Source organism: Streptomyces sp. NPDC012935 (assembly GCF_042900345.1).
Taxonomy (GTDB): Bacteria; Actinomycetota; Actinomycetes; order Streptomycetales; family Streptomycetaceae; genus Streptomyces.
Map to the genome: position 1 here is coordinate 385,161 of NZ_JBIBBC010000004.1, position 114,843 is coordinate 500,003.

Annotated in this window: 101 protein-coding genes and 1 tRNA gene (2 of these 102 running past the window's edge); 53 read left to right on the forward strand and 49 right to left on the reverse strand. The window is 70.6% G+C overall.

The window, feature by feature from the left end; translation table 11 throughout:
* From ACFY5C_RS13535 to ACFY5C_RS13580, 10 genes are all read right to left on the reverse strand, one after another.
* Positions 1-740, reverse strand: the 5' portion of a protein-coding gene (locus ACFY5C_RS13535; protein WP_389443961.1) for a tyrosine-type recombinase/integrase. 430 nt of this gene lie to the left of the window's left edge; the window shows 740 of its 1,170 coding nt (coding positions 1-740); it begins with the start codon at positions 738-740; its stop codon lies beyond the left edge, outside the window.
* Complete coding sequence (locus ACFY5C_RS13540) at positions 740-952, reverse strand: excisionase family DNA-binding protein (protein WP_370257912.1); 213 nt, start codon at positions 950-952, stop codon at positions 740-742. The genes ACFY5C_RS13535 and ACFY5C_RS13540 overlap by 1 nt, the downstream gene beginning before the upstream one ends.
* Positions 945-2,369, reverse strand: a complete 1,425-nt coding sequence (gene repSA / locus ACFY5C_RS13545) for a replication initiator protein RepSA (RefSeq protein WP_389443963.1) — start codon at positions 2,367-2,369, stop codon at positions 945-947. The genes ACFY5C_RS13540 and repSA overlap by 8 nt, the downstream gene beginning before the upstream one ends.
* A gap of 7 nt (positions 2,370-2,376) precedes the next feature.
* A complete protein-coding gene (locus ACFY5C_RS13550; protein WP_389444143.1) occupies positions 2,377-2,559 on the reverse strand; it encodes a hypothetical protein in 183 nt (60 codons plus the stop codon).
* A 90-nt stretch (positions 2,560-2,649) separates the two neighbouring features.
* On the reverse strand, positions 2,650-2,961 hold the full coding sequence (locus ACFY5C_RS13555; RefSeq protein ID WP_389443964.1) for a SpdD protein: 312 nt from the start codon (positions 2,959-2,961) through the stop codon (positions 2,650-2,652).
* A 14-nt stretch (positions 2,962-2,975) separates the two neighbouring features.
* On the reverse strand, positions 2,976-3,131 hold the full coding sequence (locus ACFY5C_RS13560) for a hypothetical protein (RefSeq protein WP_389443966.1): 156 nt from the start codon (positions 3,129-3,131) through the stop codon (positions 2,976-2,978).
* Between the two features lie 15 nt (positions 3,132-3,146).
* Positions 3,147-3,335: a mobile element transfer protein gene (locus tag ACFY5C_RS13565; protein WP_208783122.1), complete on the reverse strand. Its 189-nt coding sequence runs from the start codon at positions 3,333-3,335 to the stop codon at positions 3,147-3,149.
* Between the two features lie 20 nt (positions 3,336-3,355).
* Positions 3,356-4,024: a DUF2637 domain-containing protein gene (locus tag ACFY5C_RS13570; protein WP_389443968.1), complete on the reverse strand. Its 669-nt coding sequence runs from the start codon at positions 4,022-4,024 to the stop codon at positions 3,356-3,358.
* Between the two features lie 78 nt (positions 4,025-4,102).
* On the reverse strand, positions 4,103-5,443 hold the full coding sequence (locus ACFY5C_RS13575; protein WP_389443970.1) for an FtsK/SpoIIIE domain-containing protein: 1,341 nt from the start codon (positions 5,441-5,443) through the stop codon (positions 4,103-4,105).
* A 2-nt stretch (positions 5,444-5,445) separates the two neighbouring features.
* Entirely contained in the window at positions 5,446-5,775 is a 330-nt protein-coding gene (locus ACFY5C_RS13580; protein WP_389443972.1) for a hypothetical protein, read from the reverse strand.
* 162 nt (positions 5,776-5,937) lie between these two features.
* On the opposite strand from ACFY5C_RS13580, the gene ACFY5C_RS13585 reads away from it, so the two are divergent.
* Entirely contained in the window at positions 5,938-6,726 is a 789-nt protein-coding gene (locus ACFY5C_RS13585) for a GntR family transcriptional regulator (RefSeq protein WP_389443974.1), read from the forward strand.
* A gap of 2 nt (positions 6,727-6,728) precedes the next feature.
* Positions 6,729-7,394 carry a YdcF family protein gene (locus ACFY5C_RS13590; protein ID WP_389443976.1) on the forward strand — a complete coding sequence of 222 codons (666 nt, stop codon included), beginning with the start codon at positions 6,729-6,731 and terminating at the stop codon, positions 7,392-7,394.
* Between the two features lie 633 nt (positions 7,395-8,027).
* On the opposite strand, the gene ACFY5C_RS13595 is transcribed toward ACFY5C_RS13590, so the two are convergent.
* On the reverse strand, positions 8,028-8,342 hold the full coding sequence (locus ACFY5C_RS13595; RefSeq protein ID WP_389443978.1) for a DUF6234 family protein: 315 nt from the start codon (positions 8,340-8,342) through the stop codon (positions 8,028-8,030).
* Positions 8,343-8,733: 391 nt separating this feature from the next.
* On the opposite strand from ACFY5C_RS13595, the gene ACFY5C_RS13600 reads away from it, so the two are divergent.
* The gene (locus ACFY5C_RS13600; RefSeq protein WP_389443980.1) at positions 8,734-9,303 is read left to right on the forward strand and encodes a hypothetical protein; all 570 of its coding nucleotides are present in this window, start codon (positions 8,734-8,736) and stop codon (positions 9,301-9,303) included.
* Between the two features lie 631 nt (positions 9,304-9,934).
* Positions 9,935-10,162: a hypothetical protein gene (locus ACFY5C_RS13605; protein WP_389443982.1), complete on the forward strand. Its 228-nt coding sequence runs from the start codon at positions 9,935-9,937 to the stop codon at positions 10,160-10,162.
* A 611-nt stretch (positions 10,163-10,773) separates the two neighbouring features.
* Here ACFY5C_RS13605 and ACFY5C_RS13610 read toward each other — a convergent pair.
* Positions 10,774-10,968, reverse strand: a complete 195-nt coding sequence (locus ACFY5C_RS13610) for a hypothetical protein (protein ID WP_030044846.1) — start codon at positions 10,966-10,968, stop codon at positions 10,774-10,776.
* A 612-nt stretch (positions 10,969-11,580) separates the two neighbouring features.
* Between ACFY5C_RS13610 and ACFY5C_RS13615 the strand changes: the two genes are divergently transcribed.
* On the forward strand, positions 11,581-12,711 hold the full coding sequence (locus ACFY5C_RS13615) for an acyltransferase family protein (protein WP_389443984.1): 1,131 nt from the start codon (positions 11,581-11,583) through the stop codon (positions 12,709-12,711).
* 42 nt (positions 12,712-12,753) lie between these two features.
* On the opposite strand, the gene ACFY5C_RS13620 is transcribed toward ACFY5C_RS13615, so the two are convergent.
* Positions 12,754-13,218 (reverse strand): HD domain-containing protein, encoded by a 465-nt coding sequence (locus ACFY5C_RS13620; RefSeq protein ID WP_389443986.1) that lies wholly within the window; start codon positions 13,216-13,218, stop codon positions 12,754-12,756.
* Between the two features lie 184 nt (positions 13,219-13,402).
* Positions 13,403-14,584: a PP2C family protein-serine/threonine phosphatase gene (locus ACFY5C_RS13625; protein WP_389443987.1), complete on the reverse strand. Its 1,182-nt coding sequence runs from the start codon at positions 14,582-14,584 to the stop codon at positions 13,403-13,405.
* 222 nt (positions 14,585-14,806) lie between these two features.
* On the opposite strand from ACFY5C_RS13625, the gene ACFY5C_RS13630 reads away from it, so the two are divergent.
* Positions 14,807-16,018, forward strand: a complete 1,212-nt coding sequence (locus tag ACFY5C_RS13630; protein ID WP_389444145.1) for a GNAT family N-acetyltransferase — start codon at positions 14,807-14,809, stop codon at positions 16,016-16,018.
* 40 nt (positions 16,019-16,058) lie between these two features.
* On the opposite strand, the gene ACFY5C_RS13635 is transcribed toward ACFY5C_RS13630, so the two are convergent.
* Together ACFY5C_RS13635 and ACFY5C_RS13640 are read right to left on the reverse strand one after the other, a co-directional pair.
* Positions 16,059-16,868 carry an Fpg/Nei family DNA glycosylase gene (locus ACFY5C_RS13635; RefSeq protein WP_389443989.1) on the reverse strand — a complete coding sequence of 270 codons (810 nt, stop codon included), beginning with the start codon at positions 16,866-16,868 and terminating at the stop codon, positions 16,059-16,061.
* Between the two features lie 623 nt (positions 16,869-17,491).
* The gene (locus tag ACFY5C_RS13640) at positions 17,492-17,977 is read right to left on the reverse strand and encodes a ribose-5-phosphate isomerase (RefSeq protein WP_389443991.1); all 486 of its coding nucleotides are present in this window, start codon (positions 17,975-17,977) and stop codon (positions 17,492-17,494) included.
* Between the two features lie 217 nt (positions 17,978-18,194).
* Between ACFY5C_RS13640 and ACFY5C_RS13645 the strand changes: the two genes are divergently transcribed.
* Complete coding sequence (locus tag ACFY5C_RS13645; RefSeq protein WP_389443993.1) at positions 18,195-19,679, forward strand: amino acid permease; 1,485 nt, start codon at positions 18,195-18,197, stop codon at positions 19,677-19,679.
* Positions 19,680-19,781: 102 nt separating this feature from the next.
* Here the strand turns inward: ACFY5C_RS13645 and ACFY5C_RS13650 are convergent, their stop codons facing one another.
* The gene (locus ACFY5C_RS13650) at positions 19,782-22,838 is read right to left on the reverse strand and encodes a protein kinase (RefSeq protein ID WP_389443995.1); all 3,057 of its coding nucleotides are present in this window, start codon (positions 22,836-22,838) and stop codon (positions 19,782-19,784) included.
* A gap of 250 nt (positions 22,839-23,088) precedes the next feature.
* Here ACFY5C_RS13650 and ACFY5C_RS13655 point away from each other — a divergent pair, with 250 nt between their 5' ends.
* Positions 23,089-23,817, forward strand: a complete 729-nt coding sequence (locus ACFY5C_RS13655) for a hypothetical protein (RefSeq protein WP_389443997.1) — start codon at positions 23,089-23,091, stop codon at positions 23,815-23,817.
* 98 nt (positions 23,818-23,915) lie between these two features.
* Here the strand turns inward: ACFY5C_RS13655 and ACFY5C_RS13660 are convergent, their stop codons facing one another.
* Positions 23,916-24,497 carry a biotin transporter BioY gene (locus ACFY5C_RS13660; protein ID WP_389443999.1) on the reverse strand — a complete coding sequence of 194 codons (582 nt, stop codon included), beginning with the start codon at positions 24,495-24,497 and terminating at the stop codon, positions 23,916-23,918.
* Between the two features lie 210 nt (positions 24,498-24,707).
* Complete coding sequence (locus tag ACFY5C_RS13665; RefSeq protein WP_389444158.1) at positions 24,708-25,097, reverse strand: hypothetical protein; 390 nt, start codon at positions 25,095-25,097, stop codon at positions 24,708-24,710.
* Here ACFY5C_RS13665 and ACFY5C_RS13670 point away from each other — a divergent pair.
* The 7 genes from ACFY5C_RS13670 to ACFY5C_RS13700 all read left to right on the forward strand — a co-directional run bounded on the left by ACFY5C_RS13670 (position 25,048) and on the right by ACFY5C_RS13700 (position 32,980).
* Entirely contained in the window at positions 25,048-26,217 is a 1,170-nt protein-coding gene (locus ACFY5C_RS13670; protein WP_389444147.1) for an ROK family protein, read from the forward strand. The two genes, ACFY5C_RS13665 and ACFY5C_RS13670, sit on opposite strands and share 50 nt — an antisense overlap.
* Positions 26,218-26,427: 210 nt before the next feature.
* Positions 26,428-27,495 (forward strand): ABC transporter substrate-binding protein, encoded by a 1,068-nt coding sequence (locus tag ACFY5C_RS13675; RefSeq protein ID WP_389444001.1) that lies wholly within the window; start codon positions 26,428-26,430, stop codon positions 27,493-27,495.
* A 5-nt stretch (positions 27,496-27,500) separates the two neighbouring features.
* On the forward strand, positions 27,501-28,343 hold the full coding sequence (locus ACFY5C_RS13680; protein ID WP_389444003.1) for an ABC transporter permease: 843 nt from the start codon (positions 27,501-27,503) through the stop codon (positions 28,341-28,343).
* Positions 28,319-29,050 carry an ABC transporter ATP-binding protein gene (locus ACFY5C_RS13685; RefSeq protein ID WP_389444005.1) on the forward strand — a complete coding sequence of 244 codons (732 nt, stop codon included), beginning with the start codon at positions 28,319-28,321 and terminating at the stop codon, positions 29,048-29,050. Before ACFY5C_RS13680 ends, ACFY5C_RS13685 begins: the two co-directional genes overlap by 25 nt.
* Before the next feature lie 156 nt (positions 29,051-29,206).
* The gene (locus ACFY5C_RS13690; RefSeq protein ID WP_389444007.1) at positions 29,207-30,559 is read left to right on the forward strand and encodes an LLM class flavin-dependent oxidoreductase; all 1,353 of its coding nucleotides are present in this window, start codon (positions 29,207-29,209) and stop codon (positions 30,557-30,559) included.
* A gap of 11 nt (positions 30,560-30,570) precedes the next feature.
* On the forward strand, positions 30,571-31,464 hold the full coding sequence (locus tag ACFY5C_RS13695; RefSeq protein ID WP_389444009.1) for a TauD/TfdA dioxygenase family protein: 894 nt from the start codon (positions 30,571-30,573) through the stop codon (positions 31,462-31,464).
* A 121-nt stretch (positions 31,465-31,585) separates the two neighbouring features.
* Positions 31,586-32,980: an amino acid permease gene (locus tag ACFY5C_RS13700; protein ID WP_389444011.1), complete on the forward strand. Its 1,395-nt coding sequence runs from the start codon at positions 31,586-31,588 to the stop codon at positions 32,978-32,980.
* Positions 32,981-33,220: 240 nt separating this feature from the next.
* On the opposite strand, the gene ACFY5C_RS13705 is transcribed toward ACFY5C_RS13700, so the two are convergent.
* The 3 genes from ACFY5C_RS13705 to ACFY5C_RS13715 are packed head-to-tail and all read right to left on the reverse strand — an operon-like array spanning position 33,221 to position 36,156.
* A complete protein-coding gene (locus ACFY5C_RS13705; protein ID WP_389444013.1) occupies positions 33,221-34,000 on the reverse strand; it encodes an SAM-dependent methyltransferase in 780 nt (259 codons plus the stop codon).
* A gap of 12 nt (positions 34,001-34,012) precedes the next feature.
* A complete protein-coding gene (locus ACFY5C_RS13710; RefSeq protein ID WP_389444148.1) occupies positions 34,013-34,648 on the reverse strand; it encodes a histidine phosphatase family protein in 636 nt (211 codons plus the stop codon).
* 44 nt (positions 34,649-34,692) lie between these two features.
* Entirely contained in the window at positions 34,693-36,156 is a 1,464-nt protein-coding gene (locus tag ACFY5C_RS13715; protein ID WP_389444015.1) for an FGGY-family carbohydrate kinase, read from the reverse strand.
* 190 nt (positions 36,157-36,346) lie between these two features.
* Between ACFY5C_RS13715 and ACFY5C_RS13720 the strand changes: the two genes are divergently transcribed.
* The 10 genes from ACFY5C_RS13720 (at position 36,347) to ACFY5C_RS13765 (ending at position 46,414) form a co-directional block, all read left to right on the forward strand.
* Positions 36,347-37,768, forward strand: a complete 1,422-nt coding sequence (locus ACFY5C_RS13720; protein ID WP_389444017.1) for an ABC transporter substrate-binding protein — start codon at positions 36,347-36,349, stop codon at positions 37,766-37,768.
* A gap of 3 nt (positions 37,769-37,771) precedes the next feature.
* Positions 37,772-38,659, forward strand: a complete 888-nt coding sequence (locus ACFY5C_RS13725) for a carbohydrate ABC transporter permease (protein WP_389444019.1) — start codon at positions 37,772-37,774, stop codon at positions 38,657-38,659.
* Positions 38,656-39,504, forward strand: a complete 849-nt coding sequence (locus ACFY5C_RS13730) for a carbohydrate ABC transporter permease (RefSeq protein WP_389444021.1) — start codon at positions 38,656-38,658, stop codon at positions 39,502-39,504. The genes ACFY5C_RS13725 and ACFY5C_RS13730 overlap by 4 nt, the downstream gene beginning before the upstream one ends.
* Positions 39,501-40,586, forward strand: coding sequence for an ABC transporter ATP-binding protein (locus ACFY5C_RS13735; protein WP_389444023.1), 1,086 nt, complete (start codon positions 39,501-39,503; stop codon positions 40,584-40,586). Before ACFY5C_RS13730 ends, ACFY5C_RS13735 begins: the two co-directional genes overlap by 4 nt.
* Positions 40,583-41,410 (forward strand): DeoR/GlpR family DNA-binding transcription regulator, encoded by an 828-nt coding sequence (locus ACFY5C_RS13740; RefSeq protein ID WP_383613325.1) that lies wholly within the window; start codon positions 40,583-40,585, stop codon positions 41,408-41,410. The genes ACFY5C_RS13735 and ACFY5C_RS13740 overlap by 4 nt, the downstream gene beginning before the upstream one ends.
* Positions 41,388-42,482 (forward strand): ABC transporter ATP-binding protein, encoded by a 1,095-nt coding sequence (locus tag ACFY5C_RS13745; RefSeq protein ID WP_389444025.1) that lies wholly within the window; start codon positions 41,388-41,390, stop codon positions 42,480-42,482. Before ACFY5C_RS13740 ends, ACFY5C_RS13745 begins: the two co-directional genes overlap by 23 nt.
* Positions 42,479-43,510: a 2-hydroxyacid dehydrogenase gene (locus ACFY5C_RS13750; protein WP_389444027.1), complete on the forward strand. Its 1,032-nt coding sequence runs from the start codon at positions 42,479-42,481 to the stop codon at positions 43,508-43,510. Before ACFY5C_RS13745 ends, ACFY5C_RS13750 begins: the two co-directional genes overlap by 4 nt.
* A gap of 161 nt (positions 43,511-43,671) precedes the next feature.
* The gene (locus ACFY5C_RS13755; protein ID WP_389444029.1) at positions 43,672-45,099 is read left to right on the forward strand and encodes an FGGY family carbohydrate kinase; all 1,428 of its coding nucleotides are present in this window, start codon (positions 43,672-43,674) and stop codon (positions 45,097-45,099) included.
* 26 nt (positions 45,100-45,125) lie between these two features.
* Positions 45,126-46,181: a glycerophosphodiester phosphodiesterase family protein gene (locus ACFY5C_RS13760; RefSeq protein ID WP_389444031.1), complete on the forward strand. Its 1,056-nt coding sequence runs from the start codon at positions 45,126-45,128 to the stop codon at positions 46,179-46,181.
* Positions 46,181-46,414: a hypothetical protein gene (locus ACFY5C_RS13765; RefSeq protein WP_389444033.1), complete on the forward strand. Its 234-nt coding sequence runs from the start codon at positions 46,181-46,183 to the stop codon at positions 46,412-46,414. The genes ACFY5C_RS13760 and ACFY5C_RS13765 overlap by 1 nt, the downstream gene beginning before the upstream one ends.
* 3 nt (positions 46,415-46,417) lie before the next feature.
* Here ACFY5C_RS13765 and ACFY5C_RS13770 read toward each other — a convergent pair whose 3' ends face one another.
* Positions 46,418-47,056: a DsbA family protein gene (locus ACFY5C_RS13770; RefSeq protein ID WP_389444035.1), complete on the reverse strand. Its 639-nt coding sequence runs from the start codon at positions 47,054-47,056 to the stop codon at positions 46,418-46,420.
* Positions 47,057-47,204: 148 nt separating this feature from the next.
* Here ACFY5C_RS13770 and pepN (ACFY5C_RS13775) point away from each other — a divergent pair, with 148 nt between their 5' ends.
* Together pepN (ACFY5C_RS13775) and ACFY5C_RS13780 are read left to right on the forward strand one after the other, a co-directional pair.
* Complete coding sequence (gene pepN, locus ACFY5C_RS13775; protein WP_389444037.1) at positions 47,205-49,805, forward strand: aminopeptidase N; 2,601 nt, start codon at positions 47,205-47,207, stop codon at positions 49,803-49,805.
* Positions 49,806-50,012: 207 nt separating this feature from the next.
* A complete protein-coding gene (locus tag ACFY5C_RS13780; protein WP_389444038.1) occupies positions 50,013-51,074 on the forward strand; it encodes a hypothetical protein in 1,062 nt (353 codons plus the stop codon).
* Between the two features lie 80 nt (positions 51,075-51,154).
* Here the strand turns inward: ACFY5C_RS13780 and ACFY5C_RS13785 are convergent, their stop codons facing one another.
* The 3 genes from ACFY5C_RS13785 to ACFY5C_RS13795 all read right to left on the reverse strand — a co-directional run bounded on the left by ACFY5C_RS13785 (position 51,155) and on the right by ACFY5C_RS13795 (position 54,976).
* Complete coding sequence (locus ACFY5C_RS13785) at positions 51,155-52,360, reverse strand: serine hydrolase domain-containing protein (RefSeq protein ID WP_389444039.1); 1,206 nt, start codon at positions 52,358-52,360, stop codon at positions 51,155-51,157.
* 137 nt (positions 52,361-52,497) lie between these two features.
* Positions 52,498-54,285, reverse strand: coding sequence for a TIGR03767 family metallophosphoesterase (locus ACFY5C_RS13790; protein ID WP_389444040.1), 1,788 nt, complete (start codon positions 54,283-54,285; stop codon positions 52,498-52,500).
* Between the two features lie 232 nt (positions 54,286-54,517).
* Complete coding sequence (locus ACFY5C_RS13795; RefSeq protein WP_389444041.1) at positions 54,518-54,976, reverse strand: NUDIX hydrolase; 459 nt, start codon at positions 54,974-54,976, stop codon at positions 54,518-54,520.
* A 224-nt stretch (positions 54,977-55,200) separates the two neighbouring features.
* Here ACFY5C_RS13795 and ACFY5C_RS13800 point away from each other — a divergent pair, with 224 nt between their 5' ends.
* Entirely contained in the window at positions 55,201-58,482 is a 3,282-nt protein-coding gene (locus ACFY5C_RS13800) for a S8 family serine peptidase (protein ID WP_389444042.1), read from the forward strand.
* Between the two features lie 69 nt (positions 58,483-58,551).
* On the opposite strand, the gene ACFY5C_RS13805 is transcribed toward ACFY5C_RS13800, so the two are convergent.
* Together ACFY5C_RS13805 and ACFY5C_RS13810 are read right to left on the reverse strand one after the other, a co-directional pair.
* On the reverse strand, positions 58,552-59,328 hold the full coding sequence (locus ACFY5C_RS13805) for a hypothetical protein (protein ID WP_389444043.1): 777 nt from the start codon (positions 59,326-59,328) through the stop codon (positions 58,552-58,554).
* Between the two features lies 1 nt (position 59,329).
* Positions 59,330-59,872 (reverse strand): RNA polymerase sigma factor, encoded by a 543-nt coding sequence (locus ACFY5C_RS13810; RefSeq protein WP_389444044.1) that lies wholly within the window; start codon positions 59,870-59,872, stop codon positions 59,330-59,332.
* Positions 59,873-60,219: 347 nt separating this feature from the next.
* Here ACFY5C_RS13810 and ACFY5C_RS13815 point away from each other — a divergent pair, with 347 nt between their 5' ends.
* Positions 60,220-61,236 carry an aspartate-semialdehyde dehydrogenase gene (locus tag ACFY5C_RS13815; RefSeq protein WP_389444045.1) on the forward strand — a complete coding sequence of 339 codons (1,017 nt, stop codon included), beginning with the start codon at positions 60,220-60,222 and terminating at the stop codon, positions 61,234-61,236.
* Between the two features lie 73 nt (positions 61,237-61,309).
* Here the strand turns inward: ACFY5C_RS13815 and ACFY5C_RS13820 are convergent, their stop codons facing one another.
* Positions 61,310-61,783: a DUF1203 domain-containing protein gene (locus tag ACFY5C_RS13820; protein ID WP_389444046.1), complete on the reverse strand. Its 474-nt coding sequence runs from the start codon at positions 61,781-61,783 to the stop codon at positions 61,310-61,312.
* 112 nt (positions 61,784-61,895) lie between these two features.
* Here ACFY5C_RS13820 and pepN (ACFY5C_RS13825) point away from each other — a divergent pair, with 112 nt between their 5' ends.
* Positions 61,896-64,469: an aminopeptidase N gene (gene pepN / locus ACFY5C_RS13825; protein WP_389444047.1), complete on the forward strand. Its 2,574-nt coding sequence runs from the start codon at positions 61,896-61,898 to the stop codon at positions 64,467-64,469.
* Positions 64,470-64,585: 116 nt separating this feature from the next.
* Here pepN (ACFY5C_RS13825) and ACFY5C_RS13830 read toward each other — a convergent pair whose 3' ends face one another.
* The 3 genes from ACFY5C_RS13830 to ACFY5C_RS13840 form a co-directional block, all read right to left on the reverse strand.
* A complete protein-coding gene (locus ACFY5C_RS13830; protein WP_389444048.1) occupies positions 64,586-65,488 on the reverse strand; it encodes a LysR family transcriptional regulator in 903 nt (300 codons plus the stop codon).
* Between the two features lie 14 nt (positions 65,489-65,502).
* Positions 65,503-66,423 (reverse strand): DMT family transporter, encoded by a 921-nt coding sequence (locus ACFY5C_RS13835; RefSeq protein ID WP_389444150.1) that lies wholly within the window; start codon positions 66,421-66,423, stop codon positions 65,503-65,505.
* Positions 66,424-66,583: 160 nt separating this feature from the next.
* Positions 66,584-68,056, reverse strand: a complete 1,473-nt coding sequence (locus ACFY5C_RS13840) for an FAD-dependent monooxygenase (protein WP_389444049.1) — start codon at positions 68,054-68,056, stop codon at positions 66,584-66,586.
* A gap of 114 nt (positions 68,057-68,170) precedes the next feature.
* Here ACFY5C_RS13840 and ACFY5C_RS13845 point away from each other — a divergent pair, with 114 nt between their 5' ends.
* The gene (locus ACFY5C_RS13845) at positions 68,171-68,761 is read left to right on the forward strand and encodes a TetR family transcriptional regulator (protein WP_389444050.1); all 591 of its coding nucleotides are present in this window, start codon (positions 68,171-68,173) and stop codon (positions 68,759-68,761) included.
* Between the two features lie 128 nt (positions 68,762-68,889).
* Here the strand turns inward: ACFY5C_RS13845 and ACFY5C_RS13850 are convergent, their stop codons facing one another.
* The 3 genes from ACFY5C_RS13850 to ACFY5C_RS13860 all read right to left on the reverse strand — a co-directional run bounded on the left by ACFY5C_RS13850 (position 68,890) and on the right by ACFY5C_RS13860 (position 71,688).
* The gene (locus ACFY5C_RS13850) at positions 68,890-69,147 is read right to left on the reverse strand and encodes a hypothetical protein (protein WP_328427613.1); all 258 of its coding nucleotides are present in this window, start codon (positions 69,145-69,147) and stop codon (positions 68,890-68,892) included.
* A gap of 105 nt (positions 69,148-69,252) precedes the next feature.
* Positions 69,253-71,397: a 4-alpha-glucanotransferase gene (gene malQ, locus ACFY5C_RS13855; protein WP_389444051.1), complete on the reverse strand. Its 2,145-nt coding sequence runs from the start codon at positions 71,395-71,397 to the stop codon at positions 69,253-69,255.
* Positions 71,398-71,688: a hypothetical protein gene (locus tag ACFY5C_RS13860; protein ID WP_389444052.1), complete on the reverse strand. Its 291-nt coding sequence runs from the start codon at positions 71,686-71,688 to the stop codon at positions 71,398-71,400.
* Positions 71,689-71,885: 197 nt separating this feature from the next.
* Here ACFY5C_RS13860 and ACFY5C_RS13865 point away from each other — a divergent pair, with 197 nt between their 5' ends.
* Genes ACFY5C_RS13865 through ACFY5C_RS13875 form a run of 3 tightly spaced genes read left to right on the forward strand, consistent with a single transcriptional unit; the run spans position 71,886 to position 74,493 of the window.
* Positions 71,886-72,419, forward strand: coding sequence for a PadR family transcriptional regulator (locus ACFY5C_RS13865; protein WP_389444053.1), 534 nt, complete (start codon positions 71,886-71,888; stop codon positions 72,417-72,419).
* Entirely contained in the window at positions 72,416-73,114 is a 699-nt protein-coding gene (locus tag ACFY5C_RS13870; protein WP_389444054.1) for an ABC transporter ATP-binding protein, read from the forward strand. Before ACFY5C_RS13865 ends, ACFY5C_RS13870 begins: the two co-directional genes overlap by 4 nt.
* Positions 73,111-74,493 carry an FtsX-like permease family protein gene (locus ACFY5C_RS13875; RefSeq protein ID WP_389444055.1) on the forward strand — a complete coding sequence of 461 codons (1,383 nt, stop codon included), beginning with the start codon at positions 73,111-73,113 and terminating at the stop codon, positions 74,491-74,493. Before ACFY5C_RS13870 ends, ACFY5C_RS13875 begins: the two co-directional genes overlap by 4 nt.
* 101 nt (positions 74,494-74,594) lie before the next feature.
* On the opposite strand, the gene ACFY5C_RS13880 is transcribed toward ACFY5C_RS13875, so the two are convergent.
* Complete coding sequence (locus ACFY5C_RS13880) at positions 74,595-75,131, reverse strand: HNH endonuclease (protein WP_031476758.1); 537 nt, start codon at positions 75,129-75,131, stop codon at positions 74,595-74,597.
* A gap of 317 nt (positions 75,132-75,448) precedes the next feature.
* Here ACFY5C_RS13880 and ACFY5C_RS13885 point away from each other — a divergent pair, with 317 nt between their 5' ends.
* From ACFY5C_RS13885 to ACFY5C_RS13960, 16 genes are all read left to right on the forward strand, one after another.
* Positions 75,449-76,543: a mechanosensitive ion channel family protein gene (locus tag ACFY5C_RS13885; protein ID WP_389444056.1), complete on the forward strand. Its 1,095-nt coding sequence runs from the start codon at positions 75,449-75,451 to the stop codon at positions 76,541-76,543.
* A gap of 148 nt (positions 76,544-76,691) precedes the next feature.
* The gene (locus ACFY5C_RS13890; protein ID WP_389444057.1) at positions 76,692-77,309 is read left to right on the forward strand and encodes a Uma2 family endonuclease; all 618 of its coding nucleotides are present in this window, start codon (positions 76,692-76,694) and stop codon (positions 77,307-77,309) included.
* 45 nt (positions 77,310-77,354) lie between these two features.
* Entirely contained in the window at positions 77,355-78,617 is a 1,263-nt protein-coding gene (locus tag ACFY5C_RS13895; protein ID WP_389444058.1) for an MFS transporter, read from the forward strand.
* A 160-nt stretch (positions 78,618-78,777) separates the two neighbouring features.
* Entirely contained in the window at positions 78,778-79,989 is a 1,212-nt protein-coding gene (locus ACFY5C_RS13900; protein ID WP_389444059.1) for an ROK family protein, read from the forward strand.
* A 121-nt stretch (positions 79,990-80,110) separates the two neighbouring features.
* Positions 80,111-81,448 (forward strand): ABC transporter substrate-binding protein, encoded by a 1,338-nt coding sequence (locus tag ACFY5C_RS13905; RefSeq protein ID WP_389444151.1) that lies wholly within the window; start codon positions 80,111-80,113, stop codon positions 81,446-81,448.
* An 8-nt stretch (positions 81,449-81,456) separates the two neighbouring features.
* Positions 81,457-82,398 (forward strand): carbohydrate ABC transporter permease, encoded by a 942-nt coding sequence (locus ACFY5C_RS13910; RefSeq protein WP_389444060.1) that lies wholly within the window; start codon positions 81,457-81,459, stop codon positions 82,396-82,398.
* A 2-nt stretch (positions 82,399-82,400) separates the two neighbouring features.
* Positions 82,401-83,291, forward strand: coding sequence for a carbohydrate ABC transporter permease (locus ACFY5C_RS13915; RefSeq protein WP_389444061.1), 891 nt, complete (start codon positions 82,401-82,403; stop codon positions 83,289-83,291).
* A gap of 90 nt (positions 83,292-83,381) precedes the next feature.
* Positions 83,382-84,647: a 6-phospho-beta-glucosidase gene (locus ACFY5C_RS13920; protein ID WP_389444062.1), complete on the forward strand. Its 1,266-nt coding sequence runs from the start codon at positions 83,382-83,384 to the stop codon at positions 84,645-84,647.
* Entirely contained in the window at positions 84,638-85,609 is a 972-nt protein-coding gene (locus ACFY5C_RS13925) for an N-acetylglucosamine kinase (RefSeq protein WP_389444063.1), read from the forward strand. The genes ACFY5C_RS13920 and ACFY5C_RS13925 overlap by 10 nt, the downstream gene beginning before the upstream one ends.
* Positions 85,610-85,865: 256 nt before the next feature.
* Positions 85,866-87,344, forward strand: coding sequence for a hypothetical protein (locus ACFY5C_RS13930; RefSeq protein WP_389444064.1), 1,479 nt, complete (start codon positions 85,866-85,868; stop codon positions 87,342-87,344).
* A gap of 14 nt (positions 87,345-87,358) precedes the next feature.
* Complete coding sequence (locus ACFY5C_RS13935) at positions 87,359-88,465, forward strand: glutamate ABC transporter substrate-binding protein (protein WP_389444065.1); 1,107 nt, start codon at positions 87,359-87,361, stop codon at positions 88,463-88,465.
* 109 nt (positions 88,466-88,574) lie between these two features.
* Positions 88,575-89,906: a hypothetical protein gene (locus tag ACFY5C_RS13940; RefSeq protein WP_389444066.1), complete on the forward strand. Its 1,332-nt coding sequence runs from the start codon at positions 88,575-88,577 to the stop codon at positions 89,904-89,906.
* Positions 89,907-89,928: 22 nt separating this feature from the next.
* Complete coding sequence (locus ACFY5C_RS13945) at positions 89,929-92,475, forward strand: tetratricopeptide repeat protein (protein ID WP_389444067.1); 2,547 nt, start codon at positions 89,929-89,931, stop codon at positions 92,473-92,475.
* A 3-nt stretch (positions 92,476-92,478) separates the two neighbouring features.
* The gene (locus ACFY5C_RS13950; RefSeq protein WP_389444068.1) at positions 92,479-94,113 is read left to right on the forward strand and encodes a protein phosphatase 2C domain-containing protein; all 1,635 of its coding nucleotides are present in this window, start codon (positions 92,479-92,481) and stop codon (positions 94,111-94,113) included.
* A gap of 95 nt (positions 94,114-94,208) precedes the next feature.
* Entirely contained in the window at positions 94,209-95,555 is a 1,347-nt protein-coding gene (locus ACFY5C_RS13955) for a VWA domain-containing protein (RefSeq protein WP_389444069.1), read from the forward strand.
* Positions 95,556-95,658: 103 nt separating this feature from the next.
* Positions 95,659-97,212, forward strand: coding sequence for an FHA domain-containing protein (locus tag ACFY5C_RS13960; RefSeq protein WP_389444070.1), 1,554 nt, complete (start codon positions 95,659-95,661; stop codon positions 97,210-97,212).
* 102 nt (positions 97,213-97,314) lie between these two features.
* On the opposite strand, the gene ACFY5C_RS13965 is transcribed toward ACFY5C_RS13960, so the two are convergent.
* The gene (locus ACFY5C_RS13965; protein WP_389444071.1) at positions 97,315-98,301 is read right to left on the reverse strand and encodes a methyltransferase domain-containing protein; all 987 of its coding nucleotides are present in this window, start codon (positions 98,299-98,301) and stop codon (positions 97,315-97,317) included.
* Positions 98,302-98,444: 143 nt separating this feature from the next.
* Between ACFY5C_RS13965 and ACFY5C_RS13970 the strand changes: the two genes are divergently transcribed.
* Positions 98,445-98,849, forward strand: coding sequence for a globin (locus ACFY5C_RS13970; protein ID WP_389444072.1), 405 nt, complete (start codon positions 98,445-98,447; stop codon positions 98,847-98,849).
* Positions 98,850-98,857: 8 nt separating this feature from the next.
* Here ACFY5C_RS13970 and ACFY5C_RS13975 read toward each other — a convergent pair whose 3' ends face one another.
* Genes ACFY5C_RS13975 through ettA form a run of 3 tightly spaced genes read right to left on the reverse strand, consistent with a single transcriptional unit; the run spans position 98,858 to position 101,622 of the window.
* Positions 98,858-99,526: a hypothetical protein gene (locus ACFY5C_RS13975; RefSeq protein WP_389444073.1), complete on the reverse strand. Its 669-nt coding sequence runs from the start codon at positions 99,524-99,526 to the stop codon at positions 98,858-98,860.
* Positions 99,523-99,951, reverse strand: coding sequence for an acyl-CoA thioesterase (locus tag ACFY5C_RS13980; RefSeq protein WP_389444074.1), 429 nt, complete (start codon positions 99,949-99,951; stop codon positions 99,523-99,525). The genes ACFY5C_RS13975 and ACFY5C_RS13980 overlap by 4 nt, the downstream gene beginning before the upstream one ends.
* Positions 99,952-99,957: 6 nt before the next feature.
* Complete coding sequence (ettA, locus tag ACFY5C_RS13985; protein WP_389444075.1) at positions 99,958-101,622, reverse strand: energy-dependent translational throttle protein EttA; 1,665 nt, start codon at positions 101,620-101,622, stop codon at positions 99,958-99,960.
* A 351-nt stretch (positions 101,623-101,973) separates the two neighbouring features.
* Here ettA and ACFY5C_RS13990 point away from each other — a divergent pair, with 351 nt between their 5' ends.
* On the forward strand, positions 101,974-102,264 hold the full coding sequence (locus ACFY5C_RS13990) for a hypothetical protein (RefSeq protein WP_389444076.1): 291 nt from the start codon (positions 101,974-101,976) through the stop codon (positions 102,262-102,264).
* Between the two features lie 247 nt (positions 102,265-102,511).
* Here the strand turns inward: ACFY5C_RS13990 and ACFY5C_RS13995 are convergent, their stop codons facing one another.
* From ACFY5C_RS13995 to ACFY5C_RS14010, 4 genes are all read right to left on the reverse strand, one after another.
* Positions 102,512-103,930 carry a Cys-Gln thioester bond-forming surface protein gene (locus ACFY5C_RS13995; protein ID WP_389444077.1) on the reverse strand — a complete coding sequence of 473 codons (1,419 nt, stop codon included), beginning with the start codon at positions 103,928-103,930 and terminating at the stop codon, positions 102,512-102,514.
* A gap of 262 nt (positions 103,931-104,192) precedes the next feature.
* Complete coding sequence (locus ACFY5C_RS14000; protein ID WP_389444078.1) at positions 104,193-104,684, reverse strand: single-stranded DNA-binding protein; 492 nt, start codon at positions 104,682-104,684, stop codon at positions 104,193-104,195.
* A gap of 275 nt (positions 104,685-104,959) precedes the next feature.
* On the reverse strand, positions 104,960-107,107 hold the full coding sequence (locus ACFY5C_RS14005; RefSeq protein ID WP_389444152.1) for a GTPase: 2,148 nt from the start codon (positions 107,105-107,107) through the stop codon (positions 104,960-104,962).
* A 354-nt stretch (positions 107,108-107,461) separates the two neighbouring features.
* The gene (locus ACFY5C_RS14010) at positions 107,462-109,069 is read right to left on the reverse strand and encodes a dynamin family protein (protein ID WP_389444079.1); all 1,608 of its coding nucleotides are present in this window, start codon (positions 109,067-109,069) and stop codon (positions 107,462-107,464) included.
* Between the two features lie 323 nt (positions 109,070-109,392).
* Between ACFY5C_RS14010 and ACFY5C_RS14015 the strand changes: the two genes are divergently transcribed.
* Positions 109,393-109,465: transfer RNA gene (locus tag ACFY5C_RS14015), tRNA-Arg, on the forward strand.
* Between the two features lie 1,054 nt (positions 109,466-110,519).
* Here the strand turns inward: ACFY5C_RS14015 and ACFY5C_RS14020 are convergent.
* From ACFY5C_RS14020 to ACFY5C_RS14040, 5 genes are all read right to left on the reverse strand, one after another.
* Positions 110,520-110,999, reverse strand: coding sequence for a hypothetical protein (locus ACFY5C_RS14020; protein ID WP_389444080.1), 480 nt, complete (start codon positions 110,997-110,999; stop codon positions 110,520-110,522).
* 87 nt (positions 111,000-111,086) lie between these two features.
* Positions 111,087-112,451, reverse strand: coding sequence for a hypothetical protein (locus ACFY5C_RS14025; RefSeq protein WP_389444081.1), 1,365 nt, complete (start codon positions 112,449-112,451; stop codon positions 111,087-111,089).
* Positions 112,452-112,881: 430 nt separating this feature from the next.
* A complete protein-coding gene (locus ACFY5C_RS14030) occupies positions 112,882-113,721 on the reverse strand; it encodes an enoyl-CoA hydratase/isomerase family protein (RefSeq protein WP_389444083.1) in 840 nt (279 codons plus the stop codon).
* A gap of 86 nt (positions 113,722-113,807) precedes the next feature.
* Complete coding sequence (locus ACFY5C_RS14035) at positions 113,808-114,722, reverse strand: SDR family NAD(P)-dependent oxidoreductase (RefSeq protein WP_389444084.1); 915 nt, start codon at positions 114,720-114,722, stop codon at positions 113,808-113,810.
* A gap of 18 nt (positions 114,723-114,740) precedes the next feature.
* On the reverse strand, positions 114,741-114,843 hold the final stretch of the coding sequence (locus ACFY5C_RS14040) for an NAD-dependent epimerase/dehydratase family protein (protein ID WP_389444086.1). Its footprint extends 854 nt past the window's final position; 103 of the gene's 957 nt are visible here — the last part of the coding sequence; its start codon lies off the right edge, out of view; it ends in the stop codon at positions 114,741-114,743.

The window sequence follows — 114,843 nt, forward strand, 5'->3', positions numbered from 1 at the left end:
CGCTTGCCGGCCGCGCTCTTGGGTGCCTTGATCTGGCGCTGCCCGTTGTTCAGCTCCGCGACGGCGCGCCGGACGCGCACGGTGCCGTGATCGAGATCGACATCCCGGCGGTGCAAGCCGATCAGTTCGCCCCAGCGCAAGCCGAGGAACCCCGCCATGAGCACGAGCGCCCGGTAACGCGGCTGGATCACGTCGGCCAGGTCGTAGACCTCCTGCACGGTGGCGGTAGGCCGTTCAGGGGTGTGCACGGTGCTGGCACCCTTGATCGTGCAGGGGTTGCGCCTGATCATCTGGTCGGCGACCGCCGTGCCCATGATCGCGCGGAGCAAGGCGTAAGCCTTGGCCACGGTGGTCGGGCCGGTGCCGGACGCGAGCTTTTCGGCACGCCAGCGTCGCACGAGCGGGGGTGAAATCTCCGCGACGTTGACGGCGCCGAAGGCGGGCTCAAGGTGGTGCCGCAGAAGCGAGCCGTAGAGCTGCCGCGTGGTCGAGGTCAGCTCGCGCTCCGTGATCCAGGAGGCGGCGTACGGGCCGAACGACACCTTCCCGGCGTCCGGGTCGTGCCAGTCGCCACGCCGCAACTCGGTCTGCTTGTCGGCAAGCCAATCGTCCGCGTCCGTCTTGGTGCGGAACGTCTCGGGGGCAGGCCTGAGCTGTCCGTCAGGACCGAGGTAGCGAGCCTGGTAGCGGCCGGACGGGAGCTTGCGGACGCGGCCAAAGTGCCGGCGCTTCCCTGCCATCAGGCAGCCACCCCCCGAAGGGTGTGCCCACGCCGACGCGGCTGCACCGTGTTGGCAGCGATGTACTCGCGCACGGCGCTCTCGGGGATGCGGACGTGACGGCCGACCTTCACGTACACGATGCGACGCTCTTCGATCAGGCGCCGGGGGAAGCGCGCGGTCGTACCGAGGACTTCGGCGACCTGGTCGACGCTGAGGTACCGCTCATTCATGGTCGTGCTCTCCTTCCTGACGCAGATCGGCAAGCGCCTCACGTGCGGTTTCGCGGTTGTGTTGTATGTCGCGGCGGATGTTGGCGGCGAGCCAGGATTCGCCGGGGGTGTGGCCGTGTCCGGCGTACGTCCAGTGGGCGAGGGTGAGTGTGGTGGCCTCTTCGTCGTCGGGGTCGGGCAGGCCGAGGGCTTTGCGTTGTTGGGCGGCGCGGTAGTCGGCGCGGGTCTGGCGGAGGGCGCTGAGGGTGGTGGAGTAGCGGCGGGACTTGGTGGAGAAGTGGCCGCGGAAGCCGAGCATGTGAGCCCAGTCCCGTAGCTTCCGGTCCGGGTAGAGGGCGTGCAGGTCGAGGCAGGCGGCGATGAGCCGGGCAGGGTGGTCGGGCACGCCGAGCAGGGCGAGGGCTTCTTTGTTGCCGATGCGGCGGTCTACGGTGCCGGTGGTCTCGGCGGCCTTGGTGGCGTACTTGGCGACGTAGGAGGCGACTGCGGCTTCGGTGATCTCCTCGCCCTGGCCGAAGGCGCCGATCGGCTGCACGTCGAGCTGGGTGCCCCAGCGCAGTGTGCGGGCCGGTTGGGTGATGGCCGGTTGGTCAGGGTCTGGCCGATACGAGGCCGGGGGCACGTCGACGGCCACGCGGGCGGCTGCGGCCTGGATCGCGTCCGTGAGGAGATCCAGCGTGGCCCAGGCCGGGGGCGGGGAGTCCGGCCCTTCCGGCCCGTCGAAGCGGATCACGGCGTGGAAGTGGACGGCTCCGCGCTTCTGGTACTCAGCGACCTTGCCGAACGCGACGCGGGACTGTTCGCGGGCGGCCTTCTGCGTGAGTCCGGCGCGGCGGGCGATCTCGCGGCGGAGGTAGATCGTGAAGTACCGCCACAGGTCGGAGGCGTGGTTGTTCCACAGCACGGCGCCCGCGTAGTCGTACGCCTCGGGGTCGAGCGGGGTGCCGAGTTCGGGTGCGTCCTCGCCGTGGCGGGTGCCGCAGCGGCAGGGGCGGTTGCCGGGGCGGTTGTGGACGGGGCCGAAGGAGGGTGCGGTGAGGGTGGCGAAGACTCGGGGGCGATCTCGGATGGTGTGCGGGGTGCCTTTGTCGGGATCGCCGGTGAGGCCTGCGCGGATGAGGTGGTAGGTGTCGCCTGCGTAGGTCCAGGCGCAGGACGGGCAGCGCGAGGCGCGGCGGTTGCCGCAAGCGATCCGGAGGCGGCCGCCGGGCTCGGTGTCGGTCGAGTAGGAGTGCAGGACGTGGCCGGTGGCCGCGTCGCGGGTGACGGTGGTGCCTTGCAGGTGGATCGGGTCGGAGCAGCCGCCGGTGCGGCGGATCTGTTCTTGGATGCGGTCGAGGTCCGAAGACCCGGCCAGCCTCAGCACGTCGGCGAGGGTGGCCGGGTCCAGGCCCGCCAGGGTGGCGGTGTCGGTCACGCGGTCGTCACCGCCCGGTCTTGGCGAGCGCGGAGGCGGGGACCGTGTGGCCGGTGCCCTTGCAGGTCAGGCAGGTGACGCGGAGGGTGGCGCGGGTGCCGTCGGTGTGGCGGGTGCCGGTGGTGATGGCGGCGGTGGCGAAGCCGTCGCAGTCGCGGCAGACGCGCGTGTTCGGGGCGTGCTGGGGCATCATGAGGCTTCCCTTTCGGGTCCGATGGGTCTGGAAGGGGTGCAGGCGCCGGGGCGGCGGTCTTTGGCGAGAGAGCCGCCCCGGGGCCGTTCAGTGCTTGTGCAGGTCCTTGATGAGCAGGCGCAGGACGACCGCGACCACAGCGACGGAGACGCCGGTGATGGCGACCGCCAGCAGGAGCGAGACCACGACCGCGCCGACGACGAGGACCACGGCACCGCCGCCAGCGGCGAGGGCGAGAGCGCTGCCGGGGGTGAGCTGGACCGTCGGCCGGTTCGAGGCCGGGGCGACCGGGGCCGGGGCCGGTGCCGTCGGCTGGAGCGGCACCGGGGTGTAGACGGCCGGGGCGGTGGCCGTGGCGGGCGGGGCGGTGTCCTGAGGCGGGTACTTCGGCGTGAACACGAGGCGGTTCCCTTCTACTTGAGGACGGAGCCGAGGGCGGGGGCGAGGAAGCTTCCGGCGACGAGGTAGCCACCGACCAGGAGCACGGCGACCAGCCACCACGGCGGGCGGGCGAGCTTGACGCCGAGCCATCCCACGACGAGCAGGGCGAGCCAGAGCGGTACGTCCATGGCGGGCTGTCCCTTCTAGGCCTTGCAGCGGTGGGTGCGGGCGGCGAGCTCGGCGCCGGCGCGCGTGTCGTAGTCGGCGGCGAAGCCACAGCCGGGGGCGGTGCAGGCGGCGGTGTGCTTGTCGCGGCCACGGCCGTCGTAGGCGGTGGCGACCTGCACGGGTCCGATGCGGATCACGTTGCGGAAGCGGCGGTAGGCGGTCACGAGCGGTATCTCCCTTCCGGTCAGGTGAGCTGGAGTTCGGCGGCGATGGCGTCGGCCATCGGGGCGGGCAGTTGGAGCCGGGCCGACAGAGCGTCAGCTGGCATCGGGGACCCGGTAGAAGCCCGGTGTGCGTCGGCGATCTTCCGGGCGTGATCGAGCAGCGCGACCGGAACAGCGGGGACGGCGGGCGCGGGCTGCGGCGGAGCCGGGGTCAGTTCCGGCACGGGCGCAGCCGGAGCGTGTTCGGGACCGGGTTCGTCGGTGCGGCGGTGCATCTCGACTTCCGGCGCCGACGGTTCGTCCGCGGGCGGTGCAGAAGCGGGCGGCTCAGCGGGCGAGTGGACCAGGAGGGTTCCGCCGAGGAAGGCCAGGGCGGGCCAGCCAGCCACGAGGATGCACAGCCAGGCGGACACGTCGGCCAGGTCGAGGAGACCGGCGGTCGCGATGTTCGCGCCGAGGGATGCGGCCAGCGCGATCACGAACCAGGTCCAAGCGGACCGGTCGCGGCGGGCCGTGCGCAGCCGACGCCAGGCAGCGACCAACAGCAGGTCGACCGAGACCGGATAAGCCCAGGCTTTCCAGCCGGACTGTCCGGCAGCGGCGGCAAGGTCGTGCAGGTGGGCGAAGGACAGCGCACCGGCGATGACGGCCTGTACGAGTACGGCGTCCGGGCGGATTGAGCGAGACATGTGGGGCACCTCCCTTCAAGGGAGTCGGGCCAAGGGCGGGCCGGGGAGCATCGCCGACCGCCCGAGGCGGAGAGGGCATTACTCGGTGACCGGGCGGGGCTTGACCAGCGACGGACTGGCCGGCGTCGCCGGAGCGGGAACGTGAGGGCGGAACGGGTCGAGGAACGGCAGATCCGGGACCAGGTGGGCGAACTCCCGGCAGACCGCGACCACTTCGTCCCGCGAGGTGTTCGGGGTGCGGATCTTCGACCAGCCGCCGGAGGAGTCAGCCGCGACAGCGGTTCCGGGACGGTTCATCGGGATCATGCTGGCGGCCGGGACCGCGTCCGGGGCCACGTCCGCCAGGCCCATTTCGGCGGTCTGCTTGTCGTTGACGCGGTGCACCACGCGGCCGGTGAGCTGAGCACGGAGCATGGTGGCGCCCTTGCCCAGATCGGAGCCGAAGCGCTGCCCGCAGATCTCCAGGTAGATGCCGATCGCACGGGCCATCTGAGCCAGCCGGATCAACGCGGTAACGATCCGTTCCCGACGCTCCTCATCCTTCCTGGAGGAGATCAGGAACAGCTCCGCCACCTCGTCGACCAGGACGACGACCGGCACCGGCCGCACCTCGACAGGCAATTCCCACATGTCCGAGACGCCGTGACCGCTCAGCAGGTCGAAGCGGGCTTCCATCTCCGCGACCAGGACACCGAGCAGTGAAGCGGCATCGTCGGGATTGGTGACCAGCGCCGACAGGCGGGGCGCGAACGCGGACTGTTCCACCCCGCGCTTGCAGTCGACCCCGCCCAGGGCCACCGGCAGTTGCGCCAGCCCCTTGATCAGGTTGCGCTGATACATCGACTTGCCGGAGTGATTGGCGCCCAGGGTGAGCGCCATCGGCGCCTTGCGGTAGTCACGCTCGAACGCGGTTCCGTCCTCCCGCACCGCGACCGGAACGGCCAGGCCGTGCGGGCGGGCCTTGCGGGGCATCCGCACCTGGCGCAGCACGTCATAGCCGGTCATCCGCAGTTCGACGAAACCAGGCTTCGTCTCCGCCACGGTCACCGAGTGGACACCCCAGGCGTGCCGGAGCCGCTCCGAGGAAGCGATCACGTCGGCAGGCTCCAGGCCAGCGGGAAGCCGCAGGGTCACCCGCAGCCCCGTCGACGTACCGCGTACCCGGCGGATCTTCGGCGGGACCGGCTGAACCTCACGGCGAGCGACGCTGCGGGTCATGAACGCCCGCAGGCCCGACGGCTGCACCGTGAGCCCGCACACGTCCATCGTGGAGCGGTACGAGAGGGTGAATCGACCCCACGTGACCGGCATCCCGACCAGCGACCAGTACACGCGCGGCGCACGCCCCTTCGCGTAGCCGAGGCCACCGGCACCAGCCAGAGCTCCCGTGGCCTCCAGCCACATCGTCAGGTCGGCCATGATCAGGCCGCCGGGGTGACCGCGACCGCACGGAACGAGATCCCGTGCCGCTTCTGACCGTTGAACTCGTTCTCCCAGTCACGAGCCTTCAGCCCGATGACCTTGACCGGCATACCCGGCGCCAGACCCTCGGGGAGACCGGTCTCCGGCACGGTCACCTGGTAGAGGTTCCCCTCCCCCTCGTCCGAGACCAGCAGACCCACGGTCGAGAGACCCGCGTTGGTCTCCCGGTCCACGGCCCGCTCACCGGTCTTCTTGTTGACCATCTTCGGTTCCGGCGCGGTCGCCACGAACACCACAGCGGTCGAAGTGTCGATCTTGAAGGACGGCATGAAGCACTCCCTGAGTCGATGCGTTGGAGCAGCCCAAAGAGGGCCCCTCCTGCCCGCTGTCCTAGGACTGCGAGCGACTTAGGAAGACTGTGGCATGCAGTCCTGGGACTGTCAACAGTCCTGGGACTGTGCTTGACTTGCCTTGTCGAGAGGAGTCGAGAGATGACGCCCAAGTGGCGAGAGCTGGCGGACAAGCTGGCTGAACAGATCAAGAGGGGTGAGTACGCGCCAGGCCAGCAGCTTCCGCAGATCAGGGAGCTAGTTGCAGCGGGCGAGGGCTCCAAGTCCACCGTCCACCAGGCCTACAAGGCTCTTGAGGCCGAGGGCCTGGTGACCTCATCTCGTGGCCACGGCACCGTCGTGCGGCAGCGAGTCCCGCTCAAGAGGCTCGGCATTGCCAGGTACGACAAGGCCAAGTGGCGTGACGGCGACGAGGTGGCCTTCATCGCGGACCGCGTTGCGTCCGGGCGCAGCTACCGGCGGAACGATCAGACCCAGACGGTCAGTCGCGTGGAAGCACCGCCAACGGTCGCAGCGGCGCACGGACTGCCTGAAGGGGCAGAGGTGTACGCGCGAGCACGGCTGGTGAAGGAAGGTGACCAGCCGACCCACACGCTCACCAGCTACTACCGGCCCGAACATGTCGAAGGGACACGACTAGTGGACCCGACGCCGGGGCCGGCCGGTCGCGGCGGTGGTTTCCGGGTGCTGTACGACGCGGGATACGAGATCGACCACATGAAGGAGGAGCTTTTCGCGAGGGCGCCCACGCCCGACGAAGTGAAGCTCTTGCAGCTGCCGCCGGGCGAACCGGTCGTCGAGTTGCATCGGACGACGTTCACGGCCTCTGGCACAGTGGTCGAGTTCGCCATTGGTGTGCACGCGGCTTCGCGCTTCGCCTGGGAGTACGACTTCAAGGTGCCGGACTCGGCAAAGGGCGAGAAAGGGTAGCAATGATCTCCACGCAGGCATGGGCCGACGCACGGCGCTTGTGGGACTACCACCAGATGGGCCATGTCCCACGGCCGTGCTCGGTTGCGATCGGGCTGGGCAGCCATGACCTGGGTGTAGCTGATACGGCAGTAGACCTGTACAAGCGCGGCCTGGCTCCCCTGCTTCTTTTCACGGGAGCCACCAGCCCGACGACGCGGGAACGCATGCCGCGGGGGGAAGCTGTCCACTACCGCGAACGAGCCATCGAACTCGGTGTCCCTGGCTCAGCTGTGCTCGTAGAACCCAACGCCCGCAATACCGGCGAGAACATCCGCTTTTCCAGGGCCGTGCTTGAGGAAGCTCACGTGGAGGTCTCCTCCGTGCTCCTCATCAGTAAGCCGTACGAGGAGAGGCGCGCATACGCCACGGCTCGCAAGCTGTGGCCTGAAGTCGAGATCGTCAGTGCATCCACCCCGATGACGTTGGAGGAGTACGCCGACTCCATCCAGGACGCCCGCTTGGTCATCGACATGCTGGTGGGGGCGCTTCAGCGACTGCTGATCTACCCGGAACAGGGATTCATGATCAGTCAGCCCGTACCGGATGACGTGATCGAGGCTTACGGGCGGCTCTGCCGTGAGGGCTTCACCAGCCGACTTCTCGCCACGGACCAGCACTCCGCCTGATGCCGCTGTTGCATGGCCCTGCCGGGACGAAGGAGGAGCGGCGATGAGCGCGGCCTCCGCGAAGCACATCACGGACGCCTTGCGCGACGAGGCGCCGCCCATCCGGACGCATGACGGCCGCAAGCCGACGCCACTGGTGGGCAACTGATCTTCGGCCCGGGAGCCAGACCTGTTACAGGTTTCTCTACCTCATCAAGCCCCGGCTGCGCTCCGCTCCGCCGGGCGCGCTTCCCGGCTCTGGCTGCGCCCGCGCTCCTGCCTTCGGCCCGCTCGGCGCTGCCGCCGCCGACGCGCGCCCACATGTGGATAGGGCCGGAGGCCATGAGTCGATCACCGCACAGAGCGGCCCACGGTCAAGACGATGCCTCCGGCGGGGGATCGGCCGGCACCGGGATGGAGGGGGCGCCGTTCCCGACCGCGGGCCCGTAGTGGCGTGCGCGGGGTGCTCCCATCCCGTCCGCCATCGACCCAGGCAGAGCCGAGCAGACGCGGCCCATGGCGTCCAGGTCGTTCGTACAGTGGCGCGCTCCACCTGGACGCCATGAACCACGCCCGCTCCACGGTGTGTGGGTCGACGGCGGACGGGATGGGAGCTGGGGTGAGTGGTGGTTGAGGTGGTTGGGCCGACGTGCGCTACTTACGGGCGGCTAATGAGACGAGCAGCACTGCTCCGAGTCCGAGGACAACTAGCTGCACGATGCCCGGAATACGCCATCGCAGAGCAAGGAGGCCACCACCTGTGACGACTGCTCCGCCGACCAGGAGCCACATTCCCCGCAACGCTTCCTTCGGTGCACTGGGCGGATTGTTGCTGTCGTAGCTGTCGGCCCAGCCCGTCATCCCGTAACGGATGAACACCAACCAAGCGATGATCATCAGGTCAATGACGAGTAGCGCCACGCTGACACCGATCTGCGGGCCAATCGACGGTTCGCTCCCGTGCCTCATACCGACCACCGATCCGTTTTCGGGTGACAGTCTGTTAATGGCATGTCACTCAGCATGCTGTTGTGGCAGGCGTTGCACATGAGCACGGATACTCAGATGCGCCGCTCTCGTCGGGAGCCGCAGGGATGCGATCCTCACCGGCCGGGCCGATGCGGAGTGGTCCGAGTCGTTGGCCGCAGGGGTGCCGATTGGAGGTCGTCAAGGGGGCCATGGCTCCCTGACACCAGCGGCTGACACCAACAAGCGCGAACAGCGACGGTCGGCATCGGATCTCAGTGGACGATCGCCCCAAGCGCAGCGCCGGTTGACCGACGTTGTCGCATCCCCATGATCGACCTGATAAGGATGAGGCCACAGATTTCAAGTACACGATCGCCGGAGGATGCCGCGCATGACGGAGTACACGTGGCCAAACGGCGTGGGTGATCCGACGCCCGAGGACATACGACGTGCCTGGTCAGCAACCGTGACCGCGCTGCCAGTGGGCACCCCCGTATCCGGCAAGGTCATCGGCCGACAGCCCTTCGGCGTGTTCGTAGAGATCGACGGAGTGCCGGACGCAGTGGGGCTAGCAGAGATCTTTCGTTCACCGCCTGGAACAGTCCCTCCCCCACTGGGGTTCGCGATCAGTGGGAGCGTCGTCGATCATGCAGAGCACAACTTCCAAGTCAGGCTCAGGCTCGATGACTGGGGAGACGAGCGCGCACCCCTCCCACTGGTACCTAACGAGCGTCTTGCGGACCGCGAGGCCCTGAGCGGCTTTCTGAGGCGCCTTCGGCAGGACTATGAAGCGAGCGGCGACCAGTGGGAGAACCGGACGCTGGACAGCTTCCTGGAGGCCCTGGAAGCGTGGGTGGCCGATGCCCCAGGTTGGTACGCGAACCACGGCCAGGAGCTCCCACCTGAGGGCGACTGGGCGTTCATGGCACGAGCCCTCAGCGCCGCGCGGTTCTACGAGTGACACCGTGCCCCCTACGTGCCCGGCAAGGGAGCAGCAGACGGGGAACAACGTCGAGTCCCGGCGAACGGCCCGAGAACCTCCAGGTCATCAACTCGGCGGGTCAGGCGGGGTGCGCGTACGCGATCTTCCAAACTAGCTACGCGGGTTCGATTCCCGTCGCCCGCTCTGTACGGCTCAGGGCCAGGTCAGAGGGTTAGTCCCCGACCTGGCCCTGATCGTTTACGCGGGTTCCGATCAGTCCTTTGCGTGCTGGTAGCCGATGCACACCATCAGCAGAGCATTCGTATCGGCGCCCTGAAGCATTCCAGGAGGAGACGGCTCCCAGCCCGAGGCTTCTCGCCCCCACCAGTACGACAGGGGGGCGCACGCAGCGGCCTGAGGGAGCCGGACGTTCATCCGTCAAGCGCTACGGGGCCTGCCGCGAGGTCAGAGTGCGGTGCGTGCCGCCCGCGCCGAGCAGGATTAGGCGACCGTCACACTGGCCGACGATGTCCTGCTCCCCCTTGACCGGCACAGTCCAGCGGGAGCGGCCGGTGGCCGGATCGAGGCGGGCCACGCCCCGACCGGGGTGTCGTACGTACCCATCTCCGGCGGCGCTGCGGGGGACATCCGATCATTCGGGTCGGGTTGCGTGCGCCCTCCAGCGGACCTTGCCGTCGTCGACGTCGAGCGGGGCGTACTGCTCCCCTACCGCTTCGGCTTCCTGTGCCAGGTCTGCCAGCCGGCCGGCACGTCGGCCGGAGCGGAGTCGTCATCCGTGACGGCGACGGTGGTGGCGGTGACGGCGGCGAGGAGCGCGGCGCCCCGCGCGAGGGCCGACGACGACAAGCGCCTGCGGCGCCTGGGGGCGTACGGGTGAGTTCTGCCTCGGCTCCGGGATGCGGCCGTCGCGCAGCAGCCTCAGTAACTCGCCCGGGGCAGGGCGGAACTTGGGGCGCCTTCCAGGCGAACATGAACAAAGTGGCGCAAGTCGGGCGGAACGTCGTCGAGTTCTGGGTGTCGTCGACGACCAACTCGGGCAGCGGCAGAGGGTCATGGCGGCGGATGTGGGTGCCGAGGTTCTCGCCCGGGCTATGGAGGGTGGTCGTCCAGGGGCGGGGCGCGTCGGCGTCCGGGTCCACGGCGGGAGCGGTGAAGGCGCCGCTGAGCTGACGGGCGGCGGCACCTCGCGGCGGTGGGGGTCTCCCCGCTTGAGGGAAGCCGAGAGTGCGGAACTCGTCGTCGGCGTACTGCGCGTGCACGACCTTGCGGGTGAGGTGGCGGCCGGAGGCGGAATGGGCCGGGTAGGCCACCCCCCATGCTGCCTGAGCCGAGACGGCCCTCGATCCGGTAGCCCCCCACCTCCGCCGGGTCCGTCTCGCGCAGCGCCACCCCGTACGTCCCCCCGTTCCTTGCCGTTCGACGATCTCGAACGCGGGTATCCGTACTCTTCCGGGCCGCCCCGCGGGCCCCGGAGCCGCCCGACGGACCCTAGAACTGGATCGAGTTGATGGTCTCCGCTATCGAGTTGAGGAACCGCTGGATGTCGTCGGCCATGCCTGTCGAGGCCAGGAAGAAGCCGAACAGCACGGCGACGACGGCGGGGCCGGCCTTCAGGGATCCGCCACGGATCAGCACCACCAAGATGATCGCCAACAGCAACACCACTGACAGCGAAATGGCCACAACAGATCACACCCTCGGTCGGTCCGCTCTCCCGGCCCGGGGATGCAACCCCGCGCACCCCCGCCAGAACCATCGTGCCACCAACCGGGCCCCGCTATGCGGCACGTGACGTTTCGTTCGCCACACCTGTGCCGGATCTGTGCGGGTGCGCCGGACGCGGTCACCTCTCGCGTTGCGCCCGTACAGCAATTCGGGGGAACACCGGCGGAGAGAATTCGACGGGTTCGTTTCCAACGGCACACAACGTGTTCGTCGGCAATTCGAATTGTGGGTGAGTTGATCATTCCATCGGAGTCGGCTCCTGAGCATATGCACCTTTTAGTCGGGATGAATCCGGACAAGGCGGATGTCCAACAGGTGTCTGCCAGGTGCACGTTCGTTGTACACGCGAGTTCGAACGCAATAACCGTGAACGACCTCGCAGGTTTTACGAAATCCCATAGGCAACGCTAGGGTGCCTCAGATGTTCCATGCTGCCTCGTCCCCCGCATGCGCAGCGAGGGCCTGGATCGACTCCCCCGGCTTCCGGTGGGAGGGTCTGTGAACAACTCGCTGCGACCGCACGGCCACCACAGAGCGCCACTCCCCCCGGCAGAGTCGTCGGCGGACGGAGTGCCGAGTCCGCGCTCGCCGCAGAGCAAGAAGGCTCAGGCGGACAACAGACCCGCGTCCGGCGGTGCCCAGCAGCGCGACGCGTTCTTCGACAACGCCAAGTACCTGGCGATCGTTCTCGTCGCCATAGGCCACGCCTGGGAGCCGATCAAGGGCGACAGCCGCATCCTGGAGGCCGTGTACACCGTCGTGTACACCTTCCACATGCCGGCGTTCATCATCATCTCCGGCTTCTTCTCGCGCAGTTTCGACGCGAGCCCCAACCGGCTGAAGCGGCTGATCACCGGTGTCGCCGTGCCGTACATCATCTTCGAGACGGCGTACCCGCTCTTCAAGCGCTGGATCGACGACGACCCCAGCCAGGACATCAGCCTGCTGGACCCGTGGTACCTGACGTGGTTCCTGTGTGCGCTGTTCATCTGGCGGATGACCACCCCCATCTGGAAGATGGTGCGCTGGCCGCTGCCGATCGCGCTCGGCCTCGCCATGGCCGGGACCGTCACCCCGGAGATCGGCGACGACCTGGATCTGCAGCGGGTTCTGCAGTTCCTGCCGTACTTCGTGCTGGGCCTGTGCATGAAGTCCGAGCACTTCCACATGGTGCGCACGCGCACGGTGCGGATCCTGTCCGTGCCGGTGGGCGCGGTCGCGCTGGCCTTCGCCTGGTGGGCGGTGCCGCGGATGAACACCGCGTGGTTCTACCACCGGGACGCCGCGCAGGAGCTGGACGCGCCGTGGTGGAGCGGGCCGGTCATGGTGCTGGCGATGTTCGGCTGCTCGCTGCTGCTGACGGCCTGCTTCTTCGCGTGGGTGCCGCGCCGGCAGATGTGGTTCACGGCGCTCGGCGCGGGCACGCTGTACGGCTATCTGCTGCACGGCTTCGTGGTGAAGGCCGGTGACTACCAGGGCTGGTTCGAGCACGCCTGGCTGCAGCGACCGCTCGGCGAGATCTTCGTCACCGTGCTCGCGGCCGTCGGCGTGACGCTGCTGTGCACCGCGCCCGTGCAGCGGATGTTCCGGTTCGCGATGGAGCCGAAGATGGAGTGGGCGTTCAAGCGGGACGCCGCGGAGTTGGCCCGGGAGCGGGAGAAGCGGGAAGGATCCGCCACCCGCGAGAAGGTCAACGCCTGAGTCGACGCCCGACCGGGGCCATCGGTGCTTCGCCGTGGGACATCAGTCGGCTTTCAGACCGAGAAGTGCGCGCATCCGTGCGTACTTCTCGGTCAGTCGTTTGCGGGTGGGTTCGTCGAGGGTGGCGAGGCGGTTCGGGTCGGCGTTGTGGGCCAGGTCCGCCTGCTTCACGAGCAGGGCGCCCGGGGTTTCCAGGATGCGGGCGGCATACGTCTCGGGGGGTTCTCCGGGGCGCTTGGTGAGCGCCAGCACGATGGCCTTGGTGCGGGGGCTCAGTGGGGCCTGTGCCAGCCACTGGTCGGACAGGGCGTCGTCCTCCACGGCGTCGTGGAGCCAGGCTGCGGCGATCTGGTCGTCGTCGCCGCCGTGTGTGCGGACGCCTTCCGCTACGGCTGCGAGGTGCTCGGTGTAGGGGCGTCCGGCCTTGTCGGTCTGGGACGCGTGGGCGGTTCGGGCGATGTCCTCTACGGCGGTCAGGGACAGCGGGGTTCGGGAGGTCTCGGTCACGCGTCCAGTGTCTCGCCCCCGCCGCCCCTGTCCTTCCCGTCCTTCAGATGCTCCGCCCCTTCGACCCCGGTTCCTGGGGGCTGCCGCCCCCAGACCCCCGCTTCGGCCTGAACGGCCTCGTCCTCAAACGCCGGACGGGCTGGATCACCTGGGCCGGCGCGACGAGGCGCAGCCCCCCAGCTGCTCAGCGGGGTGCTGTCTGGGCCGTAGGGCCCTCTCGGCAGAGCAGCAGCAGGGCTCGGTCGTCGTTGACGTCCTTCGCCACCGCCTCGATCAGGTGCCACGCCGCGCCGTGGAAGCCGCCGGCCACGTAGCGGTCGGCCTCGCCGGTGAGACGGTCGATGCCCTCGACGATGTCGCGGTCCGATGTCTCGACGAGGCCGTCCGTGAAGAGCATCAGTACGTCCCCAGGGCGGAGGGAGCCCTTCACGGGGTCGAACTGGGCGCCGTCGTACACGCCGAGGAGGGGCCCCTCGGCGGCCTTCTCCTCCCAGCGGCCGCTGCCCGCGCTCAGCTGGAGGCCCGGCGGGTGGCCCGCGGAATAGAGCTCGTAGTCGCCCGAGTCCAGGTCCAGGACCAGGTGGATCGACGTGGCGAAGCCCTCGTCCCAGTCCTGGCGGAGCAGATAGCCGTTGGCCGCCGGGAGGAACGCGTGTGGGGGCAGGCTGCCGAGCAGGCCGCCGAAGGCTCCTGAGAGGAGGAGGGCTCGGGAGGCCGCGTCCATGCCTTTGCCCGAGACGTCCGTCAGGACGACCTCCAGGGTGCGGCCGCCGTTCGTGCGGGCCGCCACCACGAAGTCACCCGAGAAGGACTGGCCGCCCGCGGGGCGCAGGGCCATCTCGCGATGCCAACCGTGCGGCAGCTGCGGCAGCTTGCTCTGGACGCGGATGCGTTCGCGCAGGTCGAAGAGCATCGTGCCGCCGCGCCGCCAGGGCACGCCCACGCGGCTGCGGAACTGTGCGATGAGCAGGCCGAAGAAGCCGCACGCCGCCACGACCAGGACCACGCCAGGGGTCACCCGGGACGGGCCCTCCGTGTACGGCCCGAGCTGCACCGACTCCACGATCAGCGCGGTCGCCGCCGCCGCGTACAGGCCCAGCAGGCTCGCCGGGCGCAGCAGCAGTCCGCCCGCGACGATGGGGAGCACCAGTGCCGCTGGCGAGAACCACACCGGGTTGGCCATCGTCACGGCGCAGATCAGCGGAACCGTCAGCAGCAGGCCGGCCAGCGCGATCCAGTCGGAGCCGTCTCCGCGGAAGTAGTCCACGGCACTTCTGCGCACGCCGACGCGGGCCCGGTGCCACTGCATCTTCAACCGGGCCGTGAACGTCTCGGCCACCGTGCGCCGCTCTCGTCCTGCTGCCATTAGTTCGGGACCCTATCCATCGGACCAGCTGCTTGGCACGGGAGGTCCCACTTGTCCCCCGTCCGAGGTTCGACTTCACAGTGAACTTCACGGAAAGCCGCCTTGCCGCCGCCAACGAGAAATTCCCTCGCTCGTCCTGCAATGCCCTGGTAGGCATGTTTCATGGCGAAAGACAGTGCGAGCGACAGCGGCCGTCCGTACCCCGCCGGCCCTGAGCTGCGGATGCTACGGCAGGACGAATGGGGCATCTGGTACGACAGCCTGATCCGCGCCTTCAGCGGAGTACCGGAGGCGGCCGAGGAGCGGGAGTTGTGGGACGCCCTCACCGAGGTCGACCGTTCCCTCGGCGTCTGGGACGGGGACGCGTGCGTGGGGACGGCCGGCGCGTTCAGCTTCCGGCTCACGGTGCCCGGCGGAGCCGCCGTGCCCGCCGCCGGGGTCACGATGGTCAGCGTCGCCGCCACGCACCGCAGGCGCGGCGTGCTCACGTCGATGATGCGCCGGCAGCTGGACGACGTACGCGACTGGGGCTGGCCGCTGGCGGTACTGACCGCCTCCGAGCCGGAGATCTACGGCCGGTTCGGCTACGGCATCGGCACCTACCAGGTGAGCGCCGAGATCGACACCGCGCGCGTGCGGCTGTCCGTGCCGCCCGGCACCGACGACGTACGCCTGCGCTACGCCGTACCGGCCGACGTCCTCGACGTGTGTGAGGCGGTGTACGCGCGCAAGGTGCCCGTTCGGCCGGGGATGCTCGCGCGGCTGCCCGGCTGGGAGCGGCTCGGGCTGCTCGACCCGGAGAGCGACCGGGAGGGAGCGTCGCCGCTGCAGTGTGTGCTGGCGGAGCAGGACGGCGAGGTCGTCGGGTACGCCCGTTTCCGCGTCAAGCCGGAATGGGACGGCAACGGGCCGTGTGGTGCCGTGCACCTGCGGGACCTTCAGGCGCTGACTCCGGCCGCGGAGGCCGCGCTGTGGCGGTTCCTGTTCGGCATCGACCTGACATCCAAGGTGAAGGTGTGGTCGCGGCCGGTGGACGAGGCGTGGCAGCACCAGGTCTCGGACATCCGGCGGTGCGTGGTACGGGTGAAGGACGCCCTGCACGTACGGCTGGTGGATGTCGGGGCCGCACTGGCGGCGAGGACGTATCAGGCGCCGGTGGACGTCGTGTTCGAGGTCGAGGACGCCTTCTGTCCCTGGAACACGGGGCGTTGGCGGCTGATGGGGGATGCCAAGGGCGCGTCGTGCGAGCGTACGACCGACGCCGCCGATCTCGCCCTGTCCGTACAGGAGTTGGGGGCTGCCTATCTCGGCGGCGTGAGCCTGGGGGCACTGGGTGCCGCCGGGCGCGTGCGGGAGGTGCGGCAGGGGGCGTTGGCGGAGGCGTCCGTGGGGTTCGCTTCCACGGTGGCTCCGTGGTTGCCGCACGGGTTCTGACGCCGGGTCGGCTGGTAACTCGATTCGGCTATGGGATTGCTTACGGCGTCTGGCAGTTCGGGCACCAGAAGAGGTTGCGGGCGGCCAGGTCGGCGGTGCGGATCTCGCCACCGCAGATGTGGCAGGGCAGGTTGGCCCGGCGGTAGACGTAGACCTCGCCGCCGTGGTCGTCGACACGGGGCGGGCGGCCCATCGCCTCCGGGGTGTGCTCGGGGCGGACGGTGTCGATGCGGTTGTTGCGGACGCCCTCGCGCATGAGGTCGACGAGGTCCGTCCAGATCGCGTCCCACTGTGCGGGGGTGATGTCCTTGCCCGTGCGGTACGGGTCGATGCGGTGCCTGAAGAGGACCTCGGCGCGGTAGACGTTGCCGACGCCTGCGATGACCTTCTGGTCCATGAGCAGGGCGGCGATGGTCGTACGGCTGCGGGAGATTCTGCTGTAGGCGGTGTGCGGGTTCGCGTCGGCGCGGAGGGGGTCCGGGCCCAGGCGGTCGTGTATCGCCTGCTTCTCCGTGGGCGTGATCAGGGCGCAGGTGGTGGGGCCGCGGAGGTCGACGTACGCGGTGGTGCCGGCGAGGCGCAGGCGGACGGTGTCCGTGGGTGGGGGTGCGGGGGCGTCGCCGAAGTTGACCTTGCCGAAGAGGCCGAGGTGGATGTGGATCCAGTCGGTATCGCGGAAGGCGAGGAAGAGGTGTTTGCCGTGGGCCTCGGTGTGCGTGAGTTCTGCGCGGTCGAGGAGGGCTGCGGCGTCTGAGAACTTGCCCTGGGGGCTGGTGACGTGGGGGGTGGTGCCGAGGAACGCGGTGGCGTAGTCCTGGGCCAGACGGTGGATGGTGTGGCCCTCGGGCACGGTGGCTCCTTCTTGGTGTGGGGGTACGTGCCGGCGGTGCAGCGGGGATTTTCGCCCCCGCCGCCCCTACCCTTCCCGTCCTCCAGGGGCGCTGCCCCTTCGACCCCGGTTCCTGGGGGCTGCCGCCCCCAGACCCCCGCTGTCGGCCTGAACGGCCTCGTCCTCAAACGCCGGACGGGCTGGATCACCTGGACCGGCGCGACGAGGCGCCGCCCCCAGCGGGTGGGCGGGGGCTAGGGATGACACAGCGTCGCCCCCTCGAACGCCGGACCGGCCGGGATGCCTCGGCCGGCGCGACGAGGCGCCGCCCCCAGCGGGTGGGCGGGGGCTAGGGATGACACAGCGTCGCCCCCTCGAACGCCGGACCGGCTGGGATGCCTCGGCCGGCGCGACGAGGGGCAGCCCCCAGCGGGTGGGTGGGGGCTAGGGATGGCACAGTGTCGCCCTCTCGAACGCCGGGCGGGCTGGGATGCCTGGACCGGCGTCGGAACAGTGGCGCCTCGTCCTCGAACGCCGGGCAGGCTGAGGTGCCTGGACCGGCGTCGGAACAGTGGTGCCTCGTCCTCGAACGCCGGGCAGGCTGAGGTGCCTGGACCGGCGTCGAGAAGCGGAGCCCCGTGGCCCTACTGCTGCGGGTGGTGCGGCGGGATCGGGGGAAGGTCGCCTGTCGTTTCGTAGGCGGCGAGCATTTCGATGCGGCGGGTGTGGCGGTCCTCGCCCGAGTACGGGGTGTTGAGGAAGGTCTCGACGAACTTCGTCGCCTCGTCCTGGGTGTGCATGCGTGCGCCCACGGCGACGACGTTCGCGTTGTTGTGCTGGCGGCCGAGGGAGGCCGTCTCCTCGCTCCAGGCCAGTGCCGCGCGGACGCCCTTGACCTTGTTGGCGGCGATCTGCTCGCCGTTGCCCGAACCGCCGATCACGATGCCGAGGGCGTCGGGGTCCGCGGCCGTCTGCTCCGCCGCGCGGAGGCAGAAGGGCGGGTAGTCGTCCTGGGCGTCGTAGATGTGGGGGCCGCAGTCCACCGGGTCGTGGCCGGCCGCCTTGAGCCAGTCGACGAGGTGGTTCTTGAGTTCGAAGCCCGCATGGTCGGAGCCGAGATACACGCGCATGGAACGAGTGTGACACGGCTGATACGGGGCAGCAGCGCCGGGTGTCAATCGCGTTAATTGTGACGCAGGCCATGGAAGCTCAAGGAAACCTCAAGTAACAATCCCAAATCAAAGGTTCCCGAATCCGTTCTCCTCCGATTCACTGGTCCGACTCGTACGCCTCATGCACCCCGCTAGTACGAGAACCGCTCACCACGGCGCAAAGGAAATCCGTTCCATGACTTCGCAGCCGACGCAGAAAACGGCCGGACCGGCCGAACCGGCCGCAGGCGGCCACGGCCTACAGGCCGGGCTCAAGAACCGCCATCTGTCCATGATCGCCATCGGCGGTGTCATCGGCGCCGGGCTCTTCGTAGGGTCCAGCTCCGGTATCGCCACCGCGGGCCCCGGCATCCTTCTCTCGTACGCCCTCGTCGGCACGCTCGTGGTGCTGGTGATGCGGATGCTCGGTGAGATGTCCGCGGCGAACCCGACCTCCGGATCGTTCTCCGCCCACGCCGACCGCGCGCTGGGCAGCTGGGCCGGCTTCTCCATCGGCTGGCTGTACTGGTTCTTCTGGGTGGTCGTGCTGGCGGTCGAGGCGACCGCCGGTGCGGTGATCCTGGAGGGCTGGATCCCGTCCGTCCCGCAGTGGGCCTGGGCCCTGATCGTGATGCTGGTGCTGACCGCCACCAACCTGGTCTCCGTCGGGTCGTACGGCGAGTTCGAGTTCTGGTTCGCCGGGATCAAGGTCGTCGCCATCGCCGCGTTCATCGTCATCGGCGGGCTGGCCGTGTTCGGGCTGCTGCCCGGCGTCGACAGCGAGCAAGCCGGGCTGAGCAACCTCACCGAGCACGGCGGATTCCTGCCGAACGGGCCCGGTGCCATCCTCACCGGTGTGCTGCTCGTCGTCTTCTCCTTCATGGGCAGCGAGATTGCCACCCTCGCCGCCGGTGAGTCCGAGAACCCGCAGCAGGCCGTCACCAAGGCCACCAACAGCATCATCTGGCGTGTCGCCGTCTTCTACCTCGGCTCGATCTTCGTCGTCGTGGCCCTGCTGCCCTGGGACAGCAAGTCCATCGCCGACGACGGCTCGTACGTCGCCGCGCTCAACTCCCTCGGTATCCCGCACGCCGGTCAGATCATGAACTTCATCGTGCTGACCTCGGTGCTGTCCTGTCTCAACTCCGGCCTCTACACCGCCTCCCGCATGGCCTTCTCCCTCGGCCAGCGCGGTGACGCGCCGAAGTCCTTCGCCCGCACGACCGGCAAGGGCGTGCCGCGCACGGCGATCCTCGTCTCCGTCGTCTTCGGGTTCGTGGCGGTGTTCTTCAACTACAAGTTCCCGGACTCCGTCTTCCTCTTCCTGGTCAACTCCTCCGGTGCGGTCGCCCTGTTCGTCTGGCTGGTGATCTGCTTCTCGCAGCTGCGCATGCGGAAGATCATCAAGGCCGAGGCGCCGGAGAAGCTGGTCGTGAAGATGTGGCTGTACCCCTATCTGACCTGGGCCACGGCCGCACTGATCGTGTTCGTCCTCGGCTACATGCTCACGGACACCGAGCACGACGGCCGCAAGACCGTTCTGCTGTCGCTGCTGGTGGCCGCGCTCGTACTGGCCGTCGCCTTCATCAAGCAGAAGGTCCGCGGCGGACACCGCCCGGCGGCGGGTGTCGAGGCCGCGGCCGCGTCGGATGTGCCGCGCGACGAGGTCAAGACCGGCTGATCTTCGCCCACCTCTCGGCCCAGGGCTAAGTATCGGGCTGAGAACGAGATCGAGGGGCCCCCGGGACGCTTGCGCGTTTCGAGGGCCCCTCGGCTTTCGTGCTCACAGCACGGTGAAGCTGTCCCTCACCTTCTCGTAGGTCTTCAGTGCCTGCTCTTCCATGTCCGGCTGGTACCAGGTGTTGATCTGGTACGACTTCCCGTCGACCGTGAAGCCCAGCAGGCGGGCGTGCCAAGGGAGATCGTTGAGGGTGAAGGTGTACTCCCAGACCACCGCCGGGTATCCGCGGAACGTCGTCCGCTCGAGGCGGATCTTGCGGTAGTCCCGGCCCTGTTGGGCGTTCTGCTCCGACTTCTGCCAGGAGTCCATCAGGTCGTCACGGGCCAGGGACGACTTGGCGGCGAGTTCCTGTTTGGCGTCCGGCGAGGTGTAGTGCACCTCCGACCCGGTCTTGACGTCCCGCTGCCAGCCCTCGGGCGGCACCCACGCGAACCCGCCCGCCTCACGGCGCGAGCCGGGCGGCAGGCTCTGCGGCCTCGACGTGCCCTCCACCGTGGACGACGGGCCGGTGCCCGGGGACGACGCGGCAGAGGAGAGCGGCGACGGGGAGGAGCTCGCCTTGTCGTCCTCGGGCGAACCGGAGTTGGCCAGCAGGACGCCCGCTACGACGGCGCCGGCGGCGACGCTCGCGACGGCGGCGACGAGAGTCGTACGGCGATGCCGCCCACGTCGGCGTTCGGCCGGGACCGCGGGGCCGGGGAGTTCGCCGGGTGGCATGGCGGGAGGGGCGGGAGGCCCCGCGCTGTAGGGCCCGGTACCGCCGTGCCCGTTCCCCGGCGCCGGCCGCTGCTCGGTCACCGCTTCCGAGCGCACCAGGGAGATGCCGTTGCGGCGGGGGGCGGCGCTGCCGGAATCACCGGCCGGGGTGGGTGAGCGCACCTCTGAACTCCCCTGGGAGGCGAGCTCGGTGGAGGCGTTCGGAGCGCGAGGGGGCTCCGTCGCGGGGGGCTGGGCGGCGGTGGAGGGAGCAGAGGTGGCCGCTTCGGGCGCGGGCATCTCGGCGTCGGGTGTGGCGGGAACGCGTGCGGTTGGGGTTGGGGTTGGGGCCGGAGTTGGGATTGGGGCGGGCGTGGGGGTGGGTGCGGGGATGGATGTGGGGGTGGATGTGGGGTTCGGCGGCGGTATCGCGTCGCGTACGTCGTCCGGCTGCCGGGGATCGGGCGGCGCCGGGACGCGGGGGGCCTCCAGGTAGGCGGGGGTGGGCGATTCCCCTGGTGGCCCCGGGTTCCAGGGGAGGTGGGGGGTCGCCGATGCCGATGCCGGGTGGTCGGGCGTGGCGGCCCCGGGGTCTGGGGCAGCGCCCCGTTCGGGCTCGGGGCGGGCAGGGGGTATGGGTTCGGGTCCGCTGTGATGTCCGGGGGCGGGGCTTCGCGCGGGGGCGGGGCCTGGTACGGATCCGGAGCTGCGTGGGGGATCAGCGCCGTGTACGGAGTCGTGGACCCGTGAGGGATCAGAGCCACGTAGGGCATCAGCGCCACGTGCGGAGTCGGAACCGTGTCCAGGATCAGAGTCCCGCACGGAATCAGGGCCACGTTCAGGGGCAGGGCCCCTTACAAACTCGGAGTCACGTACGGAATCAGAGCCCTGCACGAGGCCAGAGCGATGTCCTGCTTCTGGCCCATGCGCCGCGTCCCGCTGGGGGCCGGACGCCGGTCCGGGCTCTTTGCCGACAGCCGGGCCGGCTTTCGGCACGAACGTGCTCGGCGGCGCCGGTTCGGGTGCCGCACCGGGTGTGGGACCGGCGGTCCCCTCGCCCGACACCGCAGAGCCGGTGGCAGCCCCCGCGCCCAACGCCCCCGGACCGGCCGCGCTCTCCGCGTCAGCCCGCCGGGCGTCGCCAGCAGCCTCCGCGTCCGACTCCCCGGCGTCGGCGGCAATCTCCGCGTACGACCCCCCGGCGTCGGCGGCGGCCCCCGCGCGCGATCGCCCGGGGCCAGGAGCAGCCCCCGCGCCCGGCCCCCCGGGGCCGGCGGCAATCTCCGCGTACGCCCCCCTGGCGTCGGCGGCAGCCCCCGCGCGCGATCGCCCGGGGCCAGGCGCCGTCTCCGCACTCGACCCCTCGGGGCCAGGATCAGCCCCCGCGCCCGACCGACCTGAGCCAGGAGCAGCCCCCGCGCCCGACCGAGCGGAGCCAGGAGCAACCCCCGCCCCCGACCCCCCGGGGCCGGAGGCAGTCTCCGGCTCGAACCGCCCGGTGTCGGCGGGAGCCACCGCGTGCGACCCGCCGGGGCCGGCTGCAGCCGCCGCGCTCGACCGCCCCGGGCCCGCCATGGTCTCGGGCTCCCCGCCCCCCGGCGCAGCCGTGGCCGGCGTGGGGCCCACCACCGGCATGGTCGGCGTAGGCGCTGGGAACGCCACCGGCTCCAGGGCCGTTTCCAGGGCGTCAAGGCCGGGGCGGAGGGCCGGATCCTTGTCCAGGAGGGCGGCGAGGACGGCGCGCAAGGGGCCTGCCGTGGGCGGGAGTTCGGGCTCTTCGTACAGGACCGCGTGCAGGGTCGCGAGGGTCGTGTCGCGGGAGAAGGGGGAGCGGCCGGCGAGGGCCGCGCACAGGGTGGCGCCCAGGGACCAGATGTCGGACGGTGGGCCCTGGGGGCGGCCGGAGATGCGCTCGGGGGCCATGTAGTCGGGCGAACCGACCAGCATGCCGACCATGGTGAGCGCCTTGGCGTCCTGGATCGCCGCGATGCCGAAGTCCGTCAGGACCACGCGGCCCCGCCCGCGCGCCACCTCCGTCTCCACCAGGACGTTGCCCGGCTTGATGTCACGGTGGAGCACCCCTCGGTCGTGGACCTGGCGCAGAGCCGCGAGCAGGCCGATGCCGATCCGGGCCGTCTCGCAGGGGCCCAGCGGGCCCTCCTCCGCCATGATGCGTTCCAGGGAGCGGCCGGACACCAACTCCATGACGATCCACAGGCGTTCGCCCTCGTCGACCACGTCGTAGACCCGTACGACGTTGGGGTGGTCGATCCTTGCCGTCGCCCTCGCCTCACGCAGGGTGCGTTCACGGCGTGTGCGTGTGTCCTCCGGGTCGAGGCCGTCGATGCGCATTTCCTTGACGGCGACCAGACGATCAAGTATTTCGTCGACCGCTCGCCACACGCGCCCCATTCCCCCCTGGCCAATACTCTCGACCAGTCGATAGCGCCCCGTCACCAGTAAACCTGGAACCCCACCGCTCCTCGTATTTCCCATATTCCCCGGCAATCCACTGCACCCCCCTCGATGCCGCATCAGACATTCGCCATTGAAACACAATGGTCACACTTCAGGCCGTACCAGCATAGTGCGGAGAAATCTTGTGGTACCTCTTCAAGTACTGCGAATTCAGGCGCAGGCAAGGGGGACGAACATGAGTTCTCGTCGCACGACGGCCATCGCGGGATCGCTGGTCGCGACATCTTTCTCGGCAGTGATGATCCTTTCCTTCACTGCCAGTGCGGATGACCAGGGACCCGGGAGCAGCAAGGGGGGAAAGGTCATCGACGAGGCACCGGCGGGGGTGAAGCTCACCACCGAACTGCCCGAGAAAATCTCGGTGAACAACAGTTCGCAGGAGACCGAGATCACTGCCACCGTCAAGAACGAAGGGACCAAGGACAGCGGAAAGATCCAGCTTTTGGTCGTCGGGTTCGACGGCCTGACGGTCAAGAATGTCGAGGGCTGCTCGGCGATCGAGAAAAACAGTCTTCCGGAGGGCTCGAACAGCGGTTTCGCCTGTCCCGTCGACAATCTTCCCGCCGGTGAGTCGAAGTCGTATGCCGTGGACGCGACGTACGACCTCGGCAAGGAGGGCAAGATCTGCCTCCCCGTCCAGACCGGTGACGGCAAGAAGACGTACTGGCAGCAGGGCCCGGTGCCGTTCGGTACGACGAACCCGTCACCGGACGCTCCGGCCACCCCGCTGCTGCTCGGCACCGACAACAAGCCGGTCGCACCGGGCGCCGACGAGCTGCCCAAGACCGGCCTCGGCCGGGATGTCCTGCCGCTCGGCGCGGCCGGCGCGACGCTGATCGCGGCAGGTGCGGCCGGGCTGTGGTGGTCTCAACTGCGGCGGCCTCGGCGGTCGCAGGAGGGCTGAGCCGACGGGCTCTGTCCGACGCAGAACAGGAAGAAACACGAAGAGGCTCGCCGGGTGCGGTACTTACCCGGCGAGCCTCTTCAGCGAGGACTGCGGCGTCAGCGGTTGGCGAACTTCCAGGCGGTGGGCAGCGCGCCCATCGCGAGGGCCGCCTTGAGGGCGTCGCCGATCAGGAACGGGGTGAGGCCGGCCGCGATCGCGGCGGTCGCCGACATGCCGGTGGCGAGGGCCAGGTAGGGGACGCCGACGGCGTAGATGATCGCCTCGCCCAGCAGCATGGCGCCCGCGGTGCGCAGGGCAGTGCGGTCGGCGCCGCGGCGGGCCAGGGCGCCGACGACCGTGGACGCGAGGATCATGCCGAGGATGTAGCCGAAGGACGGGGCCGCGGCGCCCGAGGTGCCCTCCGCGAACCACGGCACACCGGCGATGCCCGCCAGCGCGTACAGCGCGAGGGAGAGGAAACCGCGCCCGGCACCGAGGGCCGTTCCGACCAGCAGCACCGCGAGGGTCTGGCCGGTCACCGGCACCGGGGAGCCCGGCACGGGCACGGCGATCTGGGCCGCGAGGCCGGTGAACACGGCACCGCCGACGACGAGCGCGATGTCGCGGACGCGGGAGGCCGGGAGCAGGTCGGCGAGGACCTGTCCGGTGCGGGCGGGGGCGGCGGCAGCGGTGCTCATGGGGACTCCGCGGGGTGAGGGCAGTACGGGACGCTGTGACGCTATCCCAGCGTGTGGACGCCGATCACCGTCAGTGGTCGACAAAGGGCGGATCACGGGGTTGGTGGGCTCCGGACAAAGGATGGGGGTTACACCGGGTACGGGGTGATGCCGGTCACTGAGGCGGGGACGCCCAGCTCACAGGCCGGTCGGCCGTCTCACCCGTCGGTCTCAGCCGTCGGTCCGGCGTCTCGCCCGTCGGTCGCCGTCTGGGCAGCGGTGGGCCGTTTTGCTAGCTTCGAGCGCATGGTCGCCCAGTCCCGGAACTTCTCGTCGCGTCGTCACGTCGACCTGCGACGCGTGGGCGCGGCCGCCTGTCGCCGCCAGGGGTGAGTCGGCCCGTCGGTTCGACCCGCCCGCATCGGACGGCGCAGTGTCGGACCGGCTCCCGAGGAAGTTCCCCATGCCCCGTATCGCGGCCCCCACCCTTTCGACCACGACCTCGACTTCGACTTCGACCACGACCTCGACTTCGACTTCGACCTCGAGCTCGACCTCCAATACCTCACCGATCCCCCGTGTCTCCGACCGCGACCGTCGCCGGACCAGCGCCAGCGCCATCCTGCGGTCCGTCCTCGAGCACGGGCCGGTGGCGCGCAGCACCATCGCCCGGCTGACCGGCCTGTCACCGGCCTCGGTGACCGACCACTGCGCCCGTCTCACCGAGCTCGGGTTCGTCCGGGAGGCTGCCACGCCCCGGCGGTCCAAGGGTGTCGGCCGACCGCACGTGCCCATCGACATGGACGACTCGCGGTTCGTGGTGGGCGGGGTGCATGTGGCGGTGCCGTACACCACGGTGGCGCTGCTGGATCTGCGTGGACGGGTCATCGCGGAACGGGAGTTGAAGCACTCGGGGGCCACGGATCCGTACGGGCTCCTGGCCCGCGCCGCCGGCGGTCTCGCCGCGCTGCTGAACGAGGCCGCGCAGGGCAGCCGGCCGCTCGGCGTCGGCTTCGCCGCGGGCGGCTGGGTGGACCGGGACTCCGGGACCGTCGTCGAGCACCCGATGCTGGGCTGGCGCGAGGTGCCGGTGCGAGAGGTGCTCGGCACGCACACCGGGCTGCCGGTCCATGTGGACGGGCACGCACGGGCGTTGGTGAACGCGGAGCGTCTCTTCGGGCGGGCGCGTGGCAGCCGGAGCGTGCTGCATCTGTTCGTCGGCAATGTGGTCGACGCGGCGTTCGCCACGAACGACGAGGTGCATCACGGCCCCCGCTCCCAGGCCGGCTCCATCGCCCATCTGCCGGTGCCGGGCGGCAGGGAGGCCTGCGACTGCGGGCGGCTCGGCTGCCTCCAGGCCGAGCTGAGCGAGCGGACGTTGTGCCGGCGGGCGCGGGCGGCGGGCGTCACCGACGGGACGAACCCGATGCATGTCGTGCACGCGGCGGCGGGCGGGGACCCGGTGGCGGTACGGCTGTTGACCGACCGGGCGCGGATGACCGGCCGGGCGGTGGGGCTGCTGCAGGACGTACTCAACCCGGAGACCGTCGTCGTCACCGAGATCGGCGTCCTGAGCCGGGAGGACTGTCTCGGCGCGCTGCGCGAGGCGGCCGGGACGGAGCGGACGGCCGCGGTCGTGCCGACGAGTTTCGCGGATTCCGTCCTTGCTGTGGCGGGCGGATCCGTGGCACTGGACGTGCTCTTCCGGGATCCGTTGGCTGCGTCACCTGAGGCTATTTAATTCAGAAACTCGGAATATTGACAGAGACCATCGATGACCAGGAACATCCTGCTCATGAGCCCGTTCGTGAGCTGTCGCACCCACTGTTGCTGACACGTCGCCGCGCGTGAAGCGCTCATTCCCTCCTGCGTGAATTCCCTTTCTCCGGCTTCTCCTGCCCGGAATTCCGCATGCTTTCCTGTCCTTTTTTCTCACTCACGGAGTCCTCCCATGCCTTCTTCTCCCGTGCCGGGTCTCGACCGACGGCTCTTCCTCACCTCCCTGCTCGGCGCCGCGGCGGGCGTCGCCGGACTCAGCGGCTGCGCCGACGGCAGCGCGGCCGCCGCCGACGACGTCGCCTCGACCGTCCCGCCGGCCAAGAAGGTGCCCGCCGGCACGAGTCTGAAGATCGCCTCGTACCAGAACACCCAGCAACTCCAGTTCAGACTGGCCAAGTTGGGCGACCCACCTTTCAGGGTCAGCAACTGGCTGAACATCGGCGCCGGGCCCGATGTCATCAACGCCTTCCGGGCCAAGTCCCTGGACCTCGCCAACAACGCGGGCATCCCACCGATCCAGGCGTACTACCAGGGCTTCGACGCGAAGATCGTGGCGATCAACATCACCCGTAAGCCCAACTATCTCTTCGCCACCAAGCCCGGCAGCGACATCAGGTCGGTCGACGACTTCAAGGGCAGGCGGCTCGCCTTCTCGCAGGGCCAGGCGCAGGGCGTCGTACTGCTCCGTGCACTGAAGCAGGCCGGGCTGAAGTACGACGACGTGGAGCTGGTCCCGCTGACCAGCAACCAGTTCCTCACGGCCCTGCAGTCCGGGCAGGTCGACATCGCCCCGCTCGCCAACAGTCAGGCGCCCGCCTATCTGAAGCAGTACGAGGGCAAGGGCGCCCGCATCGTCACCACCGACGTCGTCGACCTGCTCAACCTCCTGTGGGCGCCGGTCTCGGTGCTGAACGACCCCGCGAAGGCGGCGGCGATCGCCGCGTACATCCCGTACTGGGCCAAGGGCCAGGTGTGGACGTACGAGCACCCCGACGTCTGGAACCGCGAGTTCTACGTCAAGACGCAGAACCTGACCCTGCCCCAGGCCGAGGCGATCACCGAGCTCGCCAACAAGCCGCTGTTCCCGCCGAGCTGGGACGAGGCCATCGCGTGGGAGCAGGAGACCGCGGATCTGCTCGCCGAGGGCGGCTTCGTGAAGAAGTTCGACGTCAGCGAGCTCTTCGACCACCGCTTCGAGGGCATCGCCGCGAAGTCCGTACCGGCCGAGTACCGGAAGTGACCGCCATGACCACGACCACCCTGCACAAGGCCGCCGACGTCGTCGTCGCCGACGAGCGGCCCCGCAAACGCCGCCGCGGGCTCGCCCCCGGCAGACGCCTGCCCGCCGCCCGGCTCGCCGGGCCCCTGCTGGTGCTCGCCCTGTGGACCGTCGCGTCCGCCGCCGAGGCGCTCGACCCGGCCGCGATACCTGCTCCCTGGACGGTGGTGGAGACCGGCGCCCAGCTGTGGAGCGACGGGACCCTGATCACCGACATCCTCACCTCGTTGCAGCGGGCCGCGTCCGGCTTCGCGATCGGTCTGACCGCCGGCGTCGTGCTGGCCCTGGCCTCCGGGCTCACGCGGACCGGAGAGGCGCTGATCGACGGCACGGTCAACCTCAACCGGGCCATCCCGACCCTCGGTCTGATCCCGCTGTTCATCCTCTGGCTGGGCATCGGCGAGACCTTCAAGATCGCCATCATCGCGATCGTCGTCTACATCCCGATCTACCTCAACACGCATGCCGCCCTGTCCGGCATCGACCACCGGTTCGTCGAGCTCGCCGAGGTGCAGGGTCTGTCGAAGCTGCGCTTCATCCGGGAGATCGTCGTCCCCGGTGCGCTGCCCGGGTTCTTCGTCGGACTCCGGCTCGGCGTGACCGGCTCCTGGCTGGGTCTGGTGGTCCTGGAGCAGATCAACGCCACCAGCGGCCTCGGCTACATGATGTTCCAGGCCACGAACTACGGCCAGTCGGACGTCATCCTCGTCGGCCTGGTGGTCTACGGCATCTTCGGCCTCGTCTCGGACAGCTCGGTCCGCATCGTCGAACGGAGGGTGCTGTCGTGGCGCCGCACACTGAGCAGCTGACCCGTCCCGCCGTCCAACTCCGCTCGCTGACCCGTTCGTTCGACGATCGTGTGGTGCTCGACGGTATCGATCTGGACATCCCCGCCGGCCAGTTCGTGGCCCTGCTGGGGCACAGCGGCTCCGGCAAGAGCACCCTGCTGCGAGCGGTCGCCGGGCTCGACCACGAGGTCACCGGCAGCGGGCAGCTCACCGCGCCGGACCGGGTGAGTGTCGTCTTCCAGGACTCCCGGCTGCTGCCGTGGCGCCGCGTCCTCGCCAACGTCCTCCTCGGGCTCGACGGGAGGGAGGCGGACCAGAAGGGCCGCGAAGCCCTCGCCGAGGTCGGGCTGAAGGGCCGCGAGGGCGCCTGGCCCAACGAGCTGTCCGGCGGCGAGCAGCAGCGCGCCGCGCTGGCCCGCTCTCTCGTCCGCGAGCCCGAACTCCTGCTGGCCGACGAGCCGTTCGGGGCGCTGGACGCGCTGACCCGCATCAGGATGCATGCCCTGCTCAGGGAGCTGTGGGAGCGGCATCGGCCCTCGGTGCTGCTGGTCACGCATGACGTGGACGAGGCGATCGTGCTCGCGGACAGGGTGCTCGTGCTGGAGCGGGGCCGTATCGGCCTCGACCTCGCGATCGACCGGCCGCATCCGCGGTCGTACCGGGATCCGTTGCTCGGGGAGTACCGGGAGCGGTTGCTGGCCGCGCTCGGAGTGACGGAGGACCACTGAGGTGACCGTCAGCTGCCCGTGACCGCCTCTCGGGGGCTGCCGCCCCCGAACCCCCGCTTCGGCCCTGAACGGGCCTCGTCCTCAAACGCCGGACGGGCTGGATGCACTGACCGGCGCTCGAAAAGTTCTCTCGCCCGTCCACAACCAAGGACGCCCATGCCCAGACGGCTCCACCTCAACGCCTTCCTCATGAACACCGGCCACCACGAGGCCTCCTGGCGCCTCCCCGAGAGCGACCCCTACGCCCACGTGGACCTGGCCCACTACGTCAACCTGGCCCGCGTCGCCGAACGCGGCACCTTCGACTCGCTCTTCCTCGCCGACGGCCCCCAGCTGTGGAACAACCTCGCCCAGCGCCCCGCCGGCGCTCTGGAGCCGCTCACGCTGCTCACCGCGCTGGCGACGGCCACCGAGCACATCGGGCTCATCGCCACCGCCTCCACCTCCTACAACTCGCCCTACAACCTGGCCCGCAAGTTCGCCTCCCTCGACATCGTCAGCGGCGGCAGGGCGGGCTGGAACATCGTCACCACCGCCGGTGCCGAGGCCGCCCGGAACTTCGGCCTGGACGCCGAGCCCGCGCACGCCGAGCGGTACGCCCGCGCCGCCGAGTTCCTGGACGTCGCCCTGAAGCTCTGGGACAGCTGGGAGGACGACGCGATAGTCGCCGACAAGGCGGCCGGCGTGTGGGGCGACGACGCCAAGATCCATCCGCCCCGGCACAAGGGGACGTACTTCAGTGTCGAGGGCGCCCTCAATGTGCCGCGCTCGCCGCAGGGCTACCCGCTGCTCGTGCAGGCCGGGTCGAGCGAGGACGGCAAGGGCTTCGCCGCCCGCTACGCGGAGGCGGTGTTCACCGCGCAGCAGACGATCGAGGACGCGCGGGCCTTCTACTCCGACCTCAAGGCACGTACGGCGGCGGCCGGCCGCGACCCCGAGCACATCAAGGTGCTGCCCGGCATCGTTCCGGTGATCGGCTCGACTCAGGCCGAGGCCCGGGTGGCCGAGCGGATCCTGGAGGACCACATCGTGCACACGCACGGGGTGGGCCGGCTGGAGAGCCTGCTGCAACTGCCGTCCGGCGCACTGGAGCTGGACTCCGAGCTCCCCGCCGATCTGCCGCCCGAGGACGCCATCGAGGGCGCCAAGAGCCGCTACACGCTCGTCGTCGAGCTGGCCCGGCGCGAGCGGCTCACCGTGCGGCAACTGATCGGACGGCTCGGCGGCGGCCGTGGGCACCTCACGTTCGCCGGTACGCCCGAGCAGGTCGCCGACGCCATCGAGACCTGGTTCACGCAGGGCGCCGCCGACGGCTTCAACATCATGCCGCCGGTCCTGCCATCCGGCCTCGACGCCTTCGTCGACCACGTCGTCCCGATCCTGCGCGCCCGCGGTCTGCTCCGCACGGAGTACGGCCCGCGCCGGACCCTGCGCGAGCGCTACGGCCTCCCGCGCCCCGCCAACCAGTACGTCGGCGCCCCCGCGACCGTCACCCCGTCCCTCGTCTGAAAGGACCGCACATGTCCATCGAGATCCAGAAGGTCACCGCCCACATCGGCGCCCGCGTCCTGGGCGTGGACGTCTCCCGGCCCCTCGGTCAGGAGACGGTCGCCGCCCTGCGTGAGGCCCTCACCGCCCACAAGGCGCTCGTCTTCGACGACGTGAACCTCGACGACGAGACCCAGCAGGCCTTCGTCCGCCACTTCGGCGACGTCACCACCGCCCACCCGACGGTCGCCTCCGTCGCCGGCACCCCGAACGTCCTGCCCGTCGACAGCGAGCGCGGCCGTGCCGCCAACCACTGGCACACGGACGTCACCTTCGTCCTCAACCCGCCGCAGGCCACCACCCTGCGCAGCATCACGATCCCGCCGTACGGCGGCGAGACCCTGATCGCCAGCTCGGCGGCCGCCTACCGGCAGCTGCCCGAGCCGCTGCGGCAGCTGGCCGACACCCTGTGGGCGGAGCACACCAACGACTACGACTACGCCGTGCCCGACGAGGACGTCGACGACCAGCAGGCCGCCCAGCGAGCCGAGTTCACGTCGATCAAGTACCGCACGGCCCATCCGGTCGTCCGCGTCCATCCGCTGTCGGGTGAGCGCGGCCTGTTCATCGGCGGGTTCGCACAGCGGATCGTGGGCCTCTCGCCGGGCGAGTCCCGCAGGATCCTTGACCTGCTCCAGGCGTACGTCACCCGGCCGGAGAACATCCTTCGCCACCGCTGGTCGGAGAACCAGCTGGTCGTCTTCGACAACCGCATCACCCAGCACTACGCCGTCGACAACTACGACGGGCTGCCGCGCCGCCTGCACCGGGTGACCGTGGCCGGTGACGTGCCGGTCGGCATCGAGGGCAAGGAGAGCTACTCGATCGAGGGGGACGCGTCGCACTACACGCCGGTCGCTGCGTAGTCGGCACGTCACAGCCGGTGCGGCAAGTGTCCGCATAGTGGGCAACCTCTCCTCGTCAGCGGAGAGGCTGCCCAGACTGTTGGCGTTTTTGCCCATCTTCTGCATTGGACGAGCCGCGCCCATGCCCAACAGCACCACGGAGACGCCCCCCAAGGCGGATGACGTCTCCCCCGGACTGAATCACGGCCTCAAGCAGCGCCACCTGTCGATGATCGCCCTCGGCGGTGTCATCGGCGCGGGCCTGTTCGTCGGGTCCGGCGCCGGTATCGCCGCCGCCGGCCCCTCGATCGTCATCGCGTACGTCATCTCCGGCCTCCTCGTGATGCTGGTGATGCGGATGCTCGGCGAGATGTCGGCCGCCTACCCCTCTTCCGGCTCCTTCTCCGCGCACGCCGAGCGGGCGATCGGCCCTTGGGCCGGCTTCACGGCCGGCTGGTCGTTCTGGGTGCTGCTCTGCACGGCCGTCGGCCTGGAGGGCATCGGCGCCGCGAAGATCGTCACGACCTGGCTTCCGCACACCCCGGAGTGGGCCTGGGTGGCTCTCTTCATGGTCGTCTTCTGTGGTGCGAACCTCGCCGCGGTGAAGAACTTCGGCGAGTTCGAGTTCTGGTTCGCGGCGCTGAAGGTCGGCGCGATCGCGCTGTTCCTGGTGCTGGGCGGTCTGGCGATCGCGGGCGTCCTGCCGGGCACGGACGCGCCGGGCACCGCGCACCTCACCGGTGAGGGCGGATTCCTCCCGAACGGCACCGAGGGTCTGATCATCGGCCTATTGGCGTCGGTCTTCGCCTACGGCGGCATGGAGACGGTCACCATCGCCGCGGCCGAGTCGGAGAACCCGGTCAGCGGCGTCGCCAGCGCGGTCCGCACGGCGATGTGGCGCATTGCCCTCTTTTACATCGGCTCCATGGCGGTCGTCGTCACCCTCGTCCCCTGGGACTCCCAGGCGGTCGTCGAGAAGGGCCCGTACGTCGCCACCCTCGACCACCTCGGTATCCCCGGCGCAGGCCAGCTGATGAACGTCGTGGTGCTGGTCGCCCTGCTGAGCGCCATGAACGCCAACATCTACGGCTCCTCGCGCATCGCGTACTCGCTCGTCCAGCGCGGGCAGGGACCGAAGACCCTGGGCCGGGTGTCGGGCGGCGTCCCGCGCATCGCCGTCCTCGCGTCCTCGGTGTTCGGCTTCGTGTGCGTGGTGCTGAGCTACTGGCGGCCGGACGACGTCTTCCCGTGGCTGCTGAACATGATCGGCGCGGTCATCCTGGTCGTCTGGATCTTCATCGCCGTCTCCCAGCTGCGGCTGCGCAGCAGGCTCGAGCGCGAGGCGCCGGAGAAGCTGGTCGTGCGGATGTGGGCGTTCCCGGTCCTGACCTGGGTCGCGCTGGCCGGCATGGCGGCCATCTTCGTCCTCATGGCCCGGGAGCCGGACACGCGCGTGCAGCTGTACTCGACCGGCGGTATGACGCTGTTCCTCGCGGTCGTCGGGTACGCGTGGCAGAAGGTGCGCGCCAAGGGCTGACGCATACCGGACGGCAGTCCGACGAGAGTCCGACGGCAGTCCTTTGACATCAAGGCCCCCGTGTCATCCACACGGGGGCCTTTTGCTGTTAGTTTGTTATTGCAAGTTACTCGCAACAAGACGTCCTGCCTCGTGATCGTCTTCTCACCCTTCACGTACGGCAGGCGGAATGAAGGAGGCCCCCGCGAGGACCTGACTCGCGGGGGCTTCTCATGCCCGGGGGCCGGGCAGGCGTCAGGGCTAGGGCTTGCGGCCCAGTCCGCCGTGCTGGCCGATCGGCCGGGGCTCGTCGTCAGCGGGCTCCGGGTGCCAGAGCGGGACAGATACGATCCCGGGCTCCACCAGCTCCAGGCCCTCGAAGTACGCGGCGATCTGGTCGACCGGACGCAGGAAGTACGGGACGGCGCCGGTCTCGTTGTAGGCGTCCTGGGCCTGCTCGTAGGCCGGGTCGGTGCCCCGGGAGCCCTCGTTGAGGGAGAGGTAGCTGCCGGAGGGCAGGCCCGCCAGGAGGCCGCGGACGATGCCGCGGGCCTGGTCGTAGTCGGTGACGTGGCCGAGGATGCCGCTGAGGATCAGCGCCGTGGGGCGCGAGAGGTCGAGGGTGCGGGACGCCGCCTCGAGGATCTTCTCCGGCTCGTACAGGCTCAGGTCCTCGTACGCCGTCACACCCTCGGGCGTCGAGGTGAGCAGGGCGCGGGCGTGAGCCAGGACCAGCGGGTCGTTGTCGACGTAGACGATCTTCGACTCGGGGGCGAGGCCCTGGGCGACCTCGTGGGTGTTGTCGACGGTGGGCAGGCCCGTGCCGACGTCGAGGAACTGACGTATACCTGCCTCCCTGACCAGGTACCGGATGCTGCGGCCCAGGAAGGCGCGGCTGCTGCGGGCGATGGTGACGATGCCGGGGTACACGGCGGTGTAGGCGTCGCCGGCCGCCTCGTCCACGGGGTAGTTGTCCTTGCCGCCCAGCCAGTAGTTCCAGATCCTGGCCGAGTGCGGTACCGAGGTGTCGATCTCCGTCATGGGCACATGGTCCTACGGGACATCCGGCTCGCACGGCACATTGAGGGAGAGAAGTGCCGCAGAACCGTCGGTTTTCATGTGGAGTTCGCTGATCGCCACGTTGCGCAACCTGGGGAACACCCTGCGGTACTCCCCGGTCGGGATCGACAGCAGGGTGCACAGCACCAGCCGGAACAGGGTGTTGTGGGCGACGACGAGGAGACGTTCGCCGGGGTGGGCTGCGGAGATCCGGCGCAGGGCGGCGGCACCGCGCTCGGCGGCGGCGACGGGGTCCTCGGCATCCGGGAACGGGTGGGCCACCGGGTCGGTGCGGAAGGCCTCCGCCGCCTCGGGATCCTCGGCCGCGAACTGAGCGAGCGTACGGCCCTCCAGCACGCCGAAGTCGCATTCGCGCAGGCCGGGTTCGCGGCGCGGGGTGATGCCGAGGGCCCGGCAGGCGGGGTCGGCTGTGACCACGGCGCGGGACAGGGGCGAGGTCCAGATCGCGTCGACCGGGTGGGCTGCGGCCCAGCGGCCGAGGGCCTCGGCCTGGGCGCGCCCCGTCTCGGTGAGGGGCACGTCGCTGATCCCGGCGTAGCGGTTCTCGGCATGCCAGACCGTCTGCCCGTGCCGGGCCAGCAGCAGCGTCGTACTCGTACCCAGGTCCATGCCGATGCCTGTTCCCTTACCTCTGTCCTTGCCCTTGCCCGTGCTCATGAAGCCGAAGTATCCGCGTCCAGGCGCGCGAGTGCGTGCGCCGCGACCGGCGGCGGGAGCCAGCCTCGGGCGGTCAGTTCCTCGACGAGACGCGCGTACGGCCCGGCGAAGCGGGCGGTGCGGTCGGGACGGGGCTCGACGGTCCTGCCGATGCGGACCATGCCCTCCGCGGCCTGAGCCAGACAGGGTGCCGCGCCCGCTCCGTAGGCCGCCAACGCGGCCATCCCCAGGGCCGGTTCCGTCTGCTGCGGTACGCGGGCCGGGCGGCCCAGGATGTCGGCGCGCAGCTGGTTCCAGTACGGACTGCGGGCGGCGCCGCCCGTGAAGGTGAGGGGGCCGTCGAGGGGGGCGCCGAGGTGGTGCAGATAGTCCAGGCACAGGCGTTCCGTGAAGGCGACGCCCTGCAGGAGCGCGGCCCACAGGTCGGCGTCCGACTCCGGTTCGCCCAGGACGAGCGCGGAGGCCTTCGGGGCCAGGAACGGGAACCGCTCGCCGGGCGACACCAGGGGGTAGGTGATCGCGCCGGACGGCTCGTAGGAGGCGGCCAGCGTGTCCATGGCCGCCGGGTCGGCGCCCGCGAACGCCGCGGTGAGCACGCCCGCGCCCACGCTGGAGGCCCCGCCGGGCAGCCAGCTCCCGTCCGGTGCACGGTGGTTGTAGACCACGCCGGTGGGGTCCCGGACCAGGGTCGGGGAGGCGCCCTTGAGGACCAGCGTGGTGCCGAGCACGGAGTTCCAGGAGCCGGGGCGCAGGGCGGCGGAGGCGATCTGGGCCGCGCAGCCGTCGGTCATCCCCGCGATGACGGGGGTTCCGGCGGGGATGCCGGTGGCGTCGGCGGCGGTCGGGGAGACCTCGCCGAGGCGGGTGCCGGGGCGTACGACGTCCGGGATCACCGCGTCGGGCAGTCCCAGCCGGGGCAGCATGGCCGGCCAGGCGTCGCGCTCCAGGTCGTAGCCGGTCTTCAGGGCGTGGCTGGAGTCGGCCGGGGGCAGTTCGCCGGTGAGGAGGGAGACGACCAGGTCGGGCTGATGGGTGACGCGCCCCTGCCCGTACGTCTCGGTCAGCCACAGCGCCTTCGGCAGGGCCCAGGTGTCCTGCACCGCGAGCCCCGCCATCCGCGCCCGCGCTCCCTGAACCGTCGCCCGCCCGTCGTCGTACATCAGCGCGGGGCTCGTCGGCCGCCCCGCCCCGTCCGTCAGCAGCACGGTCCCGGACGTCCCGCACACCGCGAGCCCGCCGATCCGCACTCCCCGCAGGGAACCGAGCGCGGCCCGGGAGGCGGTACACACCGCGTCCCACCACTCGCCCGGATCCTGCTCGTGCCGCACCCCGTCCCGCCGCCCGCCGAGGGGCGCCGAGCCGCTGCCGAGCACGGCGCCGTCCCCGGTCACCAGCAGGACCCGGACGCTCTGGGTGCCGAGGTCGATCCCGAGCCATGTGTCGTCCTGATCGTGCGTCATACGGGGCTGTTCATGCGCCATACCGGACCTCCCGCACATCTCGATCCGTGAACTTCACACTCTGCCCTGAGATTTTCCCTTGCGCGAGGGATTGACGCTCAACTTCCGCCGTTCCACCCTCTGTTAACGAGTCGACTCGCCGTGTTAACCACCAGCACCCGGATGGCCCAACCCCACGTGGAGGTCACGGATGGACATGCACGTGCACGACCGCCGGCGCTTCCTCGCCCTGGCCGCCGCGGCCGCAGCGACCCCGCTGCTCGCGGCCTGCGGGGCCGGGTTCGGCGGTGACGACAGCAAGAGCGACGGCTCGGCGGCGGACGACGTCACCGGCTCCTTCGACTGGAAGCGGGAGAAGGGCACGACCGTCAAGGCGCTGCTCAACAAGCACCCGTACACCGACGCGCTCATCGCGGACCTGAAGTCGTTCACCGAGCAGACCGGCATCAAGGTCGAGTACGACGTCTTCCCCGAGGACAACTACTTCGACAAGCTCACCGTCGACCTGTCCAGCGGCCGGGCCTCGTACGACGTCTTCATGCTCGGGGCGTACATGGTCTGGCAGTACGGGCCGCCCGGCTGGCTGGAGGACCTCGGCCCCTGGATGCGCAACTCCGCGGCGACCGGCGCCGAATGGGACCAGGCCGACTTCTTCCCGAACCTCCTCCAGGCCGACCAGTGGTCCCTGAAGGCGGGCGCGCCGCTCGGGCAGGGCGGGCAGTACGCGCTGCCGTGGGGCTGGGAGACCAACGTCGTCGCCTACAACACGGACGTCTTCAAGAAACTCGGCCTCAAGCCCGCCGAGACCTTCGACGAGCTGCGCGAGATCGCCGGGACGATCAAGCGGAAGGCACCGGGCGCGGGCTTCGACGGCATGTACGGGATCGCCGTACGCGGGTCCCGGAGCTGGGCCACCATCCACCCCGGCTTCATGACGATGTACGCCCGCAACGGCCTCAAGGACTTCACGGTCGAGGGCGGGAAGCTCACACCGGCCATGAACAGTCCCGAGGCCGTCGCCTTCACCGAGGACTGGGCCGGCATGGTCAAGCAGGGCGGGCCGCCCTCCTGGACGTCGTACACCTGGTACCAGTGCTCCAGCGACCTCGGTGCGAAGAAGGCCGGGATGCTGTTCGACGCGGACACGGCCGCCTACTTCCAGGCGGTCGAGGGGGCGAGCCCGGCCTCCGGGAAGATCGCCTTCCACCCCGGTCCGAAGGGACCGGACGGGTCGCTGGCCACCAACATGTGGATCTGGTCGCTCGGCATGAACGCCAAGAGCAAGAAGAAGAGCGCCAGTTGGCTGTTCCTGCAGTGGGCGACGGGCAAGGAGCACCTGCGCAAGAGCGCGATCACGCACAACCACATCGACCCGGTGCGCAAGTCGATCGCCGACGACAGCGCCTACAAGGACAAGATGCGGCACCTGCCGGGATTCATCGAGACCTTCGAGACCGTAGTCGACCAGACGAAGATCCAGTTCACCCCGCAGGCACAGTTCTTCGACGCGACCACCAGCTGGGCCGCCGCCCTCCAGGAGATCTACGGCGGCCAGGGCGCCAAGGGTGTCCTCGACGGGCTGGCGGGCGATCTCGCCGACAAGGTGGGCTAGCCGATGGGATGGCGGCTCGCCCTGCGCCCGTACGTCCTGATCGTCCCCGCCCTGCTGCTGACCTGCGGAATCCTCTACCCCTTCGGGCTCGGCCTCTACTACACCCTGTTCGACTTCTCGGCGAGCAAGCCCCAGCCGGACATGGTGCGGTTCGAGAACTACGAGACCGTCTTCACGCAGGAGGCCTTCTGGAACTCGGCGTGGGTGACGGTGCTGTACGCGGTGGGGGCCGCCGCCGTCGAGACGGTCCTCGGAGTCACCGTCGCCCTGCTGCTGCACCGGTCGTCGATGGTCGGAAGAGTGCTGGAGAAGATCCTCATCCTGCCGCTGATGATCGCGCCGGTGATCGCGGCGATCATCTGGAAGCTGATGCTCCAGCCGTCGGTGGGGGTGATCAACTACATGCTGAGACCCTTCGGGCTCGGCGGAGTCCAGTGGACGGACACGCCGACCGGCGCGCTGCTTTCGTCGATCGCCGTGGACGTCTGGGTCTACACCCCGTTCGTGGCGATCCTCGCCCTGGCCGGCCTGCGCTCACTGCCGACCTCTCCCTTCGAGGCGGCGGCGGTCGACGGGGCGGGCTGGTGGTACACCTTCCGGCGGCTGACGCTGCCGATGCTGTGGCCGTACGTCCTGGTGGCGGTGATCTTCCGGTTCATGGACTCGCTGAAGGTGTTCGACATCATCTACGCCCTCACGGAGGGCGGACCGGGCGACTCGACCGTCGTGCTCCAGATCCGGGCCTATCTGGAGGCGATCCGCTTCCAGCGGTACTCGTTCGGGATCAGCTACACGATCGTGCTGTGGGCCGTGGTGTATCTCGCCGCGATGGTGCTGGTGAAGCACCTGGGGAAGATCCAGCGGAAGGCGGCGGAGGTGGCCGCGAAATGAAACGTACGGACCGAGTGACGCGGCAGAAGCGCCTGTTGGGCTGGGCGGCCGACGCCGCGCTCATCCTCTACTTCGTCTTCGCGCTGTTCCCCATCGCCTGGATGGTGATCCTCTCCCTCAAGCCGGCCAACCAGCTCTTCTCCACCTACTTCTCCTTCTCCCCCACCCTCGACGGCTACCGCACGGTCCTCGGCGACAGCGAGGGCATCCCGTTCGTGCGGTTCTTCGTCAACAGCCTGGTGGTGTCGGTGGGAGCGGTCGTGCTGTCGCTCCTGGTCGGGCTGCCGGCCGCGTACGCCTCTGCACGCTGGCGTTTCAAGGGCTCCGAGAACCTGATGTTCACGCTGCTGTCGTTCCGGTTCGCTCCCGAACTCACCGTGATCATCCCGCTGTTCGTGCTGTACCAGAAGCTCGGCCTGTTCGACACGTACGTCGGCATGGTGTGGGTGCTCCAGCTGGTCACGCTGCCGCTGATCGTGTGGATCATGCGGTCGTACTTCGCCGACCTCACGCCCGAACTGGAGCAGGCGGCACTGCTGGACGGCTACACACGCAAGCAGGCGTTCGTGAAGGTGGCGCTCCCGCTGGTGAAGCCGGGCGTGGCAGCCGTGTCCCTCCTCGCCTTCATCTTCGCGTGGAACAATTTCGTCTTCCCGCTGATCCTGACCTCCAACGAGGCGCAGACCGTGACCGTGGGCGCGCTGTCCTTCCTGGGCGGGGACCGTCCCAAGTACAACCTCACGGCCGCCGCCGCGCTCGTCTCCGTCGTACCGCCGCTGCTGCTGGCCCTCACCATCCAGCGGTATCTGGTGCGGGGGCTGTCGTTCGGGGCGGTGAAGTCATGATCCGCCTCAGGGAGATCCACAAGACCTACGGCAAGGTCACCGCGCTGGACGGGCTGGAACTGGACGTACACGAGGGCGAGTTCTTCTGCCTGCTCGGCCCGTCCGGCGCCGGCAAGACCACCACCCTGAAGACCGTCGCCGGGCTGGAGACGCCCGACGCCGGCACCGTCGAACTCGACGGCAAGGACATGGGCGGCGTCGAGCCCTACGACCGTGGCGTGGCGATGTGCTTCGAGAGCTACGCCCTCTACCCGCACAAGTCGGCCTACGACAATCTCGCCTCGCCGCTCCGCTCCCCCCGGCACCGCCTCCCCGCAGCGCAGGCCCGGGAACGGATCGGCGAGGTGGCCGAACTCCTGGGCATTTCGGCCCTGTTGGACCGTCCGGTCGGCCAACTCTCCAACGGTCAGCGGCAGCGCGTCGCCCTCGGCCGGGTCCTGGTCCGCCCGGCCCGGGCCTTCCTCCTCGACGAGCCGCTGTCCCACCTCGACGCCAAGCTGCGCCAGCAGATGCGGGCCGAGCTGAAGGCGATCGGGGCGGTGCGGCGCACGACCACCCTCTACGTCACCCACGACTCCGTCGAGGCACTGGCGCTCGGCGACCGGATCGGGGTCATCCGGGGCGGGCGGATCGTGCAGACGGGGACGCGGGAGGAGATCTGGTACCGGCCCCACGACACCGAGGTCGCCCGCGCCTTCGGGCGGCCCCGCATCAATCTGCTGCCGGGAGCCCTCGCGCCCGACGGGAGCTTCCGCTCGGCGGACGGCAAGGTCGAGCTGCCGATGCGGGCCGACGCCGCCCCCGGCACCGAGGTGCTGGTCGGCGTGCGTCCACGGGACATCGAGCTGAACGGCCGGGGACACGAGCTCACCGGCACCGTCTACGTCACCGAGGTGCTCGGCCGGTCCGTGGAGGTCACCGTCCGGCTCGGCGAGCAGCACGTGTCGCTGGTCGCCCCGCGCGGCGACGCGGCCGGCCTTCGACCCGACGATCCGGCCCGGCTGTCGGTCCGGCCTGAGAACCTGCTGCTGTTCGAGGCCGACCGGCCGGAGCGTCCAGGACGACGGATCGAGACCCGATGAGCAGCAACCACAGCAGCGGTCAGCAGGGCCCCGCGGCCCGCCAGGCCGCCATGGCCGAGCAGGTCCTCGCCGACGGCTCGGCGACCGCCGCCGAGCTGGCCGAGCGCTTCGGCGTGAGCCTGATGACGATCCACCGGGACCTCGACGAGCTCGAACGGCAGGGAATCGTAAGGAAGTCGAGGGGCGGGGTGACCGCGCAGCCGTCCGGTGTCTTCGAGTCCAACGTCCAGTACCGGCTGAAGACCATGCGCGCGCAGAAGGCCGCCGTGGCCGACCGTGCGCTGAAGCTGATCGAGCCCGGCATGGCGATCATGCTGGACGACTCCACGTCCACCCTGGAGATAGCCCGCAGGCTGCGCCTCGGGGAGGTCACCCCACTCACGGTCGTCACCAACTTCCTGGAGGCCATCAACCTCCTCTCCGACCAGCGCGGCATCCACCTCATGGCCCTCGGCGGCGACTACGACCCGCTGCACTCCTCCTTCCTCGGCGTCTCCTGCGTCGAGGCCATCGAGCAGCTGCGCGTGGACGTGTGCTTCGCGTCGACGTCGGCCGTGCGCGGGGGCTACGCCTACCACCAGGAGCAGCACATCGTGTCGGTGAAGCGGGCCATGCTCGACGCGGCCGCCCGCAACATCCTGCTGATCGACCACACCAAGCTCGCCCGCGTCGCCCTGCACCGGGTGGTCCCCCTCTCCCGCTTCGACCTGCTCCTCGTGGACGACGGGGCGTCGGCGGAGGCACTGCGGGACCTGGACGAGCACAAGGTCCGTTACGAGGTATGCGCGACGAAGGGCAGCGATGACCGAGCTGGAGCTACGTGATCTGCGCAAGACCTACCTCGCACGGGGCCGCCCGGCGGTGGACGCCGTACGCGGCATCGACCTCGCCCTGCGCTCCGGGGAACTGCTCGGCCTCCTGGGCCCGTCGGGCTGCGGCAAGTCCACCACCCTGCGCATGATCGCCGGGCTGGAGACGGTGACCGGCGGGGACATCCTGGTGGGCGGGGCGTCCGTGACCGCGCGACCGGCCCAGCAGCGCAACATCGGGGTCGCGTTCGAGAACTACGCCCTCTACCCACCGCTGACGGTGGCGGAGAATCTCGCGTTCGGCCTGAGGGCACGCAGACGTGGCGACCGGGTGGTCCGGGCCGACGTCGACCGCAAGGTCAAGGAGATCGCCGAACGCGTCGACCTGACCGCCATCCTCGACGCCCACCCCGCCGCCCTGTCCAGCGGCCAGAAGCAACGCGTGTCCCTGGCCAGGGCCCTGATCCGCGAACCGGACGTCCTCCTCCTCGACGAGCCCCTGTCCCACCTCGACGCCGCCCAGCGCGACACGACCCGCCGCGAACTCAAGCGCATCCAGCGCGACCTGGGCCATACGACCATCCTGGTCACCCACGACCAGGAGGAGGCCCTGTCCCTGGCCGACCGCATCGCCGTGATGAAGGACGGCGTCATCCAGCAGCTCGGCACCCCGTACGAGATCTACGACAGCCCCGCCAACGTCTTCGTCGCGGACTTCGTCGGCGAGCCCGCGATCAACCTGCTCCCCGGCATCGCGGACACCGACGCCCACGCCCGGCTCTCCGACACGGTTCGGATCGCGCTGCCGGTACCGCTGCCGGAGGGCCGCAAGGTAGTGGTCGGCATCCGCCCCGAGGACCTGACCCTGACCGGCGAGGACGACGGCGGCCTGCCCGCCCGCGTCGTGGCCCACGAACCGCTCCTGGAGTCGGGCATCGCGACACTCACCCTCGACGGCGTCGACAACCCCCTGGTCGTCCTCACCGACCCCGAGGTCCGCCTCGCCCACGACGACCTCGTCCACGTCACCGCCGACCCTCACCTCACCCATGTCTTCGACGCCGAGACAGGAGACTCCCTCCAATGACCAACGGGAACAGCGTGCGTGTGGTGGCCGCGGGCGACCACTTCATCCTGCCGTCGCTCATCAGAGAGGCGGTGGAGCACGAGGCAGAGCGGGCGGACGTGAAGGAACTGAAGCTCGGCTGGCCGCTGGACCCCTTCGGCCCCGTGGCGGAGGTGACGGAGGCGAGCGACGCCGAGGACGAGCTGATCGAGGCGCTCGCCGGTGCGCAGGTGCTGGTCACCCAGATGGGCCCGGTCACGGAACGCGTCCTCGACGCCTGCCCCGACCTCCGTCTGGTCGTCGTCTGCCGGGGCGGCCCGGTGAACGTCAACCTGGACGCGGCCAAGCGGCACGACGTCCGGGTCTGCTACGCGCCCGGCCGCAACGCCGCCGCCACCGCCGAGTTCACGGTCGGCCTGATGCTGGCGGCCCTGCGCCGCATCCCGCAGGCCCACGACCTCCTTGCCCGGCAGGGCAGTTGGGAGGGGGCGACCTACTACACGTACGAGCACAGCGGCCTGGAACTGGAGGACCTGCCGGTCGGCCTGGTCGGCTACGGGGCCGTGGGCAGCAGGGTCGCGCGGGTGCTGGGCGCGTTCGGTGCGCGGGTCATGGTCCACGACCCCTACGTCCACGGCGAGATCCACGGCCTGCGGGTCGCGTCCCTGGACGAACTCCTGCGCGCCTCCCGGGTGATCACCCTCCACGCCCGCCTCACCACCGAGACCCGAGGCCTGATCGGCGCCCGAGAACTCGCCCTGCTCCCGCGGGGCGCGGCGGTCGTCAACGCGGCCCGCGGCCCGCTCCTGGACGAGGACGCCCTGTGCGACGCACTGGAGAACGGCCACTTGTCGGCGGCGGCCCTGGACACGTACGCCCAGGAGCCGTTGCCCCCGGCCTCCCGCCTGCACGCCCTGGCCGACCGCGTCGTCCTGACCCCCCACCTGGGCGGCGCGTCCCGCGCGGTCGCGGAGAAGGCGGCCCGGATCGCCGCCGGTGAGGTGGGCCGCTGGATGCGCGGGGAGCCACTCGCGCACTGCCTGACCTGAGGTGAGGTCCGCCCGGAAGCCCGGCCCCGGGTGCGAGCCCACCACCTTCCACTGGGCCGACGACACCGGCTGAGGCGCCCCGAAGGCGACCGAACCAAACATTCGGCACGCCAGCTGCAAAAGGCACTGCACGGCCGACCGAGCCAAAGAGGTGGGTTGGAATGTACGTCGGTATCGATGTAGGCACGTCCACGGTGAAGGCCGCCGCGTTCGACGCGGAGGGACGCCAACTGGCCGTCGCCGCACGCCCGGTGGACCTCGCCCTGCACGGGGGGTTCGTCGAGCAGGACATGGAGGAGGTGTACGGGGCGGTGGTGGCCGTCCTCCGCGAGGTCACCGGACAGGTGCCGGAGCAGATCGAGCTGGCCGGCCTGACCGGCCAAGGCGACGGCGTATGGCTGGTGGACGCGGACGGACGCCCCGTGCGCCCCGCCGCCTCCTGGATGGACGGCCGGGCGCACGAACTGGTCGACCGCTGGCTGGTGGACGGCACGTTCGAGACGGTGTTCCGGCGGACGGGCGGCGCGATGTTCCCGGGGTCCCCGGGGCCGCTGCTGGCCTGGCTGGACAGCCACGAGCCGAAGGCCCTGGATGCCGCGGCCACCGCCGTGTACTGCAAGGACATGGTGTTCCAACGGCTGACGGGAACAGACCCGACGACGGACGTGTCGGACGCCTCCATGCCCTTCCTCGACCCCCGCACCCGGACCTACGACAACCGAGTGCTCGAACTCCTCGGTCTGACCCACCGCCGAGGACTCCTCGCCCCCGTCAGCGACCCGGTCGCCACCGCGCAGACCCGCGGCGAGGGCCTCCCGCCCGGGACCCGGATCGCGAACGGCCCGTACGACCTCCCGGCCTGCGCGCTCGGCGCGGGCGTGACGTCCCCCGGCGACGGTCTGCTCATCGTCGGCACCTGTCTGGCCGCCCTGGTCGCGACCACCGACCTCGACCTGACCGGTGAGCCGGCCGGCCTGTTCATCAACACCGACCGTCCGGGGTACTGGCTGCGCGCGATGCCCGCGATGGTCGGTACGGCGGCGCTGGACTGGGTGCTGTCGACGACGGGCGTCCGGCACGAGGAGGTCGACGGGCTGCTGGCAGAGACCCCGCCGGGGGCGCACGGGGTGCGGGTGCTGCCGTACTTCGCGCCCTCGGGCGAGCGTGCGCCCTTCGTCGAGCCTCGTCTGCGCGCCGAACTGACCGGCGTCTCCCTGGAGTCGACCCGCGTCGACCTGGTCCGGGCGACCTGCGAGGGCATCGGCTATGCGGCCCGGCACTGTCTGGAGGCGGCGGGTCTCACGGGGACGCTGGCCGTGTGCGGCGGCGGCACGCGCAGCCCGGCCTGGATGCGGCTGCTCGCCGATGTCCTCGGGCGTCCGCTGCGGGTCGTCGAGGGCGAGGTGGGCGCGCGGGGCGCGGTGCTGGCGGCGGCCGAGCGGTACGGGGTGGCGCTGGACGCTCAGGCGTGGACGCGGCCGACGGCGGTCGTCGAGCCGGACGCAGAGCGTGCGGCGTACTACGCGAGGGCGTACGAGGACCATCTGGCCCGCCTGACCGAGGCGCGCGACCGGGCACGACGCATCTGAGAAGCCGTATGAGGAAAGGGAGTTGCATGCATCCGAGACGTAGATCCCTGCTGCTCGCGGCCGCCGGCGGCACGGTGGCCGCGGCCGTACCCGCACCGGCGACCGCCGACCCCCGCTCTTCTGCGCGCCCGGTCGTCATCGGCCACCGCGGCGCGGCCGGCTGGCGCCCCGAACACACGGCGGCCTCGTACACGTACGCCGTGCAGACCGGCGCCGACTGGATCGAACCGGACCTCGTCCCGACGAAGGACCACGTCCTGGTCGTCCGGCACGAGAACGAGATCTCGCAGACGACGGACGTGGCGTCGCACCCGGAGTTCGCGGACCGCCGTACGGCGAAGACGGTGGACGGGCGGTCGGTGACCGGCTGGTTCACGGAGGACTTCACGCTTGCGGAGCTGAAGACGCTGCGGGCGGTGGAGCGGCTGCCGCTGGTCCGCAACCGCAACACCGTGTTCGACGGCCGGGAGGAGGTCCTCACCTTCCAGGAGGTGGTGGACCTGGCGCGCAGGCTGTCGAAGGCGCACGGGCGTACGATCGCCGTCTTCCCGGAGACCAAGCATCCGACGTACTTCCGCTCGATCGGCCTGCCCCTGGAGCCGAGGCTCGCTTACGTCATCCGTCGCAACCGCCTCGGTCCTCGCGAGTGTGTGGTGCAGTCCTTCGAGCCGACGAGTCTGAAGCGGATCGCGGCGGAGCGGCTGCGGGTGCCGCTGTGGCAGGCGCTGGGGACCACGGGTGGGCCGTACGACCTGGTCTCGGCCGGTGATCCGACGACGTACAAGGACATGATGAGCCCGGCGGGGCTGGCGCGGATCGGCGAGTACGCGCAGTGGATCGGGCCGGACAAGTCGTCGGTCGCCGGTACGTCGCTCGTCGCGGACGCGCATGCGGCGGGGCTGCGGATCGGGCCGTACACCTTCCGCGCGGAGAACCAGTTCCTGCCGGCGGACTTCCGGCGCGGGAGCGGAGCGAACGATTTCGGGGACGCGTTCGCCGAGTACGCGCTGTACTACGGGCTGGGGGTCGACGCGGTGGTGACCGACTTCCCCGATCTGGCGGTGATGGCGAGGAGGGGTTGATGATGACCCGCACACTGGACTGCCCGACCTGCGGCACCATGCAGATCTTCCGGTTCCTCGACAAGGAGGAAAAGGCGGCGGTACGGGAGAAGGAGGGGCCGGGCTTCTTCCTGGACAACCTGTGGCGGTGCACCGGCACGGGCTGTCTGACGTACTACCCGCAGTTCAACAAAGCCGGCTACGGCCGTCTCCCCGAGAAGTTCCTCGCGGAGGGGACCGCAGCCGGTGAGTGAGCCTTACAGGTTGCTGAAGTCCGGCCCCTTCGTCCGCGTCCGCTTGATCTCGTAGAAGCCCGGCACGGAGGCCACGGCGAGGGTGCCGTCCCACAGCTTCGCGGCGTCCTCGCCCTGGGGGGCCGGGGTGACGACCGGGCCGAAGAAGGCGATCTGCTCGCCGTCGGCGCCCGGGACGGCGATGACGGGGGTGCCGACCTCCTGGCCGACCTTGTCGATGCCCTCCTTGTGGGAGGCGCGCAGCTGCGGCTCGTACTCGGTGCCGTCCCAGTGGTCCATGAGGGAGTCCGGCAGGCCGACGTCCTTCAGGGCGGCGGCGACCGTCTCCTTGCCGGGGCCCTCGCCCTGGTTGTGGATGCGGGTGCCGAGGGCGGTGTAGAGGTCGCCGAGCACCTCGGCGCCGTGCAGCTCCTGCGCGGCGATGACGACCCGGACCGGGCCCCACGCCTTGGTCTCCAGGAGGTCGCGGTACTCCTCGGGCAGGTCGTCGAGCTTGTCCTCGTTGAGGACGGCGAGGCTCATCAGGTGCCAGCGGACCTCGATGTCACGGACCTTCTCCACCTCCAGCACCCAGCGCGAGGTCATCCAGGCCCAGGGGCACAGGGGGTCGAACCAGAAGTCGACGGGGGTCTTGTCCGACATGTCTCTCCTCATGAGGCAAGCGTGTCTCCGCGGAACGTCTGGAGGAACGCCGCTGCTCGCCCCGCCATTCCCCGGTGCCGTGGACCAGGGGCGCATGGCAGGATCAGGGCTGTCCGCATACTGAACACCACCTGAGGGAGTGCCGCTCGTGCCCGGTGAGAATCTGTCCCGTGACGAGGCCCGGGAGCGGGCCGCCCTGCTGGCCGTCGACGGGTACGACGTGTTCCTCGACGTGCGTTCGGCCCTCGACGAGGGGGACCCCGACGGCGGGGCGCCGCGCACTTTCCGCTCGGTCACCACGATCCGCTTCCGGTGCGCCGAGCCCGGCGCCACCAGCTTCGCCGATCTGATCGCGCCGAGCGTGACGGCCGTCTCCCTCAATGGCAGGGACCTGGACCCGAGCGAGGTGTTCGACGGCTCGCGGATCGTCCTGGAGGACCTCGCCGCGGACAACGAGCTCGTCGTCGACGCGCAGTGCGCCTACTCCCGCACCGGTGAGGGCATGCACCGCTTCGTCGACCCGGAGGACGGCGAGGTCTACCTGTACACGCAGTACGAGCCGGCCGACTCCCGCCGTGTGTTCGCGAACTTCGAGCAGCCGGACCTCAAGGCGCCGTTCCGCTTCGAGGTGCGGGCGCCCGAGGGCTGGACGGTGTGGAGCAACGGGGCCGGTGAACTCACCGACGGCACCTGGCGGTTCGCGGAGACGAAGCCGATCTCGACGTACATCACGTGTGTGGTGGCCGGCCCGTACCACTACGTCACGGACTCGTACTCCCGCACGTTCGCCGACGGCACGACGCTCCACATCCCGCTCGGTGCGATGTGCCGCAAGGGCCTCGCCCCGTACTTCGACGCCGACGACGTCTTCCTGGTCACCAAGCAGGGCCTGGACTTCTTCCACGACCATTTCGACTACCCGTACCCCTTCGGGAAGTACGACCAGGCGTTCGTGCCCGAGTACAACCTCGGCGCGATGGAGAACCCGGGGATGGTGACCTTCCGGGAGGAGTTCATCTTCCGCGGCAAGGTGACGCGGGCGTCGTACGAGGGCCGGGCGAACGTCATCCTGCACGAGATGGCGCACATGTGGTTCGGCGACCTGGTCACCATGGAGTGGTGGGACGACCTGTGGCTGAAGGAGTCCTTCGCGGACTTCATGGGCACGTTCGCGAACGTCGGCGCGACCCGCTTCAAGGATGCCTGGATCACCTTCGCCAACCGTCGCAAGGCGTGGGCGTACCGCGCCGACCAGCTTCCCTCCACGCACCCGATCACCGCGGACATCCGCGATCTGCAGGACGCGAAGCTCAACTTCGACGGCATCACGTACGCGAAGGGGGCTTCCGTACTGAAGCAGCTCGTCGCGTACGTCGGCCAGGACGCCTTCCTGGAGGGTGCGCGGCGCTACTTCAAGCGGCACGCGTACGGCAACACGCGGCTCGGTGATCTGCTGTCGGTGCTGGAGGAGACGAGCGGCCGGGACATGGGCGTCTGGGCGCGCTCCTGGCTGCAGACTGCGGGCGTGAACTCGCTGACCCCGCAGGTGCTGTTGGACGCCGAGGGCCGGATCGACGAGCTGGCGGTGGTGCAGGAGGCGGCCGAGTCGCACCCCGAACTGCGCCCGCACCGGGTGGCGGTGGGCCTGTACCGGCGGGGCTCGGGCGGTGCGCTGGAGCGGTACGCGCAGGCCGAGGTGGACGTCGACGGTCCGCGTACGGTCGTGTCGGAGCTTGCGGGTGCCGAGGCGCCGGAGCTGGTGCTGGTCAACGACGACGACCTGACGTACTGCAAGACCCGCTTCGACGAGACGTCCCTGGCCGCCCTGCGGGAGCACCTGGGCGCACTGACCGACCCGCTCGCCCGTGCCCTGTGCTGGTCGGCGCTGTGGAACATGACGCGCGACGCGCTGCTGCCGGCGCGGGACTTCGTGGATCTGGTGCTGCGTTTCGCGGGGCGCGAGTCGGACATCGGCGTGCTGCAGATGCTGCATGCGTGGGCGAACTCGTCGCTGGTCAACTACGTGACGCCCGAGTGGCGCCCGACCGGCGAACGGCTGCTGGCCGAGGCCGCGTTGCGGGAGCTGCGGGCCGCCGCGCCGGGCAGCGAGCAACAGTTGGCGTGGGCGCGGTTCCTCGCGTCGGTGGCGTCGGGGCCGGAGGACCTGGGGCTGCTGCGGGGTCTGCTGGAGGGCGCGGAGAAGATCGAGGGGCTGGATGTCGACCAGGAGCTGCGCTGGGCGTTCCTGGAGCCGCTGGCCGCACATGGAGCGGCCGACGAGTCGGTGCTGGCTGCCGAACTGGCCCGCGACGACACGGCGTCCGGCAGGCGCCACCAGGTCCGCTGTCTCGCCGCCCGGCCGTCTCAGGCGGTGAAGGCGCAGGCGTGGGCGCAGGTCGTCGAGTCCGACGCGCTGTCCAACGCCCTGGTCGAGGCGACCATCTCCGGCTTCGCTCAGCCGTCCCAGCGGGAGCTGATCGCGCCGTACGCCGAGAAGTACTTCGCGGCGATCGAGCGGGTGTGGGCCGAGCGGTCCATCCAGATCGGCATGGACGTGGTCCGGGGCCTGTTCCCGGCGCTCCAGCAGTCGCAGGCCACGCTCGACGCGACCGACGCGTGGCTCGCGGCCCACGAGGACGCGGCGCCGGCGCTGCGGCGGCTGGTGCTGGAGGCGCGGGACGATCTGGCGCGGGGGCTGCGGGGTCAGGCGTGTGACGCGGAGGCCGCCGACGCGTCAATCGCCGGATGACCTTTGGCCAACGATCACGGCCGTCCGTGACCGTTACGGAATTCAGGCAATAGCAGCCGTAACCCCTGGTCCCACCCGAACGGACCAGGGGTTTTCCGTGCCTACTCGGCATCCGAACACGCGTCCTTTAGTGCCATGTTGTCCGTATTTGTCGACGGGCGTGTAACAGCGGTTAAAGGGCCGATCCGACGCGGGAACCTCCGGGTCATGAACCACAACACCCCGCTCCCCCCGCTCTCCCCCCGCCCCCTTCGTCACCTCTCCGCTGTGCACCGCCGTGTCATGACGGCCGCACAGCTGAAGTCGCACGGCGTCGCGAACGCCGACATGAACGAGCAGTGCCGCGCGGGCGGCCCCTGGCGGCAGATCCTCCCCGGCGTCTTCCTGCTCCACCCGGGCCCGCCGACCAGCGAGGAGCGTCTGCACGCGGTGCTGATGTACGCGGCACGGGAGCGGACGCCGGGCGTGCCGTCCCAGCCGGACGCGGGCGAGGAGCACGCCGCCCCCGGCTACCCCGAGGCGGTGATCACGGGCCTGGCGGCGCTGACCCTGCACGGCTTCTCCGCCACGCCGCCGCTCACCGCGCTCGACACCATCGACGTCCTGGTCCCGCGGATGCGCCGGCTGCGCTCCACGGGCTGCGCCCGCATCCTGCGCACCCCCGCGCTCCCCACGCCTCAGCAGGTGACGGGCCTCCCGGTCGCCCCGGTGCCGCGGGCCCTGGCCGACGCGGTGGCCGAACTGACGGACGCGGGCGCCGTACGCCGGCTGCTGACCGAAGCCGTCCGGGGCGGCCACTGCGAACCGGCCTCAGTGGTGAGGGAGTTGAACCAGGCGAAGCTGCTGTCCCGCCCGCACGTGGTGGACGCGGTGGACTCCCTGCTCGCCGAGGGCCGCGCGATCGCGGAGGACCGCCTGTACGAGATGGTCCGCGACCACGCCCTGCCCGACCCCGTCTGGAACGTCGACCTGCGCCTGCCGGGCGGCCCCCACCTCGGCGGCCTCGACGCCTACTGGCCGGAACACTCGGTGGCGGTCGAACTCGACACCCGGGCCCCGCGCCAGGGCGACCGCCAGGACGACGACGCCCTCTGGTCCGAGTACGCCCGCAAGCGCGAGCATTTGGAGCGCCTCGGCATCACGGTCGTCCACATCACCCCGAAGAAGCTGCGGGAGTCGATGGAGCAGCAGGCGGCGGTGGTCCGTACGGCACTGATGGCGGCGGTGGACCGTGATCCGGCCGCGTATGTCGTGGTGCTGCCCCGGTAGTGACGGACCGGGAAGGCAGCACCAGGAGGGGAGAGGAGGGGCCGCGGGGCCGGGAAGCCCTGCGGCCCCTCCTCATGCCGTCAGCTGAGGTTGGGGCCGCGTGTCCCGGTGCGCCCGGCCGTCGTGCCCTCTCCCTCCTCCGTGCCCTTCCCGCAGAACTCGGCCTCGATCACGGCGGCCGTGTCCCCCGACCAGTCGCCGTTGAAGTTGAAGGCGAGGGCGTGGCGGCCGTCGCGGGTCGTGACCCCCTCGGATATCGAGCCATGGATGCCGCCGCCGTGGCCCCAGACAGTGACCCCGCAGGTCAGCTCGGTCTTCATCAGGCCGAGGCCGTAGCTGTTGGCCTCGTCGAGGGGGATCGTCGTGGTCATCTCGGCGAGCTGCTCGCGCGGCAGGAGCTTGCCGCGCAGGAGGGCCGAGTAGAAGCGGTTGAGGTCGGCCGAGTTGGAGATCATCTCGCCGGCCGCGTAGGCGAGGGACGGGTTGATCTTCGTGACGTCGTACGTCGGTCCCGTCGCCGTCTCCGCCAGCTTGGAGTAGGCGCGGCTGCTGGGTCCCGGGACGCTCACCCGGGTGCCGGGGACGGACGTGGCGGTCAGGTGCAGGGGCTTGACGATGCGGTCGCGGACCTCCGCGCCGTACGGGCGGCCCGTGGCCTTCTCGATCACCATGCCGGCGAGCACGAAGTTGGTGTTGGAGTAGTTCCAGGACGTCCCCGGCTCGAAGTCCGGCTTGTGGGTCATGGCGAGCGCGACCAGTTCCGCGGGCTTCTTGGTGTCGTAGCGGTGCTCGAAGAAGCCGTCCTTGAGGAAGTACGTACGGCCGAAGTCGTCGTCCGCCGTGTAGTTGTAGATGCCGCTGGTGTGGTTGAGAAGCTGACGCAGAGTGATCCGGCTGCCGTCGTGGCCGTTGCCCCGCACCAGCCCCGGCAGCCACTTCTCCACGGTGTCGTCCAGTGACAGCCGGCCCTCCGCCTCCAGTTGGAGCACCACCGTGGCGACGAAGGTCTTGGTGATGCTGCCCACCCGGTAGCGGTCGGCCGCCGAACGCGGCTTGCCCGTCCTGAGGTTGCCGACGCCCGCCGTCGCCGACCAGGTGCCGCGGGCGTCCTTCGCGGTCGCCGTCACGCCGGGCACACCGGCGTCGACGGCGGCCTGCATGGCCTTGCGGGTCCCGCCGTGCCCCTCTCCGGCGGGCGCAGCCGCCACCGCGGGGACCGCGAGGGCCACGGACAGCGTCACCGCCGTCGCCGCCACGAGGGCCATGCGGGTCGTACGTACGCTCATGTCTCTCCCCCATCTGTCCGCTCACGTCGAGCGTGGTCGGGGGGAGAGACCGGGCGGGTGCTGCGAAGGTTGAAGAGCGGGGCGGCAGTTGAGCGTGTTTCGGCCGTTGTGCCGCTCAGCCCTTCTCCAGGACCGGCTCAGGCCTTCTTCAGGACCAGTTCCGTGTTGCGGTCCCCCCGCTCACCCGCCAGCGTCGAGCGCGCGCCGGGGGCGTTGAGGGACAGCTCGCGGTAGAGGGCGGCCAGGCCCGTCTGGGAGAGGTCCGTGAAGTCGGTGGCGTGCGGGGCCGAGGACTCGATCAGGGTGGTGAACAGCGAGATCGTGCCGTCCTTGTTGTCCACCACCTCGATGATCCGGGCGAGTTGGGGGAAGTCGACGTGGGAGGCGGTGGAGATCTCCCAGAAGGACCGGCCACCGGAGGCGGCGTGCGGGGTGATGACGTTCTTGTGGATGTGGCCGTTCACCCAGGCCAGGACGTTGCGGTGACCGCCCAGCAGCTGGACCAGCTCGGCGCCGCCCACGCGCCGCTCGTTCGGGCGGGCCGGGTCGCGGCGGAGGTTGCCCATCGTCTTGCTGGTGTGGTGGCTGAAGATGATCGCGTACGAGTCCTTGTTCTCCCGCAGCGTCCGGTCCAGCCAGTTGAACTGGGCCGCCCCGATGGACCCTTCGTAGTGGCCGCCCGGGTCGGTGGTGTCGAGGCTGATGCCGATGACGTCGTCGGCGATGCGGAAGCTGTAGTACTGGGTGCCCGCGTCCAGGTTGGCCGTGGAGTAGCCGTGGCCGACGGGGCCGAGGCCGCGGAAGGCCGGGTCCAGGTGGGCCCGCACATAGTCCTTCGGCGTGAACGGCGCCCGCTTCTCGTCCGGCGTGACCGAGCGCATCGAGCGGGCGTGGGCCTTGAGGAAGTCCTTGAAGACGGTGCCCCGCGGGTCCTTGTCCTGCTTGAGGGAGTCCTGGAGCTTCTTGGCGTCCGCGGCCGACACGTTCATCAGCTTCTTGCCGCCGACGGCCAGGTCGGTCAGGTAGGAGTCGCTGTGCGAGGCGTACGTGCCGAGCGGCATCGCGTCGTGGTTGCCGACCGTCGAGTACCAGGGGATGTTCAGGCCGGGGCTGCGCGTCTCGCGGATCGCGGCGGCGAGGAAGCCCTCGATGTGCGGGAAGCCGACCTGCTTGTCGGCGTCACGGACGCTGTCGTCGGCCTGCCAGTACAGCTTCAGGCCGCTGTTCTGGACGCCCTCGTACTGCCGCGGGTCACCGGTGTTCGGGGTGACGCGGCCGCCGCTCATGACGGTGAGGAACCACTCCAGCTCGGACTTGCAGTTGTTGTCCGTGTTGTCGCCGGTGGTCATCGCGAAGTGGAACGGGGCGCCGGTGACGGGGGCGCCCCGCAGCGCGTTGAGCCGCTCGACCAGTGCCACCGCGCCGGGCACGGTCAGCGCCTCCTGCGGCCGCCAGGCGTGCACGTCCGTCGAGCGCAGGTACTCCAGCCGCAGCGGGTGCTGGGCGTCGATCAGGTGCAGGTCGGTGAGCTGCACGAAGGCGGCGAGGGCCGTACGCCGCTTGGCTCGGTCCGCCTTGGGGGCGGCCAGGTCGTCACGGACGACGCGGCGCCAGCCGGGGCCGTCGCCGAGCCGGCGGTAGCCGGAGGTGCCGCGCGGGGTGGCGACGTTCGCGAGGGTGGTGCCCCGCGTGTACGGCGCGAGCGCGACCGGCAGCTTGCGGGAGGCGCCGACCGGGGCCTCGGCCGCGGCGTTGCCCGCACCGGCGCCCTGCGCGCTCGCCGGGCTCGCCGTGGTGGCGGCCTGGCTGTCGGTGGGCCGCAGGGTGTAGCCGACCCCCGCGGAGAGGGTCACCGCACCGGTGGCGGCGAGCAGAGTACGGCGGTGGACCCCAGCGGAGCTGGCGACAGAGCGTATGCGCGACATGGCGCGATCTCCCCGAGTGCGAACGCGTCGGCAGTGGTCGCGGGGCGCTCGCCGAAGCGAACATCCCGCTCACTGTGGATCGTTGGCACCGGGAATGACCTGCGCATGAACAGGGCGGCAACGCGCAGCGCCGATCACCGTACGTGGATCTTGGGGCACCCTCCGCGTTCACGGCCGCTCCTCGAACGGCCGGGACGCGGTCACTCCGTGTTCATCTTGCGGGGTAGGGAAGCTATTTGCCCGCGGCCTCGAGGCGCCCCGCCGCCGGCCGCTCGCGCCACAGCGCCAGCCCCTTGTCGACCATGGAGACACGGGTCAGGCCCGGCACGTCATCCAGAGGATGCCAGGCCGCCATGTCGGTGGATCCGTTGGCCTCGAAGCGCAGGTCGCCGCCGGTGACGCGGGCCTCGTAGACGAGGCGGACGCCGTGGTGGTCGACGCCGCGGCCGAAGCGGGCCGGGAAGACGCGGCGGGAGGAGTCGAGGCCGAGCAGGCCGGTCGGTTCGACGAGGTATCCGGTCTCCTCCTCCACCTCCCGCACGACCGTGTCGTAGGGATCCTCGCCGTGCTCCATGCCGCCGCCGGGCAGCACCCATTCGAAGCCGCCGCCGGGGGCCGGCGACCGGGCGAGGAGGAGTTGTCCGTCACGCACGCAAATGGCGTAGGCCGCCACCCTCAACTTCTTCGGCACGTAGGGACATTAGAGCGCCTGGCCCGGATCGGCAGGCGATTATTCGGCTTGCGGGCGACTTGTCCCTTAGGTCCCGCTCGCCTCGAATGAACAGGGGGTTTCCCCCATACCTCCATTTCGATTGGGTCAACTCTTCCCAAACATCCTTCCCTTGCGTAAGGCTGTGCGGTCGTCCGGGTTCACATACCGGACGACCCATGCTCCTTTACCTACAAGGGATGCCGATGACCCTCACCCCCCAGCCCGAGCCGAAGCCGGGCGCGAGACGCGCGGCCCGCATAGCCGTGGCCGCAGGTCTCGTCGCCGCGCTGTCCGCAGCAGGACCGATACCCATGGCAGTCGCCGCGGACCCCGCCCCCGCCGCGGATCCGGGTGTCAAGTCCGCGCACGACAAGCTCGGTTCGGACGACGCCGACCTGCTCGCCGAGGCGAAGACCGACGGCGACAAGAACGTCACGATGATGGTCGCGACCGCGCCCGGCCAGACCGAGAAGGTAGCCGCGCAGCTGGACGCGGTGGGCTCTGTGGGCCGTACCTACGACAAGCTCGGCTACGTCCGGGCCACCGTCCCCACCGGCAAGGCCGACTCGGCCATCGCCGCCGCGGCGAAGCTCTCCTCGGTGCACGGCATCGACCTGCGCGAGGAGATACCCCTGGACGACCCCGCCGTCGACACGGAGAAGTCGACGGCCGCCAGTACCTCCTACGCCGCTCCCTCCAAGAGCACCCCGGCCGAGAACCCGTACAACCCGTCCTTCGAGACGGGCTCCGTCGACTTCGTGAAGAAGAACCCGAAGGCGGACGGCCGCGGCATCACCATCGGCATCCTCGACAGCGGTGTGGACCTCGCGCACCCGGCGCTGCAGAAGACCACCACCGGCGAGCGCAAGATCGTCGACTGGGTCACCGCCACCGACCCGCTCGTCGACAGCGACCGCACCTGGCGCCCGATGGTGACCTCCGTCTCCGGGCCCACGTTCAGCTACGGCGGCAAGACCTGGACCGCGCCCGCCGGTTCCTACCAGGTCAGCACCTTCCTGGAGTCGTACACCACCGGCGGCGACGCGGCGGGCGACGCCAACCGTGACGGCGACAAGACCGACTCGTGGGGCGTGCTCTACGACGCCGCGAACGGCACGGTCCGGGTCGACCTCAACAACAACAACGACTTCGGTGACGACACCCCGATGAAGCCGTACAAGGACGGCTTCCAGATCGGGTACTTCGGCACCGACAACCCGGCCACCGACGTCGCCGAGCGGCAGCCGTTCGTCGTGCAGATCCGCAAGGACGTGCCGATGGACCCGCTGGGCGGCGACTGGGTCGGCCAGAAGCGCGACTTCGTCAACATCGGCGTCATCGAGTCCGAGCACGGCACCCACGTCGCCGGCATCACCGCCGCGAACGGCCTGTTCGGCGGGAAGATGAACGGCCAGGCTCCCGGCGCCAAGCTCGTCGCGTCCCGCGCCTGCACCTGGACCGGCGGCTGCACCAACGTCGCGCTCACCGAGGGCATGATCGACCTCGTCGTCAACCGTGGCGTCGACATCGTCAACATGTCCATCGGCGGTCTGCCGGCGCTGAACGACGGCAACAACGCCCGCGCCGAGCTGTACACGCGGCTCATCGACACCTACGGCGTCCAGCTCGTGATCTCGGCCGGCAACTCCGGCCCCGGCGCGAACACCATCGGTGACCCGGCGCTGGCCGCCAAGGTCATCTCGGTCGGCGCGACCGTCTCCAGGGAGACCTGGGCCGCCAACTACGGCTCGGTCGTGGAGAAGAAGTACGCGATGATGCCGTTCTCCTCACGCGGCCCGCGTGAGGACGGCGGCTTCACCCCGACGCTGTCGGCGCCGGGTGCCGCGATCAACACCATCCAGACGTGGCTGCCGGGCGCCCCGGTCGCCGAGGCGGGCTACACCCTCCCGGCCGGCTACGGCATGCTCCAGGGCACCTCGATGGCGTCCCCGCAGGCGGCCGGCGCGTCCGCGCTGCTGCTGTCGGCCGCCAAGCAGAAGGGCATCGCCCTCACCCCGGCGAAGCTGCGCACCGCGCTGACCTCGACCGCCGACCACATCAAGGGCGTGCAGGCGTACGAGGAGGGGGCGGGCCTCATCAACGTCCCGGACGCCTGGGACTCCATCCGTGACGGCGCGACCGCCCACGAGTACACGGTGAAGGCGCCGGTCGACACCGCGATCGACCAGTTCCTGAAGACGCCGGGCTTCGGCACGGGCGTCTACGACCGCGAGGGCGGCCTGAAGGCCGGGCAGAAGAAGACGTACGACGTCACGATCACCCGTACGTCCGGCGCGGACAAGGCGATCCGGCACGAGCTGCACTTCGAGAACAACGCCGGGGGCACCTTCAGGATCGTCGGCTCCGACGAGATCAGCCTCGGCCTGAACAAGCCGGTCACCGTCCAGGTCGCCGCGAAGCCCTCCTCGGCGGGCATCAAGAGCGCGATCCTGGAGGTCGACGACCCGCGCACCGAGGGCATCGACAAGCAGGTGCTCAACACGGTCGTGGTCTCGGCGCCGCTGAAGTACACGTACTCCGCGTCCGGTACGACCCAGCGCAACAGCAACAAGTCGTACTTCGTGACCGTCCCCGAGGGCGCGAAGTCGCTGGAGGTCGCGATCGGCGGGCTCAAGGACAAGAGCCAGACCCGGTTCATCGCCATCCACCCGTACGGCACCCCGTCGGACACGACCGGCACCCCGTACTGCTACAACAACTACCTCGACGGCAACGGCTGCAAGCCGGACGTGCGTTCCTACGCCGACCCGCAGCCCGGCGTCTGGGAGATCGAGGTCGAGTCGCGCCGTACGTCGCCGCTGCTCGACAACCCGTACACGCTGGACGTCACCGTCCTCGGCGCGGCCTTCGACCCGGAGACCGTGACCGTCCCCGAGGCCAAGGTCGGCACCCCGGCCGCCGCCTCCTGGAAGGTGACCAACAAGTACGCCGCGCTCGACGGCAAGCTGGCCGGCGGCCCGCTCGGCTCGTCGAAGGCGGCCCGTCCGACCATCGCCGAGGGCGCCACGCAGACCACCACGGTCGAGGTGCCCGAGGGCGCGACCTCGCTCGACGTCTCCATCGGCAACGTCTCCGACGCCGCCGCGGACCTCGACCTGGCCGTCTACGACGCGGCCGGCACCGAGGTCGGCAGCTCCGCCGACGGCGACTCGGAGGAGGCGGTCTCGATCGCGAAGCCGGCCGCCGGGAAGTACAGCATCGAGGTCATCGGCTACTCGGTGCCGGCGGGCTCGACGGCGTACGACTACCTGGACGTGTTCTTCTCCGCCGCGCTCGGCACCGTCACGGTGGACGACTCGCCGGTGAAGCTCGGCACGGGTGACACGGCCACGGTCGCCGGCAGCGTCACCGCGCTGGCGCCCGCGCCGGAGGGCCGTGAGTTCTTCGGCCAGGTCCAGCTGCTCAACGGCCGTGGCACGGTCGCGGGCCTGGGCAACGTGAAGATCGAGAAGGTCACGCCGTAGTGGCGTAGTACGGCTGGGCCGTACGGCGGTGAGGGCGGGCGTCCGGTTGCGGGCGCCCGCCCTTCGCCGTCAGCAGGTGAGCCCCCGCGACTCGGCCAGCGAGCCGGTGATCCAGGCCCGTTCGGGGGCGATGTCCTTCTCGCCGACGGCCCAGAAGTCGGGCTGGCGGGCGCCCTGCGGGATGCCGATGAGCACCTGGTCGCCCTCGCGCAGGCCGGGGACGAGGTTCTTGTCGACGACGAAGGCCAGCTCCTCGTCGCCCTTGTCCGGCTTGTAGTAACGGGTCATGTGCAGGGTGACGCGGACCGACCCGGTACCGGCGAGCTGTTCGACGGAGGTGGCCCTCCCCTCCGCCACGAGGCGGGAGCAGGCGAGGTAGCGGGGGCTGCCGAAGGCGCTGTCGGCGGCAGCGGAGGCCTGCTCCTTCGCGGCGCTGTCGGAGTCCGCTCCCGAGGTCATGTCGGCGCCGTCCCCGGCCTGTGTCAGCAGCCAGCCCATGCCGACCAGCACGGAAGCGGCGGCCGCCACGGCGAGGCTGCCGAGGGCGACGGTGAACACGCGGCGCCGGGTGCGGGCGGGCTGTCGTACGGGGGTGGGTTCCGGGGCCGGCTCGGGCGCCGGAGACGTGGGCATCGGCTCGGTGAGCGCGTGCCCGATGATCCCCAGCTGCTCGCGCAGCAGTGCCACGTCGGCCGCCGCGGACCGGTGCTCCGCCATGAAGGCGGCGTCCGCGCGGGCCTCGTCGGTGAGCGGCTCGCCGGTGATCGCGGCCATCAGCGCGTCCACGCCGCCGCGGCCGCCTTCGTAGCCGTCGCGGCCGGTACGGCCTTCGTTCTCGGCGGTCACGTCACACCACCTCGTCCTCGTGCAGGCGGGCGCGCAGAGCCCGTACCGCCGTGTGCAGCCTGCTCTTGACCGTGCCCTCCGGAATGCCGAGCTCCGCGGCGATGTCGCGGACCGCAAGGTCGCCGTAGAACCGCAGGACCAGGACCTGGCGCTGGGTGTCGGGCAGTTCGTCCAGGCCCTGGGCGACGGCGAGGGAGAGCAGGCTGGTGTCCTCGCCGGAGGGGTGTTCGAGCTGGCGCAGGGAGGCGAGCCGCTCCCCGAGCCGCTCCTGGCGCTTCTTGGCCCGGTGCCAGTCCATGGCGAGGTTGGAGGCGACGACCGCCGCCCACGCCGACACGTCCCGCGGCGCCTCGCGGCCACTGGCGGCCCGCTCCAGCAGCCGCAGACGGACCTGCTGAACCCCGTCCGGCAGGTCCGTCTGCGGCACTCCGCCCAGCGCGAGCACTGCCCGCACCCGGCGCTCCTGGGCCGCGTCCAGCGGATCGTCCGGTACGTCCCGGACGGCACCGCCCCCCTGGTCGCGGCGGGCCCTTCTGCGCAGCACAGCCACCCCTCCCCTCGCCGTGTGGTGACTGTGACGCCGTGATGCGCCAAAACGTTCGGCCGGATGCCCGGCAATTTTTCGGCGCCGGACGGAGTTGTACGTCACACCGCCGCGTAGCCCGGTCGCCGATGGGCAGGCGAGCTTGCGGCGCGGGGCGGCCGTAGGGCGAATTTCTCCAGCTCAGCATGGGTGCGGGCCGTAGAACCGGAGCCGCACCCAGGGCCCGTCGCGTCCCATTGGGCGGTCACCCATGCCAAACAATTGGACAGGCGGACCGAGGCTGACCGCATGATGGAAACGCCTCGGCCATGCAGCAGTCACAGACAAGCCACGTAGAAGGAGTCGCCGTGAGGGTCGGAATCGTCGGAGCCACCGGTCAGGTCGGCACGGTCATGCGCAGGATCCTCAAGGAGCGCGACTTCCCGGTCACCGAACTGCGCCTGTTCGCCTCGGCCCGCTCGGCGGGCTCGCAGCTCGACGGCGTGACCGTGGAGGACGCGTCGACGGCCGACTACACCGGCCTGGACATCGTCCTGTTCTCGGCGGGCGGCTCGACCTCGAAGGCCCTCGCCCCGAAGGTCGCCTCGCAGGGCGCCGTCGTGATCGACAACTCCTCGGCCTGGCGCCGCGACCCCGAGGTCCCGCTGGTCGTCTCCGAGGTGAACCCGCACGCGATCACCGACCGGCCCAAGGGCATCATCGCCAACCCGAACTGCACGACGATGGCCGCGATGCCCGTCCTGAAGCCGCTGCACGCCGAGGCCGGCCTCGAGGCGCTGGTCGTCGCCACCTACCAGGCGGTCTCGGGCTCCGGTCTGGCCGGCGTCGACGAGCTGTTCGAGCAGGTCAAGAAGGTCGGCGACGACGCGCCCAAGCTGACCCACGACGGCTCGGCGGCGGAGTTCCCCGAGCCGCACAAGTACGTCGCCCCGATCGCGTACAACGTCCTGCCGATGGCCGGCTCGATCGTCGACGACGGTCTGAACGAGACCGACGAGGAGCAGAAGCTCCGTCACGAGTCCCGCAAGATCCTGGAGGTCCCGGAGCTGAAGGTCTCCGGCACCTGCGTGCGCGTCCCGGTCTTCTCCGGCCACTCCCTCCAGGTCAACGCCCGCTTCGCCCGCCCGATCAGCGTGGAGCGCGCCAAGGAGCTGCTGGCCGGCGCCCCCGGCGTGGCGCTCTCCGACGTCCCGACCCCGCTGCAGGCGGCCGGCCAGGACCCGTCGTACGTCGGCCGCATCCGTGCCGACGAGACGGTCGAGCACGGCCTCGCTCTCTTCCTCTCCAACGACAACCTCCGCAAGGGCGCCGCACTGAACGCGGTGCAGATCGCGGAGCTGGTGGCGGCGGAGCTGAAGGGCTGACGCCGGACCCACCTCGACAGGGGCGCCCACCGGTTGACGGTGGGCGCCCCTGTCGTTGTGCTGCTTCCGGCAGCTACCCCCTGCGCACCTCGTAGAGGAAGCACCCGTACTCCACGGCCCGCACATGGACGAACGCCACACCGGGGTCGGCGAACGCCTCCGCGAACGCCACCTCGAAGTCCCCCGGCTCCACGAGCCGCCCCCCGAGGATCCGCCCGTCGCGCGAGTAGCGGCGGACGGTCCGGTGCGCGCCTGCGAAGGGCAGCGCGCCCCCGTCCGGGCCCCCGCACTCGCCGGCGTGGATGAACACCGGCCCCTGCTCGTCGTAGGGGCCGGGATCGACCCCGTTCCCGGCCGCCCAGCGCCGCTGCGGGGCGTAGGAGACGAGGGCGATGCGCTCCCCCGGTGCACTCCGTCGCAGGCAGCAGCGCAGGGGCGCCCCGCCCTCCTCGTCGGTCACGGGAACCGTCCGGCGTCCCGCGTCGTCAGCAGAGCGAAGCTCCTTCAGGGCCGTCGGATCGATGGGGCGTGCGAGATACGTCGTCATGCCTCCAGCGTCACGCGCGTACGCCCCGCCCACCGGCGGTAAACGGACATCGCGCTCCGTGCAGGTCCCATGGAAGGATGACCGAACCCACACATATCGAGGAGATGACCGCGTGCCTGGCACAAACCTGACTCGCGAAGAGGCGCAGCAGCGGGCGAAGCTGCTGACCGTTGACTCGTACGAGATCGATCTCGACCTCTCCGGCGCGCAGGAGGGCGGTACCTACAGGTCCGTGACCACGGTGCGCTTCGATGTAGCGGAGAACGGCGCCGACTCCTTCATCGACCTCGTGGCCCCGGCCGTCCACGAGGTGACCCTCAACGGCGACGCGCTCGACGCGGACGCGCTCTTCAAGGACTCCCGCATCGCGCTGCCCGGCCTGCTGGAGGGCCGCAACGTCCTGCGGGTCGTCGCCGACTGCGCGTACACCAACACCGGCGAGGGTCTGCACCGCTTCGTCGACCCGGTCGACCAGCAGGCGTACCTGTACACCCAGTTCGAGGTCCCGGACGCCCGCCGCGTCTTCGCGTCCTTCGAACAGCCCGACCTGAAGGCCACCTTCCAGTTCACCGTGAAGGCCCCCGAGGGCTGGACCGTGATCTCCAACTCGCCCACCCCGGAGCCTCAGGACAACGTCTGGTCCTTCGAGCCGACGCCGCGTATCTCGTCGTACATCACGGCGCTCATCGTCGGCCCGTACCACTCCGTGCACAGCGTCTACGAGAAGGACGGCCAGTCCGTCCCGCTCGGCATCTACTGCCGGCCCTCGCTCGCCGAGTACCTCGACTCGGACGCGATCTTCGAGGTGACCCGGCAGGGCTTCGACTGGTTCCAGGAGAAGTTCGACTACGCGTACCCGTTCAAGAAGTACGACCAGCTGTTCGTGCCGGAGTTCAACGCGGGCGCGATGGAGAACGCGGGCGCGGTGACCATCCGCGACCAGTACGTCTTCCGGTCCAAGGTGACGGGCGCGGCGTACGAGGGGCGCGCGGAGACCATCCTGCACGAGCTGGCCCACATGTGGTTCGGCGACCTGGTCACCATGGAGTGGTGGAACGACCTGTGGCTGAACGAGTCGTTCGCCACCTACACCTCCATCGCCTGCCAGGCGCACCACCCCGACTCGCGCTGGCCGCAGGCGTGGACGACGTTCGCCAACCAGATGAAGACGTGGGCGTACCGGCAGGACCAGCTGCCGTCGACGCACCCGATCATGGCGGAGATCCGCGACCTGGACGACGTGCTCGTCAACTTCGACGGCATCACCTACGCCAAGGGTGCCTCCGTCCTCAAGCAGCTCGTCGCGTACGTCGGGCAGGACGAGTTCTTCAAGGGCGTCCAGGCGTACTTCAAGCGGCACGCGTTCGGTAACACGCGCCTGTCCGACCTGCTGGGCGCCCTGGAGGAGACCTCCGGCCGCGACCTGAAGACCTGGTCGAAGCAGTGGCTGCAGACGGCGGGCATCAACGTCCTGCGTCCCGAGATCGAGACGGACGCCGACGGTGTGATCACGTCCTTCGCCGTCCGCCAGGAGGCCCCGGCGCTGCCGGCCGGCGCCAAGGGCGAGCCGACGCTGCGCCCGCACCGCATCGCGGTCGGCCTGTACAACCTGGACGCCGGCTCCGGCAAGCTGGTGCGCGACGAGCGCCTCGAGCTCGACGTGGACGGCGAACTCACCGCCGTGCCACAGCTGTCGGGCAAGCGCCGCCCGGACGTGGTCCTCCTCAACGACGACGACCTGTCGTACGCGAAGGTCCGCCTGGACGAGGAGTCCCTCGCGTTCGTGACGGACCACCTCGGCGACTTCGACGCCTCCCTCCCCCGGGCCCTGTGCTGGGCGTCCTCCTGGGACATGACGCGCGACGCCGAGCTCGCCACCCGCGACTATCTCTCGCTGGTCCTGTCGGGCATCGGCAAGGAGTCCGACATCGGTGTCGTGCAGTCGCTGCAGCGCCAGGTGAAGCTGGCGATCGAGCTGTACGCCGCCCCGGGCACCCGCGAGGCCCTGCTGACCCGCTGGACGGACGCCACGCTGGCCCATCTGCGCGCCGCCGAGGCGGGCAGCGACCACCAGCTGGCGTGGGCACGGGCGTTCGCGGCGACGGCCCGTACGCCGGAGCAGCTCGACCTGCTGGAGGGCCTGCTGGACGGCTCCCAGACGATCGAGGGGCTGGCCGTCGACACGGAGCTGCGCTGGGCGTTCGTCCAGCGCCTGGCGGCCGTGGGCCGCTTCGACGAGGCGGAGATCGCGGGCGAGTACGAGCGGGACAGGACGGCCGCCGGCGAGCGCCACGCCGCCACGGCCCGCGCCGCCCGGCCGACCGCGGAGGCCAAGGCCGAGGCCTGGTCGTCGGTCATCGACTCCGACAAGCTGCCGAACGCCCTCCAGGAAGCGGTCATCGCCGGTTTCGTCCAGACCGACCAGCGCGAACTGCTGGCCCCCTACGCGGACACGTTCTTCGAGGTGGTCAAGGACATCTGGGACGCCCGCTCCCACGAGATCGCCCAGCAGATCGCCATCGGCCTCTACCCGACGATCCAGGTCTCCGAGGACACCCTCCGCAAGACGGACGCCTGGCTGACCTCGGCCGAGCCGAACGCGGCCCTGCGGCGCCTGATCTCCGAGTCCCGGGCGGGTGTGGAGCGCGCGTTGAAGGCGCAGGCCGCGGACGCGGCGGAGCAGTAACCGACGTCGTACGTCTGTCATAGGGGGCGCCCGGCACACCACCGGGCGCCCCCTGTGCGTCCCGTTGAGCGAGCCGCCAACGTCCCGAGGCGGAGCCGCCCTCAACCGAGCCGTCCTCAGCCGAGCCGCGCAGCGACGGCCTCCAGAGCCGACAGCACCCTCCCCACCGCAGCGCCCGCCTCACTCCCCCTGCGCACCGCGGCCACCACATGCCGCACCGGCCGCTGCTCCCCCACCTCCCGCATCACGACCCCGCCCCTGGCCACCGCGGCCATCCGCGGCACCAGCGCCACCCCCATCCCCGCCTCCACCATCGCGAGGATCGCCGTCCACCCGGCGGCGGAGTGCCCCTGCCGAGGGCTGAACCCGGCCGCCTCGCAGGCCCCGCGCGTGATGTCCGACCACGGCCCGCTGCCGCCGAAGATCCACTCCTCCGCCGCGAGATCGGCGAGCCGCACCTCCGCGCCCCGCGCCAGCCGGTGCCCGCGGGGCAGGGCGACGTCCAGCGGGTCCGCGAGCAGCGGCACCCGGGTGAAGCGCACGTCGTCCACCGCCGGCGCCTGCGCCGCGAGCGACAGGGCGAGGTCCACCTCCCCGCCGGCCAGCAGCTCGTACGCCTCCTGCGCCTCGGCCTCGCGCACCCGTACGGTCACCCCGGGACGCGTCTGACGCAACGCCCGCGCAGCCGGTACGACCAGCGCCGGCACGGCCGTGGAGAAGGCGCCCACCCGCACCTCCCCGACCTCACCGTGCACATACGCCGCCAACTCGGCGTCCGCACGCTCCAGTTGCTCGAACACGGCTTCGGCGTGCCGCAGCACCAGCCGGGCCGCGTCCGTCAGCCGCACCCGCCGCCCCTGCGCCTCCAGCAACGGCACCCCGACCTGCCTGGCGAGATTCGTCAGCTGTTGCGACACCGCCGACGGCGTCATCCGCAGCGCCTCGGCCGTCGCCGTCACGGTGCCCCGCTCCCGCAGCGTCCGCAGGATCTGCAGCTTGCGGATGTCCCAGTCGACCATGGCGGCAACCTACGTCACCGCCGCGACGCCGCCCCGAGGACGACTCCGCCGAGGATCAGCCCCATGCACCCCGCCTGCGTCCAGCCGGTCGCCTCGCCGAGGACCGCCCAGGACAGCAGAGCCACGCACACCGGCTGGAGGTAGTAGACGGCCCCGGCACGGCTCGGGCCGACCAGCGCGATCGCCCGGTTCCAGGCGAAGAAGGCGACGGCGGAGGAGGCGACTCCCACGTAGAGGATCGGCAGGACCGTTCCGGCGGTGGGCTCGAACCCGCCCTGCACCGCCAGGCTCACCCCCTGCACGGGCATCAGCAGGACCGTACCCACCAGAAACGTCGTGAACAGGAAGGCGGTACCGCCCAGTTCGGCCGACCGCCGCCGCAACAGACCGCTGTACGCCCCGAAGCAGCAGGCGGCCGCCACCATCCACAGATCCCCGGCCGCGAACCCTGCCCCGCCCGCACCACTGCCGATCAGCAGCAGGACGCCCGCGCAGGCCACCAGCAGCCCGACCACCCGGCGCGCACCCAGCCGTACCCCCGCGGCGCGCTCGAAGACCGCCATCAGCACCGGCGAAGCGGCCATGATCATGCCCATGTTGGCGGCGGGAGTGGTCACCCCGGCCTGGTTGACCAGGGTGTTGTAGGTGGTGACGCCGAGCAGCGAGGCGAGGAGCACGAAGCCGAGGTGCCTGCGGATCAGCTCCCGCTGCCGCCAGGCCTGCCGGGCACCGAACGGAGCCACCACGACCAACGCCACCAGCCACCGCCAGAACGCGTGCTGCACCGGCGGCACACTGTCGTGCAGCGCCCGTGAGGTGACGAAGCTGCCGGACCAGACGACCGTCGCGAGAGCGGCGAGCGCGACCCCGAGGGCGGCGGCCGTCCTCGGGGTCGTGGCGGTGGAGGGGGATGTCGTACGGGCGGTCCGGTTCAGGACGGCGGGCACAGAGGTCCTTTCGATGGGCGGTGACCGGGGGCGGTGACTGGGCGGTGACGATGACGCGTCCACCGTCGCAGCGCGCCATCTGTCGCGTCCATCGAAACTTTTCGAGCACTTCTTTCAGCAGAACTGAAAGGTCACACAGGGCCTCCGCTCACCCCACATGCTCGGCGACCGCCGCCTCCACCGCCCGCGCGTCGGCCGCGTCCGCAGCCCACGCCACGTATCCGTCGGGCCGCACGAGCACGGCCGTACGGCTGCCGCTCGCCCAACGCTCCACGGTGAGCCGGTCCTTGCGGCCGTTCTGCACCTCGGGCGCCTCCCCGGTCTGCGGGAGGATCAGCACGAACCGCCCGCCCCGCAGGGCCTCGTACAGACGGCCGCTCCCGAGAGCCACATCGGGGACGCGGGTACCGACCAGGCGGTGGGAGCCGCGTGGGGCGGCGTACTTGTACCCGATGCCCGAGATCTGGGCCAGGGCCTTCGCCTGGGCGGGCCGGGCGGCGTTGACGAAGGCGGAGAACAGGGCGCGTACTGCGCGCAGTGCGAGGCTCTGTGCGCGGGCCAGCCGGACCAGCCCGCCGCTGCTGCGCAGCACCGCCTTGCCGACGGGGTGACGTTCGGCCTGGTAGGTGTCCAGCAGGCTCACGGGCTGTCGGCCGTTGACGACCGCGGCGAGCTTCCAGCCGAGGTTGGCCGCGTCCTGCAGGCCGGTGTTCATGCCCTGGCCGCCGGCCGGCGAGTGGACGTGCGCGGCGTCGCCGGCGAGGAAGACCCGCCCGACCCGGTACCGCGGCGCCTGCCGCTCGTCGCTGTGGAAGCGGGAGAGCCAGCGGGCGTCGTGCATGCCGTAGTCGGTGCCGAGGGCGCGGCGGGTGACCTCCTTGACCTCGGCGAGGTCGAGCGGGGCGTCGTCGGGGACCTCGTGGCGGCGGTTCCAGCCCATGACGCGGTACCAGCCGTCGCCGAACGACGCGATCATCGCGAAGGAGTCACCCGCGCCGTTGACGGTGAGCACGCTCGCGGGCTGCTCGGCGAGCCGGACGTCCGCGAGGAACAGGGACTTGATGACGGAGACGCCGGGGAAGGGCAGGCCGACCGCCTGACGGACGGCGCTGCGATGGCCGTCCGCGCCTACGACGTAGGCCGCGCGGTGGGTGACGACCGCCCCGTCCGGGCCGCGCACGTCGAGGTCGACCCCGTCGTCGTCCTGGCGCAGCCCCACGACCTCGCTCTCGAAGAGGAACTCGACGCCGAGCTCGCGCGCCCGCCGCTCCAGCAGCCGCTCCACCTCGTACTGCGGGGTGATGAGCAGGAACGGGAAACGCGACGGCAGCGTGCCGAGGTCGAGGGAGAGGCGGCGGAACAGTCGCAGCTCGGTGATGGTGCTGCCGGTGGCGATCAGTCCGTCTGCGAGGCCGCGGGCGTCGAGCTGCTCCAGGGTGCGGGCGTGCACACCGAAGGCGCGGGAGAGGTTGCTGATGCCGTGCGGGCGCCGCTCGACGAGGGTGACGCGCACACCGGCGGCGGCGAGGTCGCTCGCGAGGAGGAGACCGGTGGGGCCGGAGCCGATGACGAGGACGGGGTGGGTGGAGCCGGTGCCGTTCGTGCCGTTCGTGGCGGTCATGGTGGCCTCCTGATGCCAACGCTTGTTGGTCAACGCTTGTTGGCAACCGTAGAACCGGCCTCCCAAGCTTGTCAACACTTGTTGGCCTACAGACGTTGGCATACGATTGTTGGCATGACGCAGAGCAGCCCCGCCGACCCTGCCCCCACCCCGCGCCGCTCCGACGCCACGCGCACGGCGATCCTCGACGCGGCCCGCGAGCGCTTCGCGGCTGACGGTTACGAGCGCGCCACCATCCGCGCGATCGCCAAGCACGCGAGCATCGACCCGTCGATGGTGATGCGCTACTACGGCAACAAGGAGGGGCTCTTCGCGGCGGCGGTCGCCATCGATCTGAAGCTGCCGGAACCGGCATCGCTCTCCCGCGACGACGTCGGCCGGGCGCTCGTGACCCACTTCTTGGCCATGTGGGAGGAGAACGAGGTGCTCACGGCCCTGCTCCGGGTCGGCGCGACCAACCAGGCCGGGGCGGAGCGCATGCAGGGCATCTTCGCGGACCAGCTGCTGCCGGTCGCCCGTCGGGTGTGCCCCGATCCCGAGCAGGCCCCGGCCCGGGCCGCGCTGGCGTCGTCGCAGCTGCTCGGGCTGGCGCTCACGCGCTACGTCCTGCGGTTCCCGCCCTCCGTGGCGCTGGTGCCCGAGGAGATCGTGGCCTGGCTCGCGCCCACGGTGCAGCGGTATCTGACCGCGCCGTACCCGGCGTGAGAGTCACCCGCCGCAGAAGACCCGCAGAACACACCGAGGGCGCCGGCCTCGTCCACGTACGGCGGATGCACGTACGTACGACGGGGCCGGCGCCCTCGACGGAAGCGGGGTCGGTCGGACCGCGCGGATCAGGCCTTCGCCTTGGCCTTCGCCTTCGGCCGGCGGTCCGTGGAGCGGTCCAGGACCATCACGAGGCCCGCGATGACCGCGAACAGCACGATCGGGGCCAAGACGAACTGGCCCAGCGTCTCCATGACGCTCAGGCCCTGACCGGGGTCGTCGCCGTCGTCACGCGTGAGCGCGAGCGCGGGGGACGACATGAGCAGCATCATCAGCGTCGTACCGGCAGCCAGGGCGCCGGCGCGCAGGGCGTTCTTCTTGTCCACGGGGCCAAAAGTACCGAACGCCGCCGGGGGCCGCGCGTCCGGGGGGTGCCGTAATGAGCACCCGGCGCTGCGGACGCCGGACGTCGCAGGGCCGGACCGTCCCGGCTAGCCGTGCCGTCGTGCGTCTCCCCGCAGCACCTCCACCAGCGCCCGCAGCCTCGGCGACGCCGCCAGCTCCTCCAGCGTCATCGCCCTCCCCTGCGCGTCCGCGATCGGCAGCCGCCAGTTCGGGTACTGGTCCCACGTGCCCGGCAGGTTCTGCGGGCGGCGGTCGCCCACGCCGTCCGGGAGCCAGATGCCGACCATGCGGGCCGGGGTGCGCAGCAGGAAGCGGTGGACGGCCTGGATCTCGGCCTCCTCCTCCGAGGCGCAGTGCCCGCCGTGCGTGCCGCGCATCAGCCCCAGCCGGGACAGCAGCGCCAGCCACTCACCGGTGTCGGCCGCCGCCTCCGCGCGCTCCTGCTCCAGGGGGCGGGTCAACAGGCCGAGGCTGTCGCGCAGTTCGACATGTTCGCCGGTGAGGCGGGCCGCGGTGGACGGCAGGTCGTGCGTGGTGGCGGTGGCGAGGCAGTCGGCGCGCCAGGACTCCGGTGGCAGGGGGCGGCCGTCGCCGTCCCAGTCCCGCTCGAACCACAGCACCGAGGTGCCGAGCACGCCCCGCGAACGCAGCGCCTCCCGCACGCCCGGCTCGACCGTGCCGAGGTCCTCCCCGATCACCACCGCCGAGGCCCGAGAGGCCTCCAGCACCAGGATCGCGAGCATGGCCTCGGCGTCGTAGCGGACGTACGTCCCCTCCGTCGGCGCCTGCCCCTGCGGCACCCACCAGAGCCGGAACAATCCCATGACGTGGTCGATCCGCAGCGCGCCCGCGTAGCGGAAGAGCGCCCGCAACAGGCGGCGGTACGGCTCGTACCCCGACTCGGCCAGCCGGTCCGGCCGCCAGGGCGGCAGCCCCCAGTCCTGGCCGCGGGCGTTGAAGGCGTCCGGCGGGGCGCCCACCGACATCCCGGCCGCGAAGTACTCCTGCTGCGCCCAGGCGTCCGCGCCCTCGGGATGCACCCCGACCGCGAGGTCGTGCACGATCCCGACCGGCATCCCCGCCTCCCGCGCGATCCGCTGGGCGGCGGTCAGCTGGGTGTCGGTGAGCCAGGCGAGCCGGCAGTGGAGGTCGACCCGGTCCATCAACTCGCCCCGCGCACGCGCGGTTTCGGGCGAGCGCGGATCCCGCAGGCCCTCCGGCCACCGCCGCCAGTCCGAGCCGTGCACCTCGGCCAGTGCGCACCACGTGGCGTGGTCCTCCAACGCCTGGCCTTCCTGCGCGAGGAAGTCGACGTAGGCGGCCCGCCGCCCGGGTCCGAGCGGCACCTCGCGCACCAGTTCCAGCGCCTCCCGCTTCGCCTCCCACACGGCGTCCCGGTCGATCAACTCCCCCTTCTCCAGCACCGCTTCCCGCAGCCGCCCGGCCCGCTCCAGCAGGGCCCGCACGCGCTCGCGGTCCTCGACATGGGCGAACTCGGGCACGTCCTCGACCCGCAGATGCACCGGGTCGGGGAAACGGCGGGAGGACGGGCGGTAGGGCGAAGGGTCGGTTGGTGCTCCGGGTACGGCCGCGTGCAGCGGGTTGACCTGCACGAATCCGGCACCGAGCGCCCGGCCGGCCCAGGCGGCGAGCTCGCCGAGATCACCGAGGTCGCCCATGCCCCAGGAGTGGCGGGAGAGGAGGGAGTAGAGCTGGACGAGAAGGCCGTACGAGCGTGCGGTGGGCGTGGGCAACCGGGCCGGGGCGACGACCAGGTGGCTCGTCGCCGTGCGGCCGTCCGGTGTCGTGACGGTCAATCGGTGGACGCCGGACGGGAGTTGGTCGGCGGGCGGGAGTCGGTCGACGGCGGCGCGGGTGTCGCCCTGTTCGGTCTCGATGTGCAGCCGGGTGCCGGACGGCAGCGCGGCCGTCGCCAGGGGCTCGGCGCCGGGCCGGCACACCACCGTCGGCGGCAGCAGCCGCTCGCGCAGCTCACGCTCCCGCACGGCCAGCGCGGCACTGACGGACGCGGGTGTGCTCGCGTCGACGTCCAGGGCGGCCAGGGCGAGGGTGAGTGCGGTGACGGAGGCCGTGACCGTACGGTCGGCGGTCGGCTGGTAGGAGGTGGCGACGCCGTGCAGCTCGGCGAGCCGCGACAGGTCGTCGGAGGGGGGATCTTCGGGACCCTCTGGGTCCTCGGCAGGGGCTTCGGCCGACCGCTGTCCTGTCATCTACGGCCTCGTGGGATACATGTCCATGTCCATACCGGTGTCCATACCCATGTCCATGCCCATGTCCCAGGTCGCCGCCTCACTCGTCAGCGGTGCGGCGTCCGCGAGCGGCGGTTCGCTGGTGAGGGGCTCGGCGTCGGGCAGGGGTGGTTCGCTGGTGAGCGGAGTCTCGGTGCAGGCGCCCTCGGAGCTGAAGACACAGGCGTACATCTCGGGTTCGGTGAAGACGCCTTCGTGCATCTCGGTCTCGCTGGGCGCCTCGGGTTTGGAAAGGGCCGATGCAGTGGCCACGGGGGCCTCCTCTTCGAGTACGGCGTGCGGGTTACCGCCGTCCCTACCCAGCGGGCGCGGTGGCAGACGTACAGAGACGAACAACGTGCCTCTCATCACATTCTGTTCCGCACATCCTGTTCCGGTCCTGCGGTTTTCCGGGCTTTCTTGCTGATCACTATTCACTCAGTACATGCACTCAGTACATAATGCTTCGTATGAGCACCCGCCACATCCTGCTGGGGCTGCTCGCCACGGGGCCGAGCCATGGCTACGACCTCAAGCGACGGCACGACGAACGCTTCCCGCAGGCCCGCCCGCTGGCCTACGGGCAGGTCTACACGACCTTGCAGCGGCTGGTCCGCGACGGCCTCGCCGAGGTCGACGGCACCGACTCGGACGGCGGCCCGGAGCGGACCATGTACCGCGCGACGGACGACGGCGCGCTCGAACTGGCTCAGTGGGCCGGGGAGATCGCGCCGCCCGCGCCGTTCGTGACGAACGAGATCTTCGCCAAGGTCGTCGTGTCGATCCTGTCCGGCGGCGACCCCGAGGCCTATCTGCGCGCCCAGCGTGCCGCCCACATGGAGCGGATGCGGCAGCTCACGGCGGTCAAGGCCGCGCCGGGCACCGATCTCGCGACCGTGCTCTCGGCGGACTACGCCCTCAACCACCTCGACGCCGACCTCCGTTGGATGACGACCACGGCGGCCCGGCTCACCACTCTGACCGCGGAGGTCGACGCAGTATGAGCAACTCAGGGGGAAACCCGGTGCCGCTTCTGGTGGCCCGTGACCTCGTCAAGGCGCACGGCAGTACCCACGCACTGCGCGGCGCCCGCGTCGAGCTGCGGGCCGGCGAGATCCTCGCCGTCACCGGCGCCAGCGGCAGCGGGAAGTCGACGCTGCTGCACTGCCTGTCCGGCATCGTCCGCCCGGACACCGGCTCCGTGACGTACGACGGGGAGCGGCTGGACCGATTGCCCGAGGAGCGGCTGAGCGAGCTGCGGCGTACGGAGTTCGGCGTGGTCTTCCAGTTCGGGCAGCTGATCCCCGAGCTGACGGCCCTGGACAATGTCGCGCTGCCGCTGCTGCTCGCGGGTGCCCGTCGGCAGGAGGCGCAGGCGAAGGCCGGTGAGTGGCTGGAGCGGTTCGGGGTGCGCGGGCAGGAGGAGCTGCGGCCCGGCGAGATGAGCGGCGGCCAGGCCCAGCGGGCGGCCCTGGCACGGGCCCTGGTCACCGGCCCGAGGATCGTCTTCGCGGACGAGCCGACCGGAGCGCTGGACTCCCTGGCTGGTGAGCAGGTGATGACGGCCCTGACGCACACGGCCCGCGAGTCGGGCACGGCGGTGCTGCTGATCACGCACGACGCCCAGGTGGCGGCGTACGCGGACCGCGAGGTACGGCTGGCCGACGGCACCGTGACGCCGCTGGAGGTGGCGGCATGAGAAACCGGCTGAGCGCCGACCTCCGGCTTGCCTGGCTGCTCACCCGGGGGTCCGACCGGCGCGAGTGGTGGCGGGTCGTTCTGACGGCGGTGGGGGCGGGAGGTGCGACCGGGATCGGGCTGGCGGTCGCCACGCTCGCCGCGATCGACGGGCAGTACTCGGTCTCGTTCGGCGCCGGCCTCCTCAACCAGCCCAGCGACCGGCAGGGCGTGATCGTCGCACTGCTGATGCTGCTGGTGCCGGTGCTCGGGTTCCTCGGGCAGTGCGCCCGCGTGGGTGCGGTGCACCGCGACCGGCGCCTGGCCGCACTGCGGCTCGCGGGGGCCACGCCCGCCCAGGTGCGGCGGATCGCGGCGCTGGAGGCGGGGCTGGCCTGTCTGGCCGGCTCGGCCGTGGCCACCGTCTTCTGCGTCCTGATGCTGCTGCGCGTGTGGCAGACCCCCGAGCCCTTGGCATGGCTCGGCATCGCCCTGGTCGCCGTGGCCGTCCCGGTGCTGGGCGCCGCCGTGAGCGCGCTCTCGCTACGGCGTGTGGTGGCCTCGCCGCTGGGCCGGGTGCGGCGGGTGCGGCCGGCCCGGGGTCCGGGGCGGGTGTTCGGGCTGGTCACCGGGCTGCTCGCGCTGCTGGCGGCGTCGGCGACGGTAGCGGTCGCCGCGGCGCCCTACCGCGCCAATCGCCTGGGCTTCACCGTCGTCCCGTTCACGGTCGGCACCGTGACCCTGCTGATCGCGGCCGCCTCGCTGTGGCTGGCCGGTGCGTCCTCCCGGCGCCTGGGCGAGGCCTTCGCCGACCGGGCCCGGCGCCCGGCGCTGCTGATCGCCGCGGCGCGGCTGCGCGACGACCCGTGGGCGGCGGCCCGTACGCATGCGGGCGTGCTGCTGGTCACGGTCGTGGGCTCCAGCTTCGTGGGCGTCCGGGAGGTGCTGCTCGCCGATCTGCGGGCCATGCGCCGCGCCGGCCGGCTCGGCATGAGCATGGACTACTACACGAACGGCCTCGACCTCACGGGCGCCGCGATCCTCGTCGCCCTCGCCCTCGTCCTGTCGGCGCTGGCCGTCGGCACCGCCGAGTCGCTGGCCACCCGGCGCCGCGGGCTGGCCGCACAGGCCGCCGCCGGTGTGCCGAGCGCGGTGCTGCGGCGGGCGCTGCTGCTGGAGACCGCGCTGCCGCTGGCACCCGCCGTCGCGGTGGCGGGCCTCGGCGGCATGACGATCAGCGCGTGGTACGCCGCGGTCGCCTCGGAGCACACGGCGCCGGACGTGCCGTTCCTGGCCCTCGTGGTCCCGCTCGCCGTCTACGCCGCGTGTCTGCTGGCCGCGGCCACGTCCCTGCCGCTGCTGCGGCGGTCGGTGCGGCCGGCGGAGCTGCGCTACGCGTGAGACGGCCGTACGGCCGCGTGAACGGACGGCCCCGGGGGCACGGGGGACCCTCGGGGCCGGACGCCGTCCGCCGCATGCCAGGTATGCGAAGGCCCGGGTCGTCAGGCGGAAATGCCGTCGATCCGGGCCATGGCGTCCTCGGCGCCGTACGGTTGCAAGTACGGCAGCCAGCGCGGGTCCCTATGCCCGGTGCCGATGATGCGCCAGGCGAGGCCGGTGGGTGGAGCGGGTTTGTGGCGCAGCCGCCAGCCGATTTCGAACAGATGCCGGTCGGCCTTCACGTGGTTGCAGCGGCGGCAGGACGCCACCACGTTGTCCCAGACGTGCTTGCCCCCGCGGCTGCGCGGAATGACATGGTCGACGCTGGTTGCGACGCCACCGCAGTACATGCACCGGCCCCCGTCGCGCGCGAAGAGCGCCCTGCGGGTAAGAGGAACGGGCCCCCGATAGGGAACCCGGACGAATCGCTTGAGCCGGACCACGCTGGGTGCGGGGACTGTGACGGTTGCGCTGTGCATGAAGGCGCCGGACTCCTCGAGGCATACGGCCTTGTTCTCGAGGACGAGGACGAGCGCGCGGCGGAGCGGTACGACGCCGAGCGGCTCGTACGACGCGTTGAGGACCAGGACATGCGGCACGGATGCCTCCTTGGGCGTCGGCGGCGCGTGGCTCGCGCCGGGACGATCTGTAGTCAGTCTCCCCTCTCGCCTGGTGAAAGCGCCACCATGTCCCGGTAACGGGCTGAGAGTGTTTTCGACCACATCTGATTCATCCCCTGGGCGATGAACGGTTCATCCCACCAGTTCATCCCCACGTGGGCACGATTCCTCCCTCGAACATGGCGACGATCCACACACGATGCCCCGTTAGTGTGGTGGGTCTGCCCCGCCGGTGACCCTTTCGTGACCTTGACCATCTACCGACGGGGCGGGCCGCTGCACTGGAGGTACCTGCCGTGTCCCTGTCCGCCGTCCTACTGGCTGCCGGTCCGACGCCGTCGCCAACGCCCTCGGAGACGACCACCCCGGCGGTTCCCACGATCAAGGACGCTCACGAGAGTGCGTCCCAGGCCGCGACCTGGGTCGAGCAGAACTGGTCGACCTGGCTCGCGATAGGCCTGAGGGTCCTGCTGATCCTGGCCATCGCGGCGGTGCTGAGAGTGGTGATCCGGCGGGCGATCACCAAGTTCATCGACCGGATGAACCGCACCGCCCAGGCGGTGGACGGCACGGCCCTCGGCGGGCTGCTCGTCAATGTCGAGCGCCGCCGTCAGCGCTCGCAGGCGATCGGCTCGGTGCTGCGTTCGGTGGCCAGCTTCGTGATCATGGGCACGGCCGCCCTGATGGTCCTGTCCGCCTTCGAGATCAACCTCGCACCGCTGCTGGCCTCCGCCGGTGTCGCGGGCGTCGCGATCGGTTTCGGTGCCCGCAACCTCGTCACCGACTTCCTCTCCGGCGTCTTCATGATCCTCGAGGACCAGTACGGCGTCGGCGACACGATCGACGCGGGCGTCGCCGCCGGCGAGGTCATCGAGGTCGGCCTGCGCGTGACCAAGCTGCGCGGCGACAACGGCGAGATCTGGTACGTCCGCAACGGTGAGGTCAAGCGCATCGGCAACCTGTCCCAGGGCTGGTCGACGGCCGGCGTGGACGTCACCGTCCGCTCCTCCGAGGACCTGGACAAGGTCAGGGCCACCATCGACGAGGTCGCCGAGCGGATGAGCAAGGAGGAGCCCTGGAACGAGCTCCTCTGGGGCCCGATCGAGGTCCTCGGCCTGGACAGCGTGCTGCTGGACTCGATGGTCGTACGCGTCTCGGCGAAGACGATGCCGGGCAAGTCCCTGACCGTCGAACGCGAACTGCGCTGGCGCATCAAGCGCGCCTTCGACGCCGCCGACATCCCGATCGTCGGCCGCGCCCCCCTGGCGCTGGAGGAGGAGGCCGCGGCCGACCCGACGGCGGGCATGGCGGCCCCCTCGGCCTACGCCAGCACCACCTCCCCGCAGTCCGTGGCGGCCACTCCGCTGACGCCGCCGAGCGTGACGAAGTAGGGCCGGGATCGCGGGAACGGTTCAGCACACTCGTTCGAGTGAACGGTTGGGGCATTCCGGCGCGGGGAGCGCACGGGGTGCCCCATCGTTCGGGCGGGGCACCCGGTGCGGGCTTAGCCTGGCATCAGCATGACGAGGAGAACCAGGGATGAGTGCCGAACCCATCATGGAGACGGTCATGACGCAGGACCCCATCGATCTGTTGATCGCGTTCGAAGAAGCGTCCGTGGCGCCGATTCGACCCGAGTACGTCGAGGGGACGGTCATCGTGCCGCCGCAGCCGGACTACAACCACAGCAAGGGCGCTGTCGGACTCACCCTCCAGCTCCACATGGCCGGACTGGACTTGGCAGGCATGGGCATGGGATTCCGTGCCGCACACCAGGACGGCAGCACCATGGCTCTGGTGATTCCCGACTTCTACGTCCTGCACCGCGAGCCCACCGAACTGGATGACTCATACCTGAGGATGCACAAGGGCTGGTACCCCATCGACATGGTCGCGCTGGTCGGCGAGGTCACATCCACCAACCACGCGATCGACACCGGCGCCAAGCTGGCCACGTACGCCGCCGCTGGGATCTCCGTCTACGCCCTCGTCAACCGCAACACCAAGACCGCCCACTGCTACACGGACCCGGTCCTCCCCGGCGACGACCCCACCCAGGCCTACTACGACACCGACACCAAGGTCGACCTCGGCGCCCCCCTCCCCCTCCCCGCCCCCTACCCCACCCTGGACACGTCCCCCTTCCTCCAGGACTGAACGGTCCCGAACAGACCGCCACCGGCCTGGAGTAGGGTCCGGACGGTGACGGGCGGGCGGGGGATGGGGCGGGCGTTCGGGTGGCTGTGGGCGGCCTACGCGGTCAGCTCCTTCGGGACGCGGCTGGCCTTCGACGCCTTCGCGCTGATCGCGGTCGTCGTACTGCATGCCGGAGCGACCGAGGTCGCGCTGCTGGCGGCGTCGGGCCTCGCGGTGGGGGCCGTGGTCGCGGTGCCGCTCGGGGCGTGGGTGGAGTTCCGCCGGAAGCGGCCGGTGATGATCGCGGCGGACCTGATCCGGTGCGCGGCCCTGCTGAGCATCCCCGCCGCGTTCGCACTGGACGCGCTCGCCCTCGGCCAGTTGCTGGTGGTGTCCGTGGTCGTCGCCACGGCGGACATCACGTTCGGCGCGGCGAGCGGCGCGTATCTGAAATCCCTGGTGCCGCCGGAGGACCTGCTCGCGGCGAACGGCCGCTTCGAGGCCACGACCTGGACGACCACCGCACTCGGCCCACCGCTCGGCGGGGTCGCGGTCGGTGTCTTCGGCCCGATGACGACGGTGCTGGTGGACGCGGTCAGCTATCTGCTGTCGGCACTGGGGATCCGGGCGATCGGCGGTAAGGAAGGGCAACAGAGCGCCGGGCAGCAGGCGGGACGGCACCAGCCGCCCCCGGGCACCCCCTCAGGCCCGCGGATGAGCGACCTCCCGGCCGGCTGGCGGCACATCCTCGGCCACCCCACCCTGCGCCCGCTGTTCCTCAACACGGTCCTGGTCAACGCCCTGATCATGGCGCCGGCCCCGCTGCTCGCCGTCCTGATGCTCGGCCAACTCGGCTTTGCCCCTTGGCAGTACGGCCTCGCCTTCGCCGTGCCGTGTCTGGGCGGCCTGCTGGGCTCACGCCTGTCCCGGCGCCTGGTCGCCCGGCACGGCCGGCGCCGCGTGCTTCTGACCGCGGGCACCCTGCGCGCGATCTGGCCCGTCGGCCTGGCCTTCATCGGGCCGGGCACGCCGGGCCTCCTCCTCGTCATGGTCGTCGAGTTCGGCCTGATCACCTGCATCGGCGTCTACAACCCGGTGCTCGCCACCACCCGCCTCGACCAGACCCCGCCTGACCGCACCACCCGCACCCTGACGGCATGGTCGATCACCGGCAAGACGGCCACCGCGGCGGCGACGGCACTGTGGGGCCTGCTGGCCGCGCTGACCGGCACGCGCGCGGCGATCGCCCTCGCCGGGGTCCTGCTGCTGGCGACCCCGCTCCTGCTCCCGCGGCACGAGCTCGCGGCCGACCGCAGCGCCCTCAAGTAACGACTCTGTTGCCTGCCGGACCAGCTCTCTTGACGCCGCCTTCCTGCCGGGCTTACTTTCCTGGGCAGCAGATAGGAAACTTTCCTAACAGTGATCCTGGATGGACTTCCCTCGTAGCTCGCTGAGAAACTGGTCAGCCGAAAGGCAGGTGTCGATCCCCATGGCAGGAACCGCCGGCACGCCGGGCACCCCGCGCGTCCTGCGCGCCATGAACGACCGTGCCGCCCTGGATCTCCTCCTGGAGCACGGGCCGCTGTCCCGCACGCGGATCGGCAAGCTCACCGGCCTGTCCAAGCCGACCGCCTCCCAGCTGCTGGCCCGCCTGGAGGCCGCCGGCCTCGTCCTGGCGACCGGCACCACGGAGGGCCGCCCCGGCCCGGGCGCCCAGCTGTACGAGGTCAACCCGGCCGCCGCGTACGCCGCGGGGCTCGATGTCACCCCCGAACGCATCCTCGCCGCCGTCGCCGACGTCACGGGCCGCACGGTCGGGTCGTACGAACTGCCCACCCCCGGCAGGCGCCCGGCCCAGCCCGTGGTCCGGCAGGTCACCGACGCCCTGGACGGCGCGGTGAAGGCGGCGGGCCTCGCCCGCGACGACGTCCACCGGCTCGTCATCGGCACCCCCGGCGCCTTCGACCCCAACACGGGCCGGCTGCGTTACGCCTCCCACCTCCCCGGCTGGCACACCCCCGCGCTCCTGGACGAACTCGCCGCGGCCCTGCCGATGCCGGTCGAGTACGAGAACGACGTCAACCTCGCGGCGGTGGCCGAGCAGCGGCTCGGCGCGGCCCGCGGCCACGAGGACTTCGTACTGCTGTGGAACGAGGGCGGCCTCGGCGCCGCCCTGATCCTCGGCGGCCGGCTGCACCGCGGCTGGACCGGCGGCGCCGGCGAGGTGGGTTTCCTGCCGGTTCCCGGCACACCCCTGGTCCGGCAGGTCACCAAAGCCAACAGCGGCGGCTACCAGGAGCTGGCCGGTTCGCAGGCGATCCCCCGGCTCGCCCGCGAACTCGGCATCGGTGACATCCCGTCGACGCCGTACGCCGAGGCCGCCGCCACCCTCGTCGAACGGGCCGCCACCGAGGACAGCGACCCGCACCGGCTGCTCCTGCAGACCTATGCGACCCGGCTGGCCACCGGTCTCGCCTCCCTGGTCTCCGTCCTCGACCCCGAACTCATCGTCCTCAGCGGCGCCTCCCTCACCTCCGGTGGTGAGGTGCTGCGCGCCCTCGTCCAGTCCGAGCTGGAGGAACTGGCCGCGGCCCGCCCCAGGCTGGTCGTCGGCGACGTACGTGAACACCCGGTGCTGCGGGGCGCGTTGGAGAGCGCGCTCGCGACCACACGCGACGAGGTCTTCGACACCACCCGCTGACGGCCCCGCTCCCCCGGCTCACCTCCCCCTCCGCGCCCCCTGACTCACCCCCCGCCTTCCCTCACCCACCCCGTTCCCGCCCTTGGGAGACCTCGCCATGCCCGGAAAGTCCTGGAACGTCATACCCTCACCCACCCGCAAGGCAGCAGCCGCCCTCGCCGCCACCGCCTCCCTGGCCCTCCTCGCCACGGCCTGTACCGGCCAGTCGGAGTCCGCCGCCGGCGACGACCCCAACGCCAGGACGACGATCACCTTCTGGCACGGCTGGAGCGCACCCGCCGAGGTCAAGGCGATCCAGGAGAACGTCGACCGCTTCGAGAAAGCCCACCCGAACATCACGGTGAAGGTCGTCGGCAACATCAACGACGACAAGCTCAACCAGGCCCTGCGCGCGGGCGGTTCGAGCGGCCCCGACGTGGTGTCGTCGTTCACGACCTCCAACATCGGCAAGTTCTGCTCCTCGGGCGCCTTCCTCGACCTCAAGCCCTTCATCGAGAAGTCGAAGCTCGACCTCGACAAGCTCATCCCGAAGCCGATGCTCGACTACACCCAGTTCGAGGGCACCCGCTGCGCCCTGCCCCTGCTGGGCGACGCCTACGGGCTCTACTACAACAAGGACGCCTTCGAGAAGGCGGGCATCAAGTCCCCGCCGAAGACCTGGTCGGAGTTCGCCACGGTCGCCAAGAAGCTGACGAAGGCCAAGGGCGACAGCTATGAGCAGCTCGGCTTCATGCCGACCTACCACGGCTACGAGACGGTCGTGGACCACTACATGTCCCAGTGGGACCACGCCTACTTCGACAAGGACGGCAAGTCCAACATCGCCAAGGACCCGGCCTTCGCCGAGATGTTCACGTACCAGAAGAAGCTCATCGACGACCTCGGCGGCTTCGCGAAGCTGGAGAAGTACCGCAACACCTTCGGTGACGAGTGGGGCGCCAAGCACCCGTTCCAGACCGGCCAGGTGGCCATGCAGCTCGACGGCGAGTGGCGCCTGGGCATGACCCAGCAGGCCGGCGTCGACTTCGAGGTCGGCACCGCCCCGATGCCCGTCGCCGACGACGAGGCCGACGAGTACGGCAAGGGCTTCCTCTCCGGCACGATCATCGGCATCGCCCCGCAGAGCAAGAAGCAGAACGCGGCCTGGGAGCTGGTGAAGTACCTGACGACCGACACCGAGGCCGTCGTCTCCTTCGCCAACGCCATCCACAACGTGCCCTCCACGTTCGCCGCCCTGAAGTCGCCCGACCTGAAGGTGGACCCCGGCTTCAAGACGTTCCTGGACATCGCGCAGAACGAGCACTCGAACACCCCGCCGGCCTCCGTCAACGGCTCGACGTACCAGACGACCCTTCAGGACTTCGGCTACCAGTACGAGTCCGGCAAGGTGAAGGACCTGAAGGCCGGCCTGGAGAAGACCGCCGAGCAGATCGACACCGACATCGAGCAGGCGAAGTAGCTCCGTCGATGTCCACGCACACTCTCCGCGCGAAGCGCCGCAGGTCGGCGCTTCGAACGGTGGCCTTCCTGTCACCGTGGCTCATAGGTTTCGGCGTCTTCTTCGCCTACCCGCTGGTGTCCACCGTGTACTTCTCCTTCATGAAGTACGACGGCTTCGGCACACCGGTCTTCCGCGGCCTGGGCAACTGGGCCTACGTCTTCGACGACTACCCGATGTTCTGGCCGGCGCTGCGCAACACGCTCTGGCTGGTGCTGGTGATGGTGACCTGCCGGGTGGTGTTCGGCCTGGGCATCGGCCTGCTCATCACCAAGATCAAGACCGGCGCGGGCGTCTTCCGCACCCTCTTCTACCTGCCGTACCTGGCTCCGCCGGTCGCCGCGACGCTGGCCTTCGTCTTCCTCCTCAACCCCGGCACCGGCCCGGTCAACTCGGTCCTCGACGGCCTGGGCCTGCCGACCCCCGGCTGGTTCACGGACCCCGCCTGGTCCAAGCCGGCCCTCACCGCGCTGGCGCTGTGGGGCGTGGGCGACCTCATGGTCATCTTCATGGCCGCGCTGCTCGACGTACCCAAGGAGCAGTACGAGGCGGCGGAGCTGGACGGCACCTCGGCCTGGCAGCGGTTCCGCTACGTCACGCTACCGAACATCTCGCCGATCGTGATGTTCGCCGTGGTCACGGGCGTGATCCAGACGATGCAGTACTACACGCAGCCGCTGGTCGCCGGAAAGGTCGCCTCCGGGATCATCGGCGGCTCCGGCCAGCAGTTCGAACCGGGCTACCCCGACAAGTCGACCCTGACCCTCCCCCAGCTTGTCTACAACCTCGGCTTCCAGCGCTTCGACTACGGCTCGGCCTGCGTGGTCGCCCTCGTACTGTTCGCCCTCGCCATGGCCTTCACCGCGCTGCTGATGCGGCGCCGGGGCGGACTGATCCAGGCAGGTGACTGACCATGACCCAAGTACTGGACAAACCCGCGCAGTTGGAGGCCCCGACCACCGCCGAGCGCACCGCCCGTCGCAGGGCGCTCCTGGAGTGGATCGCGATCCACTCCCTCGGCCTCGCGGCCGCGCTCTTCTTCACCCTGCCCTTCGTGTTCGTCGTCCTGACCTCGCTGATGAGCGACCAGCAGGCACTCACCCGCGACCTGGTGCCGGGCACCTGGGAGTGGGGCAACTACGCCAAGGTCTTCGACACCCCCGGCTTCCTGACCTGGTGGAAGAACACGCTGCTCTACGCGGGCCTGGGCACGCTCCTCACCGTCGTGTCGTCGATCCCGGTGGCGTACGCGCTCGCCAAGTTCCGCTTCCGCGGCCGGAACCTGTCCCTGATGCTGGTCATCTCGATGATGATGCTGCCGCCCCAGGTGGTCATCATTCCGATGTACCTGTTCTGGGCGAAGCAGCTGGACCTCTCGGGAACCCTGTGGCCGCTGATCATCCCGATGGCGTTCGGCGACGCGTTCTCGATCTTCCTGCTGCGCCAGTTCCTGATGACGATCCCGAACGAGTACCTGGACGCGGCGAGGGTCGACGGCTGCGGTGAACTCCGCACACTCCTGCGGGTGGTCCTTCCCATGGCGAAACCGGGCATAGCCGCAGTGGCCCTGTTCCAGTTCTTCTACGCGTGGAACGACTACTTCGGCCCCCAGATCTACGCGTCCGAGAACCCGGGCGCCTGGACCCTCTCCTACGGCCTGGAGTCGTTCAAGGGCGCCCACCACACCGACTGGAACCTCACCATGGCCGCCACGGTCCTGGTCATGGCCCCCGTGATCCTCGTGTTCTTCTTCGCGCAGAAGGCCTTCGTCGAGGGCGTCACGCTCACCGGAGTAAAGGGTTGAACCATTCATGCAGCATCTCCCCGGGGGACAACCCCCGGCCCTCCGGCCGATGATCATCGTCCCCCGCACCGGGAAGCGAGGCATCTCGCAGTGAAACTCACCGTGGTCGGCGGAGGCTCGACCTACACCCCCGAACTCATCGACGGCTTCGCCCGCCTCCGGGACACCCTCCCCATCGAGGAACTGGTCCTGATGGACCCGGCGAAGGACCGCCTGGAACTGGTGGGCGGTCTGGCCCGCCGCATCTTCACCCGCCAGGCCCACAACGGCAGGATCACCACCACCACCGACCTGGACGCGGCAGTGGACGGCGCCGACGCCGTCCTCCTCCAGCTCCGCGTCGGCGGCCAGGCGGCCCGCGAGCAGGACGAGACCTGGCCCCTGGAGTGCGGCTGCGTCGGCCAGGAGACGACCGGCGCCGGCGGCCTGGCGAAAGCCCTGCGCACGGTCCCGATCGTCCTGGACATCGCGGACCGCGTCCGCCGCACCAACCCCACCGCCTGGATCATCGACTTCACCAACCCGGTCGGCATCGTGACCCGGGCCCTGCTCCAGGAGGGCCACAGGGCGGTCGGCCTGTGCAACGTGGCGATCGGCTTCCAGCGGAAGTTCGCAGCCATGCTCGACGTCCCGGCCTCCGAGATCCACCTCGACCACGTGGGCCTCAACCACCTCACCTGGGAGACGGGCGTACGCCTGGGCGGCCCCGAGGGCGAGGACGTCCTGCCGGGCCTCCTGGCCGACCACGGCGACACGATCGCCGCCGACCTCCACCTCCCCCGCCCCCTGCTGAACCGCCTGACCGCGGTCCCGTCGTACTACCTGCGCTACTACTACGCGCACGACGAAGTCGTACGGGAACTGCGCACCAAGCCGTCCAGGGCCGCGGAAGTGGCGGAGATGGAACGCCAGTTGCTGACCCTGTACGCCGACCCGTCTCTCGACGAGAAGCCGGAGCTCCTCGCCAAGCGCGGCGGCGCCTACTACTCCGAGGCAGCCGTCGACCTGGCAGCAGCCCTCCTCGGCGGATCAGGCAGCCCCTACCAGGTGGTCAACACCCTCAACAACGGCACGCTCCCCTTCCTCCCCGACGACGCGGTGATCGAAGTGCAGGCAGCGGTGGGCGCGAAGGGCCCGGTCCCTCTCGCCGTACCGACCGTGGACCCGCTGTACGCAGGCCTGATGGCCCAGGTGACGGCCTACGAGCAGCTGGCCCTGGAAGCGGCCCTGCACGGCGGCCGCGACCGGGTCTTCAAGGCCCTCCTGTGCCACCCCCTGATCGGCCAGTACGAGTACGCCGAAGCCCTCACCGACCAATTGATCGCACACAACCGGGAGCATCTCGCGTGGGCCTGACCGCACGTGTCCTCGCCGTAGACGCGGGCAACAGCAAGACCGACGTGGCAGTGGTGGCCACCGACGGAACCGTGCTGGCAACGGCCCGCGGCGGCGGCTTCCGCCCACCCACGGTCGGCGTGGAGCCGGCGATGGACACCCTGACCGCAGCAGTCGAACGGGCCTTCGCCGCGGCGGGCGTCACGTCCGTCGACCACGTCTCGGCCTGCCTGGCCAACGCCGACCTCCCGGTGGAGGAGGAACAACTGACGGCGGCACTGCACGCACGCGCGTGGGGGACGACTGTCGAGGTCCGCAACGACACCTTCGCGATCCTCCGGGCGGGCGTGCCGGAACCGCGCGGCGTGGCCGTCGTCTGCGGCGCCGGCATCAACTGCGTGGGCATGCGCCCCGACGGCCGTACAGCCCGCTTCCCCGCGCTGGGCCGCATCTCCGGCGACTGGGGAGGCGGCTGGGGCCTGGCGGAGGAAGCCCTGTGGCACGCGGCACGGGCGGAGGACGGCCGAGGAGCGCCCACGACGTTGACGCACACGCTCCCCGCCCACTTCGGCCTGCCCACCATGTACGCCCTGATCGAGGCCCTGCACCTCGAACACATCGCCCCCGCCCGCCGCCACGAGCTGACCCCGGTCCTCTTCACGACCGCGGCGGCCGGTGACCCGATCGCCCGCGATCTCGTGGACCGCCTCGCCGACGAAGTGGTCACCATGGCGACGGTCGCCCTGACCCGACTGGAGCTACTGGAGGAGTCGACCCCGGTGCTCCTGGGCGGCGGCGTACTGGCTGCCCGCCACCCCCAACTGATCGACACCATCCACGACTTGCTCACCACCCGCGCCCCCAAGGCCGTGCCGACCGTGGTCACGGCAAGCCCGGTCCTGGGCGCGGCCCTGCTCGGCCTGGACGCGGTGGGGGCACTCCCGGAGGTGCACGTACGGCTCCGCCGGCACTTCGAGCCGTAACCCCGCCCCCGCCAGGGGGCTCCGCCCCCTGGACCCCCATCTGCCCGAACGGCCTCGCCCCACCCCGACACTCGAACCTGGAACCGAACAGATTCCCCCGGCGTATTCATGGGCAGGGGGCTCGTGCACAGCGGTTTCGGTGTGCCGGAATTCCGGGATCCGCACTGCGATCCGATCAAGATCCAGCGAAGGCCGGTGCGGATGTCAGTCCCGGCAGCGATACTTGCGGCACGGATGGCCACGGGGGAGGTCAACAGTGACACAGACGCCGAAGAGCAGCACGGCACCACCACCGGGCAACGACCCGGCACAGGGCGCACCCACCATGCCGTCCGTGCCACCCCAGCCCGCGCCCCCGGCACCTCCGGCACCCCCCACAGCCAACGGCCGCCCCACCGCCCCGGCAACACCACCCCGCCGCACCGCCTTCGCCGAGGGTCTGGACCGACTCCGCGCGGCCGCCACCACCGAACCGGGCCGCCTCCGCATCATCGGCGCCCTCCTCGCCGCCCTGGTCCTCGCCTTCGGCGCCGTGGCCGCCTGGCAGATGACCGACCGCGGGGCGGCCGCCGACGACGTCCTCAACCGCAGCCAGCCCCTCAGCTCGGACGCGGCCGACATCTACCGCTCCCTGGCGGACGCCAACACCGCAGCGGCCAGCGGCTACCTCGCGGGCCTGCAGGAGAAGCCCGCCATGCGCGAGGGCTACGAGAAGGACATCCGCACGGCCGCGGCCAAACTCGTCACGGCCGCAGCCAACTCCGAACCGGGCTCCCCGTCAGCAAAGACGATCGCGGAACTCAGCAGACTCCTCCCGGAGTACAAGGGCCTCGTGGAAACGGCCAGGGCCAACAACCGCCAGGGCTACCCCGTCGGCGGCGCGTACCTGCGCGCCGCGAACGAGATGATGCAGCAGAACATGCTGCCCAGGGCCGAAAAGCTGTACAAGACGGAGAACCAGCGCCTGAGCGAGGACTACGCGGACGCGAAGTCCTTCCCCTGGGCCGCCGCAGGCCTCGGCATCGTCGCCCTCGCCGCCCTCGCCTGGGCCCAGCGCCGCAACTACCAGCGCACGAACAGGATCCTGAACCACGGCCTCGTCACGGCCACGGCCGCCGCCACGGTGGTTCTGCTGTGGCTCGCCGTCAGCCACACGGTCGCCCGGGCGGGTCTGAACGACTCCTACGACCACGGCGTCCGCTCCCTGACCGTGCTGCACGAGGCCCGCATCGCTTCACTCACGGCCCGCAGCGACGAGAATCTGACCCTGGTCCGCCGCGGCGCGGACACGAAGACACTCGACGACGACACGGTCGTGGACGCGTACGAGTGGGGGTACGACCAGCAGATCGATCAACTGGGCAAGGCTCTCAACCGTGCCGAGGATCTCGCGGACGACTCGACCGGCAAGAAGCCCGTCCAGGACGCGAACGGCTTCATGAAGGTCTGGAAGGACCGCCATGACGTCGCCCGCGACGACAACAACAACGGCAACTACCAGGCCGCCCGCGACCGCGTCATCGGCGCGGCGAAGGAGCCGACGAGCGTGTGCTTCGACAACGTCGACAAGGCCCTCGCGGCAGCGCTCGCGCACGAACAGACCGAGTTCAAACAGGCCGCGAGCGACGGCCGTGACTCGCTGACCGGCCTCCCGACCGGCGCCGCGGTCCTCGCGGTCCTGGGCGCGGCCGGCGCGGTCCTCGGCATCGGCCGCAGGCTGTCGGAGTACAGGTGAGAGGGGGCACGACGATGAACGCACGCGATGACTCGGGTCACCTCCGGGGCACGGACATCCGCACAGGCACCCCCAAGAGGCCCCGCACAGGCAGCCTCTGGCGGAGCCTGCGCACCGGCCTGCGCGGCTGGGGCGGCGTAGGCGCGATGGCGCTGGTCGTCGCCCTGACGGTGACCTTCGCCCTGCTGCTGCCCCTTTCCCAGCACCGCGACGACGACGCGGCAACCGCGGGCCATGGTCTCGCCCGGGTCAGCCAGGCGAAGGCGGAGGACTGCGAGAACCCGCAGGACCAGAGCCTCTCCCCGGCCGGCGGGGACGACGGCACCCCGGCCGTCGACGCCATCAAGGCCCGTAAGGACCGCCGTCTGATCGTCGGCGTCGACACCAACAGCTACCGCTGGGGCTACCTCGACCCGAACAACCCCTCCGGTGAGCTGGAGGGCTTCGACATCGACCTGGTCCACCGGATCGCCGAGGACATCCTCGGCGACCGCGACGCGGTGCAGTTCAAGGCCATCCCGACCAGCCGCCGTGTCGAGGCGATCCAGAAGGGCGAGGTCGACATGGTGGTCCGCACCATGACGATCAACTGCGACCGCATCGAGCAAGTCGCCTTCTCCGCGCCGTACTTCGTCACCGGCCAGCAGGTCCTGGCCCCCAAGACGTCGAAGATCACCGGCTTCGGCAAGACCCTGGCCGACAAGAAGGTGTGTTCGGCGCAGGGCTCCACGGCGTACGACAACCTGGAGGCGGGCCGGAAGTCCGGCGACCTCCCCGACTCCACCGACATCACGACCACCGTCCCCAACCAGCTCGACTGCCTGGTGAAGTTGCAGCTCGGCGAGGTCGACGCGGTCGTCACGGACGGCGCGCTCGCGGCCAGCCAGGCGGCGCAGGACCCGACGGTGGAACTCAAGGGCGGCCTGTTCACGGACGAGTACTACGGCGTGGCGATGAAACTGGGCTCCGACGATCTGGTACGCCAGGTCAACCGGACTCTGGAGAACTACGTCGAGGACGGCGGCTGGAAGGCGTCGTACGACAAGTGGCTGCATCCGACCATGGACCAGGGCGACAAGAAGTCGGCGTCGGCTACCCCTCCCGACGCGAAGTACAAGTGACCGGGTGACCGGCCATCAACTGACGGACGATTGACGGGAACAGACGGAACAGACACAACAGAACGAACAGACTGAACCGACGGAACACGACAGCAGCGAGAGGTGATCGATGGGCGTCACGGACCCCGCCGGGCCGGTGATGGACCGGGACGAGGTGGACCGTGCGCTGGCGCGGCTCGGCGCGGAGCACGAGGCGATCGAGACCTCGCTCCTCGCGCTGCAGGACCACGCGGGCCGCAGACTTCTCGAGGGCGCCGAGCTCACGGGCGTCACCAAGGAGCGATGGACGACCGCGGAGGCGTCGATAACGCTGCTGTGGGCGTACTTCGACGCGTACACGGACGCGTTGCGCTCCGCCCGCGAGATCCGTTCCCGGCGCCGCTGGTCGAGCCGCGACGACCTGGTGGAGCTGACGGAACTGCTTCGCGGTGAGTCGGTGACCCTGGCGGGCTCGGCGACCGCCACGGCCAACGCCCCGACGCTGCACGGCGGTTCGGGCAAGCTCAGCGAACAGTTCACGCTCGTCACGCTCGTGGACCGGATGAACGAGCTGTACGCGACGTCGCTGGACATGGTCGTCGCCGCCGACGCGGTGTGGTCGGCGCTGCCCGCCCGCATCGATTTACTGGCCGCGGAGCTCCAGCGAACCCGCCGGCTCGCGCACTCCGTCGGCGTACGCCCCGGCGAGCACCCGGCGGGCGACGACCTGGAGCGCATCACACGCACGCTCACCAAGCTGCGCTCGGAGGTGGTGTCCGACCCGCTCGCGTACTGGATCCCCACGCAGGGGAGTTCGGCGCCGGGCGGCGGCAAACCGGACACCAGGGTCTACGACCGCGAGGCGCGCGCCCTGGAGGACGTACGCCGTGAGATCGACGCGGTGTTGACGGTCCGGCAGGACGCCGAGCAGCGGCTGGTCCGCCTGCGGGACGTGCTGTCGCGCGCGGACCGTACGCTCGCAGAGGCCCGCACCGCGCGCGGCGAGGTGCTGGCGAAGATCGCCGCCACGGAGGTGCCGGTCGTCAGCGGCCCGCCGACGGTGCTGCAGGAGCAGCTGGCGACGGCCGCCGAGTACCGCAGACACGCCCAGTGGCACCGCCTGTCACCGCTTCTGGAGTCCCTGGAGCAGAAGGCGGAGGACGAACTGCTGCGCGCCCGCGAGTCGTTGACCGCGGTCACCGCTCCGCTGGCGGTCCGCGCCGAGCTGCGCGGTCGCCTCGACGCGTACAAGGCGAAGGTGGCCCGGCACGGCCTGGCGGAGGACCCGTTCCTCATCGAGCGGTACGACGCGGCCCGCCGCATGCTGTGGAGCGCGCCCTGCGACCTGCGTGTCGCCGAGCAGGCCGTGCTGCGTTACCAGCAGGCGGCCGCCGAACTGCTGGGCAGCGGGCGGGTGCCGGGGCCACGCGCGCCGGAGGACCGGAGGGGGCCGGGATCATGAGGGTCAGGGGGGTGTCGTCGTCATGAGTCAGCCACAGCAGAGCTGTCAGCGACCGGACTGCGGCGGGACGTACGAGGACGTGGGCGGCGGCGAGCTGTACTGCGACACCTGCGGTCTCGCCCCGGTCGTCTCGGCGACCGGCACGGTCGGCTCGCCACCCACCGGGGTGACGGCCGGCGGCAAGGCGTCGCGCGGGTCGGCGGGCAGCGGAAGCTCCCGCTCCAGCAGCCGCGGCAGCTCCCGTTCGTCGTCCCGTACGTCGTCCCAGTCGTCGAAGTCCCGGCGCTCGGTGTCGGGCCGGCTGTCGCGTTCGCTGTCGGGCCGTTCCACGGGCCGCTCGGTGTCGGTGCGCAGCTCCGGCTCCACGGCCGGCTCCAGCGGCCGCGGGCGGCTCGGCGTCGGCCTGGTCCAGGTCCCGGACGTGCCGCGCCCCGACCCGCGCGCGATGGTGCTGGAGAACCCGGAGGTGCCCGAGCGCAAGCGGTTCTGCTCCCGCTCGGACTGCGGCGCACCCGTCGGCCGGGCCCGCGGCGACCGGCCGGGCCGTACGGAGGGCTTCTGCACGAAGTGCGGCCACCCGTACTCCTTCGTCCCGAAGCTGAAGTCCGGCGACATCGTGCACGGCCAGTACGAGGTCGCGGGCTGTCTGGCGCACGGCGGCCTCGGCTGGGTCTACCTCGCCGTGGACCGCGCGGTCTCCGACCGCTGGGTGGTGCTCAAGGGCCTGCTCGACACCGGCGACCAGGACGCGATGGCCGCGGCGATCTCCGAGCGGCGCTTCCTCGCGGAGATCGAGCACGCCAACATCGTGCGGATCTACAACTTCGTCGAGCACCTCGACCAGCGCACCGGCTCGCTCGACGGCTACATCGTGATGGAGTACGTCGGCGGCAAGTCGCTGAAGGAGATCGCCAATTCACGCCGTACCGGCACCGGCAAGCGGGACCCGCTGCCGGTGGAGCAGGCGTGCGCGTACGGCATCGAGGCGCTGGAGGCCCTCGGCCACCTGCACAGCCGCAACCTCCTGTACTGCGACTTCAAGGTCGACAACGCCATCCAGACCGAGGACCAGCTCAAGCTGATCGACATGGGCGCGGTGCGCAGGATGGACGACGACGAGTCGGCCATCTACGGCACGGTGGGCTACCAGGCGCCCGAAGTCGCGGACGTCGGCCCGTCGGTGGCCTCGGACCTGTACACGGTCGCCCGCACGCTCGCCGTCCTCACCTTCGACTTCCAGGGCTACACGAACGTCTACGCCGACTCGCTGCCCGACCCCGACAACATCGAGGTCTTCCACCGGTACGAGTCCTTCTACCGCCTCCTGGTCCGCGCCACCGACCCGGACCCGGCCCGCCGCTTCGCCTCCGCCCAGGAGATGACGGAGCAGCTCACGGGCGTACTGCGCGAGGTCGTCTCCCTGCAGACGGGCCGCGCGAGGCCGTCCCTGTCGACGCTGTTCGGCCCGGAAGTACGGGTCACGGACACGGAGTTGTTCCCCAAGCTGGACGGGGAGGTCTCGCGGTTGGGTGCGCGGATGGCACCTGCCGGGAAGGGGACCGTCGCATCCTTCACCCACGCCCCGGCGAACGCCCTGGCCGCCGGTGCCGCCGCGGGCGCCGGCATCGTCAGGGTCGTCGACGCCCCCGTCGCCGCCCTCGCGCTGCCGGTCCCCCACGTGGACCCCGCCGACCCCAACGCCGGTTTCCTCGCCGGTCTGATGACCACCGCGCCGGCCGAGCTGCTCGGCGCCCTCGGCGCCGCGCCGGCGCCGTCGACCGAGACCCGGCTGAGGCAGGTGCGGGCCTGGCTGGAGAACGGCGACACCCGCACCGCGCACGAACAGCTGCTGGAGCTGGAGGACGAGCGGCCCGACGACTGGCGGGTCGTCTGGTACCGCGGCGTGGCGGCGCTCGGCACCGGCGACCACGAGGGCGCCGCGCTCGCCTTCGACGCGATCTACGACGCCTTCCCCGGCGAACCGGCGCCCAAGCTGGCCCTGGGCCTGTGCGCGGAGGTGCTGGGCCAGCTGGACAACGCCGCCGAGTACTACCGCCTGGTGTGGTCCACCGACCCCAGCTATGTGAGCGCGGCCTTCGGTCTCGCCCGCGTCCAGCTCGCGACCGGCGACCGCCGCGGCGCGGTGGGGACCCTGGAGTCGGTCCCGGAGAGCTCCATTCACTACACGGCCGCACGCGTGGCGGCTGTCCGCGCCCGGCTGCGTCAACGCACGGCGGCCGCCTCCGACGTGCCGTTCCTGGACGACGTGACCGCAGCCGCGGGCCAGGTCGAGGCGCTGGACGCGTATGGTCTGGACCCGGCGCGCCGGGAGCAGTTGTCGGCGGAAGTCCTCGGTTGCGCGCTGGACTGGATACTCTCCGGTGGCCAGGGTTCCGCCCCGCCGGCCGCCGGAGGACGGACGCTGCTCGGCAGCGGCCTGGACGAGCGGGGACTGCGTTTCGGCCTGGAGCGTTCGTACCGCACGCTGGCCCGGCTCGCGCGGGGCGGCGAGGAGAGGATCGACCTGGTGGAACGTGCCAACCGTTACCGCCCCCGGACGTGGGTGTAGTTGATGTCGCAGATGCCCCAGCTGTCCGCCTGCCCGAGCTGCGAATGGCCGCTCGAGTCGGGTGACCGTTTCTGCGGTGCGTGCGGATATGACCTGTCCGCCGTGCCCGTACGGCCGGACGACCATCCGACCATCGCCATGAACGGCTCGGTGCCGCCGCCTGCCACGGGCGCGCCCGGCGCGGACTGGCCCGTCGCCGCACCGGACGGCGCCGCCCCCGAGGCCGCCCATCTGCCGACGGACCTCCCCGGCACGGACTCCGGCGGCCGCGACCTGCCCCCGGCCGCGCCCCCGCCCCCGCAGTCACCTCCGCCCGCTCCGCAGGTGCCTCCGGCGGCCACCGCTCCCGACGCGGCGCACGGCACACCGGGCGCCCCGGCGCACGGCAGCCACGGCGTCCCGGGCGCGTCCCCGGCTCCCGGCCACCACGCACAGCCCGGCCACCACGCGCCACCCGCCTACCCGACCGTCCCGGCCCCGGGAGGCCCCGCCGTGCCCAGCGGCCCGCAGACGCCCCACGCCCCCGCCGGTCCCCCGGCCCCGACCGGCTCCCCCGACTCCCCGGTCTCCCCGGCCTCCGGCGTCCGTTTCGACCGTCCGCCGGAGCCCGACGAGTACGCCCGTCCTGAGCCCGACGAGTACGCCCGTCCTGAGCCCGACGAGTACGCGCTGCAGGCACCCGACCCTCGCGTGTCCTCCGCCGCGCCGACCCCGGCCGAGGGCACCAAGGTGTGCGTGGCGTGCCGCGCGGGCCGAGTCGACCACGACGGGTACTGCGAGAACTGCGGGCACGCCCAGCCGCGCGAGCGCGACCACATGGAGCAGGACGCCGGCCCCGTCGCCGCCGTCAGCGACCGCGGCCTGCGCCACCACCGCAACGAGGACGCGTTCGCCATCGGCTGCACCACACTGCCCGACGGCCGGCCCGCGGTCCTGGCGGTCGTGTGCGACGGCGTGTCCTCGGCGACCCGCCCCGACGACGCCTCGATGGCCGCCTCCCGGGCCGCGAGCGAGTCGCTGCTGGCCGCACTGCCGCGCGGCGCACACCCGCAGCAGGCCATGCACGACGCGATCATCGCCGCCTCCAACTCGGTCAACGCCCTCGCCAACGAGCCGGCCACGGCCCGCGAGCAAGCCCCGCACCAGAACGCCCCGGCCTGCACCTTCGTCGGCGCCGTGGTCACCGCGGGCCTGCTGGTGGTCGGCTGGGTCGGCGACAGCCGCGCCTACTGGGTCCCGGTGGACCGCAGCACTCCCCCGGCCCGGCTCACCGAGGACGACTCCTGGGCCGCGCAGATGGTCGCCGCGGGCCTGATGAACGAGGCCGAGGCGTACGCCGACGAGCGCGCCCACGCCATCACGGGCTGGCTCGGCGCGGACGCCTATGAACTGGAGCCGCACACCGCTTCCTTCAAGCCGGACCGGCCGGGTGTAGTGGTGGTGTGCACGGACGGGCTGTGGAACTACGCGGAGGCGGCCGACGACATGGCCGACGTCGTGCCCCTCGACGCCGCCGCGCGCCCCCTGCACAGCGCCCAGGTCCTGGTCGGACACGCGCTCGACGGCGGGGGCCACGACAACGTAACAGTGGCCGTCCTGCCGTTCCCGGCGCCGCCGATGGGGGCAGGATCGGCCTGAGGCCAACTGCGGGGACGGCCTCATCGGACCGGAGGGGACCGGTCCGTCGACAGCCATAGCCCCACTACGGGGTTTTTAGGGGGATTTGAGAACGTATGGCCAACTTCTCGAAATCAAATGTGCCGCAGTTCTCGGTGGACGTGTACCAGAACGAGTACCTCCCGGAGGGCGGTCGCGAGGTCAACGCGATCGTCACGGTGACCGCGACCGGCGGCGGCACGGTCGGCAGCGCGGTCGCCGCGCCGCACCTCTACTCGCCGGGCCAGGGCCCGTCCGCCGGTGTCGCGATCATGGTCGACTGCTCGGGCTCGATGGACTACCCGCCGACCAAGATGCGCAACGCCCGCGACGCCACGGCCGCCGCGATCGACACCCTGCGCGACGGCGTGCACTTCGCGGTGATCGACGGCACGCACGTGGCCAAGGAGGTCTACCCCGGCGGCGGCCGTCTGGCGATCGCCGACGCCACCACCCGCGACCAGGCCAAACAGGCGCTGCGCAGGCTCAGCGCGGGCGGCGGTACGGCCATCGGCACCTGGCTGCGGCTCGCCGACCGTCTGCTGTCCTCGGCGGACGTCGCCATCCGGCACGGCATCCTGCTCACCGACGGCCGTAACGAGCACGAGTCGCCTCAGGACCTCAAAGCCGCCCTCGACACCTGTGCCGGACACTTCACCTGTGACGCCCGGGGCGTGGGCACCGACTGGGAAGTGAAAGAAGTCACAGCCATCGCCTCGGCGCTGCTCGGCAGCTCCGACATCGTCGCCGATCCCGCCGGTCTCGCCGCCGACTTCACGCAGATGATGGAGACCGCGATGGGCAAGGAGGTCGCGGACGTCGCCCTGCGGGTGTGGACGCCGGTGGGCACGACCATCAAGTTCGTCAAGCAAGTCGCTCCGACGGTCGAGGACTTGACCGACCGCCGCACCGAGGCCGGTCCGCGCGCCGGCGACTACCCCACGGGCTCCTGGGGCGACGAGTCCCGTGACTACCACGTATGCGTCGAGGTGCCCGTCGCCGGCCTGGGCCAGGAGATGCTCGCCGCCCGGGCCTCCCTGGTCATCCCGCAGTCCGACGGCACCGCACAGAACTTGGGCGCGCAGGGTCTGGTACGGGCCGTTTGGACCGACGACATGGTCGCCTCGACCTCGATCAACCCCCAGGTCGCCCACTACACCGGCCAGGCCGAACTGGCGCAAGTCATCCAACAAGGCCTCGATCTTCGCAAGTCGGGCGATATCGATGGAGCAACGGCCAAACTGGGCCGCGCCGTTCAGCTCGCCGGCGCCTCCGGAAATGCCGATACGGCGAAACTCCTTGCGAAGGTGGTGGACGTGGTCGATGCCGCGGCGGGTACTGTGCGACTGAAGGCGAAGGTCGCGGAGGCCGACGAGATGACTCTCGAGACACGGTCCACAAAGACTGTTCGTGTAAAGAAGTGACCTAGCAGGACCCAGCAGGACCCTGAAAAGGATCGAGCCTGACCCCTTGGGGTTGGAGAAATCCGGTCGTGAGCGGCCGGAAAGGAGAGGGGGAAGCGCCGACATGCCGACCTGCCCGAACGGACACCAGTCGGGTTCCGACGACTGGTGCGAGGTCTGCGGTCACCGCATGGCCGGTGCCGTACCTCCGCCCCCTCCGCCGCCGCCCCCGCCCGGTGGCGGCTACGGCTTCCCGCCGCCCGGCGGCCCCGGTCCCGGTGGCCCCGGTGGCCCTACTCCCGGTGGCCCGTTCGGCGGCCCGAACGCCGGTCAGCCGGGCGGCCCCCCGCACCCCTCCGCCGTACCGGAGCCGGAGCTCTGCCCGCAGTGCCGTACGCCCCGCGAGGGCGGTGCGCCGTTCTGCGAGGAGTGCCGGTGGAACTTCCTGACCAACACGGCGACCTCGTACACCCCCGCAGCCCCGCGCCCCTCGGGGCCCGGCGGCCCGGGCCTGCCCTCGCACTTCCAGCAGCAGTCGGGGCCCCCGCCGTCGTTCGGCGGCGGTGACTCGTACGACTACCAGGGCTCGCGCCCGTCCCAGATGAACCGCCCCGCGGAGCCGATCCCGCCGTTCGGCGCGGAGCCTGCGGGACCGGGCGGACCTGGCGCTCCGGGTGGCCCGGGTGGTCACGGTGGTCCTGGTCCCGGCGGCCAGGGCGGTCCTGGGGGCCCCGGCGGTCCCGGCGGCATGGGTGGCCCCGGCCCTGGTCAGGGCTTCGGCGGCCCCGGCGGCGCCCCGGGCGGCTTCGGTCCGGGCCCCGGCGGCCCGGGTGCCACCAACCCCAGCGGTCCCGGCGGCCAGGGCGGCCAGGGCGGCCAGGGCGGTCACGGTGGTCCCGGCGGTCACGGTGGTCCCGGCGGCCCGGGAGGCAACGGCCCCTCCGTCTTCGGCGACCCCTCGCGGCAGGCTCCTCCGCCGCCCGGGCCCACGCACCCCGGCGGTCCGGGCGCGACCAGCGGTGGTCCGCAGGCCTTCCAGCAGGCAAACCCGTCCGCTCCGCCGGCCCCGCCCGGGTTCCCGCAGGAGACGAACCGCCCGCCGCAGGGCGGCCCGTCCTTCGGCGGCGGTGACGACGACTGGGTGATCTCACCGCCCTCGTCGGGTCCCGGCGGTCCGGGCGCTCCCGGTGGCCCCGCCCAGGGCGGCTACGGCTACCCGCAGCCCGGCGCCACCCAGGCCCCGCCCCCCGGTCAGGGCTACCCCCAGCAGCCGACGACCTGGATGGCGACGATCGGCCCGGACCGTGAGTACTTCATGGCGATGATGCAGCGCTCCGGCCCCGAGGCCGCGGGCCTGAACCTGCCCGCGTACTCGCCCGAGCAGCAGCGCACGCTCACCGGCAACCAGGTCACCATCGGCCGCCGCCGCCACTCCACCGGCGAATCCCCCGACATCGACCTGTCGGTGCCGCCGGAGGACCCGGGCGTCTCCCACCAGCACGCGGTCCTGGTCCAGCAGCCCGACGGCACCTGGGCGGTCGTCGACCAGAACTCGACGAACGGCACCACGGTGAACGGTTCCGAGGAGCCGATCCAGCCCTTCGTGCCGGTTCCGCTGCAGGACGGCGACCGGGTGCACGTAGGGGCGTGGACGACGATCACGGTCCGGCGCGGCTAGCCGGACCACGACCGGCCGGCTCCGGGCGCGGCTCGAACGCAAGACCGGGAGGGGGCGGTCGTACGGCGGGAAAGTGCCGTACGACCGCCCCCTCCCGGTGTTTCAGCCGGGCAGCGACCAGGCGTACGGCCCCTCCGGGTCGTCCAGCCAGGCCCACTCGTGCTCACCGCGCACCGTGATCCCGAACCGCTCCCGCTGCGGCTGCCCCTCGCGCTCCCACAGCGCGTACGCCTCCTGCGGATCGAGGCTGCCGCGGGTCAGCGCCAGCAGAAAGCGGAACAGCTCGTCCTCCCGGGCCCGGCGCGGCAGCCCGGCCACGGGCGAGGACTCCAGCTCGGTCCGGATCCCGCCACGCAGCGGCACGAAGTAGGCGGGCGTGTGCAGGAAGCGCCCTTCGGCGTGCCCGGCGTCCTGGACGGTGAGGGCGAGCAGGCCGGTGGCGAGCGGTGTCAGGATGCGGGCACCGGGGCGGCACTGGGCGAGCCAGGCACGCGGGATCGACGGCAGGGCGCAGGTCGCGATGATGCGGTCGAAGGGGGCGCGCTCGGGCACGCCGCGCGCCCCGTCGCCCGTGACGACGACGGGGTGGTACCCGGCCGCCGTCAGATGCCGCCGGGCCGACTCGGTGATCTCCGGTTCCAGGTCGATGCTCGTGACGAGGTCGTCGTCGCCGAGCCGGCGGGCGAGCAGGGCGGCGTTGTAGCCCGTGCCCGCGCCGATCTCCAGGACGCTGTCGCCGTCCGTCACCTCCAGCGCGACCAGCATCATCGCCATCAGGGACGGCTGGCTGCTGGAGGAGAGCAGCTCGCCGTCGCGCAGCCGGGTGGCGAGAGGGGTGTCGGCGTACGCGCCGCGCATCCACCGCTCACGCGCGGCCGGGTCGGGACTCTGACCCCAGCGGCGCTCGTAGCCGCCCGCGACGCCGACGTAGTAGTAAGGCACGAACAGGTGCCGTGGCACGGCGGCGAAGACGTCCCGCCACCGCGGGTCCGCGCTCCACGCCCCGTCGGCCTCGATCTCGCGCACCAGCGCGGCCCGCGCCGAGGCGGCGAGGTCGTCCAGGTCGTTGTCGAGAGCGTGCGCGCTCATAGGTCCACTGTCCTGCGCGAGAGGGCGCGAGGCGAGCACTCCGCCGGACGATCCGGAACGCGTCACTCGGGGAGGCCTGCCCCTTGGCGACCGCTGGTCCTAAGCCTCAGGTCCTCCGTCTTCGCGTCTGAGACCATGGACGGGTGAATGAGATTCGGCGCGGCACGCTTCAGGAGCAGACCTTCTACGAGCAGGTCGGCGGGGAGGAGACCTTCCGCCGCCTCGTCCACCGCTTCTACCAGGGCGTGGCCGAGGACCCGCTGCTGAAGCCCATGTACCCCGAGGAGGACCTGGGCCCGGCCGAGGAACGCCTCACGCTGTTCCTGATCCAGTACTGGGGCGGCCCGACGACGTACAGCGAGAACCGCGGCCACCCCCGCCTGCGCATGCGCCACGCCCCGTTCACCGTCGACCGCGCGGCCCACGACGCCTGGCTGAAGCACATGCGGGACGCCGTCGACGAGCTCGGCCTCTCCGAGGAGCACGAGCGGATCCTGTGGAACTACCTGACGTACGCGGCGGCGTCGATGGTGAACACCGCGGGCTGAGCCGGCTGTCAGCGAACGCTGACATCCAGAGTGCCGAGTCCCGCACGCCGTACGGCGATCGACCCGTACGGCGTGCGCAGCCGCAGCCACGCACCGGACGAGAGCAGTGCCAGCTCCCTGGTGGCGCGCAGGAATCCCAGCGACTGGGCCGCGTGCACGGCACGCACCGGCAGATGAGTGTCCCCGACGGTCCGGGACCAGATCTCCCGACCGACCCGGTCGAGTTCGGCCCGGGTGCGCTGCTCTTCCGCCAACCCCTGGGTACGCGCCCGGAACTCCGCGACACCCGCACCGATCATCGCCCGCAGGGCATCGGGCGCGGGCAGCCCCGGCACCGCCCGCCATCCGCCGCGCGGCGGGAGCACCCCGGCCCACGGCGGCCCGGTCACGGCCCCCGGCACGGCCGCGGTGGCCGCCGACTCGTCGACGGACTCCAGGAGTTCCCCCGCGGAGACGGTCACGTCCAGGGTGACGTCGAGCCCGTCCTCGTACGGCTTCGCGAGGCGTGCCGCGCGGATCGCCAGCACCTCGAAGGACGGTGGCCGTCCGAAGACGGCGAGTGCGGTGCCGGCCGCCTGCAGGCGCACCGCGGCTCCACGGTCGTAGTGGAGCAGCCGGGAGAGGAAGGCCGCGAGATCCGCTGCCTCCCCCTCGTCGGCGAGGTGGAGCACCGTCATGCGGCGACGGCCTCCTCCTGGGCGCCCGCATCGTCCGCGTCGTCCGTGTACTCGCGGAGGAACTCCTTCTCCTCCGCGGTGAGCCGGCGCGGCCGCTCCGCCTCGAAGTCGAACGGCACGACCACCGTCGAGGCCCGGACATAGACCAGGTCGTCGTCCTTCACCTCGTAGGTGATGGTGAAGGACGCGGCCCTGATCTCACTGACCCACAGCTCGATGTCCACCGGGTGGTGCCGGTGGACGAGCTGCCGCTTGTAGTCGATCTCGTGGCGCGCCACCACCGACCCCTGCTTGAAGTCCTTCTCGGGACGGAACAGGAAGTCGATACGGGCTTCCTCCAGGTAGCGGACGAAGACCGCGTTGTTGACGTGTCCGTACGCGTCCATGTCGGACCAGCGCAGGGGGCAACGGTAGATGTGGCGCAAGATCGATCAGCCCCGGGTCAGCTTCTTGTAGGTGGCACGGTGCGGACGGGTGGCGTCCGCACCGAGCCGCTCGACCTTGTTCTTCTCGTACGACTCGAAGTTGCCCTCGAACCAGAACCACTTGGACTCGCCCTCGTAGGCGAGGATGTGCGTGGCGACCCGGTCGAGGAACCAACGGTCGTGGGAGACGACCACGGCCGCACCCGGGAACTCCAGCAGCGCGTTCTCAAGGCTCGACAGCGTCTCGACGTCCAGGTCGTTCGTCGGTTCGTCGAGGAGCAGCAGGTTGCCGCCCTGCTTGAGGGTGAGCGCGAGGTTGAGGCGGTTGCGCTCACCACCGGAGAGGATGCCGGCCGCCTTCTGCTGGTCGGGGCCCTTGAAGCCGAAGGCGGAGACGTACGCCCGCGAGGGCATCTCGACCTGGCCGACGTTGATGTAGTCGAGCTCGTCGGAGACCACGGCCCACAGGCTCTTCTTCGGGTCGATGTTCTCGCGGCTCTGGTCGACGTACGAGATCTTGACGGTGTCGCCGACCTTGATGCTGCCGGAGTCGGGCGTCTCCAGACCCTGGATCATCTTGAAGAGGGTGGTCTTGCCGGCGCCGTTGGGGCCGATGACACCGACGATCCCGTTACGCGGAAGCGTGAACGAAAGATCATCGATGAGAACCTTCTCGCCGAAGGCCTTGCTGAGGTTGTTGACCTCCACGACGATGCTGCCCAGACGCGGGCCCGGCGGGATCTGGATCTCCTCGAAGTCCAGCTTCCGCATCTTGTCGGCCTCGGCGGCCATCTCCTCGTAGCGGGCGAGGCGCGCCTTGGACTTGGCCTGACGCCCCTTGGCGTTGGACCGCACCCACTCCAGCTCTTCCTTGAGCCGCTTGGCGCGCTTGGCGTCCTTCTGGCCCTCGACCTTGAGACGGGTCTGCTTGGTCTCCAGGTACTTGGAGTAGTTGCCCTCGTAGCCGTGGAGCCGGCCGCGGTCGACCTCGCAGATCCAGCCGGCCACGTTGTCGAGGAAGTACCTGTCGTGGGTCACGGCCACGATGGTGCCCTCGTACTTGGCGAGGTGCTGCTCCAGCCAGTTCACGGACTCGGCGTCGAGGTGGTTGGTGGGCTCGTCGAGCAGCAGCAGGTCAGGAGCTTCCAGCAGCAGCTTGCACAGCGCGACGCGGCGCTTCTCACCACCGGAGAGGTTGACGACGGGCCAGTCACCGGGCGGGCAGCCCAGGGCGTCCATGGCCTGCTCCAGCTGCGCGTCGAGGTCCCACGCGTTGGCGTGGTCGAGGTCCTCCTGGAGCTTGCCCATCTCTTCGAGCAGCGCGTCGGAGTAGTCAGTGGCCATCAGCTCGGCGATCTCGTTGAACCGGTCGAGCTTGCCCTTGACCTCAGCGACACCCTCCTGGACGTTCTCCAGGACGGTCTTCTCCTCGTTCAGCTTGGGCTCCTGCATCAGGATGCCCACGGTGTACCCGGGCGACAGGAACGCCTCACCGTTCGACGGCTGCTCCAGCCCCGCCATGATCTTCAGAATCGTCGACTTACCGGCGCCGTTCGGGCCGACGACGCCGATCTTCGCTCCGGGGAGGAAGTTCAGGGTGACGTCGTCGAGGATCACCTTGTCGCCGTGCGCCTTGCGCGCCTTGCGCATGGTGTAAATGAACTCAGCCAAGAGAAACCGTCCGGCAGCTTGAAATCAGGCAGTGGGCAGATACACCCCATCTTGCCGGATCGCCACCCCTGGGGGGAAACCCGTATTGCCGATGGACCCTGACCTGGGGTTTCGCCGCGGAAGGCCGCAGGCCTGGCGGCGGTCCGCCCTGCCGGGCTGCCGACAGCTCAGTGGGAGGTGCCAACGGCGCAGTCGCCGAGCCGCGGGGAGGTCGGGCGTCCGGCCGGGCGCATCCGGGTGTTGATTCCGGCGCGCCGTCGGGACATATAGGAATTTTTCACATTAACCTCCCGTAACTGTACGAAGTCGATCTCTCGCGGATCGCACCCACCTCACTCCATCGGAGATGACATGCACAACCTTCGCAAGGCTGCCGTCATGGCCGTTGCCATCGGCACCGTCGGACTCCTTGGCGCCGGCACCGCCACCGCCGACGGCCACGGCCACGGCGGCAAGGGCGGGGACAAGGTCAGCGTCCTGCAGAGCTCGAACTGCAAGTCCCACGACCTGAACGTCGACGTCCTCGGCAACGTCGGCATCCTCAACGGCGCGCTGGGCAACGCGCTCAACGGCGAGGGCGACACGGCCGCGCAGGCCACCCACCTCGGCTCGAGCATGGGCTGCGACAACAGCGCCTGGTAGACCCTGTTCCGAGACGGGGCTTCTCGCCACGTCTCACGCCGTGACTCTGGCGGGTGCGCATCGGTAACCCATGGCGAGACCTACCGGTGGAGTACGGGCCGCGACAGACGGCTCATGGGTTGTTCCGCCTTCGGCAGTGCACCCCCCAGGCACCCCGTGAACCAGTCAGGGGCTTGATCCAGCAAAGTGGATCAAGCCCCTGATCTGGTGTTCTGCCGGGGCACACACAGGCGCCGGCCGGCCTGTCTCAGTCCTGTGTCGGCAGCTGCTTCTTCCGTACGACGATCAGTGCCGCGCCGCCGATCACGACCAGGCCGATGGCGATGCCCGTGATCAGGGGGGTCATCGCGGAGCCACCGGTCGCGGCGAGGTTGGTGTCGTCGGTCGCCGTGCCGACCGTGGCGGGACTCGGCTCGGCGAGGGTCTGGGTCAGGGTGCCCGCCGCCTCGGCCTCGCCCATCTGCGTCATGCAGTCCAGCACTCCGGTGAACCGCTTCTCGAAGCCCCCCGGCCCCTGGATGGTGAAGTCGTACGCCTGGTCCTCCTGCAGCGGGACCGTGACCGTCCGTGACTCGCCCGCCGGAATGCTGTGCTCGACCCCGAGCAGCTCGAAGGTGAACGCCTCGGTGCCCTCGTTGGCGGCCGTGATGTCGACGCCGCCCTTGTCGCAGTTCTCCGCGGCGGACAGTGCGGGTATCGCTCCGGTCTTCGCCCAGCTCGCGCTCGCCGTCGCCGAGACGGTCGACTCGCTGGAGCCGGCCAGGATCTGCGTCTGGCTGCGGCTCTCGGCGGCGAAGGCGCGCCCCACCGGCACGGTGGTCGAGGCCTGCACGGTCAGCTCGGCCTGACCGGCCGCCGCGTTCTCGGGAACCTCGAAGAACACCTGACCGCCGTCGACCGCGGACGTGACGGCCCTGCCGTCCTTGTCCACGATCCGCACGCCACTGGTGGCGGCGTCCGCCGGGGGCGTCAGCGTCACGCCGTCCGCGTCGGTGTGCACCGTCACCGGACCGAGCCGCTCACCGGGGTGGCCTGAGACCGCGGGCGGGTCGAGGCGCAGGGACGCATCGGGCTCCGCCGCGCCCCGCGCAGTCTTCTCCAGGTAGTCCGCGAGCTGCTCGGCCTGCGGGTCGACGGCGTCGACGTCCGCACCGTCCGAGTAGCGCCAGATGGCCACCTGCGTACCGGCCGCCGCGTCCTGCTCGGTGAGGCCGCCCTTGACGCCCGCCTTGCCCGCGAGGGCGGCGAGATCGTTCACCTGCGGGTAGGAGTTCTGCAGGATCCAGCGGATCTTGCCCGCGTCCTTGTTGGCGCCCAGCGAGGTGCCGCTCCAGGGCGTCTCGTGATACTTGGCGTCGCGCTGCGTGGGGTTGTGGATGTCGACGCAGTACGTCTGCAGCATGCCGCCGCCGTCGACGGACATCTCGAACAGGCCGGCCGAGATCTCCTGGTCGCCGGCGTCGGCGTGGACGACAGCGGTGCCGTAGGTCTTGAGGCCACCTATGGTCGCGGTCGCCCCGCCCTGGCTCCAGGCTGCCCCGTCGGCCGCGGCCGTGCCGGCACCGGCCACCACCGAGGCGGCAACGAGCCCGGACACCAGGGTCGAGGCGGCCAGTCGAGCCGCCCCTCGCCCACGCACCGACAGCGCAGAGAACGCAGCAAACACAGAATTCCCCTTCGAGCAGGACCCGTTGACGTGGGGGGCACGGTCCCACCAGCAGAAGCTTCAAGCCCCGAGAGCTATGTCCGGCATCCTAGGTACGCGGCGCACCACGCTTCCCTGCGATCCCGTCGGAGGGCCGATCCGACTCGGAATCGTTATCGCCAAGATCCCTTGCGAGCAGGGCTTATCGACAAATCCACCGGGGTCGTTCGGAACGCATTCGCCGATAAGCCGCACTTCGGTCAGCCACTTCAGGTGACTGACGTCACGTCACTGCCACTGGCTCCTGGGCGTGTTGGGAGTCTGCGTCGGCGGGTGGTGTCTCCCACTCGGGCTCGGGCAGCGCGGATGCTGGTGCTGATGCGGAAGCAGCGGCTGAGGCTGTGGCCCCGGCCTCCGGCCTGAGGGTGCGCCGGAAGGCCGACGTACCGCGAGCGAGGTCGTGTCCGATGGCCGTCGCGTCGATGTCGGCCGAGGTCCAGCTCTGCCCCTCGCGTACGTCCGAGCGCACCTTCAGCCGTCCCTGCACCACGACGGGGTCGCCCACGTTCAACGACCCGGCGGCGTTCGTCGCGAGCTGGCGATTGGCCCACACAGTGAAGAAGTTGGTGTGCCCGTCGGTCCACTCGTTCTTCCCGCGGTCCAGGTAGCGCGAGGTCACGGCCAGCCGGAAGCGCGCGGACGGTCCCGTCGTCAGCTCCCGGTACACCGGCTGTGTCGCCACGTTGCCCACCGCGCAGATGATCGTCTCGTTCATCTCGATCCCTCCCCTTGCCCGGCCTCTCCCGCCGGGCGGATACGCGTACGGGCCCGTCCCGTACGGCTGCGTCCGACCGACCTTCGCGATCGCCGCGAAGCCAGACTGCCTCCGTCGGGCCGAGCCCGCTGAGCCCTGTGGATCACCGCGCGCCTGTGGACAACTCCGCCACCCGAACGGGTGACCGCCGGGCCACGCGGAGGCCCGCGGGGCTCGCGGCACCCGTCCGAGTACGCCTCCCCCCCCCGGCCCGACCGCAGTCGTCGCCGCTCAGGTCATTTCCCTGCGGACCCCACCCCCATCACCCGCCCGTACTGCTCCCGGACCTCCCGGTAGCGCAGCAGCTCCGAGGCCACCGGATCCAGTACCCGGGCCCGCCCGCACCCGGCCGCCGCCTCCCGCAACCGCCGTTCCGCCTCCAGGCCGTACCGCCGTGCTGGCCCCCGGGCCGCCATCCGGCAGCCCCACTCGACGAACGGGCCGCCGACGATTCCGGCCGTCATCAGCAGCACCGGCACGCCCAGGTTGGGCGCCATCACCCCGACGATCTGCCCCACCAGCCAGAGTCCGCCGATGACCTGAAGGATCGTCATGGACGCCTGCACCAGTACGGCCGCAGGCCACCACCCCGGCCGCGGCGGCCGCCCGGGCGGCAGTCCGGCCCGTGCGGCCAGCTCGTCCAGCGCCTCGGGCAGCCCCTGAGCGCCCCGTACGGCCGACTCGCGCACCGCCTGCGCCCACGGCGTGGGCAGCCCGGCCGACGCCCGGTCGGCGACCGTACGCACCGCCTGTTCGACGCGCTGCCGCGCGGTGGCCTCCTCGTCCGTCTGGATCCGCACGGACAGGCGTCCCGTCGAGGGCTCGCCCCGGTCCTGGTACCAGCGCCACAGCCGCAGCCAGGGCGTTCCGCACGCGCGGTTGGCGTTGCGCAGCCACGCCCGCTCGGCGGCCTCGCCGGCGGCCGTGGCGCCGATCGCGTCCGCGAGCCGGGCGGAGAACTCGTCCCGCGCCTCCTCGCTGAGCCCCGTCCGCCGCCGCGCGGCGTAGACAGGCCGCAGCCGCCACCCGGCGGCGTCCACGTCGGCCGAGATCCGTCGCGCCGCCGACCCGCGTTCCGCCACGAACTGGCCGAGCGCCTCACGCAGTTCGCCCACGCCCTCCCCGGTGAGCGCGGACAGCGCGAGCACGATGGCACCCGGTTCGCCGTGCTCGCCCAGCGCGATGCCGTCCTCGTCGAGCAGCCTCCGCAGGTCGTCGAGGACCTGGTCGGTGGCCTCCCCGGGCAGCCGGTCGATCTGGTTGAGGACGACGAACATGATCTCGGCGTGACCCGCCATGGGCCGCAGATAGCGCTCGTGCAGGACCGCGTCGGCGTACTTCTCGGGGTCGACCACCCAGATGACCGCGTCGACGAGTGCCAGTACTCGGTCGACCTGCTCGCGGTGCTGCACCGCGGCCGAGTCGTGGTCGGGCAGGTCGACCAGGACGAGCCCGCGCAGCTGCCCGTCCGCGGCCGCGTTCTGCGCGGGACGCCGCCGCAGCCGCGGCGGGATGCCGAGCCGCTCGATGAGGCCGACCGCGCCGTCGCTCCAACTGCAGGCGAGGGGCGAGGCGGTCGTCGGCCGTCGCACGCCCGTCTCCGAGATGGTCACCCCGGCGAGCGCGTTGAACAGTTGCGACTTGCCGCTGCCGGTGGCGCCCGCGATGGCGACGACGGTGTGCTGCCCGGAGAGCCTGCGCCGCGCCGCCGCCTCGTCGAGCACCCGGCCCGCCTCGGAGAGCGTCTTGTTGTCGAGCCGGGTGCGCGAGAGCCCGACGAGTTCACGCAGCGCGTCGAGCCGGGACCGCAACGCCCCGTCGTACGCCAGCGGCGTCACGACCTGCGCCCCGGACGCGCGAGGTTCCACGACGGCGGGTTGTTCCGGACCGGCGCTCTCATTCACCCGCCTTGCGATCAGCCCGTCGTCCCAGGGGGTCGCGGATTCCGTACCGGAGGAGGAGTCGGTGCGTGCGGAGTCCGTACGCGAGGAGTCCACCCGAGAGGCGGAATCCGTACGAGGGGCGGGATCCGTGCGTGCGGAGGACTCCGTACGGGACGAGGACTCCGTACGGGACGCTGGTTCTGTGCGTGTGGAGGAATCCGTGCGTCGGGAGGTTCCACCGCCCTTACGGCTGCCCGGGTCCGAAGCACCGTTATGCGCGGGTGTGTCACCGTCTCCCCTGCGGCCCCCGGTGTCACGGCTCCCCTCACGCGCGGGCGCGACACCGCCCTCACGGCCGCCGGAGTCGGAGGCCTCCTCACGCGCGGGCGTAACGCTTTCCTTACGGCCGCTCTCCTTACGGCCGCCGGAATCGGGAGCGCCTCCACGCGCGTGCGCGTCAACGTCCTTACGCCCACCGGGCTCGGGGACACTCACCCGCATCTGTGCCTCACCATCCTCACGGCCGCCGGAGTCGAGGCCCCCCTCGCGCGCGGGCGTGTCACTGTCCGTCAGGTCCTCCACGCGCGCGTGGCCGTCGTCCGCCCGGCCATCCCACTTAGCGAGCTTCCTCCAGAGCATGCTTCGGTTCTCCGGCTCCTCGACGGCTGCGGAACCCTCACCCTCGCCGGGCGTTTCCGCCGCGTGATCGCCCTCCACGGGGAGGCGGTTCCCGGCAGCGCCCTCCGACGGGCCCTTCACCGGGGTGTTGTTCTCGCGCACGGCGTTCCTCGCGGCGCCGTCCTCCTGCTGATCGGCGTGTTCCGTGTGGTCCTGGTCAGTGACGGCAGTCACCGGTCACCTCTCCTTCTGCAGTACGGACAGCGCGGCGATGAGTTCGGCCTGGGGTTCCGGATGGACCTCCAGGGCGTCGAGCGGGGCGAGCCGCCGCTCGCGTTCGTTGTGCATGACCCGGTCCAGGTGCTCGGTGAGCAGCCGCCCGGCCCGATCGCGCAGCCTCAGCGCGCCGTGCGCACCGATCCGCTCGGCCAGCCCCTCCCCCGCCGACCGTGCCCGGCGTCCGCCCAGCAGGGCGGTGGCCACGAGGGCGGTGACGACCTCGGAATCGGGGGCGACGCTGCGGTCGAGGACGCTCACCTCGTCCTCCGCGTACTCCTCGAGCTCTCTGCGCCAGCGCCGTACGGCCATCCCGATGCGGTGTTCGACGCTCGCCGACCGTGGGTCGCGGCCCGTCAGTTCGGGGGCCGCGGCGGCCGGTTCACGCTGCCAGGCGTCGTCGACGCGCTCGTCGGCCGCGGTGACGGCACACAGCAGAAGGGTGCTCAGGCTCTCCACCAGCGACTCGAGCAGCTCGCTGGCGGAGCAGTCGAGCGGGAAGGCGCGCCAGCGCTTCAGCGCGTCACCGGCGAGCACGGCACCGGCCTGCAGCCGGCTCCGCACGCGCGCGTACTCACTGTCGTACGCGCTGTCCACGGCGCTGGTGAGCCGTAGTGCTGCCGCGTACTGGGCGGCGGCGGCGTTCGCCAGCTCGGGCATGCGGACCTTGAGCGAGTCGAGCAGGCCGTTGGCCGTCCGGATGATGGCGTGTTCCCGTGCCCCCGGGTCCTGGGCCTGCTGGCTGAGCCAGGTGCGCAGCGGCGCCACCGCCGTGGCCGGCAGCAGCCCGCCGCCCCAGGCCGACTCGGGCAGCTCGGGCACGGTGAAGCGGGGGACGTGGCCGAGGCCGGCCTTGGTGAGGAGCGCCCCGTACTGCCGGGACACTTCGGAGACGACCTGATGCGGAACCCTGTCCAGAACGGTCACCAGGGTGGCGTCGTACTCCTTGGCGGTGCGCAGCAGGTGCCAGGGGACGGCGTCGGCGTACCGGGCGGCCGTCGTGACCATCACCCAGATGTCGGCCGCGCAGATCAGTTGGGCCGCCAGGACACGGTTGTCCGCGATCAGGGAGTCGATGTCGGGCGCGTCGAGGAGGGCGAGCCCGGGCGGCAGCGTGTCGGCGGTCTCGAGCCGCAGCACGCGCGCGGAGTCCTCACTCGGCGCCATCAGCTCCTCCGCCGGATCCTGCTCGGGCATCCACACGCGCGCTAGGTCGGGCAGCACCCTCACCCCGCTGAACCAGTGATGGTCGTCCGGATGACAGACCAGCACGGGATTGCGCGTGGTTGGCCGCAGCACTCCCGCCTCGGTCACGCGCCGGCCCACGATCGAGTTGACGAGCGTCGACTTGCCGGCCCCGGTGGATCCGCCCACCACGGCAAGCAACGGCGCTTCGGGCTCTCTCAGGCGGGGCACCAAATAGTCGTCGAGCTGTGCGAGCAGTTCGTCGCGGTTGGCACGCGCGCGTGGCGCCCCCGCCAGGGGCAGCGGAAAGCGTGCGGCCGCGACACGGTCGCGCAGGGCGGAAAGTGCGTCGAGCAGCTGAGGCCGTACGTCCAAGGTCACCACATGCGAAGAATGCCCAATTTTAGGGGAATTCTGAAGCATATGCGCACGTCTGCGCGCCGACGGGACACAAGGGATGGAAGGGACGACTGGGACACAGGCATAGTCCAGGCATAACGAGTGCACAACACCCGGGGCGCGAGAGGCCAAAAGCGGTGCACGATTCGTACCTGCCTGCGATTATCAGGACCGCTTCACCGAACCTCCACATCGAGCCACGGAGGCGAAGCAACAGGGACACGGACGCGGGAGCCCTATCCTTGTCCCCGGCAACGTCACGGATCAGCCCACACCCGGGCGCACCACGACCGAGGCCACCACAACCGGCCCCCGTAGCTCAGTGGATAGAGCAGGCGCCTTCTAAGCGCTTGGCCGCAGGTTCGAGTCCTGCCGGGGGCGCCCAGTCTCCGCCCTCCTTCGGGAGGGCGTTTTTGCTGGTCAGGGTGCCTTCCTGCCGACGCGACGAGCCGCGGGCGCCCTCTTGATGATCAAGGGCAGGATCCGGGGCCGTCCGGCTGTGCGGCTGTGCGGCTGTGCGGCTGTCACCGGGTTTTCGCGGGTGGCTGTGTCTAACGTGTCGAAGCTCCCAGCCGAAGATCAATCAGCGTCGGGCAGCTCGGGGAGGCCTCCGGCTGCTTCGAGGCGCTTCTTCAAATCAGAAAGTTGCCCCTCGACACAGCGGGCGTACGTGGCGCGGAGTACCGGCACGCTGTTCCGGCCCACTCGGCCACCTGAGCGGGCGCTATCCCCACGTTGAGCCGTTGGCGCCGGAAGCTTACGGGGCCGTGATCACTCGCGCCAAAGCAGCGCCACCCCAAAGTCGCTACGCCGACCACGCGCCCGATTCAGAGCCGGAGCACGAGCCATCGTCGAGAGGGAAACGGGGCTGACTGCCTACGACCCCCAGACAGGATGCTCGCTGGCGGAGATGCAACCACAAGGCGCGACAGGGCTGATGTCGAGGATCACCGACGATCTGCGCAGTCGCTACGGTGGTTGATCAACCTCCGACGGTGGCGTGGCGGAGGCCGGTGAGGGTGCAGCGAGGCACACGCGCGCCTGCTCGGTCGACCAACCCGCCGTCATGGCCGACTGTCGTCGGCTGAGGTACAGACCCCATCGAATTTTCAGCTCTGTTCAGTGCGAAGGCGTGAAGCCGGCGGACTGGTCGAGGTGGATGCAGAGTCTGGAGTTGTCGGAGTCCAGCCCTCACGCAGAGCAAACCGAACGGCCGCGGCAACACCGGACGCCAGTGCAGGATCAGCCTCGCGTCGTCCGGCACCAGCCGCTCCACGATCGAGACCACGGCCCGACGGCCACCGATCCAAACATGAGATGGCATGGAAGCGCCGGGCCGCAGATTCGAGTCCAGGCCTCCACAGCACCGAGCCTGCTCGGTCCGCCTCGAACGGTGGGAGCGAGCAGGCTCGGTGGTTGCTGAGGTGCGACCGGGCTACGCCAACCAGTCCTCGGGGAGAGTGCCATCGCTCCCGCTCGTCGGCAGTACGCCTTGGTCCGGTGTGATCGTGCGCCAATGGCCCTTTGAATCCTCTTGCGTGAGGAAGAGGATGACCCGCTTTTTCTCACTGAGCGGGTCGCCGTCCGGGTAAGGGTCGCCGCCTGAACACCGCTGAGGAGTGGATATGACCTTGAGGTCGGTGTGCCCCACGTCGTCGCCCTTCAGGACAGGAAGCCCGTCTGTGCTGACCGAATAGACGTGTGCTTCGGTGCCGAAGACCGTCTCGTTTCCGACCCTTTTGACAACGTCTGCAGTGACGACGTAGTCCGCTTGCTCAAGTGCATCTTTCGGAGTGGCAAAGCTGGGCCAGTCACGGCACTCCTTGCCGTTCTCGGCGCTTGATGCGGACGAACACGCCACCAGGCACGCCATGGCTAGGGGGGCCAGCAAGAATCGTACTTTCACAGTCAGCATCCTGTTCCGTGTGGAGCCTTGTTGCCCGTCGACGGACAGGTCGCCGTCGGACGGACAACAAGGCAGGCACTCCGAGGCCTCGGCGTACTATCCGGTGGCGAGCTTGCCCATGTTGTACGTGGACGTATACCCGATGTCACTGTAGTGCTTCTTACCGCCGTACGCTCCGGCGTGCACGCCTCGTGCGACGTCACCCTTGGTGCTGCTGGCGACGGCACCGCCGCTGTCGCCGGCGGCGCTTGAGTAGGACGCCGCGGACTGCCCATAGACAACGCAGTTGCACGTGCTGCTCGTGTGACTTGCGTTGGTGGAGGAGATCGTCCCGCAGCGCGGGTTCTCGGAGTTGCGGCCGAACAGGCAGGCCGCGGATCCGATGGAGCCCAGAGAGGACTTCTTGACGACCCGGGCCTTGTTCGAGGCTTTCTGGTACAGCCACGTCTTGGAATTGCTGGGAATGGAGATGAAGCGCATGTCGGCATGCGTGCCGGCCTTGAGGGCGTTGATGCCCGTCAGGGACCCATAGGTCCCGCTGCCCGACTTGACCGCGCCGCTGTTGGTGCCGCGCCAGCAGTGCCCGGCGGTCACCGCCCCACGCTTACCGTTACGGTTGACCACCCAGCCGACGGTGCACGCCCCGCCCGTCCTGCTGATGCCCACGCCGCCACGCCGCGGCGAGTCACACTTGTTGCGGGAGGAGCACGCCTCGTCGCCCCCGTCCCCTTCTGCAATGTTCGCGGGAATGTCCAGCCGGTCCAGGACCGACCGGACGCCGTCCGGTGCAGTGCCCGGACGGAGGACCACCTTGAGCCGGTTGGTCGCGACGTCCTCCTCGACGGCCACTACAGGCAACTCGGCGTTGTCAGCCGCCGTGGCCCACGCCCACACGGCCTCCATGGCGTCGGTGAGTTCCGCCGACGAGTGCTGGACGACGCGGAACTCGACGTCTTCGCTTGAGCTGCCCGACGCGACGGTCTCCGCCGCCAGCGTGTCCTGAGTCTCCTTCGGTGGCAAAGCGCCGGCGAACTGCACGACCAGGCGCCCGCCGTTCTTGTTGTCGAGGAAGTGGCCGCCGTAGTTGTCCTGCTGAGCGAACTTCTGAACTGTCGGCTCGACTGCGGATATCAGCGCGTCGCGGCGCTCCATCTCCGCTGCCTCGGCGGCTGTTCCGATGAAGCCCCATTCGTTGACGAGTGCCTGCGTTCCCCCGTCCGCGGAACCTGTGGAGGCCGCTTTGGTGTTCAAGATGGCAGCCAGCTTGCTCTCAGTGGCCTCGAACCCGAGTTCGCGGCGCATCCGCAGAGAGTCGGCGATGACGTCTTCGTCGACCTGTTCCAGAGTCAGGTCGACTGTGTCAGGTGAGGCGGGCGCCTGCGTGGCTACCGCAGGAACCGCCGCTGGGACGAGCATTGCGGCGGCTGCCAGGGCAGGCAGTATGACAGATCTGAAACTCATTGAATCCCCCATGAAGTGAGCGCCCACAGCGGTTGCACGGAGCCCCCGACAACTGCTGTGGATGCGTACGCGCACACGTGGTCATCGTGTGCGCTGAGGCGTTGGTGATCGCCGGGGCAAACCATAGAAGGCTCGAACACATGAATCAATGAAGTTTCTTGCCGCCACGTAACTTGACTCCTGACACTGACTCAATTCTTGCCATACGCCTGTCCGACAGTCGCGCCTGATCAGTCCGCCAATGCAGGCACCAACAAAAGGTCGCGAGGTGGGTCCGGGACCGTTCGGCCGTACCGGAACCCACCGGTCCGGAGCGTTATCCGGCCACTTCCCCTTTGCCCGTCGGCTCAAATCGGGACCTCATGCGAAACGAGAGGCACGACGAGCGGTTGTCGGACGACGAGTTGGAACTGTTCATCCAATACCCGTCTCAGTCGGCCGCCCTCAAGTTGCCCAACGCCTCCCCAAGGCCGAGCTCCGTGGGGCCCCGGGACTGGAGGCCCTGCTCGAAGAGCTCAGCCGTACGCTGTGTTGCTTTCTCGCCTCGGACGAGTTGCTGGAACAGCGCGGCGTCCGCGCGCACTTCGGCGGGAGTGGGCAGGCTGATGGCGTTGATGGCCGACTTGGCGGCGATCAGGGCGTCGCGGGGGAAGCCGCCGATCCGCGTGGCGATGCCTGCCACGAACTCGTCGAGTTCGGCGTCGGGGACTGCACGGTTGACCCATCCGTAGCGTTCGGCGAGGTCGGCGTCGAAGTCCGATGAGGTCAGGACGGCTTCGAGTGCTCGGCCCCGGCCCAGCAAACGGGTGAGGTGCTGGATCGCGCCCGCGCCCGGGGGCGTTCCGATTCCCACCTCGGGCTGGCTGAGGATGGCGTTCTCCCGTGCGGCGAAGCACATGTCGCAAGCCAGGAGGAACTCACTGCCCGCTCCCCGCGCCCGGCCGCGCAGCTTGCCGATGGTGACGGCCGGGAGCCGGCTCAGCCTGCGGAACAGCATTCCGAGGGACGCGTCGCCGGGGCCTCCGGCCTTCGCGGCCTCAGCGGTGTACTCGGCGACTTTCGTCAGGTCGACGTGCGGGAAGAAGAAGTCGGCGTCCGCGCTGTCGAAGACCACCACGCGGGGCGCGCTGGGGTGGGACAGCTCGTCGAGGAGTGCGACCAGGTCCCGCACGACCTCGGGACCGATGAGGTTCAGCGGCGGTGCGTGGAACGTGGCGGACAGGACGTTGCCGTCCAGCCTGGTGTTGATGGTCTCGTAGGACGCCGTCATCCCGATCTCCTCGTCCGGTCCTCGCTCACCCTGCCCTGGTGACCCACAGCGGATCACAACATATCGGGCTATTACGGTCTACGCCGTCACAGATCCGTGCCGCCGCTGACGTCGAGGTACTGGCCGGTGATCCAGCGAGCGGCGTCGGAGGCGAGGAACGCCACCACGTCCGCCACGTCGGCAGGCCGGCCGATCCGGCCGAAGACGGACCGTGCGGCCAGGGTGGCCCGTGCCTCGGGCGTCGTCCTGCGGCGGGCGTTCATGTCCGTCTCGACGAACCCGGGCCCGACCGTGTTGACGGTGATCCCGCGGCCCCCGAGTTCCTTGGCCAGACCCAGCGTCATCGTGTCCAGCGCGCCCTTGGACATCGCGTACGCGAGGGACTCGGGGAAGGCACGCTGTGAGGCGAGCGAGGAGACGTTGATGATGCGCCCGCCCGCACGCATCCGCGGCAGCGCGTTCTGCACGAGGAAGAACGGCGCCTTGGCGTTGACGGCGATCATGCGGTCGAAGATCTCGGGAGTGGCCTGACTCACCGGCCCCGAACCGCTCGTGCCGGCGTTGTTCACCAGGATGTCGAGCGAGCCTTCGGCGGCCGGCGCCGATGCGCCCCCCTTCCACTCCGCCCCCTTCCACTCCGCCTCCTCCCGGCCCGCCTCCTCCCGGCCCGCCTCCACCCCGCCCGCTTCCACGCGGTCCGCCTCCTCCCACTCGCCGTACCCCCCGTACTCCTCCCACTCCTTGCGCAACCCCGCGTCGAAGGCCTCGAAGACCGCCCCGGCGTCACCCGGCACCCCCAGCTCGGCCCCGAGCGCGAAGGCGCGCCCGCCGTTCTGCCGTATCTCCTCGACGAGTTCCAGGGCGGCGCCCTCACTGCGCCCGTAATGGACGCCGACCAGCGCCCCGTCATGGGCGAGCCGCCCGGCGATGGCTCTGCCGATGCCCCGGCCGGCCCCGGTGACCAGTGCGATCTTGCCCGTCAATGTGCTTCTGCTGTCCACGAAGACCTGCCCTGCCCCTCAGCGGTCCAGGAACCGCCGGTACCACGACGTGTGTTCCGCCATGCCCTGCGCGAAACCCACCCCCGGGTCCACCCCTGCGCCCGCCCAGAAACCGTCGTCC

Excerpts from the sequence above, each read along its gene's own strand:
- ACFY5C_RS13730 (WP_389444021.1), top strand. The coding sequence starts at position 38,656 with ATGAAACGTACGGACCGAGTGACGCGGCAGAAGCGCCTGTTGGGCTGG.
- ACFY5C_RS13705 (WP_389444013.1), bottom strand. The coding sequence starts at position 34,000 with ATGACGGAGATCGACACCTCGGTACCGCACTCGGCCAGGATCTGGAAC.
- ACFY5C_RS13830 (WP_389444048.1), bottom strand. The coding sequence starts at position 65,488 with ATGGTCGACTGGGACATCCGCAAGCTGCAGATCCTGCGGACGCTGCGG.
- ACFY5C_RS13965 (WP_389444071.1), bottom strand. The coding sequence starts at position 98,301 with ATGAGCGCGCACGCTCTCGACAACGACCTGGACGACCTCGCCGCCTCG.
- ACFY5C_RS13935 (WP_389444065.1), top strand. The coding sequence starts at position 87,359 with ATGAACGCACGCGATGACTCGGGTCACCTCCGGGGCACGGACATCCGC.
- ACFY5C_RS13600 (WP_389443980.1), top strand. The coding sequence starts at position 8,734 with ATGACGGAGTACACGTGGCCAAACGGCGTGGGTGATCCGACGCCCGAG.
- ACFY5C_RS14000 (WP_389444078.1), bottom strand. The coding sequence starts at position 104,684 with ATGAACGAGACGATCATCTGCGCGGTGGGCAACGTGGCGACACAGCCG.
- ACFY5C_RS13940 (WP_389444066.1), top strand. The coding sequence starts at position 88,575 with ATGGGCGTCACGGACCCCGCCGGGCCGGTGATGGACCGGGACGAGGTG.
- ACFY5C_RS13740 (WP_383613325.1), top strand. The coding sequence starts at position 40,583 with ATGAGCAGCAACCACAGCAGCGGTCAGCAGGGCCCCGCGGCCCGCCAG.
- ACFY5C_RS13560 (WP_389443966.1), bottom strand. The coding sequence starts at position 3,131 with ATGGACGTACCGCTCTGGCTCGCCCTGCTCGTCGTGGGATGGCTCGGC.
- ACFY5C_RS13735 (WP_389444023.1), top strand. The coding sequence starts at position 39,501 with ATGATCCGCCTCAGGGAGATCCACAAGACCTACGGCAAGGTCACCGCG.
- ACFY5C_RS13640 (WP_389443991.1), bottom strand. The coding sequence starts at position 17,977 with ATGCGCGTGTATCTCGGCTCCGACCATGCGGGCTTCGAACTCAAGAAC.
- ACFY5C_RS13765 (WP_389444033.1), top strand. The coding sequence starts at position 46,181 with ATGATGACCCGCACACTGGACTGCCCGACCTGCGGCACCATGCAGATC.
- ACFY5C_RS13945 (WP_389444067.1), top strand. The coding sequence starts at position 89,929 with ATGAGTCAGCCACAGCAGAGCTGTCAGCGACCGGACTGCGGCGGGACG.
- ACFY5C_RS14030 (WP_389444083.1), bottom strand. The coding sequence starts at position 113,721 with ATGACGGCGTCCTACGAGACCATCAACACCAGGCTGGACGGCAACGTC.
- ACFY5C_RS13800 (WP_389444042.1), top strand. The coding sequence starts at position 55,201 with ATGACCCTCACCCCCCAGCCCGAGCCGAAGCCGGGCGCGAGACGCGCG.
- ACFY5C_RS13715 (WP_389444015.1), bottom strand. The coding sequence starts at position 36,156 with ATGACGCACGATCAGGACGACACATGGCTCGGGATCGACCTCGGCACC.
- ACFY5C_RS13580 (WP_389443972.1), bottom strand. The coding sequence starts at position 5,775 with ATGCCGTCCTTCAAGATCGACACTTCGACCGCTGTGGTGTTCGTGGCG.
- ACFY5C_RS13780 (WP_389444038.1), top strand. The coding sequence starts at position 50,013 with ATGAACCACAACACCCCGCTCCCCCCGCTCTCCCCCCGCCCCCTTCGT.
- ACFY5C_RS13645 (WP_389443993.1), top strand. The coding sequence starts at position 18,195 with ATGACTTCGCAGCCGACGCAGAAAACGGCCGGACCGGCCGAACCGGCC.
- ACFY5C_RS13550 (WP_389444143.1), bottom strand. The coding sequence starts at position 2,559 with ATGCCCCAGCACGCCCCGAACACGCGCGTCTGCCGCGACTGCGACGGC.
- ACFY5C_RS13890 (WP_389444057.1), top strand. The coding sequence starts at position 76,692 with ATGAGTGCCGAACCCATCATGGAGACGGTCATGACGCAGGACCCCATC.
- ACFY5C_RS13630 (WP_389444145.1), top strand. The coding sequence starts at position 14,807 with ATGCTACGGCAGGACGAATGGGGCATCTGGTACGACAGCCTGATCCGC.
- ACFY5C_RS13785 (WP_389444039.1), bottom strand. The coding sequence starts at position 52,360 with ATGAGCGTACGTACGACCCGCATGGCCCTCGTGGCGGCGACGGCGGTG.
- ACFY5C_RS14005 (WP_389444152.1), bottom strand. The coding sequence starts at position 107,107 with ATGCGGGTGAGTGTCCCCGAGCCCGGTGGGCGTAAGGACGTTGACGCG.
- ACFY5C_RS13540 (WP_370257912.1), bottom strand. The coding sequence starts at position 952 with ATGAATGAGCGGTACCTCAGCGTCGACCAGGTCGCCGAAGTCCTCGGT.
- ACFY5C_RS13875 (WP_389444055.1), top strand. The coding sequence starts at position 73,111 with ATGAGAAACCGGCTGAGCGCCGACCTCCGGCTTGCCTGGCTGCTCACC.
- ACFY5C_RS13755 (WP_389444029.1), top strand. The coding sequence starts at position 43,672 with ATGTACGTCGGTATCGATGTAGGCACGTCCACGGTGAAGGCCGCCGCG.
- ACFY5C_RS13570 (WP_389443968.1), bottom strand. The coding sequence starts at position 4,024 with ATGTCTCGCTCAATCCGCCCGGACGCCGTACTCGTACAGGCCGTCATC.
- ACFY5C_RS13675 (WP_389444001.1), top strand. The coding sequence starts at position 26,428 with ATGCCTTCTTCTCCCGTGCCGGGTCTCGACCGACGGCTCTTCCTCACC.
- ACFY5C_RS13750 (WP_389444027.1), top strand. The coding sequence starts at position 42,479 with ATGACCAACGGGAACAGCGTGCGTGTGGTGGCCGCGGGCGACCACTTC.
- ACFY5C_RS13915 (WP_389444061.1), top strand. The coding sequence starts at position 82,401 with ATGACCCAAGTACTGGACAAACCCGCGCAGTTGGAGGCCCCGACCACC.
- ACFY5C_RS13870 (WP_389444054.1), top strand. The coding sequence starts at position 72,416 with ATGAGCAACTCAGGGGGAAACCCGGTGCCGCTTCTGGTGGCCCGTGAC.
- ACFY5C_RS13790 (WP_389444040.1), bottom strand. The coding sequence starts at position 54,285 with ATGTCGCGCATACGCTCTGTCGCCAGCTCCGCTGGGGTCCACCGCCGT.
- ACFY5C_RS13960 (WP_389444070.1), top strand. The coding sequence starts at position 95,659 with ATGCCGACCTGCCCGAACGGACACCAGTCGGGTTCCGACGACTGGTGC.
- ACFY5C_RS13720 (WP_389444017.1), top strand. The coding sequence starts at position 36,347 with ATGGACATGCACGTGCACGACCGCCGGCGCTTCCTCGCCCTGGCCGCC.
- ACFY5C_RS13690 (WP_389444007.1), top strand. The coding sequence starts at position 29,207 with ATGCCCAGACGGCTCCACCTCAACGCCTTCCTCATGAACACCGGCCAC.
- ACFY5C_RS13700 (WP_389444011.1), top strand. The coding sequence starts at position 31,586 with ATGCCCAACAGCACCACGGAGACGCCCCCCAAGGCGGATGACGTCTCC.
- ACFY5C_RS13680 (WP_389444003.1), top strand. The coding sequence starts at position 27,501 with ATGACCACGACCACCCTGCACAAGGCCGCCGACGTCGTCGTCGCCGAC.
- ACFY5C_RS13665 (WP_389444158.1), bottom strand. The coding sequence starts at position 25,097 with ATGGCGCTGGCGCTGGTCCGGCGACGGTCGCGGTCGGAGACACGGGGG.
- ACFY5C_RS14020 (WP_389444080.1), bottom strand. The coding sequence starts at position 110,999 with ATGCTGACTGTGAAAGTACGATTCTTGCTGGCCCCCCTAGCCATGGCG.
- ACFY5C_RS13950 (WP_389444068.1), top strand. The coding sequence starts at position 92,479 with ATGTCGCAGATGCCCCAGCTGTCCGCCTGCCCGAGCTGCGAATGGCCG.
- ACFY5C_RS13710 (WP_389444148.1), bottom strand. The coding sequence starts at position 34,648 with ATGGACCTGGGTACGAGTACGACGCTGCTGCTGGCCCGGCACGGGCAG.
- ACFY5C_RS13900 (WP_389444059.1), top strand. The coding sequence starts at position 78,778 with ATGGCAGGAACCGCCGGCACGCCGGGCACCCCGCGCGTCCTGCGCGCC.
- ACFY5C_RS13910 (WP_389444060.1), top strand. The coding sequence starts at position 81,457 with ATGTCCACGCACACTCTCCGCGCGAAGCGCCGCAGGTCGGCGCTTCGA.
- ACFY5C_RS13760 (WP_389444031.1), top strand. The coding sequence starts at position 45,126 with ATGCATCCGAGACGTAGATCCCTGCTGCTCGCGGCCGCCGGCGGCACG.
- ACFY5C_RS13585 (WP_389443974.1), top strand. The coding sequence starts at position 5,938 with ATGACGCCCAAGTGGCGAGAGCTGGCGGACAAGCTGGCTGAACAGATC.
- ACFY5C_RS13725 (WP_389444019.1), top strand. The coding sequence starts at position 37,772 with ATGGGATGGCGGCTCGCCCTGCGCCCGTACGTCCTGATCGTCCCCGCC.
- ACFY5C_RS13625 (WP_389443987.1), bottom strand. The coding sequence starts at position 14,584 with ATGGCAGCAGGACGAGAGCGGCGCACGGTGGCCGAGACGTTCACGGCC.
- ACFY5C_RS13595 (WP_389443978.1), bottom strand. The coding sequence starts at position 8,342 with ATGAGGCACGGGAGCGAACCGTCGATTGGCCCGCAGATCGGTGTCAGC.
- ACFY5C_RS14025 (WP_389444081.1), bottom strand. The coding sequence starts at position 112,451 with ATGAGTTTCAGATCTGTCATACTGCCTGCCCTGGCAGCCGCCGCAATG.
- ACFY5C_RS13745 (WP_389444025.1), top strand. The coding sequence starts at position 41,388 with ATGACCGAGCTGGAGCTACGTGATCTGCGCAAGACCTACCTCGCACGG.
- ACFY5C_RS13990 (WP_389444076.1), top strand. The coding sequence starts at position 101,974 with ATGCACAACCTTCGCAAGGCTGCCGTCATGGCCGTTGCCATCGGCACC.
- ACFY5C_RS13975 (WP_389444073.1), bottom strand. The coding sequence starts at position 99,526 with ATGACGGTGCTCCACCTCGCCGACGAGGGGGAGGCAGCGGATCTCGCG.
- ACFY5C_RS13655 (WP_389443997.1), top strand. The coding sequence starts at position 23,089 with ATGAGTTCTCGTCGCACGACGGCCATCGCGGGATCGCTGGTCGCGACA.
- ACFY5C_RS13660 (WP_389443999.1), bottom strand. The coding sequence starts at position 24,497 with ATGAGCACCGCTGCCGCCGCCCCCGCCCGCACCGGACAGGTCCTCGCC.
- ACFY5C_RS13865 (WP_389444053.1), top strand. The coding sequence starts at position 71,886 with ATGAGCACCCGCCACATCCTGCTGGGGCTGCTCGCCACGGGGCCGAGC.
- ACFY5C_RS13695 (WP_389444009.1), top strand. The coding sequence starts at position 30,571 with ATGTCCATCGAGATCCAGAAGGTCACCGCCCACATCGGCGCCCGCGTC.
- ACFY5C_RS13955 (WP_389444069.1), top strand. The coding sequence starts at position 94,209 with ATGGCCAACTTCTCGAAATCAAATGTGCCGCAGTTCTCGGTGGACGTG.
- ACFY5C_RS13840 (WP_389444049.1), bottom strand. The coding sequence starts at position 68,056 with ATGACCGCCACGAACGGCACGAACGGCACCGGCTCCACCCACCCCGTC.
- ACFY5C_RS13845 (WP_389444050.1), top strand. The coding sequence starts at position 68,171 with ATGACGCAGAGCAGCCCCGCCGACCCTGCCCCCACCCCGCGCCGCTCC.
- ACFY5C_RS13820 (WP_389444046.1), bottom strand. The coding sequence starts at position 61,783 with ATGACGACGTATCTCGCACGCCCCATCGATCCGACGGCCCTGAAGGAG.
- ACFY5C_RS13575 (WP_389443970.1), bottom strand. The coding sequence starts at position 5,443 with ATGGCCGACCTGACGATGTGGCTGGAGGCCACGGGAGCTCTGGCTGGT.
- malQ (WP_389444051.1), bottom strand. The coding sequence starts at position 71,397 with ATGACAGGACAGCGGTCGGCCGAAGCCCCTGCCGAGGACCCAGAGGGT.
- ACFY5C_RS13590 (WP_389443976.1), top strand. The coding sequence starts at position 6,729 with ATGATCTCCACGCAGGCATGGGCCGACGCACGGCGCTTGTGGGACTAC.
- ACFY5C_RS13770 (WP_389444035.1), bottom strand. The coding sequence starts at position 47,056 with ATGTCGGACAAGACCCCCGTCGACTTCTGGTTCGACCCCCTGTGCCCC.